The organism is Daejeonella sp., from assembly GCF_017495225.1.
In the GTDB taxonomy this organism is placed as follows: Bacteria; Bacteroidota; Bacteroidia; order Sphingobacteriales; family Sphingobacteriaceae; genus Daejeonella.
Map to the genome: position 1 here is coordinate 115,344 of NZ_JAFEIG010000020.1, position 115,343 is coordinate 230,686.

A 115,343-nucleotide genomic window follows, 5' to 3' on the forward strand; every position below is an offset into this window, starting at 1 on the left:
ATAAGGATATCGTGATGGTGGAAGGTGAGTGTGATGAAGTTTCTGAAGAGGATATGGTTGAAGCAATTGAATTTGCTCACAAGGCCATTGCTATCCAGGTACAAGCACAAAAAGAACTTGCTGTTTTAGTTGGTAAAACTGAAAAGAGAACTTACAGCCACGAAATTCATGATGATGAGTTAAAGCAAAAGGTATTTGCTGCTACTTATGATAAGGTTTATGCTATTGCTAAGTCTAATTCTTCAAAGCATGAGCGTAGCGCCAAGTTTTCTGAGGTTGTTACTGAATTTATTGCTGATTTAGGTGAATCAGTTGATGATACCACTACTTATTTAGCTAAGAAATATTATCATGATGTTCAATATGATGCTATCCGTAACTTAATTCTTGATGAAGGAATTCGTCTTGATGGTCGTGATTCTCGTACTGTTCGTCCTATTTGGTCTGAAATTAGCTACTTACCTTCCGCTCACGGATCTGCAATCTTCACTCGTGGTGAAACTCAATCATTAACTACTGTTACTCTAGGTGCTAAATCTGATGAACAATTAATTGATGGTGCTTTCTTTAACGGATACCAAAAATTCTTATTACACTATAATTTCCCACCATTCTCAACTGGAGAAGCTCGTCCTAACCGTGGGACTGGTCGCCGTGAAATTGGTCATGGTAACTTAGCAATGCGTTCATTGAAGAAAGTATTGCCAGGAGATGAGAATCCATATACTATTCGTGTTGTTTCTGATATTTTAGAATCGAATGGTTCTTCATCAATGGCTACTGTTTGTGCAGGTACTCTTGCCTTAATGGATGCCGGTATTAAACTTAAAGCGCCTGTTTCAGGTATCGCCATGGGATTAATATCTGATGAAAAAACTGGAAAATATGCTATTTTAAGTGATATTTTAGGTGATGAAGATCACTTAGGTGATATGGATTTTAAGGTAACTGGTACTGAAAAAGGTATTGTTGCTTGTCAGATGGACTTAAAAATCAATGGTTTAAAGTGGGAAGTGTTAACTGCAGCCTTAAAGCAGGCTAACGAAGCTCGTCTTCATATCTTAAATGAAATGAAGAAGACTATTGCTGAGCCACGTGAAGATTATAAGCCTCATGCTCCAAGAATTGTAACGCTAAAAATTGATAAAGAATTTATCGGTGCTGTTATAGGCCCAGGTGGTAAAATTATTCAAGAAATGCAGCGTGAGACTGGTGCAACTATCGCTATCGAAGAAAAAGATAACTTAGGTATTGTACAAATCTTCGCCGATAATAAAGAAGCAATTGATAAAGCTGTTGCGCGTATTAAAGGTATCGCATCTAAACCGGAAGTTGGTGAAGTGTACGAAGGTAAAGTGAAAACAATCATGCCTTTTGGTGCTTTTGTTGAAATTATGCCAGGAAAAGATGGTTTACTTCATATTTCAGAAATCGATTGGCAACGCTATGAGTCAATGGATGGTGTTCTTAATGTTGGCGATATCGTTAAGGTTAAACTTCTAGAAGTGGATAAGCAAGGAAAATTAAAGCTTTCTCGTAAAGCATTAATCCCGCGTCCTCCAAAACCAGAAGATAGTAAACCTGCTGGAGAATAATTTATTCTCACTAAATAACTAAACCTGTCTGTGAAAAATCAGACAGGTTTTTCTTTTTTAGCCTATTTTATTCTGAATAATTAAAAATCAACTTTATATAAACTCAATTTACGATCAAAATTGTAATTTTACTAAATGAAACATCTTATCGCGCCTTCCGTTTTATCTGCAGATTTTGCCAATTTACAGAGAGATATTGAAATGATTAATCGTAGTGAAGCTGACTGGTTTCACATCGACATCATGGATGGGGTATTTGTACCTAATATTTCCTTTGGCTTCCCAGTACTTAAAGCAATTCATAAGCACGCTACCAAACCTCTTGATGTTCATTTAATGATTGTAGATCCGGATCGTTATTTACATGATTTTAAGTCGGCAGGAGCCGAAAATATTACCGTACACATCGAAGCATGTACGCATCTTCACCGTACCTTAAGTGCAATTAGAGACTTAGGTTGTAGGGCAGGGGTAGCTGTTAATCCGCATACTTCGGTAAGCCAATTAGAGGATGTTATTGAAGATTTAGATATTGTTTGTTTAATGTCGGTTAATCCCGGATTTGGTGGTCAAAAATACATTGAGCGGACTTACAAAAAGATTAAGGATCTTAGGGCAATGGCTGCGGGAAGAAATGAAAATTTGTTGATTGAAATTGATGGTGGTGTTTCAAATGAAAATGCATTGAAATTAATTGAAGCAGGAGCTGATGTTCTTGTAGCTGGAAATGCTGTTTTTTCTGCTGCAGATCCTGTTTTAGAAATTGCATCCCTCAAAGGAATTAGATAATTAATTTTGAAGAATGAAAATCAATATCCTCTTAAATTTCTATTCTCTAAAAATATAGTTTGGAGATATTTATTTATTTCATTCTCATTTCTGGTACTTATATCACTAGTATTTTTACCAACTAAATTATTAGCTCAAGATTTTGGCACTGTAAAAGGTATTGTTAATTCTGAAAAGGGCGAATTATTAGGTGCTGTAACAATTAAAGTAAGTAATCAATCAATTATTGGTCAGACGAATAAGGATGGATTTTTCCTAATAAATAGAGTTTCTTTAAAAACTGAATTAACCTTTAGCAGACTGGGTTATAAAAGTCTAACTATTAATTTAGAATTAGAACCATCAAAAGATAATGTTCTTAATGTAACATTAAGTCCTGATATACAATCTCTTGATGAAGTTTTTATCACTGAAAAATTCAGCTCTTTTGATCTTAAAAGTATAAATTTTGCCAAATATTCAGCTATTCCTCAAACCTCAGGAAGTTTTGAAAGTTTTATAAAAAATTTACCTGGTGTATCTGGAAATAATGAACTTAGTTCACAATACTCTGTCAGAGGTGGTAATTTTGACGAAAATTTAGTTTACCTCAATAATGTAGAAATATATAGGCCCTTACTAACTAGATCTGGGCAGCAGGAAGGACTCGGTTTTATTAATCCAAATCTCATCTCGAATGTATATTTTTCTGCTGGAGGATTTGAAGCACGATATGGTGATAGACTATCCTCAATTTTAGATGTAAAATATAATAAACCAGATAGCTTAACAATTGAAGCACAAGCAGGTTTACTTTTAAATTCAGGAAATCTGAAATGGCCTCTTAAAAACGGATTTCTTTTGGCAGGGTTTAGAATAAAGAATAATCAGACTTTATTAGAAAGACAGAATATTGAAGGGGATTATTTTTCTCGTTTCTCGGATTATCAATTTTTATTTAAGCATAACATAACCTCTAAATTAAATTTCTCTTTTTTTACTCTGTATAATCAAGGAAAATTTCAAATTCATCCCAAAACAAGGCTTACTGAATTTGGAACTTCCGATGATGTTTTAAGATTGATGGTGAATTATTCTGGCCAAGAAATGAGTAAATATGACGCTTTAAATAGTGCAATTACCTTTTCATACAATCCTAATAGTACATTAAATTTTAAATGGATCAGCTCGATTGCATCTATTAATGAAATTGAAGATGCTAATCTTTTGGGATGGTATTCTTTTATTGAAAGGGGTAGTTCTTCATTAAATTCAGTAAGAAATTCTGGTTTACTAGGTGCTGGCTCAAATCATACTTTTTTCAATAATCAATTAAAATCCTTATATTATAATACTGAGCTGAAGATTTATAAGCAAATTAAAAATTCATTCCTTGAAATAGGCACACGTTTTCAAACTGATCTTATAGAAGATAGTCTGGATGAATTTAATGCCACTGATACTAGTACTTATTCCTACCCCAACGCTGGCAATTGGATTTACTCTGATGTTATAGATGACCTAAATAATGTTAAAATTTATCGATTTAATGCTTTCATTCAAAATACTCTTAGTCTAGGTAATAAATTTATGCTTGCAGCAGGTGTAAGGTTTAATTATAATAATTTCTCAAATGAAAAAATGATTAGTCCGCGACTCACTTTAAAATACCAAAGCGGACAAAATGATCAATTACAATTAAAGTTCTCGCTTGGCGCCTATAATCAAGCTCCATTTTATCGTGAGCTTAAAAATTATAATGGAAGCCTTAATTTGAATGCTAGAGCACAAAAATCACTTCAATTTATTACTGGTGCCGACTATAATTTTGATGGTTTAGGAACCCGTTTAAAGTTTAGTTCAGAAATATATTGTAAAATTTTAAGTAAAATAACGCCTTACAAGATTGAAGATTTGAAAATTAAATATCTATCGAATCAAACAGCAAAAGGTTATACAGTTGGAGCAGATTTTAGTCTAAGTGGTAATTTTGCTAGAGATTTAGAGTCCACCTTTCGATTTTCCATTTTGAAAACAGAAGAAAACATTCTTAATGATTTCTATTTTTCAAAAGATAAATTGGGCAATGATATAAAGATTGAACCGGGTTATTTAAGACGACCAACAGATCAATTATTTAATATTGGAATGATGTTTCAAGATCGATTAATTCAAAACCCGACCTATAAAGTACATCTAAATATAGTCTACTCATCTTCACTTCCCATTGGTCCGCCAGGTGCCCAACGACATACAGAACGTTTCAAAATTCCATCTTATAAACGTGTTGATATTGGTTTTTCTAAAGATTTTGCAGATCCTGAAAGTAAAAGAGGTTCAGTGTTTATTAAAAAACATTTTCAATCTTTAAGTTTTCACACTGAACTATTCAATCTTTTTAATTTTAAGAATACTACCAGTTATCTTTGGTTAAATGATAAAAATGAAAGGCAATATGCCGTTCCAAACTATTTAAGTGCTAGGATGTTTAACTTGCGTTTAATCGCAATCATTAAAAGCAGATAAAACATTTGTCATCTAATATTAATAAGGCTTAAAAAGCTAACATCTCTTCAAAAATTCTGTTATTTTTGTAAATAAATATATCATTATGACACATAACTTTGGTGCAGGTCCCTGCATTTTACCTCAGGAGGTTTTTAAACAAGCTTCACAAGCAGTTCTTGAATTTAATGGTACTGGTCTATCTATTTTAGAAATTTCTCATCGTACACCTGAATTTGAAGCGGTTGTTGATGAGACGGTACGTTTAGTAAAAGAGCTTTTGAATGTTCCTGAAGGCTATTCTGTTGTTTTACTACAGGGAGGGGCTAGCTTACAATTTTCTATGGTTCCAATGAATTTACTCGCTGAGGATCAAACTGCAGCTTACTTAAATACAGGTGTTTGGGCAACAAAGGCAATAAGTGAGGCTAAGCTTTTTGGTAATGTTAATGTTGTAGCGTCATCGAAGGACGATAATTTCTCTTTCATTCCAAAGGATTTTGAGATTCCAAAAGATTCAGCATATTTTCATTATACTTCTAATAATACCATTTACGGCACAGAATTAATGGCTATTCCTGAAACTAGTGTTCCCGTTGTATGTGATATGTCTTCAGATATTTTTAGTCGCGTTATTGATGTGTCTAAATTTGGATTAATTTATGCTGGTGCTCAAAAAAATATGGGTCCCGCAGGATTAACTCTTGCCATTGTTAAAGATGAGATTTTAGGAAAGATTGACCGTAAAATTCCTTCAATGCTTGATTATAATGTTCAGATTGAAGGTGGATCAATGTATAATACTCCGCCTGTTTTTTCAATTTACGTAGCTATGCTAAACCTTCGTTGGTTAAAATCTAAAGGTGGCGTTGCTGAAATAGAAAAAGAAAATATTGCTAAGGCAGAGGCGCTTTACAGAGAAATTGATCGAAATCCACTATTCAAAGGAACTTGTAATATTGAGGATCGTTCTAGAATGAATGTTTGCTTTGTTATGGAGAATTCTGAGCTTGAAAAGCCATTCTTGAAGTTTGTTGAAGATCGTGGTATAATCGGTATTAAAGGTCATAGAAGCGTTGGTGGCTTCCGTGCATCAATGTATAATGCATTGCCAATTACTAGTGTTCATGCTTTAATTGATGCCATGCAGGAATTTGCTGAAAAGCATCGTTAAAAATTGATTGATTTTATGCTGATGGGCAGTATAATTCATTTCTGTTTAATTTAAAATATTAATAATTATAGCATCAAAAATCAATAATTTATGTTTCGTATACTAGCCAATGATGGCATTGATCCAATCGGTAAAGATTTATTAGAAAAAGCAGGTTTTCAAGTCGATACCAACCATATTCCACAAGCTGAACTTTCAGAAGGTTTAAAAAACTATGATGCCATTACGGTACGTAGTGCAACAAAAGTCAGGAAAGAACTGATTGATGCTTGTCCCAATATTAAATTAATAGGCCGTGGTGGTGTTGGAATGGATAATATTGATGTTGATTATGCTAGAGAAAAGGGCCTTGCGGTTGTAAATACTCCTGCAGCATCTTCATTGTCTGTCGCTGAGTTGGTATTTGCTCATCTTTTCACGGGAATTCGTTTTTTACAAGATGCTAACCGTAAAATGCCTGTTGAAGGTAATTCAAAGTTCAATGATCTTAAGAAAGCCTATGCAAAAGGTATTGAGCTTCGTGGTAAGAAAATCGGAATTATTGGTTTCGGACGAATTGGACGTGAAACAGCCAAGGTTGCACTAGGTTTAGGAATGGATGTTCTTGCCTACGATCTATTTGAAATCCCTAAGGAGCTCGAATTAACACTAGGTGGTAATGTTCGTGTAAATTGTCCAGTAAATGCTCTAAGCATTGAGCAATTAATAAAAGAATCTGATTTTATAAGTCTACACGTTCCATTCGCAGAAAATCCTGTTTTAGGGAAATCTGAATTTGCAATGATGAAGGATGGAGTAGGGGTAGTTAATTGTTCTCGTGGAGGTACAATTGATGAGGATGCTTTATTAGAAGCGTTAAATTCTGGGAAAGTTGGTTTCGCAGGACTTGATGTTTTCGATAATGAGCCTAATCCACGTCAAGATTTACTTTCACATCCAAATGTTAGTTTAACTCCTCATATTGGTGCTTCAACCAATGAGGCTCAAGAAAGAATTGGTACTGAATTAGCTAATTTAATTATTGATTTTTTTAAAAAATAAAAGCTTAATTAAACCTCTTTAAATGGTTTGATTAAGCATATTAATACAAATAATGCCTAAAATTAAATCATTTAGAGGAATTCACCCTAGTCAATCAAGCGTTGAAAAGGTTGTAGTAAATCTTGAGAACTTAAGTATTTCTGAGGCCAAAATTATCCGTCAAGAAAATCCGTATTCATACGTGAATATGCTTGTTCCTAAATTGGATAACATTTTCTTGATGGGTTCTAAAAATGAGCTTGCATTCAAAAAAATTAATGAGAATTTTGAGGATTTTCTAGATAAAGGCATCTTTATTCAGGATGATAAACCTTCCATTTATATTTATCAAGTAGGTCGCGACGGAAATATCCAAACTGGAATATGGACCGTTACCTCAATTGATGATTATCTGAATAATGTTGTTAAGAAACATGAATTAACTAATGCCGCTCGCGAACAATCTTTAATTGATTATATTCAGCAAACAGGTATTGATGCAAATCCTGTTTTAATTACTTATAAACCTGTATCATTAATTGATAATATTATATGTAATGTTACTGAAAATCAGGCCGATATAAGTTTTAGTAAAGATGGTACAGAACATCGATTATGGAAAATTGATGATGAGAAAACCCTGTTTATTTTAGTTGATGAATTCTCTAAATTATCTTCAACATATATTGCTGATGGTCACCATAGGGCTGCCGCCACTTCTTTATTGGGAATTCAAAGAAGAAAACTAAATCTTAAACATAAGGGAGATGAAGAATATAATTTCTTTACCTCAATTTATATGAGTACAGATCAATTAAAGGTTTATGGCTTCAATAGATTATTGAAGGATCTTAATGGATTATCAGAAGATGAAGTAATTAGTTTAATTTCTCAACATTTTGATATAACTCAATCATTAAATGTGGTTCAACCAACCAATAATCATGTATTTGGTATGTATTTAGCTGGAAATTGGTACCAATTAAGTGCTAAAGATGAAATTACAAATAGCAGTAATCCTCTGTCAAAGTTAGATGTATCCATACTACAAGATTATATTTTATCTCCCATTTTCCAGGTAAAAAACCCTAGGACAGATCCAAGAATAAACTATAAGGGAGGATTATTACCTATTAATGATTTAATTACTCTTGTAGATAGTGGTGAATATGCTATCGCATTTACTTTATATCCCACAGGTATTCAGCAACTTATGGAAGTAGCTGATGCAGGGGAGGTTATGCCACCTAAATCTACTTGGTTTGAGCCTAAATTCGATGTTGGTCTGTTAATACATCAAATTAATTGATTTAATCTAGCTGATATTTTAAACCTCTTTGTGCTATTTCTACTTGGTAGTGCTCGTTGTTTAACGCCTGACTTAAACTTTCTAATGAACTCATTTCTCCATGGACTAAAAAGACTTTTTTTAGCTTTTGAGGATCTTGTTGCTTTACAAAGTTTACCAAATCATTATGATCACCATGACCACTAAAAAGGTCTGTTTGTTTTATGGTGGCAAAAACTGATAATTCTCTATGCCTTAAATTGATAATTGGGTCTCCGCGAAGTAATCGATGCCCTAATGTGCCCTTTGAACAATATCCAATAAATAATATCGTGCAATAATAATTGGAGATGTTATAATATAAATGATCTTGAATTCGACCTCCTTCAAGCATTCCCGCCGATGAAATAATTATACATGGTTCATAATAATTAGATATGGCCTTACTAGCATTCATATCCTGTAAGTACTCGAGATTATCAAACTCAAATTCATCACCTGAGCTTTTATAAAATTCTTGTGCTTCTTCACTTACTAAATGATGGTGTTTTCTAAAAATATCAGTGGCGTAGGTAGCCATGGGACTATCAACAAACACTTTAATTTTAGGTAAAAGTCCTTTTTTGAAGATTTTATTCAATGAATATACCAAAGCTTGAGTTCTTCCTACACTAAATGCAGGTATGATGAGTCGGCCGGGTGACTTAACACAAGTTTCAAGAATAGTTTCAGTTAATAATTCATCAACACTTTGAGTGGCTTTATGCATTCTACCTCCATAAGTAGATTCACAAACAAGGTAATCAACTTCAGGTAATGTTTCAGGATCCCTTAAAACAGGGTAATTTTTTCTTCCGAGGTCACCACTAAAAGCAATTGTTTTCTTAATACCATGTTCTTCAATAGTAAAAACAGCAGCTGCGGCACCCAATAAATGTCCCACAGGAATGAATGTAAGACTTATTTGACCGTTGATACGAAACGGTTTATTAAAAGCAATCGTTACAAAACGATCAACCGTTTCCATCACGTGTTTTTGTAGATATAGTGGCTTAGGGCCAGCTGTAAATCCTCTTTTTCCCTTACGAGTTTTACGTTGTTTATTAAGAAAAATATTGACGGAGTCTAATAGAAGTAATTCAGTTAAATCTGCTGTAGGAGAGGTGCATAATATTTGACCCTCAAAACCAAAGCGGACTAGAGTAGGTAAATTGCCGGAATGATCAATATGTGCATGAGTTAATACTACTAAATTTATTTCAGTAGGCTGAAATGGAAATTGTTCATTTTCTTCAATCCAAGTATCTTTTTCGTAATCTAAACCACAATCAATCAGGATTTTATAGCCATCTGTCTCTAATAGATGCATACTACCTGTAACTTGCCTAGCAGCACCCCAAATGCTTAAATTCATAGATATTTATTTTTGTGTTTAGATATAAAACAGAGTTAATTTAGGTATTACTCAGTTTTATTGTCCTGATTATCTAATTGTAGCTCAGACAAATAGCGATACAATCCAGTTTCATTTTTCATTAATTCTGAATGATTTCCACTTTCAACAACTTTTCCTTTTTCAAGAACAATAATTTTATCTGCTTCACGAATAGTAGATAATCTATGGGCGATAATGATGGAAGTTCTATTCTTCATTAATTCTTCAAGTGCTTCTTGAACTAAACGTTCTGATTCTGAGTCTAATGAAGATGTTGCCTCATCAAGAATTAACAATGCTGGATCTTTTAAAAGAGCTCTAGCAATTGCAATTCTTTGTCTTTGACCTCCAGATAGCTTAACACCTCTTTCTCCAACTAAAGTATCATATCCTTGAGGAAAGCCTTCAATAAATTCATGCGCATTTGCTCTTTGGGCAGCAATTAAAATATCTTCTTCACTTGCATTCAGTCTTCCATAAGCAATATTTTCACGAATGGTGCCACCAAATAATAAAACATCTTGTGGGACAATTGCTACTTGATTCCTGATGTCTGTTAGTGAAAAATCTGTTGATGGCTTTCCGTCGAATAATAATTGTCCACTTTGGGTTTCATAAAAGCGAAGTATAAGTCCGGCAATTGTTGATTTTCCAGCACCACTAGGGCCAATAATTGCGACTTTTTCACCCATTTTAGCTTGAAAAGAAACACCATTTAAAACAGTAATTTCTTTCCTAGAAGGATAAGCGAATACAACATTGTTAAACTCTAAATTTCCTGTTATTTTATTAATTACAACATTATTTTTATCACTCATTGAAATAGGTTCATTCTCTTCTTCCAGAATCTCTAAAACCCTTTCACTAGCTCCAAAAGCCTTTTGCATGGTTGCATAGAGTTCAGGAAAACTTCCCATTGCTGCTCCCACAAAGGTAGATAGCAAAATGAAGGTAAACATGCTAGCTATACTAATTTCTCCAATTTGAACAAGATGAGAGCCGTACCAAACAACAGAAACTATTGTTCCAAATAAACAAAACACTATAAATGAAGCAAATACACCCCTAAATTTTGCTCCACGCATGGCAATTTTAACTACCTCTCGAATACTTTTATTGTATCTTCCTACCTCAAATGCCTCATTTACGAAGGCTTTTACATTCGAAATCCCCTGCAGAGTTTCTTCAACAATTGTATTTGATTCTGCCAATTTATCTTGTGCTTGTCGGCTAATTTTTCGGATAAAACGGCCGAAAATCACAGCTACGGCTACCAATATTGGTAAAACAGCAAGAAGCATCAATGTTAGTTTGCCCGATACTAAAACAAGAAAAATAATTCCACCTGTAAAAATGATTACCTGCCTAATCATTTCAGCCAAAGTTGTTGTTATGGCATCTTGAATTTGTGATAAATCGGCCGATAGCCTACTATTTAGTTCACCAACTCTTCTTTGTGAGAAAAAATTCATTGGTAAGGTTATCAATTTATGATAGGTGTCTCTTCTAATATCTGCAAGTCCTTTTTCAGCTACTTCAACAAACCAATTTATGCGATAAAATGAGAAAATTGCCTGAATAAATAGGACTCCAAGTAATGTTAATGCTACTGTATTTATTTCAGTAGGGAAAATGTCAAGAATCTCGTTGGGTACCATTTTACCACCTTGAGCTGCCTGAGCACCCGAACCTATTAATCGTCCCATCAATAATGGGAATAAAAAGGAACTAGCACTCGACAGTATTAGACAAGCAAGTCCCAAAAAAAACTTTGTTCTATAAGGTTTTAAATAGAGAAGTAACCGCATTACTTGCTTTAAACTTTCCTTATTAATTTTTGCCTTAGGAAGTTCTTCCGCTTGAGCGTTACCACTATTTAATCGAGCACGTGCCATGTTTATTTTAAAGGATTTTTAATGCCAAATTTGGCTAGCCAAAAATAGCTATATTTAGATATTCTTTGCCCTTTTGATAAGAGCTTTTGATATTTTTTTACTTTATAAATGTAAAAGCTTGTTTTATGAAAATTTTGGTAATAGGACTTTTTGTTAAATATTTGACCATTTTGATATTTAACTATCTGATTAATTGTAGATTATATTATTAAATAGTTATTTTTTGGAAGTTAAACTCCAAGCCTCAGCCTTTTTTGCAAAAAGTGGTTTTACTTTAGACCAAATGTTTTTAAAGAGATAAGAATTTCTATACAGTTCTAAATCCTCTTCACTATTCCAATGACTAATTGTGAAAAATGTATATTCATCTTGAAGGTCATTCAAGAGTTCTAAATGCACACAACCATCAAAAGCTTTTATTAAGTTTTGAGATTCATAAAATTTCTTCTTGAATTCTTCTAAATCCTCCGGCTTAAATGTCATTTTCACAATTCTAGTAATCATGATTTGAATTCAATTCTTACAATATCTCCTAACTGAAGTCCCAGAAGCCCACTAGCATTACCTTTATTAATAGCAATTTCCAAGTGGTTACTAATGCCAAATAAGCAAAGTTTTTCACCTTCAGGCACTTCATTATAATGCCAGCTTAATTGGGAAATAGATTCATTACGCTTAAAATACAAGGTAAAATCACGATTTTGTTGCACACTCGTGAATAGTTCCTTAGTGATATTAGTAATTATATTTTGAAAAGAATCTATATAAATTACGCTTCCACGAATAATATCAGGCTCAATTACAGGTTGGATAGTCATTTTTTCTTCTATCCCAGAAACTGTAATACCAATTTCAGAAAGTTTACCACCTTTTGCGAGATGACTAACAGCTTTTGGGAAAATATCTGATAATGGAAAATGTAGATACTTTAAATCTTGCATAATATTTAATTCCACAATTTCGCTTGGATCTTCTTCAAAAAGAAGAGAAAATATGCCATTATCTGACCCAACAAAATAATGATCACGGTATTTTATTGCCAAATAACGAGTATTTTCATTAAAAACAGAATCAATTCCAATTAAGTGAACAGTCCCTTTAGGGAAATAATAAAATGCATTTTTTAAGATAAAAGCAGCTTGTGGGATATTAAAAGCAGATACCTCGTGACTAATATCCACAATGTTGGCTGTAGCAAGTTGACTCAAGATACTTCCTTTGAGTGCAGCTTGATAAAAATCTTTATGTCCGAGATCGGTCGTTAAAGTAATTATTGCCATTTAAAATGTGAATATTTATTGTTATTCTTGCTTTAGATAAGATTTGTAAAAATATTCAAATTAATTCTAATTAAATACCTCTCAAATAAAAATAAGCAAAACTTGAACGAACTTATTATAACTGTCGAAAATGTGAACCCAGTCATTATTTGGGGGTCTAACAATGAGTATTTTGAGATTATTAAAAAGAGTTTCCCGAAGATTAAAATTGTTGCTCGAGGAAATGATGTAAAGGTCTTAGGTGATGAAATCGAAATCAATATTTTTAAGTTAAAATTTGATGAAATTTTAAAACATATCGATCAGTTTCAATCTCTAAATACAAATGATCTTGAGAAAATTCTGGGAATGAATATTTCAATAAGTTCAGAGACCGAAACATCGGCATCGAAGGGTGGGGGCGAACCTATTGTTTTTGGTCCCAATGGCTTAGTAATCAAAGCAAGAACCGCAAATCAGCGGAAAATGGTGGATAGCATTAGTAAAAATGATATCATTTTTGCTATCGGTCCAGCGGGCACCGGAAAAACCTATACAGCAGTCGCATTGGCCGTAAGAGCATTAAAAAACAAGGAAATTAAACGTATTATCTTAACTCGGCCAGCGGTAGAGGCAGGTGAGAATCTTGGTTTTTTACCAGGTGATCTAAAAGAAAAGATTGATCCATATCTACGTCCTTTATATGATGCCTTAGATGATATGATTCCTGCTGAAAAACTTAAAATTTTCTTAGAAAACAGGACAATTGAAATTGCTCCACTAGCTTTCATGCGTGGTAGAACTCTCGATAATTGTTTCGTAATTCTAGATGAAGCACAAAATGCAACTGATCTTCAGCTCAAAATGTTTTTAACAAGAATGGGCCCAACAGCAAAATTTATAGTAACAGGAGATGTAACTCAAATAGATTTGCCAAGAAAACAACAATCAGGTTTAAATACAGCACTACGAATCTTAGGTGAAATTAAAGGCATTGATATTATTTATTTAACGGGTGATGATGTTGTTCGACACAAATTAGTTAAGAATATTCTCAAAGCTTATGGAGATATACAATAATTAATTTCGGGCTTAATATAATTTTTCAGATTTTTACAGTTAAATTCAATAGGATATTTAAATGAGCGCGATTAAAGAAACACATTTCAATTTACCGGGACAAACACAATTCTACAAAGGGAAAGTCCGCGATGTTTACACCATTGGAGATAAATTCCTTGTTATGGTGGTTACCGACAGAATTTCTGCATTCGATGTAGTTTTACCTGAACCCATTCCTTTTAAAGGACAGGTATTGAATCAAATTGCTGCTAAATTTTTACAGTCCACGCTAGATATAGTCCCAAATTGGGTAATTGATGTTCCTGATCCTAATGTTACAATCGGGAAAATTTGTGAACCCTTTAAGGTGGAAATGGTTATTAGAGGTTACCTAGCTGGCCATGCTTGGCGAGAGTATCAAAGCGGTAAGCGAAGTGTTTGTGGGGTAGAATTGCCTGATGGATTGAAGGAAAATGACAAATTACCAGAGCCTATCATTACTCCAACTACAAAAGCTTCTGTTGGGCATGATGAAGATATCTCTAGAGAAGAAATTATTAATAGAAAAATTGTAGATGAGCAAGATTATATTCTGCTTGAAAAATATACAAGAGCTTTATATCAAAGGGGTACAGAAATGGTTGCCGACCTAGGTTTAATTCTTGTGGATACAAAATATGAATTTGGAAAAGCAGATGGTAAAATTCATTTAATTGATGAAATCCATACTCCAGACTCATCACGATATTTTTATAAAGAAGGCTATGAAGATCGTCAAGCAAAAAATGAACCTCAAAGACAGCTTTCTAAAGAATTTGTACGTAAATGGTTAATAGACAATGGTTTTCAAGGTAAAGAAGATCAATTAATTCCTGAAATGACTCCAGAATTTGTTTATTCAATTTCAGAACGCTATATTGAATTATATGAGCACATTACAGGGGATGATTTTATAAAAAATGATCATTCAGATACTCTAAAAAGGGTTGAAAATAATATAATTGAGGCTTTGAACAGACTTTCTTAATTAATTTGTTTAATTAAGAATTGTTTAATTATCTTTAAAAATCATGAAATTTACTGTAGACAAGCACGAAAAATATGTTTTGATTAAACTAAATGAAAATAAGCTTAATAGCTTAATTTCACCAAAGTTGAAGTCAGAGCTTATACTTTGTAATTCTGAAGGTCAAAGAAATATTATCCTTGATCTTTCCAACGTTAAGTATTCAGATTCGTCTGGTTTAAGTAGTTTATTGGTTGGTCATCGTTTGTGTAAAAATGCAGAAGGTTCTTTTATTCTGACAAAAATTAATGAAAATATTGCGAGATTGATTACTATATCTCAATTGGACAATATTCTTACAATTGTAGGTAGCGTAGATGAAGCAATTGATTTAATCTTTATGGAAGAGATTGAAAAGGAATTAAAAAGAGAAATGAAATAATTTAATTCAAATCAATATAAATGAAATTTGAACTCACTATTTTAGGTAGCAGTTCTTCAACCCCCATATTTAATAGAAATCCATCTGCTCAGCTTCTAAATGTTAATGAGAAGTTTATATTAATTGATTGTGGTGAGGCAACTCAAAATCAATTATTGCATTTCGGCTTAAAAGCAAATAGGATTGATCAAATTTTTATCAGCCACCTGCATGGTGATCATTACCTTGGTCTTGTTGGTCTACTTTCTTCTTTGCATTTAAATGGAAGAACGAAAGCTATGGACATTTACGGTCCGGCAGATTTATTTGAAATTATTGATCTTCAATTCAAGCTTTCTCAAACAATCCTTAAATTTCCCATAAATTTCACAGCAACAAACCCATTAGCTCCCGAATTATTATTCGAGAATTGGGATGTAAGAGTAGAATCATTTCCTCTTGATCATCGAATCCCTTGTACAGGTTTTAAGTTTACAGAAAAACAACGCTTAAGAAAGATAATAAAATCTAAAATTGAGGAACTTTCAATTCCGATTGATATGATACCCCTAATTAAGAAAGGGCATAGTTTTACAGATAAAAAGGGTATCATACATTCTGCTGAAGATTTAACTACTGAGCCTGATATCCCAAAATCATTTGCATATTGCTCTGATACTATTTGTAGTTGGAAATACTTAAATTATATTAAAGATGTAGATTTATTGTATCATGAAGCTACATTTATGAATGATATGCTTGCGAGAGCTGAAGAAACTTTTCATTCAACTACCCTACAAGCTGCAGAAGTTGCAACAAAATCAAATGCTAAAAAGTTACTGATTGGTCACTTTTCAGCTCGATATCGCGATTTAGATCCACTTTTAATAGAGGCTAAAAGCGTTTTCAGTAATACTGAATTAGCTATTGAAGGAAAAACATTCGAAATTTAGACTAGTCTAAATTTAATTTTTCTTTCCTCCAAAAACCGAAAAGGAAACATATCGTTTTGGATTAGCCTTTAAATCAATCATTAGTTTATCCAAATTTTCAGCAGCATTATTCAAATTATTGTACATTTTCTCGTCATTTATCAATTGACTTAATGTACCATTTCCAGAATTTACCTTATTTAATACAGTTTGAAGTTCAACAATCGCTTTATTTGCTTCAGCAATTGTTTGAGTAAAATTAGCCTTTGCAACATCATCACTAACCTTATCTAAGTTATTCATGATATTGTTAATCTTTGCATTATTATTCTTAAAATTTGCGGTTATCGACTCAAAATTGGACATGATTCCCGATATTTTTGAACTTTGATCATTTACAAGTCCGTCAACTGTTTTTGTAGTTTTTTCAAGCGTTTCTAGTGTTCTAGCAATACTTGCGAAACTCCGATCGAAATTTTTCTGAAATTCAGGATTCAAGGTATTATTAACAGATGTTAGAACAGAATCCATTCTGGCGATGATTTGCTCTGCCTTTTTCTGAACAGGTTCTACTTGATCCATAAGATCTGTTTGCACATGTGAATTTAATGTATCGCCATCAATTGCGAAATTATTGCTGTCTCCTAACTCAAAAACAACAGCCTTACCACCAAGTAAATCAGTACTCTCTATTCGGGCAATAGTGTTTTTAGGAATTGAATATTCAGAGTCAATTTTAAACTGAACTAATATTTTACCGGAGGGTAATAATGTTAAATTAGAAACCCTGCCAATTTGATATCCATTAATTAAAACAGGCTTTGATGCCGCTAAACCATCAACACGGTCATACTGAGCATAAAATTCATTCTCATTTGAAAAAACGTCATTTCCTTTTAAAAAACTATAACCTAAAATAAGGGTAGCTATAGCTATGGAAGTTAAAGCACCAACTTTTGTTTCATTTGAAATTTTCATCAATATCTTCTTATTCGTAATATAAATCTGATTAATGTTTGCTAATAAGCAATAATCGTGCAAATTTAACCAGTTTATTCGAATTCGGCTTGTTTTTTATACGTTTGAATAGCTTTTAATAAATTCGTAACAATCTCATTCTGTCCGAGATCAGAATTCATGTATTCTTCCTCTTCAGGATTAGACACAAATCCAATTTCAGTTAAAACAGCTGGCATTCCAGCTTTTGCCAACACAGCTAAACTTTGTTCTTTTACTCCACGATCAATACGTCCACTTTGGCTGTACTCATCTTGAATAAACGATGCTAACTTTATACTTTGCTCTCTAAAAGCGTTCTTCATTAAAGATAAAAGAATAATACTCTCCGGATCTTTCGGATCATAGCCCTCATAATTATCTTTATAATCTTTTTCTAAAAGTATTGACTCGTTCTCACGCATCACCACATCTTGCTCATCCAATCTGCCGAAACCTGAAACAAAAGTCTCAGTTCCTTTTGTGGAGGTACTTTGAACAGTTTTATAAATTGGTACTTTACGCCCTCTGCTATCTTTCTTATAACCACTAATAACTCTTTTAATTGGCATAGAATTACAATGTATTGAAATGAAAATATCTGCTTTTACGCGATTTGCAATCCCAATTCGTTCATAAAGTGGAATAAAAACATCTGTAGTTCTTGTATAAACAACTTTTACATCTTTTAAATTTTCTTCAATTGCTTTCCCTAAACGTAAAGCGATTTGCAAAGCAATATCTTTTTCTTTTGAAAAAACACCTCTGGTGGCCCCGTCAGTGCCACCATGGCCAGCATCAACTACAATAGTTTTTATTTTATACGGGCTAGGATCTATATTTTTTCCATAAGAAATTTGAGTGGTTAAAAACAAGAATACTACAATTACGTATTTGTATCTGATCAATGGTATATTTTTCATTAATTTTGGGGGCATATTATTATCAATTATTGCAAAAATAGTATTCATCATCGAAATTGAAATTTATTAGGCTCATTTTTATATTATTTTCTTTCACTGCATTTTTTGTATTAGGCAAAGATACAAACGCTTATGCTCAAAAAACGGCATCACCAAGCGATAACGAAGTAAAGGCAGCAAGATTGTCTACCGATACCATAAAACTTGATACCATACCAAAAAAATCAAATCAGGGCGGAGCTTTTACCTCAAAGGTATCATACTCAGCCGAAGATTCAATAAAAGCAGATATTAATAACAATATAGTCTTTTTGTATGGAAAGGCTAAAGTAAAATATGAAGACTTTGAATTGGAAGCTGATTATATCAAACTTGACCAAAAAAATAATACCATATTTGCCAAGGGTTTAATTAATCCTAAAACCAAAGTTTATTCAGGTAAACCTCTTTTAACTCAAGGCGCTGAGCCACCATTAACAACCGATTCCTTATTTTTTAATTATAAAACAAAAAAAGGTAAATCATTTGGCATTTTTACCGATGTTGAAGGTGGCTATCTTCAAGCTGCACAATTTAAAAAAAATCAATACGATGAGGGATTCTTTAAAAGAGGGATTTATAGTACCTGTAATTTACCTCATCCTCACTTTGGAATTCATATTACTAGAGGTATTGCAACAGATAAACAAATTATTACCGGACCAGCATTCCTTGTAATTGAAGATATTCCTTTACCACTAGGAGTGCCTTTTGGCTTTTTCCCAAAACCAAATCGACGTTCTGGCGGATTGCTTTTTCCAACATTCGGAGAAGATACAAGAGGTTTTTTTATGCGTGATTTAGGTTATTACCTAGGCTTAAATGATTATTGGGATCTTTCAACTAGAGGTACTCTCTATTCAAAAGGTTCATATGAATTAGGTACAGCTGCTCGATATCGTAAAAACTATAAATATGACGGAAGTCTAAATTTCCGTTTTGCCTCAACAAAAAATGGGGTCGAGGGGACTGAGTCTTTTAAAAGACCAAATAAAGATTTTAACCTTACTTGGAGTCATTCTCAAAGCCCTTTAGCTAATCCAGGAACAACATTTAGTGCTTCAGTGAATGCTGGTACGGGATCTTACTTTTCTAATACGGGTGCAGCTGGAACATATAACCCCACTGAAATTGCCAGAAACACGCTTTCTTCAAGTATTAGTTATGGAAAGGTATTCGCAAATGGTCTTTTCAACTTTTCTTCAAGCATTTCCCATAGTCAGGATATTGAACAACAAACAGTTTTTTTAGATCTCCCAAGATTTAGTTTAAACATGACAACTATAAACCCTTTTGATACAAAAGATAGGGCAGGAGAGCAAAAATGGTATCAGCGACTAAGCTTCGGATACAGCATGCAGGGTAGTAACTCAATTAATACTAAAGAATATAAATTATTTAAGAAGGAGTCTTTAAAAGATTTTAGAAATGGAATTCAGCATGATATTCCTATCAATCTATCTTTAAATATTCTGAAGTATTTTCAGTTTAACACGGGAATGCAATACAGTGAAAAGTGGTATTTACAAACTATTCGTAAACGATTAGATCCTGTAGCGTCTGGTTTTAAGCAAGTTACTGATACTATACAAGGTTTTAGTAGAGTGTATGATTATAGCGTAAATACTGGTTTATCTACTAAAGTTTATGGTAAATTCAATTTCAAAAAAGGAAATCTAATGGCTTTGAGGCATATCATGACGCCATCAGTTAACTTTAACTATAGGCCAGATTTTGGCTCTAGTCGTTTTGGATATTTTCAAAATTTACAAGGTGATACCTCTAAAAATGTTACCCGTTATTCCATTTATGAAAATGCTGTTTTCGGATCACCATCTTCAGGAAGGGTTGCCGGAATTGGCTTTAGCGTAGATAATAATGTGGAGGCTAAAGTTCGCTCTGATGCCGATTCAACTAAAAATTCAATCAATATTCCAATTCTTCAAAGTCTTACATTTTCGGGAAGTTATAATTTTGCAGCTGAAAACTTCAAACTTTCTACCATTGGGTTTTCGGGAAGAACTTCATTTTTCAAGGAAAAAATAGGAATAAACTTCTATGGGACACTAGACCCCTATAAATTAGATGATCTTGGAAATCGAATAGATAAATATACCATCGAGTCGGGTAAGCTTGCTCGACTAACAAATTTCGGGCTATCTACTGATTTTAGTCTAAATTCAAAAGCTGCCAAAAAAAGAGGTGAAAACCTAGATGAGCTCGATAAAGGCAAACAAAATCTCTCGAAATCTCAGCAGGATGAATTAAATGCCATTAGCCGCGATCCAAATGCCTTTGTCGACTTTAATATTCCTTGGAATGTAAGTGCCGCTTATAGTTTTAATTATTCAAAAAGCGGACTTCAGTCGAGTGTTTCAAATACATTAAACGTGTTTGGTGATTTTAATGTTACTCCGAAATGGAAAGTGCAATATACTTCAGGATATGATTTTCAAGCTAATAAACTTAGTTTAACGCAATTTTCAATCTACCGTGACCTTCATTGCTGGGATTTATCCTTTAGATGGTCGCCAATTGGGACTTACAAATTTTACAGTGTCGATTTAAGAGTTAAAGCTTCTATTTTGCAGGATCTTAAACTAAGCAAACGTCGCGATGCCTACAATAATTTTTAATATGATTGCTGAAATTATAACTATTGGTGACGAAATTTTAATCGGACAAATTGTAGATACCAACTCAGCTTGGATGGCTCAAAAACTAAATCTAGCAGGTATAAAGGTTAAACAAATTACTTCCGTCTCTGATGATCGACAACATATTTTAGATACTTTAAAACAAGCTTCACTAAGAGCTGATATCATTTTAATAACTGGTGGCTTAGGTCCCACAAAAGATGATATTACCAAAAAAACACTTGCCGAATATTTTCAAACAGGCCTAAGAACTGATCAAGATGCCCTTGAAAATGTGAAGCAAATTTTTGCCAGATACAAAGTCGAAGTTTCTGAAATAAATAAAAAACAAGCTGAAGTACTCGAAAATTGCACTATTCTTCTAAATAAAAATGGTACCGCTCCTGGAATGTGGGTAGAGGAAAATGGCAAAATTTTTGTTTCTATGCCAGGTGTTCCATTTGAAATGATGTATATGATGGAAGATTTGGTAATTCCTAAAATCAAAGAAACTTTTAAACTCCCCAATATTTATCATCATACAATTTTAACAGCAGGTATTGGCGAATCTATTTTGGCAGAAAAAATTGCTCATATTGAAGATTCACTTCCTGAACATATAAAACTAGCTTATTTGCCTAAATTAGGCCTGGTTAGATTAAGATTGAGTGGTAGTGGAACAGATGCCATTGCTTTAATTAATGAGCTAAGCTCTTTTTCTAATCAAATAGTTAAACAAATTAGCGAATATGTGATTATAGAGAGAGACATTGCCCTTGAAAAGGCAATTCTTGATTTTATGGAATTAAAGCAATTGACTTTATCAACTGCCGAAAGTTGCACGGGAGGTTATATCTCTCATTTAATTACACAACATGCAGGAAGTAGTAAAGTGTTTTTAGGTGGAGCTGTATCTTATTCAAATAATCTTAAAGTCAGCATGCTTGGCGTTTCTAATCAAACCATCACTAATTTTGGTGCTGTAAGTGAAGAAACAGTCAGAGAAATGGCTCAAGGGGCCAAAAATAATTATCGTTCTGATTATTCTATCTCGGTAAGCGGAATTGCCGGTCCCGATGGTGGAAGTATTGAAAAGCCAGTCGGAACAGTTTGGATTGCCGTAGCAGGAAAAAATAAAATTCTGTGTAAAAAATTCACTTTTGGTAATAAAAGAGCACAAAATATTGAAAGAGCATCAATAAGTGCTTTAACTTTGCTTTTTAAATTACTGAAAGAGGAGCAGGCTTAATTAAAATTTCTAATTTTGCAAAAGAAAACCAATCGTAAATAAAATCTACTATGTCTTTATACGAATTAGTACTTCCTAAGATGGGCGAAAGTGTTGCCGAAGCTACCATTATTAAATGGGTGAAGCAGCCAGGTGATAACATCGATATTGATGAATCTGTATTGGAAATTGCAACCGATAAAGTTGATTCAGAAGTACCTTCCCCTGTATCTGGAAAACTTGTTAAAATTCTCTTTAAAGAAGATGACGTTGTTCAAGTTGGTGCTGTGATTGCTGTAATCGAAACAGATGCGAATGCTGAAATTATTAAGGATTCCCCCCAGGAAACAAAAACAGAAAATGTTATCCAGGTGGAACAAATACCTGAAGCACCGTTTGTTCCTGAACCTGTAATACAAAATGCATCAAATAATTATAAATCTATCGATTTTAGTTCTTCAGAACGCTTTTATTCGCCATTAGTTAAAAGCATGGCAGCTGAAGAGGGTATTAGTATTCAGGAATTAAATTCGATTGTTGGGACTGGTTCGGAAGGTCGTGTTACTAAACAAGATGTTTTAGAATATATCCAAAGTAATAAAAGCACTGGTAATGTTGTTGCCAAAGCACAAAATAATGCCCCTGTTTCTAATGAAATATCAAACCAGAAATCAGTCACGCCTGTAAGTTCTGTTTCTGGAGGGGATGAGATTATCGAAATGGACCGTATGCGTAAGCTCATTGCCGATCACATGGTGATGTCAAAGCATACTTCTGCACATGTAACCTCATTTGTTGAGGCTGATGTTACAAATCTCGTAAAATGGAGAGATCGAGTAAAAAGCAGTTTTGAAAAGAGAGAAGGCGAAAAAATCACTTTTACACCCATTTTTATTGAGGCTGTAGCTAAGGCAATCAAAGATTTGCCAATGATCAATATTTCTATAAATGGTACACAAATTATTAAAAAACGTGATATAAATATCGGAATGGCTGCTGCACTCCCAAGTGGTAATTTAATTGTTCCAGTAATTAAAAATGCAGATCAATTAAATTTATTCGGAATAACAAAAGCAGTTAATGATCTGGCTAATCGTGCTCGCCAATCAAAACTTAAACCTGATGAAACACAAGGAGGGACCTTCACTTTAACCAATGTGGGTACTTTTGGTAATGTAATGGGGACTCCAATCATTAACCAACCACAAGTGGCTATTTTAGCCGTTGGAGCTATCAAAAAGAAACCTGCAGTTATAGAAACTGAACATGGTGATGTAATCGCGATCAGGCATATGATGTTCCTTTCTCTTTCCTATGATCATCGTGTTGTAGATGGTTCTTTAGGTGGTTCTTTTGTCAGAAGAGTGGCAGATTATCTTGAAAATTGGGATATTAATCGAGTTATTTAATCTTAAACTATACTATTTTATGAAAAAATTTTTTATATTTTTATTAGCCTTTTTAATGAGTCATTTTATAACAAATGATTCATTTGCTCAAATCATTCCTCCATTTTATAATGATATCATAGCTTTCAAAAAAAATGATCAAGTTGTGCGACCAGAAAGCGGCTCAATTTTATTTGTAGGTAGTTCTTCTTTCACTATGTGGAAGGATGTTCAAAATGATTTTCCTGCCTACAAAATATTAAACCGAGGATTCGGTGGTTCAGGTCTTACAGATCTTATTCGTTATGCACCCGATATTATTTATCCTTATCAACCAAAGCAAGTTGTAATTTATTGTGGTGAAAATGACTTTGTAAGCTCTCCAAACGCAAATGCTGATACTGTTTTAACTCGTTTTAGTCAATTATTCGGAATGATTAGAACTAGATTGCCAAAAGCTCATATTCTATTTGTTTCAATTAAACCTAGCCCTAGTCGTGCTAAATACATGCCTGAAATGGTCAGAGCAAATGCTATGATTAAAAGTTTTCTTAAAAAGAAAAGTAAAACAGGCTATGTTGATGTTTACAACAAGATGCTTTTAGCCGATGGTTCACCAATACCAAATATCTTTTTAGCAGATAAACTTCACATGAATAGATCTGGCTATGAAATTTGGCAAAAAGCCATTTTACCGCATTTAATGAAATAAGCTTAATTAAAATTTTAATTAAGCTTATTGAAGGGTAAAGGTATTTCTATTGGTTTATCAGTGCACTTGCCTCAGCTAAAAATGCGCCATCCTTTAAAATAGCTTCTTTATTTAAGATTAATTCACTGATTTTAACACCACCCATTATGTAGTTAAAATCAGTGTTTTTATGATCTTCGCTGATATATTCAAATTGAATTTTATTGATTAAATCCTCATCTATATATCTGATATACAGGGGAATAATATAGTCATTTTGAAGTTTTAATTTAGATTCATTGTTTAATTTTTTGTACTCGTATCTATAATCATATCTTAATGCGGCTACATCAGAAAGTACTGCAGAACCGGTCGGGTGACCACCAGCACCTTTTCCATAAAATAATTGCTGATCTGCAAAAGCGGCCTTTACCGAAACTGCATTGTACTCATTCTCAACATTATATAAAAAATCACTCTTAGGTACAAGTTTTGGAAGTACATAAAGTGCTAGTTCTTGGTCGTTTAATTTTTTGGCTGTCGGGACTAATTTAATCTTCAATTGATGCTCTTGTGCAAATTGTAAGTCGGCAGCAGAAAAGTTTTGAATACCAATGTTTAAAACCTCTTCTGGTCTTACAAAAACACCATAAGCATGTGCCGCAGCTATAACTAATTTATACTTCGGATCATAACCACCTACATCTAAGGTTGGATCTTTTTCTGCAAACCCTAGATCTTGAGCTTGTTTAAGTGCTACTGTATAATCTAATCCTTCATTTGCAATTTTTGACAGTATAAAGTTTGATGAACCATTAAATATGCCACTTATTGAATGCAGCAATTCATTATCATAATATTCTTCCAAATTTCTAATGATTGGAATACTTCCACATACCGAACCTTCATAAAGTAGAGAAGTACCATACTCTTTCTGAATATTTACTAATTCATCTAAATGTTCAGCAATCATTTTTTTATTAGCTGAAACAACATTTTTGCCACTTTTTAATGCTTTTGTGACTATTTCATAGGCAGCATCAGCATCATTTATTAATTCGATAATTGTATTTATACTTGAGTCATTTAAAATGACATTTGGATCTGTTGTAAATAAATCACTCTCTAGACTACGTTCCTTTTCAGGATTTTTAATGGCAATTTTTTTAATTTCAATATTTAAATCTTTAGTGCTGATAATGTCATGTAATCCTTGACCAACTACTCCAAAACCAAATAATCCAATGGTTAACCTTTTACTCATGTTATGCTATTTTATGCAGATTCACTAATTGATTCTCAGTAACTGCGCTTTTTATAAAATTTCCAATTTCTTGTGTAAGTATCTCTGTATCAATTAAAAATCCATCGTGTCCATAAAAGGAATCCAAATTAAAAAAACGTGAATTTTTGATTTTTTCGGCTAAAAAGACCTGCTCTTCTACTGGAAATAAAACATCCTTTGTGATTCCAACCACTAAAGTTTTAGCTTGAATTTGTTTTAGAGCATCTTCAATAGAGCTTCTTTTCCTGCCAACATTATGACTATCCATAGCTTTTGTTAAATACCAATAACTATAGGCATTAAATCGTTTTATCAATTTCTCACCTTGGTAATTTTGATAGGATGCAGCCTTAAAATCTTTTGTTTTCTCATTGTCTACCTCTATTTGTGTAGAAACATAGGTGCCATATGTCCGGTAAGAAAGTAATGCAATGCTTCTTGCTACTTTCAATCCTTTACTTCCTCCATCTGGCGAATTAGAGTAAAAGGTACGATCAGAGCTTATGGCCAATCGTTGACTTTCATTAAAAGCGATACCCCAAGATGAATGCTGTGCATTGGTAGAAATTAAAACAAGCTTTTTTATACGCTTAGGCTCTGAAATGGCCCATTCCATAGCTTGTTGGCCTCCAATAGAACCACCAATTAGTAAATCAATATCCTTTAGATTTAAATGATCAGCAAGCAATTGATGTGCGGCGGCCATATCACGTATAGTAAATTCAGGAAATGAAAGATAATAGGGTAGACCCGTGGCAGGATTTAAACTTAGTGGATTACTAGTTCCATAAGGTGAACCCAAAATATTTGCGCAGACTATAAAATGATCTTTAGGATTAAATAGACGATTTTCACCAAAAAGTCCGCGCCACCAATCAAATACATCTGAATTGCCTGTTAAAGCATGACAAACCCAAACCACATTATCTTTTTTAGCATTAAGAGTCCCATAAGTGTGATACTTAATTTCTAAATCCTTTATCTTTTTGCCACTTTCAAGCTGAAAAGGCTTTTTATGCTTGTAACTATTTTCTGTATTCATAACAAAATAACATTCCTGAAAATTACTTTTCAGGAATGTGAAAACATGATTAATTATTTAAAGAACCAAATGCTTGTTCGATATCTGCCTTAATATCTTCAATATGCTCAATTCCTACAGAAACCCTTAATGATGATGGGTTTACGCCAGCAGCAATTTGTTCTGCCTCACTTAACTGTTGATGGGTTGTAGCACTAGGCTGAATAATTAAGGTTTTAGTATCACCAACATTAGCAAGGTGACTGATTAATTTCAAATGATCAACAAATTTAATGGCCGCTTCCTTACCGCCCTTAATCTCAAAAGATAAAACAGCACCAAAACCATTTTTAAGATACTTTTTGGCTAATGTATGATTCGGACTGCTTGGTAAACCAGGATAAACTACTTTATCTACTTTCGGATGATTTTCTAACCATTTTGCTAATTCAAGGGCATTATCAACATGACGCTGTACACGTAGAGAAAGTGTTTCTATTCCCTGTAATAGTAAGAATGAGTTAAATGGAGACTGTGAGGGGCCGAAATCACGTAATCCTTCAACACGTGCGCGAATTATGAATTGAATATTGCCAAATGGTCCGCCAATTCCGAAAACATCATTAAAAATTAATCCATGATATCCTTCAGAAGGCTCAGTAAATTGGGGGAATTTACCATTTCCCCAATTATAGTTTCCACCGTCAACAATTACTCCACCAATGCTTGTTCCATGTCCGCCAATCCATTTTGTAGCAGATTGAACCACCACATTTGCACCATGATCTAATGGTCTAAATAAATAGCCAGCTGCACCAAATGTATTGTCAACGATTAAAGGCAAATCATGCTTTTTAGCTACTGCAGAAATCTTCTCAAAGTCAGGAATGCTAAAACTCGGATTTCCTATTGTTTCCACATATATTGCTTTAGTTTTCTCATCGATTAATGAATCAATACTTTGTGAATCATCACCCTTCGCAAAGCGTGCTTCAATACCAAGGCGCTTAAATGCGACTTTAAACTGATTATATGTACCTCCATAAATATAAGAAGAGGTCACAAAATTATCTCCAGCTTGTAAAATGTTATTTAATGCGATAAACTGAGCTGCCTGACCAGATGCAACTCCTAAAGCTGCCACACCGCCCTCAAGTGCAGCAATACGCTTCTCGAAAACATCTGTGGTTGGGTTCATTAATCTTGTATAAATATTTCCAAACTCTTTTAAAGCAAAGAGATTAGCTCCGTGCTCTGAACTTTTAAATACATAAGAGCTTGTTTGATAGATTGGTACCGCTCTTGAACCTGTTGTTGGATCTACTTCCTGACCAGCATGTAGCTGTAATGTTTCAAATTTTAAATTTTGCGACGACATAATTTATTTAATTTTTTAATGATGAAAAAAATGAGATGTGAGTAAAACTCAGACTAATAGAGGGTTAAGAAAATAAAAAGAGAATCTTAAATTTCCTTAACAACAATTCATACATCGCATATACATGAAATTATTCATGTTACGTGTTGAACTTACAAGATTTTGAATTCTGATTCTTTTTCCCGGACTTGGAAATAAAGAAATTTGATTGGTTTCTTTTTTCATTTTATTATTTGTTTATAGTTTCCCTTGCGGGACAGGAATTGGCACCTTCCCCGAAACCGATCGGGGGGTTGTCAGTGGGTCATTGAGCCTGATCTCTCGCCACTTCTGTATAAATCAATAAATGAATTTATTGAAGACAGATTGGTGTTGCCACCAAATAATATTTCAAATATATGGTCAAAAACGTGTAAAAACCAAATTTAATTTTATTTTGTTTGTAATATACTGATTATCAACAATTTAATTTTAGGCTATCATTGATAAAGCGTGTTTTAAATCATCTATAAGGTCTGATGGATTTTCTAAACCTACCGAAACCCGAATTAAATTTTGTGGAGTTTTTGTCTCTGGACCCTCAACAGATGCTCTATGTTCTATTAAGCTTTCAACACCACCTAAACTGGTAGCTTGAGTAAATATCTTAACTGAATTAACTAGTTTCCTAGCTTCATCAGAGCCTCCTTTAACTAAAAATGATAACATACCTCCAAAAGAACTCATCTGCTTCTTAGCTATTTCATGTCCTTGGTGGTCAGATAAACCAGGATAATACACTTTTTCTACACCATCATGTGCATTTAAAAAATTAGCAATTTGCATAGCATTTTCGGTGTGAGCACGCATTCTATAGGGTAATGTTTTAATCCCACGCACAGTCATATAGCAGTCAAAAGGAGCTGGAACAGCACCAGAAAGTACTTGCACATTTCTAATTTTCTTCCAAAAATCATCGTCTTTTAAAGTTGCCAATGCTCCACCAATTACATCGCTATGACCTCCTAAATATTTTGTAGTAGAATGCATAACCATATCACATCCTAATTCTAAAGGCCTTTGAAGCATAGGCGTACTAAATGTATTATCGCAAACTACCACTATTCCATTATCCTTAGCAATTTTTACTAGAGATTGGATATCGCAAATTTTAAGCAGGGGATTGGATGGTGTTTCAATCCAGATGAGTTTAGTATTATGTCTAATTACTTTTTTTACAGATTCTAAGTCGGATAAATCAATAAAATCAACTTCGATAATTCCATGAAAAACTTGTAATAATTGATTTCTCAATCCGTGATACATATCATCAGGTGCAATTATATGAACTCCAGGTCCTAAAGCTTGAAAAACAGCTGCACCAGCAGCATTACCGGAAGAAAACGCCGCTGCCGATTCGGCACCTTCCAATTGTCCAATTACATTTTCTAATGATTTTCTATTGGGATTGTCGGCACGTGAATAAACATATCCACCCGGATATTCGCCATCTTCACCACGCTCAAAGGTAGTCGACAAAGTAATTGGCTGAATGGCAGCTTTTGTATGCTCGTCTATTGAATTACCTGCATGTATGGCTATGGTTTCGATTTTCATATTATTCAATTTATGTTTTCATTAGAAATTATGCAGCAAGATAATTAAAGATTAAAAAATGGGACCTTATTAAATCATTTTATTCAGTAATAAAGATCATTTTATTAAAAATAATTAAATAATTAAGGCTTTTACAAGCAAATGATAATGAATCTTATACAATATTGTATTTTTGTAGAAATACTAAAATGAACGCTGCTACAAAATTAGAACTGCTAATAGGTGATTCAAGCCTTTCTACTGAGCTAAAACTTATCGCTGAAAAGGTTAAATCTAACCAACGTATTTCCTTTGATGAAGGTGTATTACTCTATGAAAAGGCCGAATTAGGATATTTGGGTGTACTAGCCAATTATATTCGCGAAAAGCGTCATGGTGATAAGACCTATTTTAATCGTAATTTTCATATAGAACCTACCAATTTATGTATCTACGATTGTAAATTTTGCTCTTACTCAGTTTTAATTAAAGAGAAATCGCAAGGTTGGGAATATACTATGGAGCAGATGCTCGATATAGTTAAAAACTATGATGGTCAGCCAGTTACTGAAGTTCATATTGTTGGTGGGGTTTTACCTCAATATGATTTAAAATTCTACTCCGAACTTTTCACTGCGATTCATAAACACAGACCTGATCTTCATGTAAAAGCTTTAACCCCCGTTGAATATCACTATATTTTCAAAAAGGCTAAAGTTGATTATGCAACTGGCATGAAATTAATGAAAGAGGCTGGTTTAGATTCCATTCCTGGTGGTGGCGCCGAAATTTTTGCTCCTGAAATAAGAGAAATTATAGCTAAAGACAAGTGTACTGGCGAGGAGTGGCTTCAAATACATGAAGAATGGCATAAACTGGGTATGCGCTCAAATGCAACCATGTTATATGGTCATATTGAGAAATTTGAACATCGTATAGATCACTTAGAGCAGCTTCGTGCACTTCAAGATAAAACTGGTGGCTTTCAGACTTTTATTCCTCTAAAGTTTAGAAATCAAGACAATCAAATGTCGCATGTTCCTGAAGTTTCAGTTATTGAAGATCTTCGCAATTATGCAATTTCTCGTATTTATCTCGATAATTTTGATCATATCAAGGCCTATTGGGCAATGATTAGTCGCAGTACGGCTCAATTATCCCTAAATTTTGGTGTTGATGATATTGATGGAACTTTAGATGATACAACTAAAATTTATTCTATGGCCGGTGCAGAAGAACAGCATCCTGCAATGAGTACCCAAGAATTAGTTGAACTTATCAAAAATATTGGTAGACATCCAGTTGAACGAGATACTTTATATAATGTAATCACTGATTATAAAGATTTTGAATTCCCTGTGGAGGAAAAACCTAAATATTATCAATTACCTGTTATCAATTGAGAAAGGTAATTTATATCATTCGGCATGGCGAAACGGACTTGAATAAAATGGGTATTGTTCAAGGGCGTGGAATGGATACTGAATTAAATGAAAAGGGGAGAGCACAAGCCGAAGCATTTTATCAAGCATACAAAGATGTACCATTTGATAAAATATATACTTCTACCCTAAAAAGAACACATCAGACTGTTCAAAATTTCATTGATAAGCATATCCCATGGGTACAATTTGCTGGTTTAGACGAATTAGGATGGGGTATTCACGAAGGTCAACAAAGCACTGAAAAATTAAGATCCGACTTTCATGAAATTACTGAACACTGGAAGGCTGGAAATTTGCATCATAAGTTTGAACGTGGCGAAAGTCCGCTTGAAGTTAAAGAACGCCAATTAATTGTCCTAGAGAAATTAATTGAAGAAAATGAAGATGAAAATATACTTATCTGTATGCATGGTCGTGCTATGCGACTTTTTCTTTGTCTTTTAACAAATAAACCTCTCACTGAAATGGATACCTTCCCACATACTAATACCACGCTTTATAAGATTGGTTTTGATGGAAATGACTTCCATATACTTGAATTTAATAATACAAAACACTTAGACTAATTAATTGATTTTGAATAAGTTAAAAGTATCTGCCGTTTCTTACACTAATTCCAAACCCTTTGTTTTTGGATTATTGCATTCAGATATATTGGATAAAATTGAATTAAGTTTAGATATACCTTCAGTTTGTGCATTAAAACTAATTGAAAATCAAGTAGATATAGGATTGGTTCCAGTAGCAGCATTACTTCAAATTCCCAATTATCATATCATATCTGATTATTGTATTGGGGCTAATGGGGCTGTAGACTCCGTTTTTATTTTTAGTAATAAGCCAATTTCGGAAATAAAAACACTCAAATTGGATAGTCAATCTCGCACTTCTAATAATTTAGCAAGAGTTCTTATAAAAAATTACTGGAAATGTACTCCGGAATTTGTAGAACATGAAAATGCGGACGCTTTTGTTCAAATTGGCGATAGAACTTTTGGCAAAAAAGATCAATTTTTATTCCATTATGATTTATCAGAGGAATGGTTCAAGTTTACTGGTTTACCTTTTGCATTCGCTGTTTGGGCTGCAAATAAGCCTATATCAGAAATCTTTAAGGATGAGTTTAATGCAGCATTAAAATTCGGACTTGAACAGAGAGATCGAGTGTTAAATGATCTAAAATCAGTGGATAATTTTGATTTAAGCGATTATTTAATGAATAAAATTGATTTTAACCTAAATGAAGATAAGTTAAAGGCAATTAAGAAATTTCATGACTTAATAAGAGATCTTTAAATTTATAATCTACTTAAAACCAGCTGAATAGCTTCATCAATTACTTTAGCTGGATTGCTTGAGAATTCAAATTTAACTCTACTCGCCAAGATAGCATTTATAGATATCGCCTTATGGCCCATAGCCTTAGAAAGCGCATAAATACCCGCAGTTTCCATTTCTAAATTTGTAATTCTTTGATTGTTGAATGAAAAGCTTGTAAAAAGATCCACTAAACCCGGAAAAGCACTTTTTGCACGAACTTCTCGACCTTGTGGTGAGTAAAAACCGGGTGCTGTAAGTGTAAGTCCCTTAGGTAAATCTTTTCCAATTTTTTCTAATAAACTGGGATCAACTCTAGTAACATAGGGAGAAATGCCCTTTAAATGATGAAAATGCGACTTTATAGCATCTGATAACAAAAGCTCCTCAGCACTAAGTTCATGGAGATAATAATTCATTAAGGCATCTAGCCCTACACCATATTCAGAAACTAGAATACTTCCCATGGGAATATCATTTTGTACAGTTCCAGAAGTTCCAACTCTAATAATATCTAGACTTTTTAGATCTTCTTTTACCATTCTAGTACTGAAATCTATATTAACCAATGCATCAAGTTCATTGATTACAATATCAATATTGTCTGTACCAATACCTGTAGAAATTACAGTAATGCGTTTTGAACCTAGATAACCGGTATGAGTAATAAATTCACGCTTACCCTTTTTCAGTTCAATGCGATCAAAATATCTACTTACCTCAGAAACTCTTTCAGGATCGCCAACAGTAATAACCGTATCTGCAACATCCTCAGGCAATAAATTAAGGTGATAGATACTCCCATCTGGGTTTATGATTAAATCGGCATTTGAGATGGTTTTCATGGGCAAAGAGCTAGAATAAATACAAATTTACAGCATATTTTAGTGATTTTCTTTATCAATCCTGTTTTATCCTTTCCACTTTAATCCTTCAACTTTCTCTAAGCGACCAAGAACTTTATTAACCTGAGATTGCCTAATTTCAATATCTAAGGAACAATTTAGGTCAAATTGCTGATTAAAGATTCTTAAACCTTCATCTTTAATTATCTTCATCACTTCATTCATTACAGAATGTCCAAATTCAAGTTTAAATATAAGATCAATGGTTTTTTCAATAACATTTGCCTGATTTATAGCATCTTGTGTTGCAGATTTATAAGCATTTATTAATCCTGGTACACCCAATAAAGTTCCGCCAAAATAGCGAACAACAACAGCTAAAACGTTTGTTAAATCAGAGGATAAAAGCGTATTTAAAATAGGTCTACCTGCAGTCCCGGAAGGCTCACCATCATCATTTATCCTGAATACTGTTCGATCTGAGCCAATTCTCATTGCCCAACAGTGATGCCTTGCCTTTGGATGCAAAGCTTTGAGCTCAGCAATTATATTCTTTATTTCTTCTTCAGATTTAATGGGATATAAATAGGCAATAAAACGGCTTCCTTTATCTCTGAAAATGCCTTCGACTTCCTTTTCTATAGTTTTATATGTATCATCAAAAAGCATCATTTATTTAGCAAAGTATAAAACTAAAATTGAAATTAAGGCAAGTAGGATACCAGCATAGTTTAAGCGACTAAGGCGCTCTTTGAAGACAAATACCCCAACAGCAGACCCTAAAAGAATTACACCAATATTCATGCTTGAGAATACAATGGACGGCTGATTTGCCAAATCTTGATGTGCTTTAAGGTAAAAAAGTATGTTCCCAAAATTGGCTATCCCTAGAATCCAACCACAAATCAAATTGATTAAAGTAAACCTCAATTTTTTAAAGAAATATAAATAAAGGAGATAAAAGATGGAGATTGAAAATGCAATAATGAAAACAATAAATAAGGATGAAGTAAAGGGAATATCAGTTGTTTTAGCAATTTGCTTAAATAGGGTGTCTATGATGCCCATCCCAATAAAAACAAGTAATGGATAGAGCCAAACTCCAGATTTTTCACCTTGATTCTTCTGCCATGGAATTGAAAAAACTATAGCAAGAAAAGCTATTCCAATACCAATTATTTTTATTGCCGATTGTTCTTCCCCAAACAAGATAAATGCGGAAAAAACTGGAATGAAAAGGGATAATCTTTGCGCTATATCAGTCCTGACAATACCCGTATATCTTATAGATAAGGCTAAAATAACAAATAGTGAAGGTAAAAGTACACCCAAAGCAATATAAACAGAGAAAATACGCTCTGTTAAATTTGGTATTTCAGGCCTATAAATTACCCATGTTAAAAATCCGGCAATTGAGTAATTCCAGGCAATTGCTTGTTTATTATCAATTTCATAGCGCTTAGCGAGTTTCAGTAGTACAGAAACTAAAACACTAAAACATACACTTATGAGTATATAAATCATTTCAGGCTATATTTTGTAAATTTTTAAGGTATCTGGACCAATATTCTTAGTTTCAATCAAAGTATTAGTGATTTTGGGTGCTAAAACACCTTCATCCCAACAATTAGGAGAAACAAATACTCTAGCTTCATCCCATAATCCTGCCTTAATAAATAGGTCTAATGTTTCTTTACCACCTTCCACAATCAATGATTGAACATCCATTATATAAAGTTGATAAGCAATTAATTGGGGCAAATAATCAAAATTTTCAAGCTCTAGGAATTTAATTTTTCCAATTAGCTCTGTCTTTTCTTGATTAAAAATAATAGTGTCCTGACTTTGGTCAAAAATATTTAATTCAGCAGGAAGTTCTAATCGACGGTCTACTATAATACGGATTGGATTTCTACCTTCACATTCACGCACATTTAATCTAGGATTATCTGCCAGAGCTGTATTTTTACCAATAAGAACAGCATCTTCCTCGGCTCTCCAACGGTGTACTAATTGTTTAGATTCTGGAGAACTTATCCATTTTTGAGATCCATCTAAAGGTGCAAAATATCCATTTGAAGTTTCAGCCCATTTTAAGATGATATAGGGTCTTTGTTTGCTTATTCGAGTAAAAAATCGTATATTAAGATTGTAGGATTCATCATTAAGTATATTTTCAATCACTTCAATACCCGCAGACCTTAATTTTTCAATTCCTTTGCCATTTATAGCCGGAAATGGATCACTACAGCCAATTACAACTTTAGGTATTTCATTAGAAATAATTAAATCAGCACATGGAGGAGTTTTGCCATAGTGGGAGCAGGGCTCCAAATTGACATAAATAGTTGATTTTTTAAGCAAATCTTTAGCATTCGCATGCTTATCAAACACATCATTAACAGCATTTACTTCAGCATGTGCCTCGCCAAAGACCATATGATAACCTTCACCAATAATTTTACCATCATGAACAATTACAGAACCGACCATTGGATTCGGACTAACCTTTCCTGCACCCAAAAGTGCAAGTTCAAGGCAACGATTCATAAAATACTCGTGTTGAGCCATGACACAAAAATAGCATCAATTAGAGAAATTATGGTCAATTAAACAATTTAATTCTCGTGATTTAAAATCTATAAATTATGGATTTTAAAGCTAATTGGTTTACTTTGCGGCATGACTTTCATACAACTCGAGAAAGAATTCATTGATGCTTTATCAACAATTTACGATTCCCAAGAAGCAAAAAGCCTCACTTGGTTGAGCATAAACGCAGCGTCTAAGCTTGAAAGAGCGAAATACCTCAGTATGAGAGACGAGGAAATACCTGCAGCTGATCTTGAAAAATTATTAGAAATTCTTGAACAATTAAAAATCGGACTTCCACTGCAATATATTTTAGGTGAAACAGAATTTTATGATTTAAAGTTTAAAGTAAACCCTTCTGTTCTTATCCCACGACCAGAAACCGAAGAATTAGTCGACTGGGCTTTAATTACCATCCGGGAAATGAAAGGTGAAACTGAAGTCTTAAAAATCGTCGATTTAGGTACTGGGAGTGGATGCATACCCATTTCAATTAAAAAATATATTCCTTTAGCTGATATTTCAGCAATTGATATCTCTAAAGAAGCCCTAAATACTGCCAAACAAAATGCTGAAATCAATAATACTGAAATCAAGTTCCTTGAGGATGATATTTTAAATCCTACGAGTCAAGAGTTAATTAATAATCAATACGATTTAATAATCAGCAATCCTCCTTATGTTACAGATTCCGAGAAATTGGAAATGCATCAAAATGTATTAAATCATGAGCCGCATAGCGCATTGTTTGTTCCTGATAATGAAGCACTTAAGTTTTATGTATCCATTGCAGATTTTGCATTAAATCATTTGAATAAAAACGGATTTTTGTTTCTAGAAATTAATAAAAACCTTGGTAAGGAAACAGGTGAATTATTAACTAAACAAGGATTTAAAACTGTTGAAATCAGGCAAGATATGTATGGTAAGGACCGTATGATCAAGGCTTCACTTTAATTTTAAATACTTTAAATCAACATTAAACAATTATGATAAGCTATTTTGAAGCTACTCTCGCTAAAATTTCAGTCCACAGAGTGGGAAACAAAGCATTAAATGAATTTTACAGCTTGTCGGATAATACTCTTCAAATTGAGGATGAGACGCTTAGGCGACTTTTAATGCAGTATTTTTTATCGCCTTTTGAAAAATCTTTTGAATTATTTCGTTTTACTCATTCAAGCGATGATTTAAATTTAAATGAGCTTTTTCACTTTAGTTCTCAGATTTTTGAAGATTTAGCGAGTTTTCATGAGCTTAGCGGACAAATCACCAAACATCTCTTTAATATCTCAAATCACCCAAAAATCAAGTCGGGAGAGCTTTATATCGCCACATTTAAAGATATTCAGTTAGAAGGTGAGTTAGTGGATGCAATTGGTATTTTCAAATCTGAAACCAAAGAAAGTTATTTAAAAGTCAATCCGGAAGAGGGTGGTTTTGCTATTTCTTATGAAGAAGAGGCTATAAATATCACCAAACTCGACAAAGGATGCCTAATTTTTAATACTGAAAAGGATGAAGGTTTTAAAGTAATTGTAATAGATCAAACTAATCGTACCGATGCAGCTTATTGGAAAGATGAGTTTCTGCAGTTAAAAATCAGAAATGACAATTTCAATAAAACCAATACCACACTTGGTGTTTGTAAAGAGTTCATTACCAATAAATTAGATGATGAATTCGATATCTCAAAGGCTGATAAAATTGATCTATTAAATAAATCAATGAAGTACTTTAAAGAGAAAGATAGCTTTGACATAGATGAGTTTTCGGAAGAGGTAATCGGCAACCCTAAGGCAATCGAATCTTTTAAAAACTATAGTAAGGAATATAATGAAGAGTTTGATGCAGGTTTAGATCAACCATTCGATATATCAAGTGCTGCAGTAAAAAAACAGGCTAAAATTTTTAAGAGTATTTTAAAGCTTGATAAAAATTTTCACATCTATATTCACGGAAATAAAGAATTAATTGAGAAAGGCTTCGATGATGATAAAGCCATGAATTATTATAAGGTTTACTTCAAGGAAGAGCAATAGATTAACTCCTAGGATGAAACTGAATGATTGTTTCTCTCAGATAATCGCGGTCAAGGTGCGTGTAAATCTCTGTAGTTGTAATACTTTCATGTCCTAACATCTCTTGAACCGCTCTTAAATCGGCTCCACCCTCAATTAAATGTGTGGCAAATGAATGTCTGAATGTATGGGGACTAATACTCTTTTTAATTCCGGCCTTTTCGGCTAAATCTTTAATAATAAGAAAAACCATAACTCTTGAAATGGGGTTTCCTCGATTATTTAAAAATACAAAATCTTCATTTCCAGGTTTTACCTTTATGTGAACGCGAATTTCATCAATAAAAATACGTAAATATTTAACAGCATCTGAACCAATGGGTACCAAGCGTTCTTTATTGCCTTTTCCTAAAATTTTGATAAAATCGATATCTAAATAAAGATTTGAAATTTTCAAGCCAGTAAGCTCCGAAACTCGTAATCCACAACCATATAATATTTCTAACATGGCCTTATTTCGCATACCCTCTGGTTTTGAAAGGTCAACAGCTTCGATTAGATTATTAATTTCAACAATATTTAGAGTATCAGGTAGCTTCCGACTTGTTTTGGGGCTTTCTAAAAGTGCAGAGGGATCGGTACTAATATTGTTTTCAAGGACTAAATACTTGAAAAATGCTTTCAAACCAGATAAAACTCTAGCCTGAGTAGGAGGAAGCATTCCCAATTCATTCACCCAAACTAAAAAATCTTTTAGATCATCACTTGATATATTTTTTAAATCTTTTTCATCAGATTTAGCTATAAAATACTGCTTTAGCTTATCTACATCATGTAAATATGCTTCGATTGTATTCGCCGATAGGGAACGTTCCAATCTTAAATATGATTTAAAGCCGAGAAGACCTGATTGCCAGTCCAAAATATTTTTTAAGTTTGATTAATCTTTAAGAATTAGAATTCATGAAAATACAGATAATTAACGGACCAAATTTAAATTTACTTGGCGTACGTGAGAAATCAATTTACGGTGACAGTAGTTTTGAAACATATTTTGACGAATTAAAGTCCAAATATAGCATCATTGAGCTCGATTATTTTCAAAGTAATGTAGAAGGAGAAATTATTAATAAATTACATGAAGTCGGATTTTCTTATGATGGAATTATTCTGAATGCTGGTGGATATACCCATACATCTGTTGCTATTTCGGACGCAATTGCAGGAATAAATACGCCAGTTGTAGAGGTACACATATCAAATATCTATGCTAGAGAAGAATATAGGCACATTTCACTTACTGGCAAAAACTGCAAGGGTGTATTAACGGGTTTCGGATTAAACGGATACCGTTTAGCGTTAGAAAGTTTTCTTTAAGCTTGAATAGTACCTTTTCTTATTTATAAAATACTCCCAAACAATACTGCCTTTGAATAATCCTTTAGCATTAAATCTAGATTTTTTAATTTTTCGTGCTTTAGGAATATTTTTAAAGATGTTTTTAATAAAATAAAAATGTGCATGATTGATTGCTAAAGCATTCTTAAATTTTCCATCTATTAAAAATTTAATCAAAGTAATAAAATCGAGCCAAAACCTGATAAAAATTATGAGGGTTGCTCTGCCTGCAGGAAGATTCTTTTGAAGCAGAACTAAATTGTTTCTGAAGTTAAGATAGGTTTTGAAAGGATTTTCAGCTTGTAAAGTCCCACCACCCACATGATAAACCTGTGAATCTGCACAATACATAATTTTATAGCCTTCATTCTTCAAGCGCCAGCAAAGATCAATTTCCTCCATATGAGCAAAAAAATCTTCATCTAAGCCTTTCATTTCAAGCCAATTAGCTCTTTTTATAAAGAATGCTGCTCCTGAAGCCCAGAACACTTCTGAGCTCTCATTATATTGGCCATTATCAAGTTCTAAGGTGTCGAATACCCTTCCTCTACAAAAAGGATAACCAAATTGATCGATAAATCCTCCGGCAGCACCTGCATACTCAAATGATGATTTATTTGAATGAGATAGAATCTTAGGTTGAGCAGCGGCAATACTAGAATCTGATTCCATTAGCCTAATTATAGGCTCTATCCAATTTGGTAAGACCTCAACGTCAGAATTAAGCAATATAAAATAATCATGATTCAATTGACTTAAAACCTTATTATAGCCACCTGCAAAGCCATAATTTTGATCATTAATGATAATCTTTACATTGGGATAATTTTCACGAACAAAATCAACAGAATCATCACTAGAGGCATTATCGCCAACAATAATCTCTAAATTAGGATAAGTACTAGCACAAACAGAAGGAAGAAACTGCTTTAAATAAGCAATTCCATTCCAATTTAAAATAACAACTGCTACGCTCGGTAAATTAGTCATGATTAACTTTTAAATTTTCTGGGCTAAATTTCCATCTTTTATGCGACCAAAGCCAATATTCAGGTTTATTTCGAATAATATTTTCTAATTCTTGTGTGTGAATATTTGTAATTTCATGCTCTATTGTTGATTCGGGTATATTAACTAAAGGTTTAATTAGGCACTCATAATAACCTCTCTTTATTTTATTTATGTTAAAATAAATTACTGGATAATTCGTCTTAGTAGCAATTTTCTCAACACCCAAAAAGATAGCTGTTTGCTGATTTAAAAAACTAGTAAAATATTGAGATTCTTCTCTAGGAGGGGTTTGATCACCTACCAAAACAATAAGCGATGGTACCGATTTGTAATCGATAATTTTCCTTAAAGTTTGCTTCATTGGGATCATTATTGCACCGAATCTAGCCCTCATATTATTAAGTAAGTTTCCAAATCGCTTATTTGTTAATGGTTTATAAACAACTAATACTTTTGATTTTAAGGCATTTGCAGAGGCTAGGGGACCCCATTCCCAGTTTCCATAATGCCCAGAAACAGCTATCACTGATTGCCCAGAATCAGTATATTTAGTAATTTGTTCTAAATTTTTGATAATGAAGCGTTTTTGAATTTGTCCCCGACTTATAGTCATGGTTTTAATGGATTCGAATATTAAGTCGAGTAAATGTTTATAAAACCTCTTTTCAATTACATATCGTTCGTCATTTGTTTTCTCAGGAAATGACTTTAAAAGGTTTAATTGAACCACTTTTCTACGATATTTAACAAGATAAAATACCGGATAAAACAAAATGTCAGATAGAAAATAAAGCACGCGAAATGGCAGGATAGATACCAAAAACATGAAAACTGTAAGAATTCTAAAAAAAACTATTTTCATTTTAAACCTTATCGGCGTGTATATCAGTTAATTTAGTAAAGATAAATTTACTTTATAGCTGTTAACTAATAAATTCTACATATTTGCACAAACTTAATCTAAACGATGGAAAAAGGCGCAGTCTTCCCTTTATTTTATCTTCCTCCAATTGAATATTTCAGTAAAATGTTAATTCATAAGGAAAATATCATTCTTGAAAATGCTGAAAATTTTCAAAAACAAAGCTATCGAAATCGAGCAACCATACATTCCCCAAATGGAAAATTAGATTTGGCTGTTCCTGTTATAAAAGGTTCAAAATCGCATACAAAAGTGAAGGATGTACGTATTAGTTACGATTTTCAGTGGCAACGTCTGCATTTGATGGGTCTTCAAACTTCCTATAGAAGTTCTGCCTATTTTGAGTATTATGAAGACGATTTCAATATGTTTTATGAAAAGAAATGGACTTTTTTATATGATTATAATGAAGAAATGCTCCATTTAATATTAAAATTCCTGAAATTAAAAATTGAATATAGATACACGGATGAATTTGAAAAAACTTATACTGATTTTGCAGATTTCAGAGACAGTATTCATCCAAAAAGAACTTCTTTAGATAATTTCAAGCCTTATTTTCAAGTTTTTGAGGATCGTAATGGTTTTTTGCCTAACTTGAGTATCCTAGACTTATTGTTTAGCCAAGGGCCACAAAGCTTGAAATATCTTTAATAATGGCAAAAATCAGGAGAATAAGGCTTAAAAAGAGAAAATATATCCCCGTACCAGGTATAAGTCCGGGTTCTATACAACTATATGAAGGAGCATTAAAACCTAAAATAAGCTTCTATGCCTATACTACCGAAGAATTTTACAATGAAGAAGTTAGTAATAACCAAAGTCTAGAGCTTTTACTCAACAAATATAAAGACTACCATTTTTGGATAGACATTAAAGGGATTGGAGATGCTGATTTATTAAGTTTTATTGAAAGTAAATTCAGCATAAATAAATTAGTGATTGAAGATATAGCGGATTGTAGGCAACGTCCAAAGCTTGATGACTACGATGATTATTTATTCTCCGTTAGTCGCATGCTTTATGTAGATAAACATCATGAAATTGAGAATGAACAAGTTTCATTTATTTTATTTTCTAAATTATTAATCAGTTTTCAAGAAAGTTATTCAGACAATATTTCACCTGTAATAAATCGTTTGAAGGGAGGGAAGGGAAATATCAGAAAATTAGGCTCTTCCTACTTAATGTATGCATTAACAGATATTATTCTGGATAATTATTTCAACCTCATTTATAAATTGGGAGATGAATTAGAAACTATTGAAGAGTTATTATATCATCGAGCGAATAAATCTTTAATGTTTCAAACTCAAAACATAAAAAGAGAAATGATTAGTATCCGTAGGGCAGCATGGCCAGAACGCGATAAAATAAATGATATGATTAGGTGTGAATCGAAATTAATTTCTAAAACTTCAAGAACTTATCTGAAGGATACTTACGATCATACTATGCAAATAATTGATCTTATTGAAAACTATAAGGATCTGACAACGAGCTTAATAGACATGAATTTAACGTTAATCAGTCAGCGAATGAATGAAATTATGAAAGTTTTAACCATAATTTCATCCATTTTTATTCCTTTGACCTTTATTGCTGGTGTGTATGGGATGAATTTCGCTGCTCATGATCCCAAAACTGGTAAAGAGTTGGTAAATAATATGCCTGAATTATATCAAGAAAATGGTTATTTATTCACAATGTTAGGGATGTTAATCATTGCTATTGGCCAAATGATCTATTTTTGGCGTAAAGGCTGGTTAAATAAAAATTAGTAATCTTTAATATTTTAATTCCAAGGAAATGTTAAGAAAGCTTCTTACAAATATGCCCGAATATCAGCCTAATTTGCTAATTTTAACGGATGCAGTCTTTTGAGCTAGATAAATCGGATCTTTTAAAGATCAAGCAGGCCCTTGAAGGGGATGATGACGCTTTAAAAGCATTTATTTCTGAATATCATCCCTCCGAAATTGCTATACTTTTTGAGAGTATTTCTCAAGAATCAAGAGAACGTATCATAAGTATTTTACCTGCTGAATTAGCCTCAGAAGTTATTTCTGAGATGGATTCCGAATTCCACCCCGAGAAACTCTTAGAAAATTTACTTCCCGAAAGGCGATCTGAAATTGTTGAGGAGTTAGACTATGATGATGCTACAGATATTATTAGTCAGCTTCCTGAAGAACAGCAACAAGAAATTCTTGAAGAGCTTGATGAAGAAGATGCCTCTAATATCCGCTCGCTATTAAAGTATGAGAAGGATACAGCGGGTGGTTTAATGAATACTCAGGTTATTAAGATAAATGAGCATTTAATTAAAAAGGATGCGCTGGAAGAGATTATTCAGCAGTCTGAAGAAATGGAGGAGTTTTATACTATCAATGTTATAAACGACCAAAATATCTTAATGGGTATTGTTAGTTTAAAAGACATTATAAAAGCACGAAATAATGTCAGAATCAAAGAATTAATTATATCCGATTTTGTTTATGTTAAAGCTGAAACTGATCAGGAGGAAGTAGCAAAATTGATTTCTCAATATAATCTTACTAGTATTCCTGTAGTAGATGATAATATGCAGCTTCTAGGCCGAATTACATTTGATGATGTAATTGACGTAATGGAAGAGGAAAATACGGAGGATATCCTGAAAATATCAGGGGTATCTGAAGATGAAGAACTTGCAGGTAATTGGAAAGAAGCTGTAAAAAGTCGGCTGCCTTGGCTTATTTTAAACCTTGGCACCGCATTTTTAGCTGCTTCAATTATACGATATTTCGATTCTACCATAGCCAGTATGGGTGTACTAGCGGGCTACATGGTAATTATTGCTGGAATGGGCGGAAATGCTGCTACACAAGCACTTGCAGTAACTGTAAGACGTATTTCACTTAACGATCTTACTGATAATCAAGCATATAGGACTGTTTTAAAAGAATTTACTGTAGGACTAATCAATGGCGCTGCCATCGGGTTAATCGTGTTATTGTTTGCTTTATTTTATGATCAAGATCCGATGCTTGGATTGATTATTTTTATAGCCATGACAGGAAACCTAATTATTGCTGGAATATCTGGTTCAGCGATCCCATTAGTTCTAAAGAGAATAGGAGTAGATCCAGCTATTGCTTCATCAATTATAATAACCACATTTACCGATGTTTTTGGGTTTTTATTATTACTCGGACTTGCAAGTCATTTAATTCTATAATTTATTGTTTCTTTAATTTAACCCTTATTTATTTTAGATTTGCGGAACGTTTTATTAGGAATTAAACCATGACTGAAATAAGAAATAACTGGACCAAAGAAGAAATATCCGAAATTTACCATAGTCCGCTACTCGATTTAGTTTATCGTGCAGCAAGTGTCCATCGTGAAAATAAGGACTATTCAGAGGTTCAAATTAGCAGTCTTTTATCCATTAAAACAGGTGGTTGCCCTGAAGATTGTTCTTATTGCCCTCAAGCGGCTAGATACCATACTGACTTAGAAGTTCAAGCATTAATGTCGGTAGATCAAGTAACCGAAGCCGCTAAAAAAGCAAAAGATGCAGGAGCTTCAAGACTTTGCATGGGTGCAGCTTGGCGCGAAGTTAGAGATAACCGCGATTTTGATCGAGTTATAGAGATGGTAAGTTCGGTAAATGCATTAGACATGGAGGTTTGTTGCACGCTGGGCATGCTTACAGAATCTCAAGCTCAACGATTGGCTGATGCAGGCCTGTATGCCTATAATCATAATTTAGATACTTCAGAGGAAGATTATAAACGAATTATTAGTACTCGGACTTATGATGATCGTTTACAAACCATTGAGCATGCTCGTAAAGCTAAATTAACAGTTTGTAGTGGTGGAATTATTGGCTTAGGAGAAACTGTTGAAGATAGAATTTCTATGCTTAAAACATTGTCGAACATGTCAAAGCATCCTGAATCAGTCCCAGTGAACGCTTTAGTACCCGTTAAAGGAACACCTTTAGAAGATCAACCACGTGTATCTGTTTGGGAAATGGTACGTATGATTGCCACCGCTAGAATTATTATGCCTAAAACTGTGGTACGTTTATCTGCTGGTAGAACAGAAATGAGCCTTACCGACCAAGCATTTTGCTTTATGGCTGGTGCAAACTCAATTTTTGCCGGCGATAAGTTATTAACTACTCCTAATCCATCTTTTAACGACGACATGGCCATGTTTGAGCTTTTAGGATTAAAACCTCGTGAAGCCTTTAAAAACGGTCGTAATGCGAAGGAAAACACGGAATTAGTTTAATTTTTCAGAGGTTGATGAAAAAATCTGTTAAAATCATTTATGTTTATGATGCTTTGTGTGGCTGGTGTTACGGATTTAGTCCCGTGCTCAAGCAATGCTATGAAATGCATAAAAATGATTTCGATTTTGAGGTTTTAAGTGGTGGAATGATGATGGGAGATCGTATTGGATCTATAAACGAAATTGCGCCCTACATTAAAACAGCTTATCATGCAGTTGAAAATACAACTGGTGTTAAATTCGGAGAGGCATATTTAAGAGTATTAGAAGATGGATCTATGATTCTTAATTCAGAATTACCATCAATTGCACTTTCATTATTTAAGCAATATTTCCCAGACCAATCTGTATTGTTTGCACATGAAATTCAAAATGCATTATATTTTGATGGGAGAGACCCCAATGAATTCGAAACCTTTCGTTATATAGCTGTTAATCACGGTATTGATCCAGATGAATTTGAAGCTAAAATGAAAACAGAAAGTGCAAAAGAGGCCGCTTACTATGATTTTGCTTTAGCTAAACAATTAAGAGTGGAATCATTTCCCACAGTTTTGATGCAAACATCAGAAACAGGATTTTATCTCATTGCAAAAGGTTATACTGACTTTGAAACGCTTGAATTTAGAATAAATAATGTTTTGAATGAGGTAAAAGAGTCATAAAATCAAGTCTGACTTAACTTAGAAATATCTAAAATCAGCTTATTAATTAGTTCTAATTGCTCTTTTAATAATTTCGACTCGTTTGCTTGAATCAAATCTTGATTAGGTTCAATTAATGAAATTTCTAGCTCTTTAAATTCGGGAGAATCTATCTTCTTTATAACTTCACTTAAACTGAATAAAGACTTACGGATCAATTTAATATGTTCTGAATCTAACTTTATTGAATTGGCTTGATGTAGGTTTGTAATCAATGTTGCGATGTATGACGACAGCATATGGTTCAATACCACAAATTTATAATGATCTTTAATTTTCAGTTGTTTGCTTTTAGGTTCGCTAAGCATTCTTTGAAATGCGCTACCAAGATTTGCCGAGCTCACATAAACATCTTTACGAACGAGTTTATAAGAAATAACATCATTTTTGTTGCCAGCTAACTCCTCTGCTACATGATGTAAATATTTATAATTTGCTATCAAAACCTCACGCATGTAATTTTTAAATTGATAATATTCCCAATTTGGTAAAACAACAAGACTTGAGAAAAATGCAATAAATGACCCTATTAAAGTATCAATCATACGTTCTTTAGCGATATTTATATTGTTTTCGCCCAAAAAGCTAAATAATATCAAGATATAGGGAGTCATAAATAACACACTTACCGTATAATTTAACCGCTGTGAGCTATAAGTACCAATCATGAAAATTAGTAGAAAGACAAATAAGACAGTTTGATCCTCTACATAAATCAAAATAAGAGCTCCTGCAATTCCGCCTATAAAAGTCCCGATTAAACGCTCAATATTTCTTTTTCTAGTAAGACTATAAGCAGGTTTTAATATGACCAAAAGCGTTAAAAGAATCCAATAGCTGTGGTGGCCAATTGGAAAGAGCTTTGAGACTAAAAAGCCAATCAGAAACATTAGAGAAACCCGTACGGAATGACGGAAAATGGAAGATTTGGGACTTAAATTTTCTTTTAATTTCTGAAAATCAAAATCTTCATGTGATACAAATTTGCTATAATCAATATCAATTTGGCCTGAAATGTAATTTGAATTGAAATAAGAATAGATTTTGTCAAGTCTATTAATCATGTTTCTCACATTAATTAATATTTTTTTAAGTACAAGACCATTTGTCCCTGACTCTTCAACTTTATCGATACTCGCTTTAAGCTTTTCTAATTCAGGTTTAAAATCATGAAGCTTAATAGGTTTTTCATTACTGATAATGTAATAACTTAAATTTTCTAACTCCTCAGAGAGTTTTATGATAATGCTATTAAATTGTTTTAGTGATTGCGTTTTACCAAACGTATTTCTAATAGCTTGATAATCATAATGAGTGGCCATTGTTTGCTCAAAAAGGTCAACAATATCTACAAAAACTAAAATAAGTAAGCGGCCTACATGAGTCGACTCCTTAACCATCAATTTAGTTTTAAAGAGAAGGTCTCGCAAAGAATCCTGATGTTCGTGAACAAGAACCTGTTGGGAGATTAGATTTTTATAATTATCATCAAAATCACTTTTAGTATTATAGAAATCAGCCTTTAATTTAACATATGCTGCAACATCGCGAATACATTCACCTAAGGCTTGCTGCGTTAATCTGTATGGTCTTATTTGAGCGATGGAAAGACTTAGAATCATATACCAAATTCCGCCAGATAGAATATATAAGGCATGACCCCAGACGCCACTCAATTTAATAGCATCTTCATCAATGGTTAATATCATAACCAGCAAGGCAGCGGTACCTATGGAAGATGCTCGATTACCATATACAGAGAACATGGAAAAGAAAAAAGAGAGTAAAATGATCTCTATTCCTGTTAAAATGGGGTATTTATTGATTAATCCTGTTAAAATTGCGGTTAAAAAGACAAAAAGGATAGACAATAACATGCCATTCCTCTTATGGTTTATGGGGCCAGGATTATCCGCGATACTAGCAGTAAAAGCACCTAGAGAAATAGTGATTCCTATAGATAATAGGTTAAGTTGATAGAAAATTAGAGAGGGGAGAAGCACACCTAAAGTAATCTTTAGGCCATCAGAAAAGTATTGACTAAATATAAAGGTCTTTATTTCTCTGGATTGTTTCATTTCGGGGCTTGCAAATCACACGATGCAAAAATAATAATATGAAGCTTAGCATTATTAAAAGAGCTTCATTTTAAATAAATAAAAATGATTTTAAACAAGAAAAGCATATCCTGGGATATGCTTTTCTACACTAATGATATGGTAGTTTGAATTAACCTACAACCTTTACATTAACGGCATTTAAGCCTTTTTTGCCATTTTCTACTTCGTATTCAACACTATCGTTTTCACGAATACGATCGATTAGACCTGATGAGTGAACAAAAACTTCTGCATCACCATTTGAAGGAACGATAAATCCGAATCCTTTTGTTTCATTGAAAAATTTTACTGTACCTGACTGCATTGTGTATTAATTTAGATATATAATAATTACAAGGTACTCAATTTATTGGAATTGAGCACATTTAGAAAAAAAACTAATTAATTAGAAAAGAATTAAAATAAAAAAAGCATGTCTTGCGACATGCTTTTTTTTGTTGATGATTTATGTTGATTTAGTAAACAACTTTCACATTAACAGCGTTAAGGCCTTTTTTGCCACGCTCTACTTCATATTCAACCTTATCGTTTTCACGAATTTGGTCAATTAAACCAGATGAATGTACGAATACATCTTCGCTACCATCTGCAGGAACGATGAATCCGAACCCTTTTGTTTCATTAAAAAATTTTACTGTACCTTCTGACATTGTTTTGTTTTTAAATATATAATATACAAATGTACTGAAATAGAATGAAATGGCAAATAATTAAAATATTCAATAGGTTTAGATGAGCATTTTGAAATATTGTTTTTCAAATTCAAAATTATAAAGAATGATACATGTTAATTCCTTAAAGAAATTTGAAATTCATTATATCAACTATAAATATTCCTATTAATTATTATAATATTAGAAATTCGATCTTATTGGCTTATGCATAGCAATTGATTTATCAATATTTTATTTTGTCTTATAATTAATATTATGTTAAATAGAGATTAGCTTAATAAAAAACGGCTAAGCATTATACCCTGCTTAGCCGTTCCATTCTAAATAATACTATTTTATTGTAAAGCTTCAATCTTTGCTGTTATCTCATCAACTTTAGCTTGATTTCTTTTAACTAAATAATAAGTTTTTAAATTATCTAATGCTAAACGTGATTTTGGATCTAATGAAGTTGCTTTATCTAAATAAGGTAATGCTCTGTCGAATTCAACATTTGCTTGTTTAATCATATCATCATATTCCTTTTGCTTATTCTGTGGCAGTTTATTAGCTTCATTAAATAAAATAATTCCTTTATTTAATATAACACCACCTAAATTAATATAGGCATCTGTAAAAGCAGGATCAAGTTCCACTGCTTTGGCATAAGATTCTTCTGCCTTAACATTGTCACCTAGTGTACTATAGGCAATACCTAAATAATAAGGATAAGTCTTATTTGTAGGATTTTTTTTCGCTTGTTCAGTAATTTTTGTAATAACTTCCTTTTCCTTCCCTGACATCAAGCTAAACTCAATCTCCATAGTTGCTAATTGACTATCATTAAATTTTGCTGCTCCTTCAGAAGCAATTGATATAGCCTTAGCTGTGTCACCTTCCATTGAATATAACTTAACTAAGTCAACATAAATAGCTTGGTTAGCAGAAAAATTTGTCTTAATTAGCTCTTCATACTTAGAAATACCTGCCTTATAATTTTTTGAATTAATAGCTGATAAACCTGTATAATAAGTTATAGTAGTGTCTCCAGGACGATAAGTTAAAGCATTATTAAATGCATTATAAGCTCCTTCAAAATTATTTGATTGATAAGCCTTCACTCCTTGGTTTAATTCATATTGACTAAATACTGACCCAAAAAGATTATCTAAATTAGCCTTATTTGCACCAGCTTTATCTAGTTCAACTGCTTTTTTATGTGCACTTAAAGCTTCATCAAATAATAGCTTCGAGGTTGCTGGAACAGTGTCTAATAAAGCTAATTCTCCATAAATCATGGCTTTATAAGTCCAAGAAGCTGGATCTATCGAAGTTTTTTCGTTTGCAACCGCTTTATCAATTGATGTTTTAGCTGAATTAATATTTGTTAATCCAAGCATTAATGAATTAGCTTCTTTTAAGGAAACAAATTTCTCATAATTACTTTTAGCACTTGCTAGCTCCCCCTTTTGTGCGAATACTAATAAGGAAGACGCTGAAAATACAGCTGCTAAAATGAAAGATTTAATTTTCATGATATTCTAATTTAATTTTAGTTGATTGATTCTATTGTTAATTTTTTGTAATTCGGTAGTCTCACCACTATGTTTATAAAATATGGCAAGTGAATTTAGTGATTTTAATTCATTTGGATCAATTTCATTAGCCTTAATTAGATAAGTTTTTGCAACATATCTAATATTGTTTTGTTTCTTATCTTTAAGGTATAAGTTTAAATAAAGAAGTCCCAAGGCATAATTCGCGTCAAAATTATTTGGATTAATTTCTATAATCGACTTGTAATATCCTTCAGCTTTTGAAATATTTCCAAGCATCTCATGCGAAAATCCAGCCAAATAATTCAAATTGATGTTATTTTCATCTAATTTAATAGCTTGATCTATATGTTTTATTATTTCTCCATACATGCCTTTGTTTTGCAGGGTATTTAAAAGCTTAAATATAATATCTCTATTGGTAGGAAAATTATCGGCTCCTGCGTTTAAAACACGAATAATATTGGTTTCATCATTTATTAACTCGTATAAATTTGCCAAGACTAAAAAATATTCTGGTCTAGGTCTAATTTGAGTCAATTTTTCGTAATAAGCTACCGATTTTTGATAATAACCTAATTCTTGAGCTAAAAGAGCCAAATTATGGCTTACAGAAATATTTGTTTTATCAATTGAATCAAGAATGGTGAAATATTTGAAAGCTTCTTCAGGTTTACGATTTTTTAATGCCGTATTTGCTCGAAATAGATAAGTTTCTTTTAATTGTTTTTCGATATAGCTAATCCGGTCGCGATTTTCTCTCTCAACCTTTGAACCATAAACATGCTTCATGGCTAATAAAACCTCATCTACAGGATCTTTTTTGTAAGTATACTTCAGGGTTGAATCAACATGAGCAAGTGTTGAGTATACTAAAGCTCTGATTAAATTATGCCTCGAATCTAAGGAATCTGCTTTGGTTTTATAAGCTTCATCAATCTTTGCTCTTGCAATTTCTAGCTTTTTTATGTCTTTGCTAGAAGTATATTGAGCAAAACTATTCATTGCCTCCTTGGTAATAAGTGTCTGAGCCCCTGCAGAAGCAAGGGTCAGAAAATAACAACTTATTATAAGTGTGAATACTTTATTCATCAAAAATTATTCTGTTTCAGGAGCCTGATCTTCTGCTTCAGTAGTCCCTTCTACAATGGTACCATCTTCAGCAATTTCATCTTCTTCCTCTTCATGCTCAACTTTAGCTATTGAAGCGATAGAATCATCACCTTTTAAAGTAATTAATCTCACACCTTGAGTAGCTCTTCCCATTACACGAAGGTCGCTCACCCCTATTCTAATTACGATACCTGATTTATTGATAATCATAAGATCATCATTATCAGTTACATCCTTAATAGCTACAAGCTCACCTGTTTTCTCGGTAACATTGATGGTTTTAACACCTTTACCACCTCTATTAGTAACGCGATAATCTTCAATATCTGTACGTTTACCATAACCATTTTCTGAAACAACCAAAACAGTTACCTCTGGATTATTAATAGCAATCATTCCAACTACTTCATCCTTATCACTAGCAAGAGTTACACCGCGAACACCAGTTGCTGTACGTCCCATTGGTCTAACAGTTGACTCATTGAAACGAATAGCTCTTCCTGAGCGAAGTGCCATAACAATCTCACTCTGACCATTGGTCATACAAGCTTCTAAAAGTTGATCACCTTCATTGATATTAATGGCATTGATACCATTTGCTCTTGGACGGGAATAAGCCTCTAAAGAAGTCTTTTTAATGGTACCCTTTTTAGTACACATGATAATAAAGTTGTTTTCAAGATATTCTTGATCTTTTAAGTTAACAACTTTAATATATGCTTTAATATTCTCCTCCTTAGGGATATTAATTACGTTTTGGATAGCACGTCCTTTACTGGTTCTCGTTCCTTCCGGAATTTCAAATACCCTCAGCCAGAAACATTTTCCAGATTCGGTAAAGAAGAGCATGTAATTATGATTAGTAGCAATCAGCATGTGCTCTATAAAATCTTTATCTCTTGATTGAGATCCCATAGATCCTTTACCACCTCTACCCTGCTTGCGGTATTCTGTTAATGGAGTACGCTTGATGTAACCCTCATGTGAAATGGTAATTACTACCTCTTCATCCACAATGAAGTCTTCCATACGCATATCTTCAGCAGAATGTGTAATAGAAGTACGACGCTCATCCCCAAAACGATCTCTTATTTCAACAAGCTCATCTGTAATGATTTTCATACGAAGTGCTTCATCTGCTAAGATTAGATTCAAGTACTCAATAGTCTTCATTAACTCCGCATATTCTTCTTTGATCTTATCACGTTCAAGTCCTGTTAAACGTCTTAAGGTCATATCCAAAATAGCTCTCGCTTGAAGATCGGATAGGTTAAAGCTTTCCATCAAGCCTGTGCGGGCATCTTCGGGACTATTAGAAGCGCGAATTAATTTAATTACTTCATCAAGATGATCAAGAGCGATTAATAATCCTTCAAGGATATGCGCTCTTTTTTCAGCTTCAGAAAGATCAAATTTAGTTCTACGGACTACTACTTCATGGCGATGATCAACAAAATGTCTGATTAGGTCCTTTAGATTTAACATCATCGGGCGTCCATTAACCAAGGCAATGTTATTTACACTGAATGAAGTTTGTAATGCAGTGTATTTGAATAAGTTATTTAAAACAACAGAAGCATTAGCATCACGTTTAATTTCATAAACGATACGCATACCATCTCTGTCAGACTCATCTCTAATCTCACTAATGCCTTCTATTTTTTTATCGTTTACAAGACCGGCAGTCTGCTCGATCATGTTCGCTTTATTTACTTGATAAGGAATTTCATTCACGATAATTCGTTCACGATCACCTTTATAGACCTCAATTTCGGCCTTTGCACGCATTACAATTCTACCACGTCCAGTTTCAAAAGCTTCTTGGACACCAGTATAACCGTAAATTATACCTCCTGTAGGAAAATCAGGAGCTTTTACATGCTGCATTAAATCTGCAACTGTAACATCATTATTTTCAATATAAGAAATAGTAGCATTTACAACCTCAGTTAAATTATGAGGAGGCATATTAGTAGCCATACCTACTGCAATACCAGATGCTCCGTTTACTAAGAGATTTGGAATACGAGATGGTAAAACAGTTGGTTCTTCAAGGGTATCATCAAAGTTTAACTGAAAATCAACAGTTTCCTTATTGATATCAGCTAGCATTTCTTCGGCAATTTTCTTTAAACGTGCCTCAGTATAACGCATTGCTGCTGGTGAATCACCGTCGATTGAACCAAAGTTTCCTTGTCCGTCAACCATAGGATAACGTAAACTCCAATCCTGAGCCATACGAACCATGGCAAAATATACTGAAGAATCACCGTGTGGATGGTACTTACCCAGTACATCTCCGACAATACGGGCGGATTTCTTGTGTGGCTTGGTACTTGTTACTCCTAGGTCTAACATACCATAAAGCACTCTTCTGTGAACAGGCTTAAGTCCGTCACGCACATCAGGAAGAGCACGTGAAACAATTACCGACATTGAATAATCAATGTAGGCAGACTTCATTTCCTCTTCAATATTTATTGGAATGATTCGATCGTTCTGTGGCACTAAATTATCGTTTTCTGTATCTTCAGCCATGTTTTAATCTTTCTGATTTGTAAATTAAATTTTTGAACATTCAAAATTCGCGCAAAAATCAAAAAATTGGTATAGAGTGCGAAGTTAATAAATTTCACGGTTTAAAAGGCTTCTTTGTTAAAATTTATCAGTAGAAAATTAGGAGATTTTGCACAAAAGAAATAGAATATTTGTTGAGGCATTAAAATTTATTCATTCACTGCTTTTTTATAAACCTCTAATGCTCTTTTTCTTCCAAACTCATGTTCCACAATTGGATTTAAGTAATCAACTCTAAAATCTTTAATCCAAGTTTTAATGTATTTTAATTTGGGATCAAATTTAAGTGTTTGCGCAGTCGGGTTAAAAATCCTGAAATATGGCGCAGAATCGCAACCACTACCTGCAGCCCATTGCCAATTTCCATTATTGGAAGATAGCTCAAAGTCCAATAGTTTTTGAGCGAAATAAGCCTCTCCCCAACGCCAATCAATTAGTAAATGTTTACATAAAAAACCTGCCGTAATCATACGAACACGATTATGCATTAAACCAGTTTCATTCAATTGGCGCATTCCTGCATCTACAATTGGGTAGCCCGTTTCACCTTTACACCACTTTTCAAATTCAATTTCATTATTTCGCCACTGAATTTTATCGTATTTTTTCTTGAAGCTTTCAGTTACAACATTTGGGAAATGATATAGGATCATCATGAAAAACTCGCGCCAAATCAATTCATTTAGCCATTTTTCATTCCATTTAATTCCTAATTTAACCAAATCACGCACACTTAAGGTGCCAAATCGTAGTTGAACACTAATTTGAGTAGTACCTTCTACAGAGGGTAAATTTCGGGTTTCTTCATAATTTTTTATTCTCTCTTCGGATATATTAAAACTATGAAAATCAATTTTTACATCTTCAAATCCAATGTCTTGCAAAGATGGGAATGGATTATTTTCCTCTTTTAATAAATTGGAAAGTAGATTTTCTGATGGATAAGTGATTAATGGAGTCTGCTGGAATTTCTCCTTCCATTTACGAGAATAAGGTGTAAAAATGGTGTAAGGGGTACCATCCGACTTCATCACCTCCGATTTTTCAAAAATAACTTGATCTTTAAAAGTCTTAAATAAGATGTTTTTTGAAGATAAAATATTTGAAATTCTTGAATCTCGGGCAAATGCATATGGTTCGTAATCATGATTAGCATAAACTTCTTTTACATCAAATTGACTAGTCAATTTTTCAAAAGCTTGTTCAACTTGATCATGAAATACATAAATTGAAGAGCCATGATTATTTAGCGATTCATTCATTTTCAGTAATGAATGGTGAATGAATGCTACTCTTTTATCTGTTTTATCATTGAGTTTTTCAAGAATATCTGGATCAAAGATAAAAATAGGTAAAACTGGATATTTACCACTCAAAGCCTGAAAAAAGGCATGGTTATCAATAAGTCTTAAATCTCTTCTAAACCAGCAGACACTAATTTCCTTTTTCATTAATTATTTAATTCAGTAAAATTAATGGGAGTAAATTTCTTTAAGGGCTTCATCTAGCCCTGCATAACGAAACTTAAATCCGGCGTTTAGAAGTTTTTGGGATGATGTACGATTACTAATTAAAATAACCTGACTCATTTCACCTAAAAGGGCTTTAAGAACAAATTCTGGCACTTTTATAGGCCAAACTGGACGAAATAGCGTTTTAGCCAATATTTTAGTGAATTCAAAGTTTGTTACTGGTATCGGACTACAAGCATTGTATGTGCCTTCCAATTTGGGATTTTCGATTGCTTTTTCGAATAATGCAAGTAGATCTGTCACGTGAATCCAAGGCATCCATTGTTTTCCTGAACCTAGTGGAGCACCTAAAAATAAGCTTACCGGAGTTTCAAGTTTGGCTAGGGCTCCACCCTGCTTGGAAAGTACAAGCCCAATTCTAAACTTAACCAATCTTACACCAAATTTATCACCCTCTTGTACTGCATTTTCCCATTGTTGGCAGCAATCAGCTAAAAAACCTGTTCCATTACTGCTATCTTCAGTTAAGATTTCATCAGCACGATCACCATAAAAACCTACTGCTGAGGCAGATATAATCGTTTTAATGGGTGCTTTAGTCTCTTCAATTGCTCTATAAAGCAATTTAGTAGACAAGACCCTACTATCAATAATGAGCTGCTTACGAGCCTTGGTCCATCGCTCCTCGGCAATACCCGCTCCTGCAAGGTGTATAATCGTATCTACTCCATCAAAAGCCTGATTATCAATAGTCTGATTGTCAATATCCCATTTAAAAACTTTAACACCTTTAATTTTATGTGGATTTCTTGAAAGAACTGAAACTTGATGCCCCTTTTCTAACAATATTCTGATCAATTTTGGCCCAATTAAACCACTAGCACCGGTAATTAAAATATTGTTTTTAGAATTTTGATCAGTTGTTTGCATAGGATGAAAAAGGCTTATGTTTTTATTAATAGATGCTATTCAAATATAAGTTTAAATTTCCTGCTTTGGAAACAATCTATTCAATGCTTGCTTTCTAAATTTAAAAATACTTTCTACTTTCTTTTTAACAAATAAAGCATGAGCAATATCACCTAAAAAGCCTAGCGGTAGCTCATAATTTACATTATCTTTTACTAAAACGCCATCAATTGTTGACTCAAAAGAATGAGTATGTTCCCACATTTTATAAGGCCCTCTTAGCTGTCTGTCTGCAAAAAGATTGGGTTTATCAACTTTGTATATTTCAGTCCGCCATGGCAGTGGAATCCCTAAAATAGGCTTAACAGTATAATCAATTAATAAACCTTCATAAACCTCACGATCAGCGAGGTTTGTTTTTATTATAAAACTCATTTCGGGAGGAGTAATCTTAGAAAGATTTTTCGCTGATGAAAAGAATTCCCATGCTTGATCAATTGTAATTGGTAATAGGTGTTCTGATTTTATGTTATAGATCATTGTCTAGTTAGATGTTAAATATTGTTTTAATTGTGGCATACAAATTTTCAACCAAGGGGTATATAAATCAGGATGAAGATTTATTTCTTTTTCTAAATCGTCTAAAGTAATATATCTCCAATCATTTACCTCTTTTGGATTTATTTGAGGATCTATATCTGTATTACCAATGTAAACATGATCAAATTCATGCTCAGTTAATCCATTTGAAAATTCGAATTTATATAGAAAACTAAAGCTAAAATGCAAATTGGACTTCATCCCCATTTCCTCATATAATCTTCTATTACAGGCATCTAAAGTGCTTTCTCCTGGTCGTGGGTGACTACAGCAAGTATTTGTCCAGAGTCCCGGAGAATGATATTTAATATTAGATCGTTGTTGAAGAAGCAGTTCGTTTTTAGAATTGAAGATAAATACAGAAAAAGCGCGATGTAGAATACCTTGAACATGGACAGATAGCTTATCTTGTATTCCTATTTGATTATCATTTTCATCGACTAAAATTAATAGTTCATCTTGTCCATCAAAATACTGTTTATTCATTCAATCAAGGATATTTTAATAGGTATGCGTTAATTATTTTCTTTAATTCTTGATCTTTTAATTCTGGAATTGATTTACTTAGAAACAGTTTATCAGCATTTTTTTCACCACTATAATTTAGAAAGCTAGGAACACTTGTTTGAATGGTATATCTAAGAAATCGAAGTTCAATATTGGTATTATCAGATTTAATAGCACTTTCAAGCATATTTTTACCTTTTTTAAAATAGGATAGCTTGCTAAAAGGATTAAAAGCATGCTTAGCCATAATCATGGTAGCTCCACCCCTGTATCCATATAATAATGGATTATTATTTTCATTATAAGGTACCAGAATTTTTATTAATTTATTACATGCCTCCTCATTATTTGTAGCTTGATGCAGCATTAGCCTAACATCCTTTATTCCAGGAATTTGAGCCTTAACAGTACTTCCAATAAGAAATAAAACAATAAAAAAATACTTTATCATACCCTATTCATCTTACTTTGAAGCATACAATTAAGCATGAGTCCAAATTTTCTACCATTATTTATTCGTATTCTTTCGGTAAGAATGCGTTTAGCTGGAAGTTTTTGAATTTTATTGAACAGCGTTTTATAATAAACATATGCTAGGTAAACACCTCCTTTTGATGATGAAGGGAGCATTTTTATCCCTTTAAGAGCCATATCAAAATCTTCTAAAATTTCCTTTTCAATAATTGCTTTTACCTCACAAGTAAATTCAGAAATATCAACATTTGGAAAATAGCTTCTTCCTAATAATTGATAATCATCTTTAAGATCTCTTAAAAAGTTAACTTTTTGAAAGGCTGCGCCAAGTTTCATTGCATAAGGTTTCATCCTTTCATATTCGGCTTGATTACCACCTGTAAAAACGTGCAGGCACATCAAACCAACAACTTCAGCGGATCCTAAAATATATTGCTCATATTTTTCGGGGGTATATTCTACTTTTTCAAGATCCATTTCCATGCTATACATGAAGGTTTCGATTAGCTCTCTACCAATATTATATTTATTTACAGCTTGTTGGAATGAATTTAAAATTGGGTTTAAAGAAATATGACTATCAATAGCAGTGAAAGTTTCTTCTTTAAATTTAAACAATAAATGTTTTTTGTCGAAACCCTCAAAACTATCAACTATTTCATCAGCTAATCTCACGAAACCGTAAATTGAATAAACGGCATCACGTAAACTATTATCTAAAAAATAAATACCCATTGAAAAGCTAGTGCTATAGGCACGAGTAGTCATCTTACTAACTTCCACCGAAAGATTATCGTATAATAATTTCATTTCTTTACGATTTAAGTTCTTTTAATAACAATCCAGCGGCCACTTTTCCTGAAATAATGGAAGGTGGAACACCTGGTCCGGGTACAGTCAACTGACCTGTATAAAACATGTTTTTAATTTTCTTGTTTCTAATGCTCGGTTTTAAGATTGCTGTTTGCAACAAGGTATTTGCTAAACCGTAGGCATTGCCCTTGAAAGAGTTATAATCAGACACAAAATCTTTAACACAAAATGATTTTTTATAATCAATATGCTCAGATATGTCCTGATGGATATGCTTTTCTAATCGCTCCATCATAACTTTAAAATATTTTTCACGCAATTCCTCTGTATCTTCTAATCCAGGTGCTAAAGGCATCAAGAAAAATAAATTTTCATGGCCTTCAGGTGCAACAGAATCATCTGATTGCGATGGACAACAAACATAAAATAAAGGCTTTGCAGGCCATTTTGGATCTTTATATATTTCTACTGAATGTAATTCTAAGTCCTCATCAAAAAATAAAGTATGATGTTGAAGATATTTAATTTTAGTCTTCAGTCCCACATAAAATATCAATGAAGATGGTGCAAAAATCTTCTTATCCCAGTAGGATTCTTTGTAATTACGGTAAGATTCAGGTAATAACTTGCTTTCAACATGGTGATAATCAGCTGATGCTATAAGGGCGTCACAATCTATTTTTTCACCATTAACAAGAATACCAGTAGTTTTATTGCCTTCTACAAGGATTTTCTCAACAGCCGCATTGAAATGAAATTTAGCACCATTTCTCTTTGCTACTTCCATCATTCCTTTGATAACCTCTCCAAATCCACCTTCAGGATACCAAGTGCCAAGTTTTAGACCTGCATAATTCATTAAACTATAAAGTGCAGGAGTATCTTGTGGCATAGCTCCCAAGAATAAAACAGGGAACTCCATTAAAGAAATCAATTTGGGATTGGTAAAATGACTTCGAACATGTTTCCTGAACGAACTAAATACTTGTAGCTTTAAAGCACCTTTAATTAGGTCTAAATCAGCAAATTCCATTAATGATAAGCCTGGCTTATAAACTAAGCTATTCATGCCCGTCTCATATTTAAACTGAGCTTCGTCCATGAATTTTTGAAGTTTGTCTCCACTACCTGGTTCAATTGATTCAAACATTCTAATTAAATCAGAATATTTCTCTGGAACACTCATAGTTTCACCATGCGGAAATACAACATCAAATGATGGATCTAGAAGCTTTAGTTTATAAAAATCTGAAACTTGATAACCAAAATCAGCGAAAAACTTTTCAAATACATCGGGCATCCAATACCAACTCGGGCCCATATCAAAAACATAATCTTGTGTTTTTAATTGCCTTGCTCTTCCTCCGGCCGATTCATTTTTTTCGTATACATGAACATCATGTCCGGCGGCTGCAAGATATGCTGCAGTACTTAATCCTGAGAAACCAGAACCTATGACAATAATTTTAGACATTATATGGTAGCGTAATTTTTAAATATAGTGATTTTTTATATAAAAGATAAAGCTTATCAATAGGATTAAGATTTTCTTTCAATTGATTATTATATGTTGCAACATTTATTTAACACTAGAATAAAAATTCATTTATACATAGTGATCATATTTTCCATAAATAATAGAATTAATAGACAGTTAATTCACTTTATTCCAATATTCTTCTACAATCATTCCATTTGGCAAAACACCATTAATAGTAAGTTTACCTTCCACAATTTTAAATTTATAGAGGATTGTTAAGTCAGTATTTTGCGATGGTCTACTACTAAATTTACTAGTAATAAGCAATGTATCACCTTTAACTTCGTAAATCCCTGAATTGTATAATTCAGGTTCTCTGGATCCTTCAATTTTAAGCGCCTCGTAGCTTTTGGCACTATATGTTCTTTGCATTTTAAAATCAGAGGATGCTTTTTGTTCTCTACCATTATACAAGCCTCCATTATATTGCCAAGTTCCTTCTAACTGATTTTTAGAGCATGATGATAAAACAAATAGAATAATTATGATGAGATTTAACTTAAATAATTGCTTCATGATTTTGTTAATGAGTCCATTTTATACCTTTTTTCAATAGATTAAGTGTTTTTTCTTCATCAGAACCCGATTTTGCTTTAAAATCATAAACCCAGTTTGCTTGAGGCGGAAGACTCATCAAGATTGATTCAATTCTCCCATTGGTTTCCAATCCGAATTTAGTTCCTGCATCATATACTAGGTTAAATTCAACATAGCGACTTCTACGTTGGTATTGCCAATTTTTATGTTCTTCCGTAAAAGATTTATTTTTATTTCTTGCGATTAACTCAGAATAAACAGGCACAAAAGTTCTGCCCACAGCCTTTGAAAACTCGAAAATATCCTTCCATTCAAGTCCCGTAGATTGAGGGTTTAAACGGTCATAGAATATACCTCCAATACCCCTTGTTTCATCACGATGTTTAATAAAAAAATAATCGTCGGCCCATTTTTTAAATTTCGAATAGAAATCAGAATGGAACTTATCACAGGTAGCTTGCAGCGATTCATGGAAAAAACGCGCATCATCTTCTATCACATAATGTGGGGTAAGATCGATACCGCCGCCAAACCAAGACATCTCTTTTCCTGCTTCACCAGCCATTTCAAAATAGCGAATATTCATGTGAATTATTGGAACCCAAGGGTTTTTGGGATGAATTACAATTGAAACACCAGTGGCAAAAAAATCATCTTCACTAACACCAAATGCTTTTTTTATGGCTTCAGGTAGTTTTCCATGAACAGCAGAAAAATTAACTCCCCCTTTTTCAAGCACATTGCCATTTTGAATAATGCGTGTTCTTCCTCCACCCCCACCATCTCTTTCCCAAAGTTCTTCAACAAATTTGGCTCCACCATCGGCAGTTTCTAAACCGGCACATATTTCATCCTGAATTAGCTGATATTGTTCAGCTATCTGTTCCTTGGTAATCATAGCTCAAAAGTGAGGTTTTTAAACAATATGAAAAAAGAAAATCGTAGAAATCACATTTAAATGATTAACTAATCTCAAGATAGTCTAAATCCTTACCAAAAGTTTCTTTCAATTGAGATAAAGCAATAAGAGCAATAATCAAGGATACAAATCCTACTAACAAAGCACTATTGATAATGCCCATACTTCCTTTCAAAGTGGTAAATGATAGGGTAGCAAGAACAAGAGATCCACGTACAAAATTGGGTACCGTAGTTGTAACAGTGGCCCTTAAATTAGTCCCGAATTGCTCTGAAGCAATAGTAACAAAGGTTGCCCAATAACCAGAAGCAAAGCCTAAAAATAATGTTAGCCAAATAAATTGCTGCGAATTCATTCCTTCAGCATTCAGAAAAACAACAATACTCACTCCTGTTAGGAGCAAGAAAATTAGCATTACTTTTTTTCTGGAACGCCACATCTGACTTAAAAAACCTGCCACAACATCCCCTAGAGCGATGCCGATATAACAATACATGATGCCCGTCCCAGCCGAAAGCGGATCAACAGCATTTAACTCTTTTCCAAATTCAGGTGAAAAAGTAACCAAAACACCAACAACAAACCAGAGCGGAATACCAATTAAGATGCAGCTTAAATATTTTTTAAATCTTTTGGCATCGGTAAAGAGCATAAATATGTTACCGCGACTTGCACCATCATTTTGCAGATTTTTAAACATTCCTGATTCTACAAGACTAACGCGCATAGCCAATAACATAAGTCCCATTACCCCACCAATAATATAGGAAGTCTCCCATGCAAAATGATCACCAATAATTGCAGCAGCCACCGCCCCCATCAATCCTACTCCAGCAACAATCATAGTACCATAACCTCGATTTTCTTTACTCATGGTTTCTGTAACCAAGGTTATTCCTGCTCCAAGCTCACCCGCTAGACCTATACCAGCAATAAAACGGATTACTGCGTAAGCTGGTACAGAGGTAACAAATCCATTAGCCAAATTAGCAACTGAATAAAGTAAAATAGAACCAAAAAGAACACTTATTCTACCTTTTTTATCGCCCAAAACACCCCAGAGAATGCCTCCAATAAGCATTCCCATCATTTGGCTATTTATTAACATAGCACCAACATCTAGTAAATCACTATCGGGAACACCCAAGCCTTTTAAACTTTTAATACGAATTACAGAAAAAAGAATGAGGTCATAGATATCAACAAAATAGCCTAAAGCAGCCACCATGACTATCATTCTTACATTTTTTTTATTAGCAGCAATCTGATCCATTTTTAAAATTTGAATCGACAATCTACAAACAAAATTGAAAAAGAAGAAAAAAGCTTTAATTCAGCTATTGAGGCTTATTCAATGATAATTTTATTTATCAAGGCAATTTTAAGATATTTACAGAAATGAAAGTATCAGAGAATATGCTCAAGTGGGGAATGAGATTTTACCCTCCCCTATTATTTCAAAGAATTTGGGTAAAAAAATTTGACAAAGGTTTCTCAGGTGTACGGGTTAAAATTTTAAAAAGCTTTTTAAACCTAAATTATAATAAGTCTATTTTCGGTGGAACCATTTTTAGTGCTTCAGATCCATTTTATGCTTTATTATTTGATCAAATACTTCAAAGAAACGGACTAAAGTGCCGCGTATGGCTTAAAAGTGCAAGTATAAACTACCTAAAACCGGGAAGAACAGATTTAGAATTCACCATTAAACTAAGTGATGAAGAAATTTCTGAGGCTATAAATACCTTAAAAACAGTGGGCAAATTTGTTAAAGCCTTCCCTATCAATATGTACAATTCAAAGGGTGAACTTTGTGTAACTGTGATCAATGAAGTTTATGTTCGAAACCTTTTTATAGGCGAAGAACAAAGCATTGCCTATTAATCTGATGAACATCAAAAAACTAATTTTAGAGGGCGAAGGGCAAAGCTTGGATTTCAAAAAAAGAATCACTAGCTGTGAAAAAATAGCTAAAACCATGGTTTCCTTTGCTAATAATAAAGGGGGACGCTTATTAGTGGGTGTATCTGATGATGGAACGATTAGCGGACTAAAATCTGAGGAAGAAGACAGGTATATGCTAAATCAAGCGGCAAATTTATTCTGTAAGCCCGCCCTTGAACCAATTTTCGAGGAAATTTATGTAGATGATAAACTTGTTCTTGTTGTTGAAATTAAGGAAAGTACATCAAAACCTCATTATGCCATGGGTGAGGATAAAAAATGGTGGGTTTATATTCGTGTGAAAGATAAGAGCATCCTGGCAAGTAAAATTGTTGTAGATGTGTTAAAACGCGGTAATAATGAACATGGCGTGTTTTTAGAATACTCTTCCAAGGAAAAAGCATTGCTAGAATATTTGGAAAGTAATGATAGAATCACTAGTCGCGAGTTTAGTCAATTATTAAATCTATCACGAAGAACGACCCATAAAATACTCGTGAATTTAGTTTTGTCGGGTGTAATAAAGGTTCACACAAGCGAAAAAGAAGAATATTTCACAGCGGCCTAATATTTGTCCAATAAAATGACACCTTTGTATCAATTCCAAAAGCAAAATAATTGAAACGCATTTACTTAAAATATAAGTCTCACTATCAAAGCAATTTGACATTAGCTATACCTGTTGTTATTTCACAATTGGGACATACACTAGTTCATACGGCCGATAGCGTTATTATAGGTCACTTTGCTGGTACTATACCTCTCGCAGCCGTGTCGCTTGTAAATAGCATTTTCATTGTTATTTTGATGATTGGCATTGGACTTTCCTACGGACTAACGCCATTAATTGCGCAGGAGAGTGGAAAGAAAAATTACAAAGAGTGTGGGAGACTTCTAGCCAATAGCCTATTAATTAATATCATTTCAGGTATTTTATTGTTTATTTTAATCTATTATGGTTCTTTATTAGTCATTGATAATTTAGGACAATCGCCAGAAGTAGTAGCGCAAGCGAAACCCTATTTAGGCTTATTAGGCTTTTCTATCGTACCATTGATGGTATTTATGACTTTTAAGCAGTTTGCAGAGGGATTGGGATTTACTAAACAAGCCATGATGATATCTCTTTGGGGGAATGCTCTAAATGTCTGCTTGGGAATTATTTTTGTCAAAGGTCTATTCGGATTTGAACCAATGGGTGTTAGTGGTGTTGGATGGAGCACATTAATAGATAGATCAATTATGGCCATCGTCATGGCTGTTTATGTTATCAAATCAAAACATTTCCGTATCTATTTAAAGTCATTTGCATTAAGATCAGTCAGCAAGATCCGTTCTTTAAATATTCTTCGTATTGGAACCCCCGTTGCAATGCAATACACCTTTGAGGTCAGCGCATTTAGTGGTGCAGCCGTTTTAATTGGTACAATTGGAGCGGTGGATCAAGCTGCACATCAAGTTGCTATAAATCTAGCCTCCATGACTTATATGATGGCTGGTGGTATTTCTGCTGCAGCAACCATTAAAACTGGAAATAATTTCGGTAAAGAGGATTATTTGAACCTACGCCTATCCGCCATTTCAAGTTATCATATTGTATTAGTTTTTATGGCAATAGCAGCTTTATTATTTGCTGGCTTAAATCAATATTTACCATTAATCTATACTTCAGATAAAGCAGTAATAAACATTGCTGCTCAATTACTTATCATAGCAGGATTGTTTCAATTATTTGACGGAACACAAGTTGTAGGATTGGGAATCTTGAGAGGCTTGGGAGATGTAAATATCCCCACCTTTATCACATTTGTAGCCTATTGGATTATTGGAATTCCTGTAGGTTATTTCTTAGGAATTTATCTAGAAATGGGAGCAAATGGAATCTGGTACGGGTTAACACTGGGATTACTAGTTTCGGCAGCATTACTCTTTGCCAGATTCCATTATTTTTCTAAGAAGCTGGTTCGGCTAGCTCATAAATTATAGCAGAAACAGGTATTTTAATCTCATTGAAGATTTGTGACTGCATTTTCTTTAATCTATCGGTATGATCTTCCAAGCGATCGTTGATGTTCATGTATCTGATCAAATCACCTGTACGGGTATCAATAAATCTGTAACGCGTAAAATGTTGCTTTTCCATAATGTAAATTTACACTAAATTTATTGAAAATCAGCATTTTAAGCCAAAAATCGACATCGGTGGCAATTCTAAAAATAAAGATTATGTGCAATTCGGTACGTATTACAGTGAGCCTCAACAATATCCGAAACCTTTGGGGAATAGCCGCCACCCATACTTACTTGAACAGGTAGATTCAATAATTTGCATGTTTTCAACACAATTTCATCTCTTTCTTTACAGCCATTTAAAGATAAATTGAGTTTTCCAAGCTTATCAGTGGTTAAAACATCCACTCCCGATAGGTAAAAAACAAAATCAGGTTGATGCTTTAATATGATTTTATCTAAATTCTCTCTCAATATATCGAGGTATTCTTTATCGGATAAACCATCGTCCAAGCCTATATCTAAATCAGACTGCTCCTTTCGAAAAGGGAAATTCTTTTCTGCATGCATGGAAAAAGTAAACACTCGCTCTTCATTTCTAAATATTTCGGCAGTGCCATTCCCTTGATGAACATCTAAATCAATGATTAAAATCCTTTTTGATAATCCCCTATCTAATAAATAGTTAGCCGCTATTGCCTGATCATTTAATAAACAAAAGCCTTCGGCCCAATTGGAGCCGGCATGATGTGTTCCACCAGCAATATTAAAGGCAATTCCAATTTTAATAGCTTCTAAACAACCATTAATGGTTCCTTGTGCAATTCTTAATTCACGCTCTAGTAGCGTGGCAGAGAGAGGAAATCCGGAGCGTCTAATTTCTGCGGGACTCAATTTAAGATCTCTTAAACGCTCCCAATAGGCTTTTTCATGACTTAAAAGTACTACATCTTCCGAAAGTATTTCTGGAGAAAAAAGATCCTCATTTGTAATTAGTCCCTCATAAATAAGCTGCTCAGGAATCAGCTCATATTTAAGCATAGGAAAACGATGCCCAAGAGGAAGAGGATGAATGTAAATGGGATCAAAAGCGATGTACAAGTGCTGAAAGTAATAAATTAAAATTCTTTAGCAGGCTTAACAACTTTAGATAGTCGAATGATCAATGCAATAAATACGACTAAAAATGCGGCAAAAGATGCTTGTATGACTGATTCATATTCGATAGCACTTACTTGTTGGCGCTTAAGAACAATGCCATACAAGGCCCATAAAACGACTAAACCAAATGGAATATTTCTTCGAATCAAAACCATAAATAATGTTATTAAAGCTGCTATTGCAATTAAAATAATCACCCATAAACTCTCAGAAATACCACCTGTCCAATTTATTGATTTTAAATAGGCACTGATATTAGCAATGGTAGCGATTGATATCCATCCAAAATAGATGCTTAATGGGAAGTGTGTGAATAATTGGGATGAAAATTTGGGACTTTTATTAAGGGCATATATTCGGATATGAATTAGTATTAAAGAGACTAATTGAATAAGCATTAAAATAACAGAAATAAGCAATTCCTCATTCAGCCATGCTAATAGCCAAAAAGCGGTGGCCACATTATTTACTATAAATAAAACTCCTAAACTATTGGTGATTAAGTTAGTATAATCATTATTGGCTTTAAAAAAAGCTGCATAGAGGTGGTAAATTGAAAAGGCTATAAGTGCTAAATAAATAATTCCCCAAATAGAAAATGTTATCCCTGCCGGCGCAAAAACAGTATCATATTTCGCAGAAGTCTGCGCCATATCCATTTTTGAAAGCTTCCCCATCTGAACCAAGCTTGTAAAGGTCAAATGAAATGCAAAAGCTAATAGGTTAAATATTGCTAAAGTTTTAGTTTTCATAGTATGATATACAAAAAATTAAGGAAAAATCCAAATTACACTGCTGATTTTCAGAATTAAAACAAGATTAGATCTAAGATTTGAGATAGGTAAATCGCATCTGTTTCATCAAAACTATTGAGTTCATCGCTATCCACATCTAAAACACCAATCACAGATCCGTTTCTTATGATGGGAATTACAATTTCTGATTTAGATGCTGAGCTACACGCAATATGTCCAGGGAATGCCTCTACATCGGGCACAATTAAGGTTTTAGATTGAGCCCAAGATGAACCACACACGCCTTTTGATTTTTGAATACGAGTACATGCTACAGGTCCTTGAAAGGGACCTAAAACTAACTCATTGCCTTTAACCATGTAAAAACCAACCCAAAAGAAGTTAAATTGTTCTTTTAAGGCCGCACAAACATTGGCCATATTGGCAATTTGATCAGTTTCACCCGAAAGCAATGCGGTAATTTGCGGAATTAATGAGCTATACTGTTCATTTTTAGTCCCTTTTGCAATATTTAAATCTTCAGCCATAATGCAAAATTAGCATTGAAATGATAATCATCCTAAATAAAAAATATGCAATTTATTAAAATGCTGTTTTGATGACTTTGAGAATGATTCTTGGAAATTAATTTAAATTTTAATGGATTTTTATCAAATAAATGACCTAAAGAAAACATTTGGATGAATTACCTTTGAGTCCTGTAAAAGAAAATTTTAAGCATAATGATTGTATCTTTTAGTGTAGTTCGCTATCGCCGTTTATTTATTCCAATCGCATTTCTTGCTATGGCCATTCACCGTCTCCCCCTATGGTTAAATAGAAAATGTAGCTTTTGGAAATTGATGGGATGTGGCAAAAATGGAACATTCGACTTGCAACCCGATTGGCAGCAATGGTCCTTAATGGCAGTTTGGGATTCGGAGGATGATTTTAAAAAATTCAAATCTGATTCTTTCATTGCTTGGTGGTGGAAAAGCTTCACATTTGAAGAATGGACTATCTTAAGCGAACCTCTAGCTAGTCATGGTGAATGGGATGGTTCAGACCCATTTAAGATGGACGAATATGATAAGGATCACAAGGGGCAGGTAGCTGTTTTAACGAGGGCAACTATTAGATTTAGTAAGCTTAAAAGATTCTGGACTCATGTAGATCCAGTTGCTCAAATTATGACTAAAGCCGATGGATACTTACACTCCGTGGGAATTGGGGAAGCCCCATTTATCAGACAAGCTACCCTATCTATTTGGGAAAGCATGGAAAAAATGAAAGCTTTTGCATATGGCTCAAAAGAACATGCTGATGTAATTAGAAAAACAAGAAAAGAGGACTGGTACAGCGAAGAACTATTTGCTCGATTTAAAATAATATCTAGTAGCGGCAAGCTAAATGGTATCGATCCTCTAAACAAAATCAAAGAAAATTTTTAATAAATAGCTCATGAGAGTAATCGCAGAACTGCCACATCCTGAATGTAAGATTAGTATTTTTTCAATGAATCAGAAATATATAATCAAACTTGAAAAAGGAGTTTTTGAACAAGTTTATAAAATATCTGAGCTAGATGTACCCGATGGAGTAGATGGAGTTTTTAAGATTTTAAATGATGATTTTTTAAAAAAGGCTTCAAGTCGTTTTAATGATATGAGAGCCGATTTTAATAGCGCATACAAAGAATATGATGATTTATAAATCATAAATTACTGATTATCAATCAATTAATATCGTTAACAAAATTTTATTTGGTTTAAAATCGAGTAATTATTGCATTGTAACTTTAATATTTAAACTTTTAATTTATATAAAATACATAAATAATTGATAATTAATATATTAAATACATAAACAGAATTTTATTTGGCTGCCCTTTTTAGCAAAATATATGAGAAGTGTAATCTTTTTTAGATATTTAAAGAGAAACTAAAAGCATTGATAATTTTTTATATTTTTGAAACATGAAAGATATCCTAACACCTCGATTTATCGTTTTAAGTCTTTTAGTGATTGCTGCGGCTTCTACCCGTGCTCTACCCTATCTGATTCCCCACATGTGGAACTTCACTGCTATTGGTGCTCTAGCAATTTTTGCTGGTGCTCAATTCAATAACAGAAGTCTGGCGTTTATTATGCCTCTAGCAGCAATGGCTGTTTCTGATATTTTTATCGGTAATGGCTTTAGCCCCTTAGTATATGGCGGTTTTATCGCTATGGTAGCATGCGGATTCCTAATGAGAAATAAGATTAGTGTTAGCAATGTTGTACTTGCTTCTTTTATCAGTGCAAGTGTCTTTTATTTGATTACAAATTTTGCATTCTTTTATCCAGCAACAATGTATCCTCACAATGTTTCCGGAGTATTAACTTCATATGCAGCAGCATTACCATTTTTTAGAAATATGTTAATTGGTAACCTAGTTTTCTCTGCAGTATTATTTAGCAGCTTTTATCTTTTAGCTAAAAAATATCCAGCCTTAGCTAAATAGATTAGAACGATATTTTTCATAAAACCTGGTTGAATATTCAATCAGGTTTTTTTATGCCTAAATTAAAAGTCTATCAACTAATTCAACTACTCCAATGGTTGAGCTTTTGATTATCAGCTCTACATTACTAATTCTAGTTTCAGGTTGATTTTTATCAACCAGGTATTTTTTAGATTTTGCAGGGACAAAATCAATTAATCCAGCTGCTGGATATACTTGTAGAGATGTACCAATTACAATAAAAATATCTGCCTCTTTGCAAATCCTCTGAGCATATTCAATCATAGGGACTGCCTCACCAAACCACACAACATGAGGACGCAACTGAGATCCTAATTCACAATATTCGCCCATTTTTAATTCCCAACCTGAAATATCATAAGTCAGCAATGGATTTTTATCTGATTGAGATTTTGTTATTAATCCATGAAGATGCACCACGTTAGACGAACCCGCCCTCTCATGAAGGTTATCAATGTTTTGAGTGATAATGGTTACATCATACTTTTCTTCCAGTCTTGTGAGCGCTAAATGGGCTGAATTTGGATTTGCATCAAGCACAGCCTTCCTTCTTTCATTATAAAAGGTCTGGACAAGCAACGGATCTCGTTTCCATGCCTCAGGAGTTGCCACATCTTGAACGCGATATCCCTCCCATAATCCACCAGCATCTCTGAAAGTTTTTAGACCACTTTCAGCAGAAATTCCTGCCCCTGTTAACACAACAATCTTTTTCATTATCTATTCCCTAATAATTTTAAATAAAACAAAAATAGCGATGAATTTAATCCATCGCTATTTTTATTTGTCAATTTAAATTTATCGTATACCTAAACTAAATCCAGCATTGAAATTAAGTCCCTTGCTTTGATAACCCGAAAATTCAACATAATCTTCATTCAACAGATTTTTAACATCCGTAAACAAGGTTAAATTAGCCTTTGGTTTATATTGAATATAGGCATCAAGCATATTAAAAGCATCTAAATTAGCTTCAACAGTTTTAAAGCTTGCGCCATCAAAATATCGGTCCAAACGATCACCGGTTCGTTTATAAATCAAATTCATACTAATTTTCTTACTTAAATCTAATGCAGCATTCAATCCATAAGAATTTTTCGGTCGGCGGAATAAATTAAATTCTGTCTTTGTAGGTGTTTCAATATTTCCATCCACATAGGCATAAAAAGCATTCAGACTTAAAATTGAAATAGGCTTATAACCCAATTCAAGCTCAAAACCATTATCTTTTTGCCTATTCTGATTGATATATCCAAACCTATTGCTAGCGATCTGACCAAAATCAATCACATTTTCTATATCTCTATTAAAATATGAAAGTGAAAGGTTAAGATTCTGTGAGAAGTTTAAATCAAAACCTGCTTCAAAGCTTGTGGTGGTTTCAGGTTCCAAGGTAAGATTTCCATAATCTGAGAATAATTGATACAAAGATGGAACACGATAAGCTGAAGATAAATTCACAAATACTTTATAACGATCAGCGAATAAATAAGAAGGATTTAAGGTGTAGGTAAAATTATTTCCATATTCGCTATGTTCATTAACTCTACCACCTAGCTCTGCTTGAAAACCGGTATTTGTCCTGAAGAACAAGGAAGTAAAAGCACTTGCCATTCGATTTTTAGCGATTAATTTAGAACTATATGGATTATTCTGCTCAGTACTCAACTTTCTAAAGGAAACACCACTAGCAAGATCCAAAAAGCTGCTAAATTTATAGTTTAAATTAGCTTCCAAATGAGCAATATTGCCATAATTATTAGTTATTGAACCTTGGTTATTATATTGATTATTAATGTTGTTTTGACTAAGATTGACGTTTATTATACCTTTATCAAGTATTAAGCGCCCTCCTATTCCGGCTAAAAATGAAGATTTACTATAGGTATAATCCAAGGCATCATCAAAAGCACCATTATCTAAATCGGCAACATTATTATTCGCTTGAAAATTAGCTCTGAGATTGAATCGATTGCTTATTTTCTGACCAAGATTTAAGTTTAGCGATTTTTGATGGAATCCGTCCTTATCAAAATTGGACATAGTTGATGCTGGTTTTGCTGAAGAGAAATTTTCAGAATCAGTATTGCTTGCATTAAATGCGATACTTGTATTTTTTATTTCCCCTTGAAGACCTAAAACTTGCTTATAAGTATCATAGGATCCAGCGGTGGCCAATACATTAGCCGACAATTTTCCAGAACCCTTTTTAGTGATGATATTTATTACACCAGCTACTGCATCTGATCCATATAGAGTAGAATTTCCTCCTTTAAGGATTTCAATTCGCTCAATTAAATCAACTGAAATAGCCGAAATATTATATTCACCAGAAATTTGGGAGGCATCATTTACAGGGATGCCATCAATTAAAATCAATGTATTTGCTGCACTAGCCCCGCGCATGTACACGGCCTTAACATCGGCAGGATTGGCACCATTTCCACCTATGGTAATTCCAGCAACATTGTTCAGAACCTCGTGGAGGGTTCTCCCCTGACTCCTACTGAGCGTTTCGGCGGAAATGACACGAACGACTTTTCCAATTTCTGAGATTTTTTTAGGTGTGCGACTAGCAGTTACTACTACTTCGTCGAGAATTGCGACAGATTTGTCTTGTGCGCAGACATTAGCATTTAGCAATGTCAATTGTGCAAGCCCCAGGCCTACAGCAATGTAAAGTTTTTTTGTTTTCATTTTGTTGTGAGTTTTTGTCCCACAGCAAACAGATAATGAAGGAATACCAGAAATAAACCGTTCTATAGCACGATCTTCTCCAAGCTTCAATCCCCGAAAGCTATGAATTATAATGCTAAAGGCAGGTCTTCTGACTTACTCCCGATTTATCCAGCCTTCCCATACATTTATTAAGTACAGTGGCGCAAATGGATAAGCGTTTTGGAGAACACAGCAGCGGGACTGTCCAGGAATCTAACCTGGTTCCCTTTTAATCTCGATTATGAAATCAAGAACCATTAACACCACAAATTTAAATCTTATGCCAAAAAATACGAATGAATGTTATTAACATTTTGGGATAAGTATTTTTAATTAAATTGCGAATGAGAAATCAACTCTTTTTATTTCAAATTATAAAGCTTAAATTAAATTATGTTTGAAATAGATTAAATTTAATCCATTATCGATGTGGATAAATGAATTTTAAATATTTCTATACACTATCATTTCTAAATATTTGCGATATTGAATAGCATGAAAGAACTACCCTTAACCGTAAGAAGATCAATAGAACTAATCGGTATTTGTTTATTAGGCGCCTTATTGTCTATAGGAAGTGAAATCATTATGCCGGTTTTAATGGCCTTCTTTTTAAGCATTGTACTTCTCCCCACTTACAGATTTTTAAGAAATAAGAAGTTTCCTGAGGTATTAGCCATTTTATTACCCATTTTACTTGGCGCTATATTTATTGGCTCTGTTGTTTGGTTCTTTTCAGCGCAGATTAGCATATTGGCTGCCGACTTCCCTCAAATTCAAAGAAATATTAACTTTCATTTAAATAATTTAAGTATTTGGATAAATAGCAAAACCGATTTTTCTACACAAGAGCAGATTAAATTTTTAAATGAGCAAAGTAATAAGCTTTTAGTAAATGCTGGAAACATCATTAGTGGAGCTGCAGGCTCAATAACTTCTGCATTTATTTTTGTTGGATTGGTTCCAATCTATATCTATTTATTTCTATCCTACAAGAACCTGTTATTACGCTTTGTATTTATGTGGTTTAAGCAAGATCAGCATAAAAAAGTAAAAGAGGTAATGAAAGAAACTGAGGTAATTATTAAAAGTTATCTTGTGGGTTTACTCATTCAAATAGCCTATATCACTATTTTACTTGGCGGAATTCTTTTAATACTTGGTATTAAGCATGCCATACTTATCGGAGTAATATTCGCATTACTAAATTTAATACCTTATGTAGGAGCTTTAGTTGGAAACCTTTTAGGTGTATTGTTAACATTAACTTCATCCCAAGAATTACTACCAATTTTTACGGTATTGGGTGTTATAGCAGTCGTTCAATTTTTGGACAATAATATCTTAATGCCTCGAATTGTGGGCTCAAAGGTCAAGATTAATGCATTTGCAGCAATATTAGGTGTATTTATTGCCGGTACACTCGCTGGAGTATCAGGTATGTTCCTCGCATTACCAATGGTGGCTGTATTAAAAATCATTTTTGACCGCTCCGAAATGTTTAAACCTTGGGGGATATTATTAGGCGATGAAAACCCTATTAGGAGTCCGATGCACTTTCCTAAACTCCGAATTAGCAATAAAGAAATTGATGAAAAGCTAAAGGAACAAAATGATATTAAGTCTGTGGGTGGAGAATAAAACTAAATTTCTATTTACTGATTATAAAGTCTAATTAATACTGATTTATTGAAATTTTGAATATAAAAAGTTTGATGGTAAACTTACAATTAACAAAAAACTCAAAGTAAATTTTAAGATATCTAAACTAATAACTCCTATTTTTTATCGCATTAAATAAATTTTCTTTAGGTTATCAGGCTTTTGAATCTAAATTATTGTTAGAATCCATTTGATTATTGATACAAATTATTGCAAGACTTTTTATTTAAACTTTTCATTTCGCATTAATTAAAAATCAAGGATGCCAATTGTATTGCATTTTTTCGTTTTGAGACAAAAAGTATTTTGTACAAGAGTGGTTTTTTTGTAATAGTAATCGTAGCATTTAATAAAATAAGAATCTTCCAATGATACCTCTAGTCCATTTATTGTTGATCTACACAAAATAGAATATTTGCTTTTATCATCATTAGATGCTAATTCAGATGACCAATAATTTAATTCTTCTTTTGAAGCAGGAAAATCATTTAAAATATTTACGAGTTCATTTATAGTTGGCAATCTATAATTATTATTTAAACACCATTTATTCGCCTCTTCAAAATTCATTACTTCTTGAGAATCATAAAAAACTAATCCATGAGTTTGATCCTCATTTAGTTGAAATATAATTCCTCCATTTAATTCTTGACCAATTTCATATTTAACATCAACATTATCTGTCGACTGTAAGGTATCATTTGATATATATGATGTTGAAGAATCTGAATAAAGCTCGTAATTATCATCCGACTCTTTTGGAATATCGGTTGAATTAAGAATTGTGTCATTAAATTGAATATCAGATGTTGAATATGTATTTTTCAAATAAAAGAAACTTAATAATCCAATTACAATTCCGATTATAATTGAAATTATATTTTTGTCACTTTCTATACTATTAAAGTGTATTTTCGACTTATTTTTAACTACAAAATACGAGCTTAATAAAAAATATATTGATAATCCTAGGGCTACACTATTTATGAAGAAAAAATGAGGTGCAAATTTTATACCTAGTATTCCGTCCGAAAAAACACCTTCATTATTATTTGATCCAAAAATTATAAAGGCTGTAATCCATTTTTTTTGAAAATCAATTATAAGATAAATCAGGGCTAGTATCGATAAAATACTTGCGTAGTATCTTTTAGGTTTGATAATTGAAAAACCTATTAAAGCTATAACTAGTGGTGATATTAGTATTAAAATACATATTAAAAAAATCACTAAGAATAACGTTATTATAGCCCCAATACCGCTATCGCCAGTACGAGGCACTAACTTCCAATGACCTTTTTCGAAAAATGAGCCTTTTACCCATATTACATCGTATTTTTGATTACTCATTTAATATTTTATTATTTTAGTTAATAATACTAAGGGCTTAACAATAAGTAGGTAACATACTTTTTTTAACAAATAACTTTTTTCGATATACTTGGCTGCAATTGCTCCATAATCATAATACCAAGTCACAAAATTCTCACCCCATTTTTTTTCTAATATCCAATTGTCTCTAAAATTTCTCAACTCCATTACTTCTGGATGGTCATAACTACCCATTGTTGCGGTTGCAATAAAACACCATCCACTTTTTGGAAAGTCTGGCTCTTGATATGAGGAATCAAATTTTTTAAGTTTTTGAATATATTTTGCCCGTGTTTTAACTGCATCAAAACTATATGACTTCAGCCAATCTTGGTTTTGTGGTTCACCTTTTTTTATTTTAATCCAATCTACCTTATCTAAGCCGGTTAATTCATCAATAGCAGTTTCTAAATAAAGTTTTGATGGTGAAATTTCAAAACATAAATCCATTAGACTTAAATATGAGATAAATTCCTTAATAGATTTTTTACTCCAAGAATCCCAGTCTTGATTGTTACTAGATGCATCAAAGGATTTTAAAAGATATTTGTAATACACCGCAAAGAATAAGTTTGAAGCAATTGAACTTGCTGTATTTTCATATGTTTCGGAATTAGGATTGGCACTTTTAGCTGCATTAAGATATGTCAATATTTCTTTTGCTTCTGTACCAATTATTTCGCTATCTGTTCTAATCCAAAATGAACATATAGCTTTGTTCTCCCATAAAGAAGCATTTGATGGGTCAATCTCAAGAGCTTTATTACAATAATCATAAGCCTCTTTATAATTACCAGCTATCATAGACTTATCCATGATAGAAATCAAATTGTTAAATTTATCAACATCAACTGTTCCCTTAACGGATTCATCGAGTGTCACTGTAACTGGACGAATTACTTTTGTGACATTGTTGCAAAAGTCACATTCAACTTTGTTTTTCCCTTCAAAATTTTCTAATGATGCACCACAAGAAACACAGTTTAAATTTAATAGTTCCACATTTATTTGTTTTTATATTGGTTAAACATAATTTTTCTAATTTTTCAAAACTTACCTTTTTCCCTTAACTAATGATGAGAGTTATCTCATATGAAAATTTCCCATAATGAACACCAAATTCATGTATAAAGTAATAAAAGAAAGAAATATTGATTTTCTGATCGTTACTAGTTTGTTTTTCTATCGCTTTAAATATTGGCATATTGCCTATTTTACAATTCTCGATAAGTACACTAAGGGCTTAACAATAAGTAGATAGCATACTTTTTTTAACAAATAACTTTTTTCGATATACTTGGCTGCAATTGCTCCATAATCATAATACCAAGTCACAAAATTCTCACCCCATTTTTTTTCTAATATCCAATTGTCTCTAAAATTTCTCAACTCCATTACTTCTGGATGGTCATAACTGCCCATTGTTGCTGTTGCAATAAAACAACCTGATTTTTTATAACCATAACCTAATCCCCAATGAGAGTTTTCTACAACAAAACCTATTTGCTTTAAACTTTTTGGTAATTCAACATTAGAGTCAACATAAATCATGAAACGGGTATATTCATAATTAGCTTTTTTAAAAATTTGATGGAAATTAATTTTACTAAGTGATTCATAATTAAAATTATCACAACCCCTTAAATATATTGTTACATCAGATAGCCTTATATCATAAAAATGGCTAATTGCCTGATCAGTAAATCCTTTTAAATTTTTATTATTAGTGAATTCTAGTTTTAAACTTGTTAAATCTTCTGAGTATTTCTTTTTGAATTTTGGTAAATCATCGATTAATGTTAAATCATTATTGCAAAAATCAATTTTAGTCGAATAAAATTTAGAAAGTCCCGCTAAAGTTTTTAGTTTGTTTTTTGAGAAATTAATTATTTCGATTCTAAGTAATTCAGCATCTGTATATAAATCAATTACTTCATCTAAACTTTCAACACCAAAATTTTCATAATTCAGTTCAATATCACCAACTACATTCGGAATTGTTAATACCTTTTTAAATCTCGGTGTGTAGAAACGAATGTTTGAGTAATAGTTGATTTGTTCTTTAGAAATTTTATTTTCTACAGGATTACCACCGATATATATCTTAAATATTTTACTTAAAAATTCATTGTTATTTGGGAGTTCTGAAATATTATTATTTGATAAATTCAGTAATTCTAAATTTTCAAATCTCTCAATCCCCGATAAATCATCAATATTATTGTCGTTTAATATGAGTTTTTTAACTTCTAATAATTCATTATCGGAAAACCAATAAATAATTTCATTTAAAGATTTAATTCCTCTTTTAGTAAGAGATAATTCGCCTCCCTCAGAAGTAACATAGGCTTCATCTTTTACAAAATACCATTCACGACCTGTCCAATATTCAAAACCACCATCTACCCTTCTTTTTTCAGCGGTTAGAGACGTTTCACCATACCAAAAGTCTGCGTTTGGGTTTCCAGGCGTTATTTTAACTTTTTTTTCAGTAATTAAAGGCTTTGACTTTATTGCAGATTCGAAAGTAGTCGAATCAGTAATTGGTTTATGTATGGATATGGAACTACCACAAAAAGCACAAAACATTGAATTTTTCCCTTCAGGTAAACGATTTACAGCGCCACAGGAAGGGCAATTAATTGATGCAGACACAATTATAAATTTTAAATACTATAGAATAAAAAATAGAACAATTTGGGCTAATTGAAAAAGCCAGATAGCATAAAATGTTGTTTCAGGATTATATTCGCTTTCAACGGTTCTGTACTCATCTATTTTTCCATATTTTGTTTTAAATGAGCGACCTGTTTTTTCTTCTCTTGATGCAAAGGGCAATATTGTCACTAAAACAGTGAAAATATTAGTTCCAAATAAACAGTTCCAATAAGTATCGTCAAGTCCATAGTGTAAAGAAATTGCCGCTATAAAAAAAGGAGATATTAAATGTACCCAGTTCCAAAAATTAAATTTCATAGATTATTGTTTATATTAAATTATTATTGTTATGATTAATTATTTAGGTTAACTATGTATATTTTTTTTAAAATTATATAAAGTGAAATTTGAATTAGCATTATCAAAATAAATCCTACAAGGAAATAATTGTCATTATATTTCTCAGGACTCAATAATGCCAATACAATAGAAAACAAGCACAAGAAGGAATAAATAAATGAAAGACTAATTTTATATCCAGTATTAATATTGTCTATTGATATTTTATAAAGAATTAGTGTATTGATGATTAATATCATATTAATAGAAATCCAATTGAAGGCTAGATAATTTGAAATTAATAAACCTAGCAAAGTATTTACAACAACGAATATTGAGCCTAAATAAATAATGATTTTTGACATAAAAATATATTTATATAACCAGTGGGGGCGGTGGTATTTGATTAAATAAATTTGACGTTTCAGGTAGTTCAGTTATTAATACCCAATTTGCCATACCAGCTTTCCAAATCATTGTTTGATTATTCACCCTAAGGTCAGCAATTAGTTGTTTTAATTGGTCAATACTCAATGGACCATTTTGCTGGTTATTAATTAAAACATAATATAAAGTAATTGGTGGTGGAGGTGGGGTGTTTTGAGTGTTTAAATTACCAGAAACATTGCTCATTTGATTCCCAATACCTACACCTAAGCCAAGACCTAAACCAGCGCTCATGATATTACCTGCGGCTCCTCCTTCATTTTTTGCAGCATTGTCTAAAACATCAAAACTTCTGTCCATTTGATAAAGTTCTTTACCTGTTATTTTGACTTTTGCAGCTAAATCTTTTGATTCCTTGAGCTTAACAACGCTAGGATCATCAAGAGGGACATTGACAGACATGAAATAAAAATTCATGATCTCCAATCCAAATTTTTTGAATTCATCAGAAATATTTTCTTGACAGAATATTGATAATTCGTCAAGAAACATGTTAATTTCTAAAATTGAAATGTTTTCACGGACTAGCTTTTTTGAGATCAAACTTGTTAAAGAAGATATTATTCTACCTTTAAAATATTCTTGAATTTTATCGGCTGTAAATGAAGGTAAACTACCTATTAGCGTTTCTAGGAATATTCTTGGATTTGAAATTTTAAATCCAAATTGTCCAAAAGCTCTTACAGGAATTATTACTCCATATTTAGGATCTTCTAATAATATTGGATTTGTAGTGCCCCACTTATTATCAAGTTTTGATATTAAATTAACATACCATATTTCTGCTTGAAACGGGGAATTTCCACCAAATGGCAAATTTATAATGCTGTTAAGTAATGGAATGTTCTCAGTTTTTATAGTATGAGTTCCATTAGTGAATTCATCCAAAATAACACCACCTTTAATAAAAAATGCGCTTTGAGCTGGATTTACAATTACTTGTGTTCCTATTTTTAAGTCATTTGATGGGAATTTCCAAACAAATTCATCATCTGACGCATTATATTTTACTACGTCAATTAAGGCCATATTTTAGGATAGTCGTTATCATAGGATTATCCAACAAATTTGAAATAAAACTTTTTACATATTCATAAGAATTACTTACCGCCCCCCTTTTAATGGTGAGCGATGTATTATATAGAGGTTTTGAATTTCAAGAATACGGTAGTTCCTCTATTCATCTCAGAATTAATGATAATACTTTCTGCATTACTTTGGAATAAATCAAAACGTTCTTGAACAAGTTTAATACCTCTTGACTCATGTATTTTGGATAGTTTAACTGTATTTATTCCTTGTCCATTATCTTTTATAATACAATGTAACTCATTAGCGATTTTTGTAACTCGGATAGTTAATTCAGCATCTTTCGAATCAGAATCAAAAGCATGTACGAAAACATTCTCTACAAAAGGCTGAATGAGCATTGGTGGGATTTCAGTTTTTAAAATGTCCACTGATTTATCAATTTCTAAATTGAATTCTATCCCATATGGGAAACGCATCCGTTCTATATTTACATAGGTTTCTAAATATTGTATTTCTTCTTTCAGTTTTATAAATTGTTTAGATGAATTATTTAAGGTTTGACGTACAAGTTTAGAAAACTCCCCCATATACATTAAAGCATCATCTGTTTTGTTATCTATGATAAAGTTTTGAATAGAATTCATTGCATTAAAGATAAAATGAGGGTTCATTTGGCTTTGCAATGCTTCCATTCTTGATTCTGCTAATCGCTTATTGAATGTATTTTGAATTGCTGATTGTTTCTCAATTTGCTTGATTCTTGTTTTTACAATAAGATAAATAAGAATAAGAAAAAGAATAATTATTGAAATAATAAATAACGGTGTTTTCCAAAAAGGCGGACTAATAAGTAAATGGATTGTTTTGGCTTTTAGCAGTTCACCTGAACCTATATTTTTTCCTTCAATAATTATTTTATAATTACCATTTGATAAGCCCCTTAAGTTGATTTTATCAATAGATTCATAGTTACTCCAATAATTATCCAAGCCTTCTATTTTATATCGATATACATTTTTCTCTGCATTGAATAAATTATTTGTCGAAAAATGAATTTCAATATCGTTCTGGAAATGCTTGAGCTGTATTGAATCTGTTTTTAAAATTCCAAAGACAATATTTTTAGCAAGCAGAGAATCACTTCCATTTATTTTTATGTTATTAAGTTCAATTTTATCGTAAGATGAATTTATTGATTCAATAACTTTTTTTGCATTTAAAGTAATTAGCCCACTATTTGTAGCCAATATTAAATTACCAGCACTATTTTTTACACAATCATTTATTTGCAAATCTGAAATTCCTTCAGATTTGTCTAGCACTTTTATTAATTTATGATTTTTAAACAGGTTTATTCCTTTATTTGTCCCAATAAAATAATAGCCGTTTACTTCCTCAATAAAAGTTATTGTATTTCCAACAATTTCTAAATTGGAACGATACTTAGCAATCGTTTTTACTAAGTTTTTATTGAGTTGTAATACATATACATTCCCTAAGTTTGTGCCCACTAAAATATTCCCTTTGTGATCAACTATTAAATCACGAATATTTTTTTCATGAAATTGACCGAGTTTATTTAATGAATAAAATTTTCCATCAGTATATCTAAATAGACCCTTGAGATAAGAACCAAGCCAAATAGTATTCTTATCCTTTGTGATTTTTAATATATCTGATGGGGTGTTTTTATTTTCTTTTGGAAGTACTGAACTTGATTCCCAATTGAATTTATTCTTTATCAAAAAGGTGTTGTTATAAAAAGCTGTATAGATAATTTCGTCATTGTTGCTAAAAGCGATATTACCTCCATTACCTTGACCAAATTCATAATACAATAATCTGAATTTGTCATCGAAACAAAATACGCCATGTGTTGTATTAACCCATATATAACCGTCTTTATCACTTACTATATTTAAACAAGTAAAACCTTTTCTTAACTTAAATTCATTGTATTTATATTGTTCATCTTTCGATAATATTTTGTTTTTTAAGAAAGCTTCAATTTTATTCCAAATTGTTTTTTCATCTAAAATGTCATATGTTAAATTTGGTTTTAAAATAATGATATTGTCTCTAGCGCCAATCCATATACTATTATCTTTAGCGGTAAATAATGATTGTATTTCAAGTTTATTTAATTCGAAATAATTGGGGTCAAACACCTTTAGTTTGTTGCTAAAATCAACAACAAATAAACCTTTATCAGTGGAACCTACCCAAAGTTGTTCGGTTTTTTTATCAAAGTACAAACACCACAATGATGTTGAAGTGATGTTTGATTTTTTTGTAATGTCTTCTAATTTGTCGTTCGAAATTTTATATAAACCTCCACTGGGGTCATTAACATTCCATGAAGCACAATAAATATTATCATTTGAATCAGAAGTAAAATCCCATATTTTGTTTGAAGGAGTAATTTTAACTGTGTTTGTTTTCAAATTTCTCTGATATAAAAAGTTATCAGAACCTCCGCTATAGTAAATGTTGTTTTTTACAAAGGATGAGAAACTATGAATAGGTTCAAACTTTTGAATTAGTTTTGCTTTTGTAATATCATTATCTAATATCAAGGAAAAAGTCTTATACCAATTCACAGAGACTAATACCTGACCTTCATCTTCATTTATACCCATTACTTGAAACTTGTCTAATGGTGTCTTTTCGACAAATGACTTGAACTTTTTGCCATCAAATAAACTTAAACCATTTTCAGTACCCAAGATTAAACAATTGTATTTTTTGGAATAATGTAGTTTCCGTACACTATTGTGGATGAGTCCATTTTTAGTGTTGAAATAGTGGAATTTTTTTCCATCGTATTTAGCAATACCATCACCATAAAAAGAAAACCATAAATTATGGTCGTTATCCTCCGTTATCGACCATACATTATTGTATTTTAAACCATTATTTTGATTGTATATTTTAAAATCTTTACCGTTATAGCTACACAATCCATCTTCAGTTCCAATCCACAGAATACCCCTACTATCTTTAAAAATGCATTTAATATTGTTGCTTGGCAAACCATCGTTTATAGTTATGTTTTTGCACGGAATAGTCTGTGAAAAACATTTTAACGAGAAAAATAGTAATAAAACGAATAGCTTAATTTTTATTGAGGATAGCATTGATAAAAGCTTCTTTTTTTCGAATGGATACAGGTAGATTTTCACCGTTGGTTAATTCAACTAATAACTCGTTAGTTTTGTTAAATCGAGACACATAATTTAAGTTTACCAGATACGATTTATGTATTCTTTGAAAAATGTCATTGGGTAAGCTTTCTTCAACATATTTCAATGATTTGGATAAAGTGGTTTTAGTCCCATCCAAACAAACAATGTTGCAATAATTATTATCTGCAACACAATATAAAATCGAGTTTACTTTTATAAGTTCAAATCCGCTTTCTGTTGGGAAAGCAATATTTTTATATCCTGAACTTCCAGTATCAATATTTTTGATTAATAGTCTTAGGTTATTATCATTTTTAAGTTGTACTCTTTTTTTTTCCAATCTCTTTACTGTACTCAGCAAATCAATGTAATTAATTGGTTTAAGTAAATAATCTAATGCATTTATTTTAATGGCATCAATTGCAAACTCAGTATGAGCAGTAGTAAAGATAACTTCAAAATTAATTTCTTTAATTTCTTTAAATAATTCAATACCACTTTTATTAGGCATTTGAATATCTAAAAAAACTAATTCTGGATTGTGTCGCTTAATAGCACTTATAGCTTCATCAACATTTTTACAACGATCTAAAACAATAAACTTATTTGGGAAATATCGAATTAAAAGTTTTTCTAAAAACTCTCTTGCATTGATTTCGTCATCTACAATAATTGTCTTAATCATAGTTACAATACTATTTATTTTTGTTGAATATGTACCCAAACAATTAGTAAACGGTATGATTAGAATGGTAAGCGTAATTAAAAGCCTTCGTATATCCCTAATCCAAACAAAGCAAAATCATATTTTACAGGGTCATTAGGGTCAAATTGTTGTAAATTATGAGTAAGCTCTGTAGCTGTTTGCCAATCCACTTGTTTACGTGTAATTAATTTCAATTTGCGAGCTACACGTTCAACATGTAAATCGGTGGGACAAATAAGCTGAGATGGTTTTATGGTCTTCCAGATTCCAAAATCTACTCCTTTTTGATCATCTCGAACCATCCACCTTAAAAACATGTTTAACCGTTTGCAAGTAGATTTCTGAGTCGGTGAGCTTACATGTTTTTTAGTTCTATGAGGGAAATCAGGCAGGGAAAAGAAATATTCTCTGAAATAATTTAAGCAATTTTCGGCAGATTTCCTAGTAAAATCGGATTTTTCGGAGGTACCTCTCCTATTATTAACTGGCATTTCAAAATCGGATCCATCAATCCCCCATTTCAGATTTAGACCAGTAAATGCATTTTCAAGAGAAGAATTATAACGATAATGTTGTTTAAAAAACTCTATAAAATATAAAGTATCCGTATCATTAAAGGTGCGATGCTTGAAATCAAGAAAAACCTTTAGATCAGAGTCCCTATGATTCATGATAAAATCATAGGGTGCACCATCCATCAAACGAATGAGTTCATTACACTTATTAATTATAGTTTTACGCTGCCCCCATGCTAAAATAGAGGCCCAAAAGCCCATAATCTCAATATCCTGCTTCAATTTAAATTGATGAGGAATACAAATAGGATCATTTTCTATAAATCCCGGCTGATTGTAAAGCTCAACCTTAGCATCAAGAAATTCTTTCAGTCCCTGAAACGTATTTAAAGAAAAGGCATATTTAGACATTTGTTAAACGCCTTTAAGCAAGTGCCTGCTTTAAATCCTCAAGTAGATCTTCCACATCCTCAACACCAACACTTAAACGCAATAGGTTATCCGTAACACCAACTTTATCACGTTCAGCCTTAGGAATAGAACCATGCGTCATGGATACTGGGTGATTAATTAATGACTCCACTCCTCCCAATGATTCGGCAAGTGAAAAAACCTTAAATGAGGATGCAATACGGTAAGTCTCTTGAAGATCTGCACCCTTTAAAGTAATAGAAATCATTCCTCCAAAATCACGCATTTGCTTTTTAGCGATGTGATGATTTGGATGATCTGTAAATCCTGGCCAGTAGATTTTGTCCACTTTAGGGTGATTCTTTAAAAATTCAGCAATCTGTCTACCATTTTCACAATGCGCTTTCATACGTAAGTGAAGGGTTTTTAGACCTCTTAGAACTAAGAAACTATCCATCGGACCAGGAGTCGCGCCACAAGCATTATAGATGAACCATAAACGCTTGTATAAATCCTCATCATTAAGCATTAAAGCACCCATAACAACATCCGAATGTCCGCCAAGGTATTTTGTTACCGAATGCATCACTATATCGGCACCTAAATCAATTGGATTTTGTAAATAAGGTGATGCGAAGGTATTATCAACAGCTAGTAAAATATTGTTTTGTTTTGCGATACGCGAAACAGCCTCAATATCAATAATTTGCATTGTAGGATTTGTAGGTGTTTCTATCCAAATTAACTTGGTCTGATCATTTACATAATTTTTAACATTCTCGGGATCAGACATATCTATGAAATGGAATTTTATCCCATAGTTTGCAAAAATTTTGGTGAAAATTCGGTATGAACCTCCATAAAGGTCATTACCAGTAATTACTTCATCACCGGGAGCTAATAACTTCATTACAGCGTCGGTTGCCCCCATACCACTCGAAAAAGCGAGTCCGTACTGTGCATTTTCCAAAGCTGCAAGACAATCTTCTAAGGCTTTACGTGTCGGATTTGTACCTCTAGAATACTCAAAACCTTTATTATCGCCAGGAGATTTCTGCCAATAAGTTGAGGTTTGAAATATGGGAGTCATAATTGCTCCAGTACTTGGATCAGGCTCTTGTCCCGCATGAATAGCTTTTGTTCCGAATTTCATGATGAATATTATAATTGGTGAATTTTATTTAAGAATTTAGGTTCAGTTAATTTTATTTTCAAGCTCCGCCTTAAATTTATAACCTAATTGCTTGCTTGTAGGGTATCCTGATGTGGATCCCATGTATTGTTTTTCTTCGAGACTAATTAAACGTACATTTTCAAAAGGAGGAGTTAAAAGATCAAATTCCATGCAATAGATTATTGCTAACTCCAAAATTTTACGAATTTGCTCTTTATGTAGCTTTCCTTTATGGAAAGAATTGAAGAGGAATCCCAATTGACTTTGGCCATCTACAAAAAAATGCTCCTCTTTATTAATAAAAATGCGTCCGATTAAATTACCCACATCCGAGCCTCTATTATATTTTAATGAATCGGCCAAGAAATTATGAATGTGAATGATACCACAATATTGTCTATATGGATCTTCTTGAACATATTTTAGCTTATTTACCTCATGTTCGGGAGGAAAACTAAACACATTACTATGCATAGATAAAATGAGAACATCACCCGAAAACTTAAGTTGTACCTCAAAATCACCACGATCAGAATAGCTAATTTCAACTAACTGACTTTTTTCAGCAAAATCAGCTTGCATATCTAAACAAATTTCATTCAAAACCTGTTTAAATTGGTTAAAAACAGCCGAAGTTGTTTTGAAAATCTGCTGTTTTACACTGGCTTTATTTTCAAGTAGAGTTAAAATATGTTTGTATGATTCAACTTCTTCCATATTGAAAAAATTTCTTTCTAATTAATACGCCCTAGCAAATAAAACACGCTGAGTGGAAGGTTTACCAGTAAGCATGCAAACACCATTTTCAAGCTTATTATTTAAAGGAATGCATCTAATGGTTGCTTTAGTTTCATCTTTAATTCTTTTCTCAGTTTCAGGGGTTCCATCCCAATGGGCAGAAATAAATCCTGCCTTTTTATCTAGAAGCTCCTTAAACTCTTCATAAGAATTTGCTTCGCGAGTATTTTCCTCTCTAAATTTTAAGGCTTTTTGATAGATACTATTTTGAATATCAACCAATAAATCTTCAATATGCTGAACTAATCCATCTCTAGAAATAGTTTCTTTCTCTTTCGTATCACGACGTGCAATTTCAATTGTTCCGTTTTCAAGATCGCGCCCTCCTATTGCTAGTCTCACAGGAACACCTTTCATTTCATATTCAGCAAACTTAAAACCGGGACGTAAAGTATCGCGATCATCGTATTTAACAGAAATATTTTTGTTTTTTAGCTCTTTAGATAATTCTTTCGCCAATGTAGAAATCTGCTCTAACTCTTCATCAGAACGATAAATTGGTACTATAACAACTTGAATTGGAGCTAGTTTAGGAGGAAGAACCAATCCTGAATCATCAGAATGAGCCATAATTAAAGCCCCTATTAAACGAGTTGAAACTCCCCAAGAAGTAGCCCAAACATAATCAAGCTTTCCTTCTTTACTGGTAAATTTAACGTCAAAAGCTTTTGCAAAGTTCTGACCCAGAAAGTGGGAAGTACCGGCCTGTAGAGCTTTTCCGTCTTGCATTAAAGCTTCGATACAATAAGTATCTAAAGCACCTGCAAAACGTTCATTTGCGGTTTTTTTACCTCGAACCACAGGGACAGCCATCCAGTTTTCGGCAAAATCGGCATATACTTCAAGCATACGTTCCGTTTCTTCAATCGCCTCTTGAGCAGTTGCATGAGCTGTATGTCCTTCTTGCCATAAAAATTCAGCAGTTCTAAGGAATAAACGTGTTCTCATTTCCCAACGGACTACATTGGCCCATTGATTTACTAAAATAGGAAGATCACGGTAAGACTGAATCCATCCTTTATATGTATTCCAAATAATTGTTTCAGAAGTAGGACGTACAATTAACTCTTCCTCAAGCTTGGCATCTTCATCTACAATTATATTTCCATTGCCATCATTTTTTAAGCGATAATGAGTTACAACGGCACATTCAGTTGCAAAACCTTCTACGTGTGAAGCTTCTTTTGAAAAAAATGACTTGGGAATGAATAATGGGAAATAGGCATTGCTGTGCCCCGTATCTTTAAACATTTTGTCTAAAGCTGCTTGCATATTTTCCCAAATCGCATAGCCATAGGGTTTTATAACCATACAACCCCTAACTGCAGAATGTTCGGCCATGTCGGCTTTAGCTACAAGTTCATTATACCATTGCGAATAATCGTCTGCTCTACTTGTTAAACCCTTACTCATCTTATTAAAATCGAAAAATTACGTATATTTACTTAAAATTATATTTTTAACAAAGTTATAAAACTAGACGATGTATTCTAATATTTTACGATGCAACCATTGCATTAATAATATCGTCTATAGTTTATACGTTCATTCTTATCTTATAATTACGATTATGAAAAAGAAAATTCTTCCATTGTTAGCTATTCCATTTATTATATTCATGGGATCTTGTGCCACTACTAAAACTGCACAAATAATTGATCAAGATGACGATGTTTATTATTCCGTTGCAAAAGCTAAGGAATATGTCCCGCAAACAATTGTTCAAAATGAAGAAAAGAGAACAAAAGAGTACGTAACAGAAGAAAATCTTTATGGGGATGCAATAGATAATTACGGTTATTATAATGATTATGCTTCTCGATTTAATCGATTTGGCACTTACGCACCATCATTAGGATATTACAATAGTTTATATGGATATAATTATGATCCATTTTTCAATAATTTATATTTTCCTAACAGCTACCTCGGAATGGGGTCATATAATTTAGGTTTTGGAATGGGTTTGGGAATGGGTTTTGGAGGATTTAATTACAATCCATGGAGACCATTTGGATTTAATTATGGATTTGGATCAAATTTCTGGGGACCATACTCTTTCTATAATCCATTTAATTCTTATGCATTTGGATATGGAAATGGCTACTATGGTGGCGCCTATGCAGGTCTTTATAGCAGTCCTGCTTTCAATACTCCTAATTACCGTTCAAGACCTGGAAGAGGTTCAGATAATTTAACAATTGATAGAGGTTCAGTTATTGGTCGCCCTAACACTGTTGGCACAAGAGATGCAAACGGAAATGTGGTACCTAGAAGTAGGACTGAACGTTATGGTGTTCAAACACAGCCAAATGCTGGTGCTACGCAAAACTCTGGGACTAGAACTCAGCAGGTAAATCGCCCAGAGCGAGTAAACCAAAATCCTCCACAAAGGGTGGCTCAACCGGAGCGTATATATACAGCTCCACCTAGACAAGACTCTGGTTCAGGATCACGTTCAACCCCTGCCCCATCAAACAATAATGGTGGTGGTAGTTCATCTGCACGACCATCAAGAGGAAATTAAGATTTAGAAAAAGCTTTTATGAGATTTAGACTTTTATTATCAATGGCAGTCATAGTGGCTGCTACGGGACAATTACATGCACAGTATTCAGCCGATGCTTTACGTTTTTCACAGGGTCAATCGGGTAGTACTGCAAGATTTAAGGCAATTGGTGCACAGATTGGCGTTGGAGGCGATTTAAGTTCAATAGGTAGTAATCCTGCCGGTATTGGTTTATTTACAAGATCTGATTTTAGTTTCACTCCCGAATTCAACAGCTACAATGCTGATGCTCAATACCTTAATAGTCGGACTATGGGTAAAAAAGATCAATTAGGTCTGGCTCATGCTGCAGTAGTTTGGAATTCAAAAGTTTATAAACCCAAGGGATCAAAATTAGATGAGGGATGGGTTAGCTTCAACTACGGTATTGGATACAATAAAACGAAATCTTTTGGAGATAACATTTTATTTACTGGAACAAATGCAACTAATTCAATAGCAGATTATTATGCTCAATTAGCTACGTCAAACTATGGTGCTCCAAATACACTCTCAAGAGGAAGTCTTGAAAGAATGGCTTATGACAATTATTTAATTGGCTACGATAATACCGATGGTACCTATTTCCCTGAGACAGATGTAAATAATGTCCAAACAAAAAATGACATTAGAACAGGTTCACAAAGTGAAATTAACTTCGCATTTGGAGCAAACTATAGTAATCAATTTTATATTGGAGCAAGCATAGGGATTACAAGTTTGAGATACAATTCGGATGCTGTTTATAAAGAAAAGGGCTATAATGTAACTGAAGCTAACGATTATGACTTATCCTTTAGGCAATCACAAATTACTAGAGGTTCGGGATTGAACGCCAAATTGGGTGCTATTTACAGACCGGTGCCTGCTGTTCGCTTGGGAGCAACCATTGAAACTCCAACATGGTACACCATTGATGATAGTTATACCGAAGTTCTTGATACTAAATATGGTAAAAACAGAGTCGATTCTCAATTTGTAAATAATGATGAGACCTATGATTTCTCTTATAAATTACGTACTCCATTAAAAGTAAGTGGTGGAATTGGAGTTTTTATTAGTAAATATGGATTTATTTCAGCAGATATTGATTATTTGGACTACTCGAGTATTAATTTTTCTTCGGCAAATATTAATTCATCAGACTCAGATGTAATTCTGGATAATAACAAAGAGATTTTAAATAACTACAAAAGTGCTGTAAACTATCGTATTGGAACTGAGTTAAAATTCGATAAACTTATGGTTCGTGGCGGTTATGGTGTACAAGGAAATCCTTATAAAGAATTAGATAACAATAAATTTAAAATTAGTACTTATAGCGCTGGTTTAGGTTATCGTTTCAACGATGTTTATGTTGATATGACCTATCAACAAATTGCTTATAATACTGATATTAAACCATATAACTTAAATCCTGGTGTTAGCCCAGTAGCATTAATCGAAAACACTAGAACTAATATCTTTCTAACCATAGGGAAAAGATTTTAATATTTTATTAAATTAATAATTCTAAAAGATATTTTCTTCTTGATTGTATTGAAAGATGAGCATAAATGAGTCCATTAAGTTAAAGCAAGCTTTTGCCGAAAAATTCAGTGGATTAATTTGGCAAATGCAAATTCAAGAAGAAACTGGTTCTTTAGCTATTGAAAGTCGAAATATTGACACTAAAAAGGTATTATTTAGTGTTTTAAATTACGAAACTGGTAAAATCTTCTTTAAAGAGAAGGCTTTTGCTGAACCAATGAATGCTAATTTGGCTTATTTGTCAGAGGGTACTCTCCTATTAAAGTTAAATGAGCATGTTGAGAGCCCCGAAAGTTCGGGATTAATTTCTATTGAACTTAAGAGCGCTAAAATATTATGGGAAAAGTATAATGTATCTATTCAACAAGTTACAAATTATGGAATACAAATATTTGACACAAAAATTTCTCCTCGACGTTTTAGTTGGATAAATCATTTAAATACATCAACTCTTTCTGAACCATCTCAAATTAGTCTCAATTCCAACTCTATCATATTTCCTGAAATAAATAATGAATATTCATTTCCTAATTTTATTGAGCATGGTTCAATTGAAGGAGGTGTTGCTGATTTAAATATAGATGGTTTAAGGATAATTTGCTTTCATGAAAAAATCGAAAGTAAATTACAACAGAAATTACTTATATATCAGAATAACAAGATATTACATGAAGATATTTTAATAAGTAATATACAAAAACTACAACCTGAGTCGTTCTTTATATTAAAGAAACAACTGTTCTACATCCGAAATAAGGATGAAATCGTTTCATATTTCGTATAATTGCACAAATTTTATATTCTTTTGATGTTAAGACACTTAGTTTTATTCATATTCTTTGGCCTTACCTCGCTCACAGCCAGTGCAGCGATTGATTCTATAGGTGTTGAAAATCTAAACGGTAAAAAAACCATAGTCCATAAATTAGAGCCTAAAGAAACCTATTTCTCATTAAGTAGAAAGTATAATGTAAGTCCCCAATCAATTATTCAATTTAATAGTAATAAGTCTTTACAGATTGGTGCAATTGTTAAAATTCCTACTGATCGTTCATTCACTGATTTAAATGCTTCAAACACAAATAGTTTACAGCAAACAATCCAATCTTCATCTGAAAATAGCATCGACTATAAAGTTGGTCCGCGTGAATACCTCTACTCTATTGCTAGAAAATTCAACACAACAGTTGAGAAATTAAAAGCGTTAAACAATTTTAGTAGTAATAATCTTTCAATAGGTCAAATTATTAAGGTTCCTTCAGTCAATTCAAATCCAGAACAAACTATTGTAGAAATCCCTAGAACTCCAGTAGCTAATCAAGAACCAGTTACAAATACACCTGCTATTTTAACAGATAGTATCCAAAATGCAAGTGAGCGACTTAAATTACCAGTCGCGAGATACGGTTTAAGAGAAGTAAATGAAAGAGGAATTGCCATTACATTGGATGATGAAAATTTGAATGAAACAAAGATGTTGGCCCTTCATCAAACAGCACCAATTGGTACGGTTATTAAAATAACCAATCCTATGACTGGTAAAAGCACTTTTGCAAAAGTTGTGGGAAAATTTACTCAAAATGAATTATCAAAAGATGCTATTATTGTAGTGAATAAGGCTACAGCAAATTTAATTGGTGCCTTAGATAAAAGATTTCAAGTAACCTTAATATACGGTGTTCCTAATGAGTAAGAAACCATTTGTAATTGGTGTTGCCGGTGGAAGTGGTTCCGGAAAAACCTTCTTTTTAAAGTGCTTTTTAAACCATTTTAAAAAAGAGGAAATCTGTTTATTATCTCAAGACGACTATTATTATAGAGTGGGTCATACAATGACTGCTGAAGAAAATAAACTTTATAATTTTGATCTGCCATCAACAATTGATAATGGTCAATTTGTAAACGATATTAAAAATTTGATAAATGGAGAAACTGTTTATCAAAAAGAATATACTTTCAATAATCCCAATTCTGAACCTAAACTATTAGAAATTCAACCGGCTCCAATTGTTATGGTTGAGGGTTTATTTATCCTTCATTTTGAGGAAATTGCCGAGATATTGGATATGAAAATATTTATTGATACAGATGAAGATATCGCCTTACAGAGACGTCTAAAAAGAGATCTTATCGAAAGAGGTTATCCGGAAGGAGATGTTATTTACAAATGGAATAATCATGTGATGCCGGCCTTTAATGATTACTTATTGCCTTACAAAGATCAATGCGATAAAATAATCACAAATAATACACATGTTGCTGAAGACATCATCGAAATAACAAGTGAAATTTCTAATCACCTTAGGGAAAACATATTGGTATTATAATTAAATTTTCATTTCAGGAATTTCGCCTTCGATTATTAATTTCCCGGCAGTTGCTTTTTTGATTTCATCAATAGTTACACCTGGAGCACGTTCTAATAATCTAAAACCACCTTCACTAGCAATTTCTAAAACGGCAAGTTCAGTAACGATTTTTTTAACACATTTTACGCCAGTTAAGGGTAAAGAACATTCTGGCAAAAGTTTGCTCTCTCCTGCCTTATTTACATGCTGCATGGCAACAATAATGTTTTTTGCAGAAGCAACCAAATCCATTGCTCCTCCCATTCCTTTAACCATTTTCCCTGGAATTTTCCAATTCGCGATATCCCCATTTTCTGATACCTCCATGGCCCCAAGTATAGTTAAATCAACTTTCTGAGAACGAATCATACCAAAACTCATCGCAGAATCGAAAATAGATGATCCAGGCAAGGTGGTTATAGTTTGCTTTCCTGCATTAATTAAATCAGGATCTTCCTCACCATCAATTGGAAATGGTCCCATCCCCAATAAACCATTTTCAGACTGAAGAACCACATTAATTCCCTCTGGTATATAATTAGCCACTAGGGTCGGAATGCCTATACCCAAATTAACATAATAATTATTCTTAATTTCTTGTGCTATACGCTTTGCAATACCGATTTTATCTAACATGAATATCGTTTTATAATTTTCTTTGAGATATAATTATTGAAAATAAAATTTTGACTATCAGATATTTATATTGAACGAACAGTTCTTTGTTCTATTCTTTTTTGATAATCCTGGCCTTGAAAAATACGATGAACGTAAATTCCTGGAGTGTGAATTTGATCTGGGTCTAATTCTCCTACTTCAACCAAATGCTCAACCTCTGCAATAGTTATTTTACCGGCCATTGCCATTACAGGATTGAAGTTCCGAGCGGTAGAACGATAAATAAGATTACCAGCACTATCTCCTTTCCAAGCCTTAACTATGGCAAAGTCAGCATCAAAAGCCTTTTCCATTAAATAATCTTTCCCATTAAAATTCCTGATTTCTTTACCTATGGCTACTTCTGTCCCAACTCCAGCAGGCGTAAATATCGCAGGCATACCATAACCTGCAGCCATACAACGAGTTGCTAAAGTACCTTGTGGGACTAATTCGACTTCTAGTTCACCACTAAGCAATTGGCGCTCAAACTCTGCATTCTCACCAACATAGGAAGAAATCATCTTTTTAACTTGTCTGTTTTGAAGCATCAATCCAATACCGAAATCGTCAACACCGGCATTATTAGAAATACATGTTAGCTGATTTACACCTTTCTTAACAAGTGCATTAATGCAATTTTCGGGAATACCACATAGACCAAAACCGCCTAACATGAGTGTCATCCCATTAGAAATATCTCGAATGGCCTCATCGGCATTCGCAACAACTTTATGAATCATAAATAATTGGTTAGTGCACTAAATTACCAAAAGCATTAGAAAGTGTTATATTATTTTGCTTTTATGACCAAAATCTTATCATTTGATCCATTACTTGTCAAGACATAAATTCTCCCATCTGCTCCAACACAAACATCTCTAAGTCGCCCATAAGTAGACCTAAACAATTCTTTAGTCTCTTCAATTTTATCTCCAGCAGTATTTAGCCTTAATTGATATAAAGTTTGATCTTTCAAAGTGGCTAAAATCAATGAATTTTTAAACTGAGCAAGCGGACCATTTTCATAATAATCCATTCCTGATACTGCAATTGTAGGAGTCCAATTTTTCAGTGGCTCCACCACATTGTTTGAATTACAAAAAGCCTGCTCAGCACTTTCGTTACAAAAACCATTTACGTTAGGCCAGCCATAATTTCTGTTTTTCATAATGATGTTAATCTCATCATCCTTTTCAGGTCCATGTTCTGAACTATAGAGTATCCCATTTGCAAATACTAAGCCTTGAGCATTTCGATGCCCCAAAGACCACAAAGCGTTTCCAGCAATAGGATTATCTGCAGGGATGGTTCCATCAAGGTTCACACGCAAAACTTTTCCACTCAAAGAGTTTATAGATTGAGCTGAATTTGCATTTACAGCGTCGCCAGTAGTTATAAATAATTTGAAATCGGGACTTATCAATAATCGTGAGCCATTGTGATAATTTGCTGCCGGAATATTATCCAAGATAATAATTGGGTTAATTAAGCTTGAACCATTATACGTGTACCTAACTATTTTTTCGATATAAACACCTGATTTATCATAATTATAAACAACAAAAACATGCGGGTTTACAGAGAAATTTGGATGGAGAACCATTCCCAATAAACCACCCTCGCCTTGAGACTTTACTTCAGAAATGGTTAACAAGGGACTAATTACACCATTTGAAGGATTAATACGACTTATTCTACCCCCTCTTTCGGTCATCCAAAGAAAATTATCTGGACCCCAAAGAAGCTCCCAAGGAAAGGATAAATTTTGACTTAATACCTGGATCTCAATTTCAGGATTCTGAATTGCAATTTCAGGCGATTTAGATGATTTCTTACATGAAGCGAAAATTAATAGAATAAGAATACCTAATAGTTTAATCTTCTTTTCCATGACTTATACATTTGATTAATATAAAAAACAGACAATCTATTTTAGATATACAAAAGTAATGCCATCTCCACCTCTATCTGGGTGCTCATCTTCAATACGACTTACTGAAGAATATTTTTTTAAATATTCACGAATAAGTTTACGTAAAATACCATCTCCTTTACCGTGAATGATCTTCAAAGTAGATAAACCAAGCATAACTGCCCTGTCAAGATATTTTTCAATCTCATAAATTGCCTCATCCCCTCTCTTTCCACGAAGGTCAATTTCTGTTTTAAATGTTGAGAAACTCTCAGTCAAATCGGTCCCATGCGATTTCCTAATCTCCTTTGGAACAGATCTATTTGATACTTTTTCGACCCTATTTAGTTTAACAACTGAGCGCAGATCGCCCATTGCAAGAATGACATTATCTCTGGCAATTTCCAATACTTGGCCAATATTTTCAGAATCCAAAAACTTAACCCAATCGCCTTGCTTTAATTCTTCTTTCTCTGGTATTTTTTGAACCTTTTTTTCTTGTATTTCATGTTTTTTAAGCTCCAAATCAAGATTTTGTCTTAATTGTTGAGTCTTAATTTTATCAGCTTTACTCTCCTTAATTTCTGAAATAGTATTTTCAATTAGCTTATTGGCATTTTTAATAATGCTTTGAGCTTCAATCTTAGCATTTTTAATGATATGCTTTTTGTTTTCCTCTAAATAAGCCTTTAATTGTTCATTTTCAGCAAGTAAAGCTTTTACTTTCAGTTCCTTCTTTTCTACCGAATTTCTAGTATCGATAAGTTCCTTTTTATCTCTTTCTAAATCAACTAATAAGGTATCAACCTTTTTTTGATAATTACCGATTTTCCGTCTTGCCGACTCTAAAACACTAGCATTTAGGCCGATTTTCTGAGCAATTTCAAAAGCGTAAGAACTTCCTGGTTTTCCTAAAGAAAGAATATAAAGTGGCAGCATTTTCTCATTATCGAATAGCATAGATGCATTCTCCAAACCCGGGGTAGAATTAGCAAAAGTCTTTAAATTAGAATAATGTGTGGTTACCACTCCCCTAACATTTTTCTTATTTAAATTCTCTAAAACTGCTTCAGCAATTGGTCCGCCAAATTGCGGATCAGTCCCAGTCCCAAACTCATCAATCAAAACAAGAGTTTTAGCATTAGCAAACTCTATAAAATATTTCATTTTTGATAAATGAGCACTATAGGTACTTAGGTCGCTTTCAATGGATTGATCATCACCGATATCCGCAAAAATCTGCTTGAAAACACCCACTTTTGAATGCTCATCTACTGGAATTAATAAACCAGATTGAAGCATAATCTGAAGTAAACCTACAGATTTCATACAAACCGATTTACCACCAGCATTGGGACCAGAAACAACAATTACACGTGCCTCATCTTCAATTTTTATATTTAAAGGAACAACAATTTGCTTTTCTTTTTTGAGGTTTAAATATAATAATGGATGTCGGGCATTAATTAAATCAATTTCAGCTTCCTTAATCAAGACAGGCATTTCGGCTTCAATACTTAATGCAAAAAGAGCCTTTGCTCTAACAAAATCAAGCTTAGTAAGTAAACCATGATAAGACAACAAAAGTGGCACATAGGGCCTTAATTCATTAGTTAGTGCAACAAGTAATTTGATAATCTCCCTTCTTTTTTCAAATTCTAAATCACGAATAATATTATTGAGATGAAAGACCTCTTCAGGTTCGAGGAAAACTGTTTGCCCTGATGCAGATTCATCATGAATAAAACCCTTTAATTTTCTTTTATTCTCAGAAAGAACTGGAATACATAATCTTCCATCTCTTACGGTAAGGTTACCATCAGCCGTCCAACCGTTATTTTGTGCATTTTTGAAAATTTGATCTATTTTTTTTCGAGCTTCTTGCTCAGCTTTCGCTATTCCAGAAGTAATGTTCATTAATTCTGGAGAGGCATTATTCTTAATTTTCCCTTTAGGATCAATAATTTGTTCAATCTTATGAATTATTGATTTCTCAATAGGAAGATGTTCAAATAAAGCTTCTAGTGTTGGGTATTGTCCTGCTCTATCCGAAAAATACTGTAGAACAGAAAACACCGTTGCTAAAGAAGCAGAAACCTTAAAAAACTCTTCTTCAGTCAGGTAAGTCCCTTCAATCCTAACCTTCTCGACCATAGTTTTAATATCGAAAAAGTTCTGAATGGGTAAAGGGGAATCATTTTGTAAGATATTTTTAAATTCATGAGTCTGACGCAAAAACTTATTGATATTATCAAAATTGGTCATTACCTGAATTTTATCAACCATTTGCTGCCCCATAGTGCTAAGGCAGTAAGATTTGATTAATTCTTTAATATCTAGAAAGCCTAACTTTTCAGCGGCATTATTGGGATATATCATTCTTCTAATTCAATATTTTTCGATGGCTTTTTATTAAACATCTCTTCTTTGGAGGAAATAAGTTTTATTACATCACTATACATACTATCCAATTTCACTGGATCCATACTATAGTGCTTCAGACTATTCTCATATTGAGCTTTAGTAATTCCATTGTTTTTATAAACTGTATTATAAAAATTCTTCCCATTGATACGGATTGAATCTGTATAGCTTAAACTAGACATATATCCATCAATAATATGCAATTCTGACATAATTTGGATCATTTTTTGCTCCTCAATCAAGTCCTTTGGTAAATTATCATCCTTACAAGAAGCCAAAAATAATAGACACAGAATAAGTAAATAAAATCCTTTCATTTTAAATTTTAATTAGAAATATAATGATGAGAATAAATTGCATATTAAAGTAGTATCCCGTAGGTTTAACTTTTTAAAATTTTAATCAAAAATACAGATAAATGAGCATTACAGCTAATATATCAGCCATAAAGAAAGAGATAGGAAATAGTAGTGTAAAGCTAATTGCCGTTTCTAAAACAAAACCCATAGAAAGTATCACTGAAGCCTATGAAGCTGGACAGCGTTTATTCGGCGAAAACATGGTTCAAGAGTTGGTGGATAAATATGAAAAACTCCCCAAAGATATCGAATGGCACCTAATTGGACACTTGCAGACTAATAAAGTAAAATACATCGCTCCTTTTATAGGATTAATTCATTCTGTTGATAGCTTAAAATTATTACAAGAAATAAATAAGCAAGCCTTAAAAAATAACCGGGTTATTGATTGTTTGCTTCAATTGGAAATTGCAGACGAAGAAACTAAGTTTGGATTAGATTTAGCCGAAGCCATAGAATTATTGCGATCTGATGAGTTTAAAGAAATGAAAAACATTCGAATTTGTGGGGTAATGGGTATTGCAACATTAACAGATAATCCTAAAATAACTGCTGAAGAATTTTATGAACTTGGTATATTTTTCCAGGGATTGAAAGATACCTTTTTCAGAAAAGATGATGCCTTTAAAGAAATATCGATGGGCATGTCTGGAGATTATAAATTGGCAATTGAGAAAGGGAGCACAATGATTAGGCTTGGAAGCACTATTTTTGGTACTCGTCAAGCGAAGTCAAAATAATTATTAATGGAAATGAAGATTAGAGTAGCAGTAAAGGAAGACTGCCATAGGTTATTAGAATTAATTCATGAACTCGCAGTTTATGAGAAAGCACCCGACGAAGTAACAGTTAGCATTGAAGAGTTTCAAGAAGCAGGCTTTGGCAAAAACCCAGTTTGGAAAGCATTTGTAGCCGAAGAAAACGGGATTATACAAGGTTTCGGACTATATTATATTCGTTATTCCACTTGGAAAGGTTGCAGAATGTATCTAGAAGATTTGCTTGTAACAGAAAAAATGCGTGGAAAAGGAATAGGAAAATTGATATTCAACAGACTTATTGAAGAAGCTATTGAAATGAAATTTAAAGGGATGACATGGCAAGTACTAGACTGGAATGAACCGGCAATTAATTTTTACAAAAAATACAATTCCGATTTTGATGGTGGATGGCTAAATGTAGCACTTTCAGAAGATCAGCTTAAAAAACTGTCGTAGATTTAACATTGAAATAATATTTATAAATAAAATTAAGGTCTTGATTAAAGTATTTAAATTTGGAGGATTTGCAGTTTCTGATGCCAAATCCGTTAAAAATCTAGCAAACATTATTGCATCACATGCTAATGATCAGATACTAATTATTGTTTCTGCCATGGGTAAAACTACGGATGCCCTAGAAAACCTTTGTAAAGCATTTGTAGAAGGTGAAGACGATGCGCATGAAATTCTTAATAATATTAAGCAATTCCATGAAAACATCATGCTTGATCTATTTGAAAATAAAAATAACCCAGTTTTTTATGAAATAGCCAATACTTTTGTAGAAATTGAATGGATGTTGGAGGATGAACCTCATCCGGACTATGATTTCAATTATGATCAAATAGTATCTATTGGCGAATTTCTTTCAAGTAGAATAGTAGCGGCTTATTTAAACCAAAATAAGATAGACACTAATTGGTTAGATGCAAGAGATTTTATTCATACTGACAATTCGTATCGTGAAGGTATAATTGATATGGATAAAACTAGATCAAGCATGCCCAAATTACTAAATCTATTAAAAAAACAAGTACTTGTTACACAGGGTTTTATTGGCGGGACTTCAGAAAATTTCACTACAACATTAGGCCGTGAAGGCTCTGATTATTCGGCTGCAATTTTTGCTTCCTGCTTACAAGCCGAATCACTAACTGTTTGGAAAGATGTTTCTGGAATTATGAATGCTGATCCAAGATTATTTCCAGATGCACAAAAATATGATGAACTACCCTATTCTGAAGCATTAGAAATGGCTTATTATGGGGCAACAATCATACATCCAAAAACAATTAAGCCACTACAAAATGCCAATGTGCCATTATATGTAAAACCTTTTCTGGAACCGAATGAAAAAGGTACAATCATTCATTCAATGGCAATATTAAATACGGATATAGCTGCAAAAATTGTTAAGAATAATCAAATCCTTTTATCCATGTCAACCAAAGATTTTTCATTCATCGATGAACAAATTCTTATTTACCTTTTGCAATGTGTTTCACAGTCGAACATCAAAATAAATATGATGCAACGTTCTGCAATGAGTTTATCAGTCTGCTTTAATCAAGATGATGTGAAGTTCAATAAACTTTTAAATACTTTGAAAGATAAATTCAATTGTAAATACAATCAAGAATTAAGTTTATTGACGGTAAGACATTTCAAAAAAGAGAATTTAAATGCTATTTGCTCAGGAAAAACAATTATTATGGAACAATTCAGTCGCAATATTGCACAAATAATTTTAAAGTAAAGCTTTGAATAAAAGGATATTACATAACGAAGTTCAGAAGTTCATTAAAGAACATTTAGAAGATGATATCCCCGGAATAATTCTTAAAAAAAGTCCTTTTGAAGAAATAAGCTCAAAAGAATTAGCCGAACAAATAGATAGTAAAAAACGCTGTGAATCTAAACTTCCACTTTGGTTTAATACAGAAGGTCTTTACTATCCAGCAAAATTATCCATCGAGCAAGCATCTTCAGAGATAGCTGCAAAATATAAAGCTAGTCTAATTCAAGGGAATAGCATCATTGATTTAACTGGCGGATTTGGTGTTGATAGTCATTTTTTTGCGCTAAAAGCAGACTTTGTAACACATTGTGAATTAAATCAAGAACTATCTGAAATATCAAAGCATAACTCAGAAGTCCTAGGTGTTAAAATAAACTATGTTAACGCGAATGGGATTGATTATTTAAGAGATTCAAACGAAACCTTTAGCACAATTTACATTGACCCTTCGCGCAGGGTTGAATCAAAAAAAGTATTTCTTTTAAAAGATTGCGAGCCAGACGTAATTAGCAATTTAAAGCTATTAATTGAGCATTCTGATCGTATTATTATTAAAACAGCACCGCTACTAGATATCCAATCCGCTATTCGCGAATTAATTAAAATTAGTGAAATTCATGTAATTAGCATTAAAAATGAGTGCAAAGAATTATTGATAGTAATCGATAAAAATAATGCAAATGAAGATCCTTTAATCACCTGTGTATTACTTGGTAATCAAGAAAATAAGTATAATTTCAAACTATCAGAGGAAAAGAATTATAATATTTCAAATTATTCTGAACCTCTTGAATATCTTTATGAACCTGACACTGCCCTTTTAAAAGCGGGATGTTTTAAATTGATTTGTCGCGATTTTAAACTAGAAAAGTTACATCAACATACCCATTTATATACATCTAAAGAGTTAATAAATGAGTTCCCAGGTAGAAAATTTAGAATCAAAAAACTCTTGACTTTCGGACAATTTTCAAAAGAGAATGAAATCAAAAAAGCTAATATTATCTGTCGTAATTTTGGTTTAAGTCCGGAGGAACTAAAGAAAAAACTTAAAATCAAAGATGGTGGCGACGAATATCTTTTATTTTGTACTGGAATGAAGGATCAACTCCTAGTAATAAATTGTGAGCGTCTTTAAGAAATAATAGAATTGAAATGGACAAAAAAAATACTCTAGTTAAAAACCAGAGTATTTTTTGAAAGCAATAAACAATTACTGTTTTTTAAACTTCTTTGGCCTATCATCAACCATACCATTGAAATAATTCTTATCTAGTAATGTCTCATTCATTATTTTTTCTTGAGTGACACTCATACCTGAAAGACTACTTAATTTGTTATTATTGGCATTTACAGCAAAAATACCTTTTTCTGAATAAGATAACGCTGCAGCCAAAAGTGCTTCAGAGGAATCTCCAAAATCCTTGGTTAAATCATCCGGAAGATCTTTATCAACTGCAATACCATTATAATATCCACCTACATTTTTCTGATTTTTTGTTTCAAACTGGGGAATGTAAAGATCTAATTTATCAATTTTAATTGCAAAAAAACCGACAGGTTTACCATAAGTTTTACGTCCAATTAGTTTAATATCAGAATTCATAACACCCTGCAAATTATTAATTACCATTTCACTTGCTGAAGCAGTACCACCTAAAACTAAGAAATAAATCTTTTTAAAATTTGCACTACCCTCTTTAGCGAAATTTTCAAAATTTCCCTTTCCATTTGGTTTATAATTTATATCCGCAAAAGTTGCCCATTTGCCATTAACCCCACCAGTAAAGGTTTGAAGTTTTCCATTCTTATCGTACAAAGGTTGATTAGCTAAAATCGAAGCCAATCCATCTTGCATAGTTTTAGTCCAATAAGTGGTGTACATAACTTGTCCGTTAACTGATGCAGGAGCTAATAAATTAGTCAAAACTACAGCTGTGGCTACAGATCCACCACCATTATATCTCAAATCTACTATTAATTCAGTTGCCCCATCAGTATGAAATTTAGCGATTTCAGCTTTAAGTGCATCCCCAGAATTTGTAGTAAAGCTATTGTAAACAATATACCCTACTTTTTTACTTCCAACAGAAAATAATTTTGTTGCAAAAATGGGATTATTAGCATAAGTTGCTCTAGAAATAGTTAAATCCTGAGTACTACCATCTGGCTTTTTTATGGTAAGAGAAACTGAATTTGCGCTTCCAAAAACTGCATTAGATACAAAGGCTCTATTGTCGTAGTTTATACCATCTCCTGAACGCCCATTTAAACTTATTATTTGATATCCCCTTTTCAAATTAGTAGTTGCGGCTGGTGAATTTGGAGAAACAAATTTTATTCTTAAGTCAGTTAATGTTTGATAGGACACAGAAAAACCAAAATCACCACTTACCCCATTTAATGAAGCAGAAAGACCACCATCATCTAAAAACGAATATTTGTCCGTGGGTTTATTAATTCCAGGAAGCTTAATAATTGCATCTAAAACAGCTTGATCATTTGCATAAGACCTAGGTTTAAATACCCCGTAAGTAGGCATACCTTCATTCCAATAATAGGTTTCCTTAGCATACAAATAAATAGAATCCTTGGTTAATTCAGCCCTTGTTGCTGCTACTATTGGAGTAGTAGGTGTTACAGTTGTGCCAGGTTTAGGATCCTTCTTACAAGAAGCTGAAAAAATTAGAACACCAAAAGTTAAAGCTATTAGCTTATTAAATGGTAAAAATCGAAGTTTAGATATCATAATTTAAAATATTAACTATTAAAGGTGCTTGTAAATGATATAATTATCTAAATTATATAAATTCATTGATATTTAGATACTCTATATCAGTGGATTGAGTAAATTCTTTGTCAGATTCTTCACAATTTATAATCGAAACATCGTGATTTTGTAAATCTTCTTTTTCTAAAATATACGTAATTGGATTAGATGCAAGTTTAGGAACAATCTCTTGAACGTAATAAACTTTTAAATATTTTTCAAGCCCATTCCATTCGGTTTGCATAATCTTATTTATTTGGATCTCAGGTATTCCATTTGTTAAGATAATTATTGCTTTTCTATCCACTATAATGTCTTGTAATAGACTTAAAACATTTGGATATAAAATTAATTTCAATGGCAAACGAGCGGTTTTATAAAGTCGGGTAAAATTCTCTCTATATTTCTCTTCTATACCAAAGGCTTGTTTTATTCTGTCAAAAATACCACCATCACCATGATGTAAATAAGATTTTTTGCAAAATTCAGTTAAATCAGATGCTGGAGGAAAACCTTCAGTAAATTCAATAAAATTGGCAAATAAATAATAAACTTGAAGTAGATAATCTTGTTCAGGATATAAAACATTATCTAATCCAAATATAAAAGCCTTTTTACTGGGATCTAAATCTTTATAAGTCAACATATTAAACAGTAAATAAACTAAATATTACTTCATCATCTATAATTTCCCACTTAAAAACTCCATTTACTTCTTGAAATGGTAAGCTATTGTTGGGAGGGCAATCACCTGCCACAACCACACCATTTATCAAAACAATCAAATTAATTAATAATTTAGAGTGATTTAATAATTCTAAGTTAATAAAATTAATAGAAGGGATAATAATTTTTATATTAAATTCTTCAAAAAGAATTCTGGAAGTAGATAATTCAATAATTTCATCCAAAACAAGAGGATAAACTTCATTTATTTCATTATCCAAACATATTTTTAATAATTCGTGGGCAAAACTTGGTGATTTAGCAGATGGAATTTTAATAAATTTTTTATCACCAAAATTAGGTATTTCCTCAATTGAACCGAAGAAAAGAACTTTTTCACTGAATAAACGTGCTAATCGAAATGCAGCAGAATCAGAAGCAGCTGTAATTAATCCAGACATATTAATAGTTAATTATCTGACCATCTTTCATTAATACTTTCCTATCCGCAAGGTTAGCCAAACTTTCATTATGCGTAACTATTACAAATGTTTGGTTTAGGGTATCTCGAAGATGAACAAACAATTGATGTAAATTTTCGGCATTTATGGAATCTAAGTTACCGGAAGGCTCATCAGCAAGTATTAAAGCAGGATCATTAACCATTGCCCTGGCCACGGCCACGCGTTGTTGTTCACCGCCAGATAATTCATTAGGTTTATGATATGCACGATCTGAAATTCCTAGCATCTCCAATAATTCAAATGCCTTATGTTCAGCATCCTTTTTACTTTTTCCTGCGATAAAAGCTGGAATACAAATATTCTCTAAGGCAGTAAACTCTGGTAATAAATGGTGAAATTGAAATATAAATCCTATTTGTTCATTTCTAAAGGCGCTAAGCTTTTTAGGCGATAAAGAATTTACGTTCACATTATTAATTAAAATACTTCCATGATCCGGTCGATCAAGTGTACCTATAATATGCAGCAAAGTACTTTTACCAGCACCAGAAGCACCAACAATGGTAATAATTTCACCTTTTTTCACTTCTAAGTCCACCCCTTTTAGGATGGGCAATGTTCCGTATGACTTTTGAATTCCTTTAGCTTCAAGCATGGATTTAAACATTCTTTTTATACAAAGGTGCAAATTGTTTATTAGAGAATATAATGTAATAAATTAAACATTTTTTTCATTTGTCCTTTTCATGTTTGTAATATAAAACGTAGTTTTACAACAAATAATAAGTAAATGAATATTCACGAATATCAGGGTAAAGAAATATTAAAAAGCTTCGGTGTAAGAGTACAGGAAGGCATTGTAGCCGACACTGCTGAGCAGGCTGTTGACGCAGCTAAGAAGCTAAAAGTAGATTATAATTCGGATTGGGTAGTTGTAAAGGCTCAAATTCATGCTGGCGGTAGAGGAAAAGGTGGTGGAGTGAAGTTGGCTAAGAATCTAGATGAGGTTAAAGAAAAAGCAGGCCAAATTTTAGGAATGCAATTAGTAACTCCTCAGACTGGTCCCGAAGGTAAACTTGTAAGCAAAGTTTTAGTTGCTCAAGATGTTTATTATCCAGGTGAAAGCGAAACCAAAGAGTTTTATGTAAGTGTATTGCTAGATCGTTCAAAGGGTCGTAACATCATCATGTATTCCACCGAAGGAGGAATGGACATTGAAGAGGTTGCTGAGCACACTCCTCATTTAATATTTAAGGAAGAAATTGATCCTAAAGTTGGTTTACAGGGTTTCCAAACTCGTAAAATCGCTTTTAATCTTGGTCTTAGCGGTGATGCATTTAAGGACATGACTAAATTTATAGTTGCCTTATATAAAGCGTACGAAGCTACTGATTCTTCGATGTTCGAAATCAACCCAGTTTTAAAAACTTCTGACAATAAAATACTTGCAGTAGATGCTAAGGTTAATTTAGATGATAACGGACTTTTCCGTCATCCTGCTTATGCTGCGATGCGTGATACTTCAGAAGAAGATCCTACAGAAGTTGAAGCAAGTAAATCAAACTTGAACTATGTTAAACTTGATGGAAACGTAGGATGTATGGTAAATGGTGCAGGTTTAGCAATGGCTACCATGGATATTATCAAGCTTGCGGGTGGTGAGCCAGCAAACTTCTTAGACGTAGGTGGAACTGCAAATGCACAAACTGTAAAAGCTGGATTTAATATTATTTTATCAGATCCAAATGTTAAAGCTATCCTAATTAATATTTTTGGTGGTATTGTTCGTTGCGACCGTGTAGCTCAAGGTGTTATTGATGCCTACAATGAAATAGGTAATATTCCTGTGCCAATCATTGTTCGTTTACAAGGAACAAATGCTGTTGAAGCTAAAAAATTGATTGATGAATCGGGACTTCAAGTGTACTCAGCAATTCTTCTTAAAGAAGCAGCTGCTTTAGTGACTAAGGTTCTCGAAAAATAAGAATTCCTTAAATCCGTCATTCTTTTAATCAAAAGAATGACGGATTTTTTATTATTGCTTTAAAGCAATCCCCCTCGCCTCTTTAATATTTCAAATAATATTTTCTTTATCTTTTCTATTTAATATTGAAGATTTATATAATTCACTTTTAAACCGTTTTTTTAAAATTCCTCTCGCAGAGACGCAAAAATCTTGGCGAAATAGTTTTTTTGTTTTGAAAAAGGACAGGTTGTGACAAAAGCGTCCACAGGGAATTTTGCTCACCATGTCATTGCGAGGAGGCACGACGAAGCAAACTCTTGTTATTAGAAAAGGGATTGCTTCGCTACCCTTGCAATAACAGGTTGCACTAAAGACATGAGTATAGCCGGTCCTCTGGTCGGTGTTGTCCCCGTACCAGATAAATCTCCCGCAGATGTCGCAGAATTCCGCAGATTTTTTCTGCGCTGATCCGCGTTAATATGCGGGAGCATTTTTTTGTTCGCGTCGGTCCTCTGGTCGGTGTTGTCACCGTACAAGTCGTTAATGTTATCGTTTCTCTGCGTCTTTGTGTCTCTGCGAGACACAAAATTAAACTCTCGCAAAGGCGCAGAGACGCAAAAAAAAAACAGGTCTATTCATTCTTGTTAATTAACCCTTCTATGTGTCTTAGCCTTACTGCGAGATATTTTTTAAATTCTCTGCTATAATCAGTGACATTTGTCGGAAATGATTTTTTCACACACGAATCCCTGAGAGGAAGTATGTGATTATAAAAAATTTAAGCATAAAAAAAGGGAGCTAAAAGCTCCCTTTCCAAATAATATATTTAAGATTATTTTACTGAATCAATAACAGCCTTAAATGCATCTGGGTGATTCATTGCTAAATCAGCTAAAACCTTACGGTTTAATTGATTCCCCTTTGCAGTTAATTTACCCATTAAAGCAGAGTAAGATAATCCATGTTGACGTGCACCAGCATTAATACGCTGAATCCACAAAGCTCTAAATTCTCTTTTCTTGTTTTTACGGTCACGGTAAGCATATTGCAAACCTTTTTCGACTGTGTTTTTAGCAACGGTAAAAACCTTGCTTCTTGATCCCCAATAGCCTTTGGCTAAATTTAAGACCTTTTTTCTTCTTCTTCTTGACGCTACTGCGTTAACCGAACGTGGCATGTTGTTTTGTTTTTTGGTAAGCGGTGTTTCTTTTTAGAAACTTAATACCTGATACCTGGTTAAATTAATTGGTTGATTACTTGCCTATACAAAGCATACGCTTAACGTTGCCTGAATCTGCATCAGAAACTAAACTTGTCTGACCCAAGGCACGCTTACGTTTGTTACTCATCTTGGTTAAGATGTGACTTTTAAAAGCGTTCTTTCTTTTGATTTTACCTGTTCCAGTAAGCTTGAATCGCTTTTTTGCACTGGAACACGTTTTCATTTTTGGCATAACTCTCTATTTATTTATTTATAATGATTCATTTTAATGTTGTTATTTACAAAAGCTTTTCAGCAATAAATAACAATTTACTTTTTACCAGTACCTTTAGGTGCAACGGTTAAAAACATCCGCTTACCTTCTAACTTTGGTAATTGCTCCACTTTACCTACATCTTCCAAAGCCTGAGCAAATTTTAATAAAAGGATTTCTCCTTGTTCTTTGTATACAATGGCGCGTCCTTTAAAGTGTACATATGCACGTACTTTCTCACCACCTTCAAGGAAGCCAATAGCATGCTTCAATTTAAATTGAAAATCATGATCACTGGTATTAGGTCCAAAACGGATTTCTTTAATTACCGTTTGTTTAGCGTTGGACTTAATCTCCTTCATTTTTTTCTTCTGCTCGTATATAAATTTGTTGTAATCAACAATCTTACATACTGGCGGAACTGCATTTGGAGAGATTTCAACAAGATCCAAATCCTGCTCAATAGCCATAGCTAAAGCCTCTCTGAATGGATAGATACCTGTCTCCACGTTATCACCAGTCAAACGCACCTCGGGTGCTCTGATCAAATCATTGATCTTATGTTCTGCTTCTTTCTTTTTAAACGGAGGGCGTGGTCCTCTGTTAAAGCCTGGTCTACCTAATGCCAAATTATATTTTAATTTAAATTGTAATTTCTTTAACTAACTGATTACTAAACTCTTCCATCGTCATGCTTCCTATATCACCCTGGCCATGTCTTCTAACAGAAACCGTGCCTTCTTCCATTTCTTTCTCACCAATAATGAGCATAAATGGAATTTTCTTCACCTCTGCATCACGAATTTTACGACCAATCTTCTCATCTCTAGAGTCAATCAGCCCGCGAATATCGGAATTATTAAGCGATTCTAAAACTTTTTTTGCATAATCCTCATATTTTTCAGAGATCGGTAGAACGATAAACTGTTCAGGACTAAGCCATAATGGGAATTCTCCAGCACAATGTTCAATTAAAACGGCCACAAAACGCTCTAAAGAGCCAAATGGAGCACGATGAATCATTACCGGGCGGTGTTTTAAATTATCACTTCCTGTATATTCCAACTCAAATCTTTCTGGTAAATTATAATCCACCTGAATAGTTCCCAATTGCCATTTTCTTCCTAAAGCATCCTTAACCATGAAGTCTAGCTTCGGTCCGTAGAAAGCTGCCTCCCCTAATTCAACTACTGTTGCCAAACCTTTTTCTTCGGCTGCCTCAATAATTGCTGATTCAGCTAATTGCCAATTCTCATCTGTTCCGATATATTTTGTCTTATTTTCAGGATCTCTCAATGAAATTTGCGCCGTATAATCATTAAAACCTAAGGCTTTAAATACATATAAAACAAGATCAATTACCTTTTTGAATTCTTCTTTAACCTGATCTGGGCGACAAAACAAGTGTGCATCATCTTGAGTAAATCCTCTAACACGTGTTAAACCATGAAGCTCACCACTTTGTTCATAACGATAAACAGTCCCAAATTCAGCGTATCTAACTGGAAGATCTTTATAAGAACGAGGCTTAGTTTTATAAATTTCACAGTGATGAGGACAGTTCATTGGTTTTAAGAAGAACTCCTCTCCTTCTTGTGGTGTTTTTATAGGTTGAAATGAATCAGCGCCATATTTTTCATAGTGGCCTGAAGTGATATAAAGATTTTTATGTCCGATATGAGGAGTTATAACCTGCTCATAACCAGACTTAACCTGCGCTCTTTGAAGGAAATTCACAAGTTTCTCGCGCAAAGCAGCACCTTTAGGCAACCAAAGTGGTAAGCCCATGCCTACTTTTTCGGAAAAGGTAAAAAGCTCTAGTTCTTTACCTAGTTTACGATGATCACGTTTCTTAGCCTCTTCAATCATTTGAAGATATTCAGTTAGCTCACTTTGCTTAGGGTAAGTAACACCATAAATACGGGTTAGCTGTTTTTTACTCTCATCACCGCGCCAATATGCACCCGCCACATTCATCAATTTTACAGCCTTAATAAATCCTGTATTCGGAATGTGTGGTCCGCGGCATAGATCAGTAAAATTGCCTTGAGTATAGAAAGTAATAGAACCATCAGCCAAATCTTTAATCAGATCTAACTTATATTCATCATTCTTTTCTGTGAAATATGAAACTGCATCCGATTTAGAAACAGCTTTTCTAGAAAAATCAGACTTAGCTTTTGCCAATTCCATGATTTTATCTTCAATTTCTTTGAAATTATCAGAAGAAAACTCACGATCACCAAAATCAACATCATAATAAAAACCTGTCTCAATTGCCGGTCCGATACCAAATTTAGTCCCCGGGTAGAGTGCCTCCAAAGCTTCCGCCATTAAATGCGCTGAAGAATGCCAAAACGTAGACTTACCTTCCTGATCATTCCAGGTTAATAACTTAACTGAAGAATCGCTATCTATCGGACGGGAAGAATCCCAAACCTCACCATTTACTACGGCTGCTAAAACATTACGCGCTAAACCTTCAGAAATAGAAAGTGCAATCTGGTGGGCTGTGGTTCCTTGTTCATATTCGCGGACAGAACCATCGGGAAGTGTAATTTTGATCATCTACAAAATGATTTATACGTTCTTAATATTAATTCAAATGATCATCTACAAAATGATCTTCATTTCATTACAAAATTAAGAATTTTTAAGGGAAAAATGATTAAAACAACAATTTAATCGGCTAAAAGGCTAAAATTATCCACAAAAACACATTTTGATTAGACATTTCCCCAACCACGAGTCAAAACATCTGCCAAGTGCATCGTTTTAATAGGAATTTGATGCTGATCGATATAGGCTTGTATGTTCAAAAGGCAAGATGAATCGGTTGAAATAATGAAATTAGCATCCATCTCAAGCGCATTATTCACCTTTTGTTCAGCCATAGCGCTAGAAATTGAATCAAACTTAACTGCAAATGTACCACCAAAGCCACAGCAAACATCTGTATCCTTCATCTCAACCAACTCTAAACCATGAACTTTGCTTAATAATTGCCTCGGCTCATCTTTAATTTTACATTCTCTTAGTCCAGAGCAAGAATCATGATAAACCGCTCTTCCCTCCAACTCAGCACCGAAATAATCCTTCTTAATAACATTTACCAAGAAATCACTTAATTCATGAATATTAGCTTGAATTGCCCTGCATTTATTATGGACTACCGTATTGGTAAACAGGTCATTATAAGAATTTTTCACCATACCTGTACAAGAGGCCGATGGCGAAACGATATAATTATTTTCAGAAAAAGTATGTAAAAATTTACCTCCTACAGCTTTTGCCTCTTCCCAAAAACCGGCATTATAAGCTGGCTGTCCGCAGCAAGTTTGCTCAGCATTGTAGATAACCTTACATCCTGCCTTTTCAAGGATTTTAACGGTATTAAAAGCAGTTTCAGGGTAAAGCTGATCAATAAAGCAAGGGATAAATAATTCAACGTTCATAAAATTTATTAAGCAGCGCTAAATTCAGAAAAAAAATCTAATCCTTTGTTAAAGAAGAGGAAGAATCTGACTTTAAAAATAATAATGATATTAAAATGAGTAATCCAATAATAAAAAAGCTTGCCAAGCTTACCGCTGAATTACGCATGCTTCCTGTAAATTCTTCAATATAGGCAAAGCTAAATAAGCCGATAACAATAGCCAATTTCTCTGTGACATCATAAAAACTAAAGAAAGAGGCTGTATCTGGGGTGTTTTCTGGCAAAAACTTAGAATATGTTGACCTAGAAATAGATTGAATACCACCCATCACTAATCCCACAACTACGGCCAAAGCATAAAACTGTTGTTCATTTTGAATATGATATGCTCCAAAACAAATTGCTATCCAGACTATAACTACCCCTATAATTACCTGAATATTTCCATATTTTTTAGCCAAATAAGACATAATCAGGGCTCCAAAAATAGCTACCAACTGAATTATCAGAATAATGGCTATCAATTTTGAAGTGCCTAATTTCAGTACTTTTTCACCAAATCCAGCAGCTACCAACATGATGGTCTGCACCCCCATCGAATAAAAAAAGAAAGCTAAAAGAAACCTTTTGAGATAGAACATTTCCTTCATTTGATGCCAAACTTTTAGGAGCTCTTCAAAACCACTTTTGACATTTAGTTTCGACATTTTATCGAAATTGGGACTATCAGCGGGCAATTTCTTGAATGGAATTTGAGAAAATGTAATCCACCAAATGCCGACCAATAAGAAGGATAATCGAGCAGGTAATGAGGCATCAGTAATTCCAAATAAATCAGGTTTTAGGACAAACGCAAAACAGATAATCTGTAAAATTACACTTCCAACATAACCATAAGCATAACCTTTAGCACTTACTTTGTCTTGTTGATCCACACTTGCAATTTCAGGGAGATAGGAATTGTTAAACATCATTCCACCGATATAGCCTATCGCTGCAAGTCCGAAGCAAATTATTCCCCATTCTAGCGTTTCTAATTTAAAAAAGAACAAGCCGGCACATGCAAAACTTCCCAGATAGGTAAAAGCCTTCATAAAAACCTTCTTATTGCCTCTATAATCGGCAATAGATGATAAAAAAGGGAGAACAATAGCCATAATTAGATAGGCCACTGAAAGCGCATAATTAGAAAGAGCTGTGTTTGTAAACACCCTTCCAAAGAAAGTAACCTTATCCCCATTTTCCTGTGTAGTGGTAATAATTGTGTAATAAGCAGGAAATATGGTGGAGGTAATTACCAAATTATAAGCTGAATTTGACCAATCAAACATGGCCCAAGCTTTTATGGTAGATTTATCATTTTTCATTTTCTGGAAGGCTCTTTTTATTTAGCAATTTGCATTAATTTTAAAACAATTCAAATAAATGGAAAATTATAAGCCTAAACGAATTGATTTTTTTTATTAATTCATAGAATTACAAAGTGTATTGATCGCCGTTTAATTGTATAGTTCCAGCATCCAAAAGTAGCCGAATAGCATCTAATTTTTCTGTTTCTGTACCGATATTAATTAACTCAATTAAGTCATTTAAAATTAATTCTTTATCTACCAATATCTCAAGTATTACTTTAGATAATTTTTCATTAATATTCGAGTTCCTCGATGATTTTTTAGCTTCAAGACAAACATCACAAACACCACATAATGGGGCTTTAGGTTCATTAAAATAGTGTAATAACTGCTGACTCCTACAAATTGGATTAACTGCATATTTGATAATAGATTCAATTTGAGTTTTATGAATCTCATATCTATCCGCATGGTACTTTTTGTTAATTATGAGGTGGGATGAATCCACCCGTGGCTTTACAAATAATAAATGCGGCTTATCAGTTTGTTCAACATAATGAATTAGCTCCAGAGCTTGAAGTTTATGAAGAATACTTTTTACTTCTGCACGATTTATTCCTAATCTTTTTGCAAGATCACTTTCTTTAATACCTGTTAATTGATCAAAAATCCCCCCATAGGATCTCAATAAAACCTTTATAAATAAGTCGTAAGCAGGCTGCTCCACCTGAAAGCGATAAAGCGCTTCCGATTCGAATAAAACCTGAACCCTTGAAGGTAGAAATACGGTTTCTGTCATGGCGATATATTCATCGCGTTCTAGAAACTTTATAGCGTGTAATGTACGATGAGGTTCAAGCTTAAAACGATTACAAAAATCGGCCATATCAAATTCAAGCGAAAGGCCTTCACCTGCACCATAAGCCAGCTGATAATAATTTCCTAAATGATGATAAATCTGTTTAATTTCAGCAATTGAGGGATATTGCTGCTCTAATCGGCTAACTATTTGAGGTAAATCAGCTTGATTATATAGTAAAACTGCATAAGATTTTTTTTCATCACGACCTCCCCTGCCAGCCTCCTGATAATAGGCCTCTAAACTTTCAGGAAGGTCTAAATGAACTACAAAACGAACATCCGCCTTGTCGATTCCCATCCCAAAGGCATTGGTTGCGACAATTATTTTAACTTCAGATTTTTTCCAGGCCGTCTGTTTTTTCATTCTAGTTGGAGTATCCAAGCCAGCATGGTAAAAATCCGCAGAAATACCTTGCATACTTAATTGCCTAGCAATCTCCTGAGTCTCCCTTCTATTTCGTACATACACAATTCCAGTTCCATTCACATTTTTGGCAATCTTGAATAATTTACGAAGCTTATTCTCCTCATTATAAACCAGATAGCTTAAGTTCTTTCGTTCAAATGACTTCCTAAAAACCTGTGCCTTTTTGAAATTTAATCGAGACTGAATATCAGCAGCCACACGCTCAGTAGCAGTGGCTGTAAGGGCTAAAACAGGAACTTTGGGATGAATTTCCCTCAATTCGCTTAGCCTTAAATATGGTGGTCTAAAATCATAACCCCATTGAGAAATACAATGTGCTTCATCAATGGCAATTAAATTAACATTCA

Annotated in this window: 108 protein-coding genes and 2 riboswitches (2 of these 110 cut by a window edge); of the genes, 42 read left to right on the plus strand and 66 right to left on the minus strand. The window is 33.1% G+C overall.

Translation table 11 applies throughout. The annotated features are described in order from the left end of the window. The 6 genes from pnp to QZ136_RS07850 form a co-directional block, all read left to right on the plus strand. Nucleotides 1-1,595 carry the 3' portion of a polyribonucleotide nucleotidyltransferase gene (gene pnp / locus QZ136_RS07825; protein ID WP_291402155.1) on the plus strand. 553 nt of this gene lie to the left of the window's left edge, so only the last 1,595 of its 2,148 coding nucleotides appear in the window; its start codon lies beyond the left edge, outside the window; its stop codon occupies nucleotides 1,593-1,595. Between the two features lie 135 nt (nucleotides 1,596-1,730). Continuing rightward, nucleotides 1,731-2,384, plus strand: coding sequence for a ribulose-phosphate 3-epimerase (gene rpe / locus QZ136_RS07830; RefSeq protein ID WP_291402157.1), 654 nt, complete (start codon nucleotides 1,731-1,733; stop codon nucleotides 2,382-2,384). A gap of 6 nt (nucleotides 2,385-2,390) precedes the next feature. After that, on the plus strand, nucleotides 2,391-4,889 hold the full coding sequence (locus QZ136_RS07835; RefSeq protein WP_291402159.1) for a carboxypeptidase-like regulatory domain-containing protein: 2,499 nt from the start codon (nucleotides 2,391-2,393) through the stop codon (nucleotides 4,887-4,889). An 85-nt stretch (nucleotides 4,890-4,974) separates the two neighbouring features. Continuing rightward, nucleotides 4,975-6,042: a 3-phosphoserine/phosphohydroxythreonine transaminase gene (serC, locus tag QZ136_RS07840; RefSeq protein ID WP_291402161.1), complete on the plus strand. Its 1,068-nt coding sequence runs from the start codon at nucleotides 4,975-4,977 to the stop codon at nucleotides 6,040-6,042. Between the two features lie 90 nt (nucleotides 6,043-6,132). Next, nucleotides 6,133-7,083 carry a D-2-hydroxyacid dehydrogenase gene (locus tag QZ136_RS07845; protein WP_291402163.1) on the plus strand — a complete coding sequence of 317 codons (951 nt, stop codon included), beginning with the start codon at nucleotides 6,133-6,135 and terminating at the stop codon, nucleotides 7,081-7,083. Nucleotides 7,084-7,135: 52 nt separating this feature from the next. Beyond that, entirely contained in the window at nucleotides 7,136-8,371 is a 1,236-nt protein-coding gene (locus QZ136_RS07850; protein WP_291402165.1) for a DUF1015 family protein, read from the plus strand. A gap of 1 nt (nucleotide 8,372) precedes the next feature. Here QZ136_RS07850 and QZ136_RS07855 read toward each other — a convergent pair whose 3' ends face one another. The 4 genes from QZ136_RS07855 to QZ136_RS07870 form a co-directional block, all read right to left on the minus strand. After that, nucleotides 8,373-9,764 (minus strand): MBL fold metallo-hydrolase, encoded by a 1,392-nt coding sequence (locus tag QZ136_RS07855; RefSeq protein WP_291402166.1) that lies wholly within the window; start codon nucleotides 9,762-9,764, stop codon nucleotides 8,373-8,375. A gap of 47 nt (nucleotides 9,765-9,811) precedes the next feature. Then, on the minus strand, nucleotides 9,812-11,680 hold the full coding sequence (locus tag QZ136_RS07860; protein ID WP_291402168.1) for an ABC transporter transmembrane domain-containing protein: 1,869 nt from the start codon (nucleotides 11,678-11,680) through the stop codon (nucleotides 9,812-9,814). Between the two features lie 216 nt (nucleotides 11,681-11,896). Next, nucleotides 11,897-12,184, minus strand: coding sequence for an antibiotic biosynthesis monooxygenase family protein (locus QZ136_RS07865; protein WP_291402170.1), 288 nt, complete (start codon nucleotides 12,182-12,184; stop codon nucleotides 11,897-11,899). Further along, a complete protein-coding gene (locus QZ136_RS07870) occupies nucleotides 12,181-12,960 on the minus strand; it encodes an SAM-dependent chlorinase/fluorinase (protein WP_291402172.1) in 780 nt (259 codons plus the stop codon). Before QZ136_RS07870 ends, QZ136_RS07865 begins: the two co-directional genes overlap by 4 nt. 102 nt (nucleotides 12,961-13,062) lie before the next feature. Here QZ136_RS07870 and QZ136_RS07875 point away from each other — a divergent pair, with 102 nt between their 5' ends. The 4 genes from QZ136_RS07875 (at nucleotide 13,063) to QZ136_RS07890 (ending at nucleotide 16,381) form a co-directional block, all read left to right on the plus strand. Further along, on the plus strand, nucleotides 13,063-14,019 hold the full coding sequence (locus QZ136_RS07875; RefSeq protein WP_291402173.1) for a PhoH family protein: 957 nt from the start codon (nucleotides 13,063-13,065) through the stop codon (nucleotides 14,017-14,019). Nucleotides 14,020-14,080: 61 nt separating this feature from the next. After that, nucleotides 14,081-15,028, plus strand: coding sequence for a phosphoribosylaminoimidazolesuccinocarboxamide synthase (locus QZ136_RS07880; RefSeq protein WP_291402174.1), 948 nt, complete (start codon nucleotides 14,081-14,083; stop codon nucleotides 15,026-15,028). Nucleotides 15,029-15,071: 43 nt separating this feature from the next. Beyond that, nucleotides 15,072-15,449: an STAS domain-containing protein gene (locus QZ136_RS07885; RefSeq protein WP_291402176.1), complete on the plus strand. Its 378-nt coding sequence runs from the start codon at nucleotides 15,072-15,074 to the stop codon at nucleotides 15,447-15,449. Nucleotides 15,450-15,469: 20 nt separating this feature from the next. After that, entirely contained in the window at nucleotides 15,470-16,381 is a 912-nt protein-coding gene (locus QZ136_RS07890; protein WP_291402178.1) for a ribonuclease Z, read from the plus strand. Nucleotides 16,382-16,393: 12 nt separating this feature from the next. Here QZ136_RS07890 and QZ136_RS07895 read toward each other — a convergent pair whose 3' ends face one another. Both QZ136_RS07895 and QZ136_RS07900 read right to left on the minus strand, forming a co-directional pair. Beyond that, on the minus strand, nucleotides 16,394-17,338 hold the full coding sequence (locus QZ136_RS07895; RefSeq protein WP_291402180.1) for an MlaD family protein: 945 nt from the start codon (nucleotides 17,336-17,338) through the stop codon (nucleotides 16,394-16,396). A gap of 74 nt (nucleotides 17,339-17,412) precedes the next feature. Next, entirely contained in the window at nucleotides 17,413-18,279 is an 867-nt protein-coding gene (locus tag QZ136_RS07900; protein ID WP_291402183.1) for an N-acetylmuramoyl-L-alanine amidase, read from the minus strand. Nucleotides 18,280-18,335: 56 nt separating this feature from the next. Between QZ136_RS07900 and QZ136_RS07905 the strand changes: the two genes are divergently transcribed. Genes QZ136_RS07905 through QZ136_RS07920 form a run of 4 tightly spaced genes read left to right on the plus strand, consistent with a single transcriptional unit; the run spans nucleotide 18,336 to nucleotide 24,282 of the window. Further along, a complete protein-coding gene (locus tag QZ136_RS07905; RefSeq protein WP_291402185.1) occupies nucleotides 18,336-20,954 on the plus strand; it encodes a putative LPS assembly protein LptD in 2,619 nt (872 codons plus the stop codon). A gap of 1 nt (nucleotide 20,955) precedes the next feature. Further along, complete coding sequence (locus tag QZ136_RS07910; protein ID WP_291402189.1) at nucleotides 20,956-22,203, plus strand: competence/damage-inducible protein A; 1,248 nt, start codon at nucleotides 20,956-20,958, stop codon at nucleotides 22,201-22,203. Nucleotides 22,204-22,253: 50 nt separating this feature from the next. Further along, the gene (locus QZ136_RS07915) at nucleotides 22,254-23,591 is read left to right on the plus strand and encodes a dihydrolipoamide acetyltransferase family protein (protein ID WP_291402191.1); all 1,338 of its coding nucleotides are present in this window, start codon (nucleotides 22,254-22,256) and stop codon (nucleotides 23,589-23,591) included. A gap of 55 nt (nucleotides 23,592-23,646) precedes the next feature. Beyond that, entirely contained in the window at nucleotides 23,647-24,282 is a 636-nt protein-coding gene (locus QZ136_RS07920; RefSeq protein WP_291402192.1) for a GDSL-type esterase/lipase family protein, read from the plus strand. A gap of 46 nt (nucleotides 24,283-24,328) precedes the next feature. Here QZ136_RS07920 and QZ136_RS07925 read toward each other — a convergent pair whose 3' ends face one another. From QZ136_RS07925 to QZ136_RS07940, 4 genes are all read right to left on the minus strand, one after another. Next, a complete protein-coding gene (locus QZ136_RS07925; protein WP_291402195.1) occupies nucleotides 24,329-25,525 on the minus strand; it encodes a homoserine dehydrogenase in 1,197 nt (398 codons plus the stop codon). A 1-nt stretch (nucleotide 25,526) separates the two neighbouring features. Beyond that, the gene (gene metX, locus QZ136_RS07930; protein ID WP_291402197.1) at nucleotides 25,527-26,588 is read right to left on the minus strand and encodes a homoserine O-acetyltransferase; all 1,062 of its coding nucleotides are present in this window, start codon (nucleotides 26,586-26,588) and stop codon (nucleotides 25,527-25,529) included. A gap of 49 nt (nucleotides 26,589-26,637) precedes the next feature. Continuing rightward, nucleotides 26,638-27,945 (minus strand): O-acetylhomoserine aminocarboxypropyltransferase/cysteine synthase, encoded by a 1,308-nt coding sequence (locus QZ136_RS07935; protein ID WP_291402199.1) that lies wholly within the window; start codon nucleotides 27,943-27,945, stop codon nucleotides 26,638-26,640. Nucleotides 27,946-28,179: 234 nt separating this feature from the next. Further along, nucleotides 28,180-28,286, minus strand: a riboswitch (SAM riboswitch). 130 nt (nucleotides 28,287-28,416) lie between these two features. Further along, nucleotides 28,417-29,541 (minus strand): PLP-dependent aspartate aminotransferase family protein, encoded by a 1,125-nt coding sequence (locus QZ136_RS07940; protein ID WP_291402201.1) that lies wholly within the window; start codon nucleotides 29,539-29,541, stop codon nucleotides 28,417-28,419. Between the two features lie 188 nt (nucleotides 29,542-29,729). Here QZ136_RS07940 and mqnE point away from each other — a divergent pair, with 188 nt between their 5' ends. The 3 genes from mqnE to QZ136_RS07955 are packed head-to-tail and all read left to right on the plus strand — an operon-like array spanning nucleotide 29,730 to nucleotide 32,261. Continuing rightward, nucleotides 29,730-30,923, plus strand: coding sequence for an aminofutalosine synthase MqnE (gene mqnE, locus QZ136_RS07945; RefSeq protein ID WP_291402203.1), 1,194 nt, complete (start codon nucleotides 29,730-29,732; stop codon nucleotides 30,921-30,923). Continuing rightward, complete coding sequence (locus QZ136_RS07950; RefSeq protein WP_291402205.1) at nucleotides 30,920-31,531, plus strand: histidine phosphatase family protein; 612 nt, start codon at nucleotides 30,920-30,922, stop codon at nucleotides 31,529-31,531. Before mqnE ends, QZ136_RS07950 begins: the two co-directional genes overlap by 4 nt. A 10-nt stretch (nucleotides 31,532-31,541) precedes the next feature. Next, complete coding sequence (locus QZ136_RS07955) at nucleotides 31,542-32,261, plus strand: menaquinone biosynthesis protein (protein WP_291402207.1); 720 nt, start codon at nucleotides 31,542-31,544, stop codon at nucleotides 32,259-32,261. A 2-nt stretch (nucleotides 32,262-32,263) separates the two neighbouring features. Here QZ136_RS07955 and QZ136_RS07960 read toward each other — a convergent pair whose 3' ends face one another. The 4 genes from QZ136_RS07960 to ribD all read right to left on the minus strand — a co-directional run bounded on the left by QZ136_RS07960 (nucleotide 32,264) and on the right by ribD (nucleotide 35,698). Further along, the gene (locus QZ136_RS07960; RefSeq protein WP_291402209.1) at nucleotides 32,264-33,127 is read right to left on the minus strand and encodes a nucleoside phosphorylase; all 864 of its coding nucleotides are present in this window, start codon (nucleotides 33,125-33,127) and stop codon (nucleotides 32,264-32,266) included. 66 nt (nucleotides 33,128-33,193) lie between these two features. Next, nucleotides 33,194-33,796 (minus strand): YigZ family protein, encoded by a 603-nt coding sequence (locus tag QZ136_RS07965; protein WP_291402922.1) that lies wholly within the window; start codon nucleotides 33,794-33,796, stop codon nucleotides 33,194-33,196. A 3-nt stretch (nucleotides 33,797-33,799) separates the two neighbouring features. Next, nucleotides 33,800-34,651, minus strand: coding sequence for an EamA/RhaT family transporter (locus tag QZ136_RS07970; protein WP_291402211.1), 852 nt, complete (start codon nucleotides 34,649-34,651; stop codon nucleotides 33,800-33,802). Between the two features lie 6 nt (nucleotides 34,652-34,657). Then, nucleotides 34,658-35,698 (minus strand): bifunctional diaminohydroxyphosphoribosylaminopyrimidine deaminase/5-amino-6-(5-phosphoribosylamino)uracil reductase RibD, encoded by a 1,041-nt coding sequence (gene ribD, locus QZ136_RS07975; RefSeq protein WP_291402213.1) that lies wholly within the window; start codon nucleotides 35,696-35,698, stop codon nucleotides 34,658-34,660. A gap of 111 nt (nucleotides 35,699-35,809) precedes the next feature. Between ribD and prmC the strand changes: the two genes are divergently transcribed. Continuing rightward, a complete protein-coding gene (prmC, locus tag QZ136_RS07980; protein ID WP_291402215.1) occupies nucleotides 35,810-36,676 on the plus strand; it encodes a peptide chain release factor N(5)-glutamine methyltransferase in 867 nt (288 codons plus the stop codon). 32 nt (nucleotides 36,677-36,708) lie between these two features. Then, nucleotides 36,709-37,761 carry a nucleoid-associated protein gene (locus QZ136_RS07985; protein WP_291402216.1) on the plus strand — a complete coding sequence of 351 codons (1,053 nt, stop codon included), beginning with the start codon at nucleotides 36,709-36,711 and terminating at the stop codon, nucleotides 37,759-37,761. A 1-nt stretch (nucleotide 37,762) separates the two neighbouring features. On the opposite strand, the gene xerD is transcribed toward QZ136_RS07985, so the two are convergent. Beyond that, on the minus strand, nucleotides 37,763-38,662 hold the full coding sequence (xerD, locus tag QZ136_RS07990) for a site-specific tyrosine recombinase XerD (protein ID WP_291402218.1): 900 nt from the start codon (nucleotides 38,660-38,662) through the stop codon (nucleotides 37,763-37,765). Nucleotides 38,663-38,703: 41 nt separating this feature from the next. Here xerD and aroQ point away from each other — a divergent pair, with 41 nt between their 5' ends. Continuing rightward, a complete protein-coding gene (aroQ, locus tag QZ136_RS07995) occupies nucleotides 38,704-39,117 on the plus strand; it encodes a type II 3-dehydroquinate dehydratase (RefSeq protein ID WP_291402220.1) in 414 nt (137 codons plus the stop codon). Here aroQ and QZ136_RS08000 read toward each other — a convergent pair. Together QZ136_RS08000 and QZ136_RS08005 are read right to left on the minus strand one after the other, a co-directional pair. Then, complete coding sequence (locus tag QZ136_RS08000; RefSeq protein ID WP_291402222.1) at nucleotides 39,100-40,128, minus strand: glycosyltransferase family 2 protein; 1,029 nt, start codon at nucleotides 40,126-40,128, stop codon at nucleotides 39,100-39,102. The genes aroQ and QZ136_RS08000 overlap by 18 nt on opposite strands. Beyond that, nucleotides 40,121-41,011 (minus strand): lysophospholipid acyltransferase family protein, encoded by an 891-nt coding sequence (locus QZ136_RS08005; RefSeq protein WP_291402224.1) that lies wholly within the window; start codon nucleotides 41,009-41,011, stop codon nucleotides 40,121-40,123. Before QZ136_RS08005 ends, QZ136_RS08000 begins: the two co-directional genes overlap by 8 nt. Before the next feature lie 105 nt (nucleotides 41,012-41,116). Here QZ136_RS08005 and QZ136_RS08010 point away from each other — a divergent pair, with 105 nt between their 5' ends. From QZ136_RS08010 to QZ136_RS08030, 5 genes are all read left to right on the plus strand, one after another. Continuing rightward, entirely contained in the window at nucleotides 41,117-41,725 is a 609-nt protein-coding gene (locus QZ136_RS08010) for a WbqC family protein (RefSeq protein ID WP_291402225.1), read from the plus strand. Between the two features lie 2 nt (nucleotides 41,726-41,727). Beyond that, nucleotides 41,728-42,852 (plus strand): magnesium/cobalt transporter CorA, encoded by a 1,125-nt coding sequence (corA, locus tag QZ136_RS08015; protein ID WP_291402227.1) that lies wholly within the window; start codon nucleotides 41,728-41,730, stop codon nucleotides 42,850-42,852. Between the two features lie 89 nt (nucleotides 42,853-42,941). Continuing rightward, nucleotides 42,942-44,291, plus strand: coding sequence for a magnesium transporter (gene mgtE, locus QZ136_RS08020; protein WP_291402229.1), 1,350 nt, complete (start codon nucleotides 42,942-42,944; stop codon nucleotides 44,289-44,291). A gap of 68 nt (nucleotides 44,292-44,359) precedes the next feature. Beyond that, nucleotides 44,360-45,355, plus strand: coding sequence for a biotin synthase BioB (gene bioB, locus QZ136_RS08025; protein WP_291402231.1), 996 nt, complete (start codon nucleotides 44,360-44,362; stop codon nucleotides 45,353-45,355). Between the two features lie 14 nt (nucleotides 45,356-45,369). Next, nucleotides 45,370-46,020 (plus strand): DsbA family protein, encoded by a 651-nt coding sequence (locus tag QZ136_RS08030; protein ID WP_291402232.1) that lies wholly within the window; start codon nucleotides 45,370-45,372, stop codon nucleotides 46,018-46,020. 2 nt (nucleotides 46,021-46,022) lie between these two features. Here the strand turns inward: QZ136_RS08030 and QZ136_RS08035 are convergent, their stop codons facing one another. The 16 genes from QZ136_RS08035 to QZ136_RS08110 all read right to left on the minus strand — a co-directional run bounded on the left by QZ136_RS08035 (nucleotide 46,023) and on the right by QZ136_RS08110 (nucleotide 63,122). Then, nucleotides 46,023-48,137 (minus strand): FUSC family membrane protein, encoded by a 2,115-nt coding sequence (locus QZ136_RS08035; protein ID WP_291402234.1) that lies wholly within the window; start codon nucleotides 48,135-48,137, stop codon nucleotides 46,023-46,025. 151 nt (nucleotides 48,138-48,288) lie between these two features. Then, the gene (locus QZ136_RS08040) at nucleotides 48,289-48,483 is read right to left on the minus strand and encodes a cold-shock protein (protein WP_291402236.1); all 195 of its coding nucleotides are present in this window, start codon (nucleotides 48,481-48,483) and stop codon (nucleotides 48,289-48,291) included. Nucleotides 48,484-48,634: 151 nt separating this feature from the next. Then, a complete protein-coding gene (locus tag QZ136_RS08045) occupies nucleotides 48,635-48,829 on the minus strand; it encodes a cold-shock protein (RefSeq protein ID WP_090705936.1) in 195 nt (64 codons plus the stop codon). A gap of 359 nt (nucleotides 48,830-49,188) precedes the next feature. Then, nucleotides 49,189-50,367, minus strand: a complete 1,179-nt coding sequence (locus QZ136_RS08050; protein WP_291402240.1) for a tetratricopeptide repeat protein — start codon at nucleotides 50,365-50,367, stop codon at nucleotides 49,189-49,191. A gap of 6 nt (nucleotides 50,368-50,373) precedes the next feature. Continuing rightward, complete coding sequence (locus QZ136_RS08055) at nucleotides 50,374-51,480, minus strand: hypothetical protein (RefSeq protein ID WP_291402242.1); 1,107 nt, start codon at nucleotides 51,478-51,480, stop codon at nucleotides 50,374-50,376. Nucleotides 51,481-51,486: 6 nt separating this feature from the next. Beyond that, nucleotides 51,487-54,039, minus strand: coding sequence for a DNA gyrase subunit A (gene gyrA / locus QZ136_RS08060; protein WP_291402244.1), 2,553 nt, complete (start codon nucleotides 54,037-54,039; stop codon nucleotides 51,487-51,489). A gap of 188 nt (nucleotides 54,040-54,227) precedes the next feature. Then, the gene (locus tag QZ136_RS08065; RefSeq protein WP_291402245.1) at nucleotides 54,228-55,529 is read right to left on the minus strand and encodes a deoxyribodipyrimidine photo-lyase; all 1,302 of its coding nucleotides are present in this window, start codon (nucleotides 55,527-55,529) and stop codon (nucleotides 54,228-54,230) included. Between the two features lie 21 nt (nucleotides 55,530-55,550). Continuing rightward, nucleotides 55,551-56,480 carry a TIGR01777 family oxidoreductase gene (locus QZ136_RS08070; protein ID WP_291402247.1) on the minus strand — a complete coding sequence of 310 codons (930 nt, stop codon included), beginning with the start codon at nucleotides 56,478-56,480 and terminating at the stop codon, nucleotides 55,551-55,553. A gap of 51 nt (nucleotides 56,481-56,531) precedes the next feature. Further along, a complete protein-coding gene (locus QZ136_RS08075; RefSeq protein WP_291402250.1) occupies nucleotides 56,532-56,999 on the minus strand; it encodes an SRPBCC family protein in 468 nt (155 codons plus the stop codon). A 3-nt stretch (nucleotides 57,000-57,002) separates the two neighbouring features. Continuing rightward, nucleotides 57,003-57,545 carry an isopentenyl-diphosphate Delta-isomerase gene (gene idi, locus QZ136_RS08080; protein WP_291402252.1) on the minus strand — a complete coding sequence of 181 codons (543 nt, stop codon included), beginning with the start codon at nucleotides 57,543-57,545 and terminating at the stop codon, nucleotides 57,003-57,005. A 4-nt stretch (nucleotides 57,546-57,549) separates the two neighbouring features. Further along, nucleotides 57,550-58,017, minus strand: a complete 468-nt coding sequence (locus QZ136_RS08085; RefSeq protein WP_291402254.1) for a hypothetical protein — start codon at nucleotides 58,015-58,017, stop codon at nucleotides 57,550-57,552. Further along, nucleotides 58,014-58,850, minus strand: a complete 837-nt coding sequence (locus tag QZ136_RS08090; RefSeq protein WP_291402255.1) for a phytoene/squalene synthase family protein — start codon at nucleotides 58,848-58,850, stop codon at nucleotides 58,014-58,016. Before QZ136_RS08090 ends, QZ136_RS08085 begins: the two co-directional genes overlap by 4 nt. Nucleotides 58,851-58,854: 4 nt before the next feature. Beyond that, entirely contained in the window at nucleotides 58,855-60,327 is a 1,473-nt protein-coding gene (gene crtI / locus QZ136_RS08095) for a phytoene desaturase family protein (RefSeq protein WP_291402257.1), read from the minus strand. 180 nt (nucleotides 60,328-60,507) lie between these two features. Then, nucleotides 60,508-60,909 (minus strand): hypothetical protein, encoded by a 402-nt coding sequence (locus tag QZ136_RS08100; RefSeq protein ID WP_291402259.1) that lies wholly within the window; start codon nucleotides 60,907-60,909, stop codon nucleotides 60,508-60,510. Between the two features lie 7 nt (nucleotides 60,910-60,916). After that, nucleotides 60,917-61,828, minus strand: coding sequence for an oxygen-dependent coproporphyrinogen oxidase (hemF, locus tag QZ136_RS08105; RefSeq protein WP_291402261.1), 912 nt, complete (start codon nucleotides 61,826-61,828; stop codon nucleotides 60,917-60,919). 64 nt (nucleotides 61,829-61,892) lie between these two features. Beyond that, on the minus strand, nucleotides 61,893-63,122 hold the full coding sequence (locus tag QZ136_RS08110) for an MFS transporter (RefSeq protein ID WP_291402263.1): 1,230 nt from the start codon (nucleotides 63,120-63,122) through the stop codon (nucleotides 61,893-61,895). A 125-nt stretch (nucleotides 63,123-63,247) separates the two neighbouring features. Between QZ136_RS08110 and QZ136_RS08115 the strand changes: the two genes are divergently transcribed. The 3 genes from QZ136_RS08115 to QZ136_RS08125 are packed head-to-tail and all read left to right on the plus strand — an operon-like array spanning nucleotide 63,248 to nucleotide 65,779. Further along, entirely contained in the window at nucleotides 63,248-63,733 is a 486-nt protein-coding gene (locus tag QZ136_RS08115) for a DUF4442 domain-containing protein (protein ID WP_291402265.1), read from the plus strand. Between the two features lie 4 nt (nucleotides 63,734-63,737). Beyond that, the gene (locus tag QZ136_RS08120; protein WP_291402267.1) at nucleotides 63,738-64,361 is read left to right on the plus strand and encodes an RNA-binding domain-containing protein; all 624 of its coding nucleotides are present in this window, start codon (nucleotides 63,738-63,740) and stop codon (nucleotides 64,359-64,361) included. Between the two features lie 50 nt (nucleotides 64,362-64,411). Then, nucleotides 64,412-65,779, plus strand: coding sequence for an MATE family efflux transporter (locus QZ136_RS08125; RefSeq protein WP_291402269.1), 1,368 nt, complete (start codon nucleotides 64,412-64,414; stop codon nucleotides 65,777-65,779). On the opposite strand, the gene QZ136_RS08130 is transcribed toward QZ136_RS08125, so the two are convergent. From QZ136_RS08130 to QZ136_RS08145, 4 genes are all read right to left on the minus strand, one after another. Beyond that, on the minus strand, nucleotides 65,745-65,936 hold the full coding sequence (locus QZ136_RS08130) for a hypothetical protein (protein ID WP_291402271.1): 192 nt from the start codon (nucleotides 65,934-65,936) through the stop codon (nucleotides 65,745-65,747). The two genes, QZ136_RS08125 and QZ136_RS08130, sit on opposite strands and share 35 nt — an antisense overlap. A gap of 68 nt (nucleotides 65,937-66,004) precedes the next feature. Continuing rightward, nucleotides 66,005-66,844, minus strand: coding sequence for a histone deacetylase (locus tag QZ136_RS08135; RefSeq protein WP_291402924.1), 840 nt, complete (start codon nucleotides 66,842-66,844; stop codon nucleotides 66,005-66,007). Between the two features lie 77 nt (nucleotides 66,845-66,921). Beyond that, nucleotides 66,922-67,716 (minus strand): hypothetical protein, encoded by a 795-nt coding sequence (locus QZ136_RS08140; protein WP_291402273.1) that lies wholly within the window; start codon nucleotides 67,714-67,716, stop codon nucleotides 66,922-66,924. Between the two features lie 56 nt (nucleotides 67,717-67,772). After that, on the minus strand, nucleotides 67,773-68,246 hold the full coding sequence (locus QZ136_RS08145) for a GAF domain-containing protein (RefSeq protein ID WP_291402275.1): 474 nt from the start codon (nucleotides 68,244-68,246) through the stop codon (nucleotides 67,773-67,775). 195 nt (nucleotides 68,247-68,441) lie between these two features. On the opposite strand from QZ136_RS08145, the gene QZ136_RS08150 reads away from it, so the two are divergent. The 3 genes from QZ136_RS08150 (at nucleotide 68,442) to QZ136_RS08160 (ending at nucleotide 70,202) form a co-directional block, all read left to right on the plus strand. Further along, entirely contained in the window at nucleotides 68,442-69,149 is a 708-nt protein-coding gene (locus QZ136_RS08150) for a DUF3291 domain-containing protein (RefSeq protein WP_291402277.1), read from the plus strand. A 10-nt stretch (nucleotides 69,150-69,159) separates the two neighbouring features. Next, nucleotides 69,160-69,411 carry a hypothetical protein gene (locus tag QZ136_RS08155; protein ID WP_291402279.1) on the plus strand — a complete coding sequence of 84 codons (252 nt, stop codon included), beginning with the start codon at nucleotides 69,160-69,162 and terminating at the stop codon, nucleotides 69,409-69,411. A gap of 263 nt (nucleotides 69,412-69,674) precedes the next feature. Further along, a complete protein-coding gene (locus tag QZ136_RS08160) occupies nucleotides 69,675-70,202 on the plus strand; it encodes a DUF6580 family putative transport protein (RefSeq protein WP_291402281.1) in 528 nt (175 codons plus the stop codon). Nucleotides 70,203-70,259: 57 nt separating this feature from the next. On the opposite strand, the gene QZ136_RS08165 is transcribed toward QZ136_RS08160, so the two are convergent. Together QZ136_RS08165 and QZ136_RS08170 are read right to left on the minus strand one after the other, a co-directional pair. After that, nucleotides 70,260-70,940: a Sir2 family NAD-dependent protein deacetylase gene (locus QZ136_RS08165; RefSeq protein WP_291402283.1), complete on the minus strand. Its 681-nt coding sequence runs from the start codon at nucleotides 70,938-70,940 to the stop codon at nucleotides 70,260-70,262. A gap of 81 nt (nucleotides 70,941-71,021) precedes the next feature. Beyond that, the gene (locus QZ136_RS08170) at nucleotides 71,022-73,010 is read right to left on the minus strand and encodes a TonB-dependent receptor (RefSeq protein ID WP_291402285.1); all 1,989 of its coding nucleotides are present in this window, start codon (nucleotides 73,008-73,010) and stop codon (nucleotides 71,022-71,024) included. A gap of 12 nt (nucleotides 73,011-73,022) precedes the next feature. Next, a riboswitch (cobalamin riboswitch) is annotated at nucleotides 73,023-73,215 on the minus strand. A 221-nt stretch (nucleotides 73,216-73,436) separates the two neighbouring features. Between QZ136_RS08170 and QZ136_RS08175 the strand changes: the two genes are divergently transcribed. Next, nucleotides 73,437-74,582 carry an AI-2E family transporter gene (locus tag QZ136_RS08175; protein WP_291402287.1) on the plus strand — a complete coding sequence of 382 codons (1,146 nt, stop codon included), beginning with the start codon at nucleotides 73,437-73,439 and terminating at the stop codon, nucleotides 74,580-74,582. A gap of 270 nt (nucleotides 74,583-74,852) precedes the next feature. Here the strand turns inward: QZ136_RS08175 and QZ136_RS08180 are convergent, their stop codons facing one another. From QZ136_RS08180 to proS, 11 genes are all read right to left on the minus strand, one after another. Continuing rightward, a complete protein-coding gene (locus QZ136_RS08180) occupies nucleotides 74,853-75,953 on the minus strand; it encodes a hypothetical protein (protein ID WP_291402288.1) in 1,101 nt (366 codons plus the stop codon). Continuing rightward, nucleotides 75,954-76,976: a tetratricopeptide repeat protein gene (locus tag QZ136_RS08185; protein ID WP_291402290.1), complete on the minus strand. Its 1,023-nt coding sequence runs from the start codon at nucleotides 76,974-76,976 to the stop codon at nucleotides 75,954-75,956. Between the two features lie 207 nt (nucleotides 76,977-77,183). Next, the gene (locus tag QZ136_RS08190) at nucleotides 77,184-78,629 is read right to left on the minus strand and encodes a CFI-box-CTERM domain-containing protein (RefSeq protein WP_291402292.1); all 1,446 of its coding nucleotides are present in this window, start codon (nucleotides 78,627-78,629) and stop codon (nucleotides 77,184-77,186) included. A gap of 18 nt (nucleotides 78,630-78,647) precedes the next feature. Next, entirely contained in the window at nucleotides 78,648-78,950 is a 303-nt protein-coding gene (locus tag QZ136_RS08195; protein WP_291402294.1) for a hypothetical protein, read from the minus strand. 396 nt (nucleotides 78,951-79,346) lie between these two features. Then, nucleotides 79,347-80,447 carry an SPFH domain-containing protein gene (locus tag QZ136_RS08200; protein WP_291402296.1) on the minus strand — a complete coding sequence of 367 codons (1,101 nt, stop codon included), beginning with the start codon at nucleotides 80,445-80,447 and terminating at the stop codon, nucleotides 79,347-79,349. A 107-nt stretch (nucleotides 80,448-80,554) separates the two neighbouring features. Next, entirely contained in the window at nucleotides 80,555-83,482 is a 2,928-nt protein-coding gene (locus QZ136_RS08205) for a histidine kinase (protein WP_291402298.1), read from the minus strand. A gap of 82 nt (nucleotides 83,483-83,564) precedes the next feature. Next, nucleotides 83,565-84,320, minus strand: a complete 756-nt coding sequence (locus QZ136_RS08210; RefSeq protein WP_291402300.1) for a LytTR family DNA-binding domain-containing protein — start codon at nucleotides 84,318-84,320, stop codon at nucleotides 83,565-83,567. A 77-nt stretch (nucleotides 84,321-84,397) separates the two neighbouring features. After that, nucleotides 84,398-85,267, minus strand: a complete 870-nt coding sequence (locus QZ136_RS08215) for a TIGR02757 family protein (protein WP_291402302.1) — start codon at nucleotides 85,265-85,267, stop codon at nucleotides 84,398-84,400. 13 nt (nucleotides 85,268-85,280) lie between these two features. Beyond that, nucleotides 85,281-86,420, minus strand: a complete 1,140-nt coding sequence (locus QZ136_RS08220) for a cystathionine gamma-synthase (protein WP_291402304.1) — start codon at nucleotides 86,418-86,420, stop codon at nucleotides 85,281-85,283. A 42-nt stretch (nucleotides 86,421-86,462) separates the two neighbouring features. After that, nucleotides 86,463-87,158 carry a hypothetical protein gene (locus tag QZ136_RS08225; RefSeq protein ID WP_291402305.1) on the minus strand — a complete coding sequence of 232 codons (696 nt, stop codon included), beginning with the start codon at nucleotides 87,156-87,158 and terminating at the stop codon, nucleotides 86,463-86,465. Nucleotides 87,159-87,179: 21 nt separating this feature from the next. After that, entirely contained in the window at nucleotides 87,180-88,652 is a 1,473-nt protein-coding gene (gene proS / locus QZ136_RS08230; protein WP_291402307.1) for a proline--tRNA ligase, read from the minus strand. A gap of 157 nt (nucleotides 88,653-88,809) precedes the next feature. Here proS and QZ136_RS08235 point away from each other — a divergent pair, with 157 nt between their 5' ends. Genes QZ136_RS08235 through QZ136_RS08255 form a run of 5 tightly spaced genes read left to right on the plus strand, consistent with a single transcriptional unit; the run spans nucleotide 88,810 to nucleotide 93,644 of the window. Further along, entirely contained in the window at nucleotides 88,810-89,766 is a 957-nt protein-coding gene (locus QZ136_RS08235; protein WP_291402309.1) for a hypothetical protein, read from the plus strand. An 18-nt stretch (nucleotides 89,767-89,784) separates the two neighbouring features. Beyond that, nucleotides 89,785-91,278 (plus strand): hypothetical protein, encoded by a 1,494-nt coding sequence (locus QZ136_RS08240; protein WP_291402311.1) that lies wholly within the window; start codon nucleotides 89,785-89,787, stop codon nucleotides 91,276-91,278. 55 nt (nucleotides 91,279-91,333) lie between these two features. Further along, nucleotides 91,334-92,101, plus strand: a complete 768-nt coding sequence (locus QZ136_RS08245; protein WP_291402313.1) for a DUF4905 domain-containing protein — start codon at nucleotides 91,334-91,336, stop codon at nucleotides 92,099-92,101. Between the two features lie 24 nt (nucleotides 92,102-92,125). Beyond that, complete coding sequence (locus QZ136_RS08250) at nucleotides 92,126-93,010, plus strand: LysM peptidoglycan-binding domain-containing protein (RefSeq protein WP_291402314.1); 885 nt, start codon at nucleotides 92,126-92,128, stop codon at nucleotides 93,008-93,010. Beyond that, nucleotides 93,003-93,644 carry a P-loop NTPase fold protein gene (locus QZ136_RS08255; RefSeq protein ID WP_291402316.1) on the plus strand — a complete coding sequence of 214 codons (642 nt, stop codon included), beginning with the start codon at nucleotides 93,003-93,005 and terminating at the stop codon, nucleotides 93,642-93,644. Before QZ136_RS08250 ends, QZ136_RS08255 begins: the two co-directional genes overlap by 8 nt. Here the strand turns inward: QZ136_RS08255 and QZ136_RS08260 are convergent, their stop codons facing one another. The 5 genes from QZ136_RS08260 to QZ136_RS08280 all read right to left on the minus strand — a co-directional run bounded on the left by QZ136_RS08260 (nucleotide 93,645) and on the right by QZ136_RS08280 (nucleotide 98,978). Continuing rightward, complete coding sequence (locus QZ136_RS08260) at nucleotides 93,645-94,301, minus strand: 3-oxoacid CoA-transferase subunit B (RefSeq protein ID WP_291402318.1); 657 nt, start codon at nucleotides 94,299-94,301, stop codon at nucleotides 93,645-93,647. Between the two features lie 65 nt (nucleotides 94,302-94,366). Further along, on the minus strand, nucleotides 94,367-95,065 hold the full coding sequence (locus QZ136_RS08265; RefSeq protein WP_291402320.1) for a CoA transferase subunit A: 699 nt from the start codon (nucleotides 95,063-95,065) through the stop codon (nucleotides 94,367-94,369). A 50-nt stretch (nucleotides 95,066-95,115) separates the two neighbouring features. Next, on the minus strand, nucleotides 95,116-96,216 hold the full coding sequence (locus tag QZ136_RS08270) for a PQQ-dependent sugar dehydrogenase (protein WP_291402322.1): 1,101 nt from the start codon (nucleotides 96,214-96,216) through the stop codon (nucleotides 95,116-95,118). Between the two features lie 36 nt (nucleotides 96,217-96,252). Then, nucleotides 96,253-98,616: an endonuclease MutS2 gene (locus tag QZ136_RS08275; protein WP_291402324.1), complete on the minus strand. Its 2,364-nt coding sequence runs from the start codon at nucleotides 98,614-98,616 to the stop codon at nucleotides 96,253-96,255. Continuing rightward, nucleotides 98,613-98,978, minus strand: coding sequence for a DUF4296 domain-containing protein (locus QZ136_RS08280; RefSeq protein WP_291402326.1), 366 nt, complete (start codon nucleotides 98,976-98,978; stop codon nucleotides 98,613-98,615). Before QZ136_RS08280 ends, QZ136_RS08275 begins: the two co-directional genes overlap by 4 nt. A gap of 101 nt (nucleotides 98,979-99,079) precedes the next feature. Here QZ136_RS08280 and QZ136_RS08285 point away from each other — a divergent pair, with 101 nt between their 5' ends. Genes QZ136_RS08285 through QZ136_RS08300 form a run of 4 tightly spaced genes read left to right on the plus strand, consistent with a single transcriptional unit; the run spans nucleotide 99,080 to nucleotide 102,717 of the window. Next, a complete protein-coding gene (locus tag QZ136_RS08285; protein ID WP_291402328.1) occupies nucleotides 99,080-99,760 on the plus strand; it encodes a YggS family pyridoxal phosphate-dependent enzyme in 681 nt (226 codons plus the stop codon). Nucleotides 99,761-99,766: 6 nt separating this feature from the next. Continuing rightward, on the plus strand, nucleotides 99,767-100,237 hold the full coding sequence (locus tag QZ136_RS08290) for a GNAT family N-acetyltransferase (RefSeq protein ID WP_291402330.1): 471 nt from the start codon (nucleotides 99,767-99,769) through the stop codon (nucleotides 100,235-100,237). Nucleotides 100,238-100,277: 40 nt separating this feature from the next. Then, nucleotides 100,278-101,537: an aspartate kinase gene (locus QZ136_RS08295; protein ID WP_291402333.1), complete on the plus strand. Its 1,260-nt coding sequence runs from the start codon at nucleotides 100,278-100,280 to the stop codon at nucleotides 101,535-101,537. A gap of 4 nt (nucleotides 101,538-101,541) precedes the next feature. After that, the gene (locus QZ136_RS08300) at nucleotides 101,542-102,717 is read left to right on the plus strand and encodes a hypothetical protein (RefSeq protein WP_291402335.1); all 1,176 of its coding nucleotides are present in this window, start codon (nucleotides 101,542-101,544) and stop codon (nucleotides 102,715-102,717) included. 75 nt (nucleotides 102,718-102,792) lie between these two features. Here the strand turns inward: QZ136_RS08300 and QZ136_RS08305 are convergent, their stop codons facing one another. From QZ136_RS08305 to QZ136_RS08320, 4 genes are read right to left on the minus strand one after another with little or no spacing between them, the layout of a single operon-like run. Further along, nucleotides 102,793-104,328: a S41 family peptidase gene (locus QZ136_RS08305; protein ID WP_291402337.1), complete on the minus strand. Its 1,536-nt coding sequence runs from the start codon at nucleotides 104,326-104,328 to the stop codon at nucleotides 102,793-102,795. A gap of 52 nt (nucleotides 104,329-104,380) precedes the next feature. After that, nucleotides 104,381-104,995, minus strand: coding sequence for an HAD hydrolase-like protein (locus tag QZ136_RS08310; RefSeq protein ID WP_291402339.1), 615 nt, complete (start codon nucleotides 104,993-104,995; stop codon nucleotides 104,381-104,383). Between the two features lies 1 nt (nucleotide 104,996). Then, nucleotides 104,997-105,476, minus strand: coding sequence for a hypothetical protein (locus tag QZ136_RS08315; protein ID WP_291402341.1), 480 nt, complete (start codon nucleotides 105,474-105,476; stop codon nucleotides 104,997-104,999). 1 nt (nucleotide 105,477) lies between these two features. Next, nucleotides 105,478-106,134: an ABC transporter ATP-binding protein gene (locus QZ136_RS08320; RefSeq protein WP_291402926.1), complete on the minus strand. Its 657-nt coding sequence runs from the start codon at nucleotides 106,132-106,134 to the stop codon at nucleotides 105,478-105,480. 135 nt (nucleotides 106,135-106,269) lie between these two features. Between QZ136_RS08320 and sucC the strand changes: the two genes are divergently transcribed. After that, nucleotides 106,270-107,463, plus strand: coding sequence for an ADP-forming succinate--CoA ligase subunit beta (gene sucC, locus QZ136_RS08325; protein WP_291402343.1), 1,194 nt, complete (start codon nucleotides 106,270-106,272; stop codon nucleotides 107,461-107,463). An 814-nt stretch (nucleotides 107,464-108,277) separates the two neighbouring features. Here the strand turns inward: sucC and rplT are convergent. The 7 genes from rplT to QZ136_RS08360 all read right to left on the minus strand — a co-directional run. Continuing rightward, on the minus strand, nucleotides 108,278-108,622 hold the full coding sequence (gene rplT / locus QZ136_RS08330) for a 50S ribosomal protein L20 (protein WP_291402345.1): 345 nt from the start codon (nucleotides 108,620-108,622) through the stop codon (nucleotides 108,278-108,280). A gap of 76 nt (nucleotides 108,623-108,698) precedes the next feature. After that, nucleotides 108,699-108,899, minus strand: a complete 201-nt coding sequence (gene rpmI, locus QZ136_RS08335) for a 50S ribosomal protein L35 (RefSeq protein WP_090705136.1) — start codon at nucleotides 108,897-108,899, stop codon at nucleotides 108,699-108,701. 77 nt (nucleotides 108,900-108,976) lie between these two features. Next, nucleotides 108,977-109,549: a translation initiation factor IF-3 gene (gene infC / locus QZ136_RS08340; protein ID WP_291402350.1), complete on the minus strand. Its 573-nt coding sequence runs from the start codon at nucleotides 109,547-109,549 to the stop codon at nucleotides 108,977-108,979. A 13-nt stretch (nucleotides 109,550-109,562) separates the two neighbouring features. Beyond that, on the minus strand, nucleotides 109,563-111,488 hold the full coding sequence (thrS, locus tag QZ136_RS08345; protein WP_291402352.1) for a threonine--tRNA ligase: 1,926 nt from the start codon (nucleotides 111,486-111,488) through the stop codon (nucleotides 109,563-109,565). A 158-nt stretch (nucleotides 111,489-111,646) separates the two neighbouring features. Next, nucleotides 111,647-112,375, minus strand: coding sequence for a (Fe-S)-binding protein (locus QZ136_RS08350; protein WP_291402354.1), 729 nt, complete (start codon nucleotides 112,373-112,375; stop codon nucleotides 111,647-111,649). Between the two features lie 37 nt (nucleotides 112,376-112,412). Beyond that, complete coding sequence (locus QZ136_RS08355; RefSeq protein WP_291402356.1) at nucleotides 112,413-113,723, minus strand: MFS transporter; 1,311 nt, start codon at nucleotides 113,721-113,723, stop codon at nucleotides 112,413-112,415. Between the two features lie 109 nt (nucleotides 113,724-113,832). Further along, nucleotides 113,833-115,343, minus strand: the 3' portion of a protein-coding gene (locus QZ136_RS08360; protein ID WP_291402358.1) for an ATP-dependent DNA helicase RecQ. The gene runs 382 nt beyond the window's last position; only the last 1,511 of its 1,893 coding nucleotides appear in the window; its start codon lies off the right edge, out of view; it ends in the stop codon at nucleotides 113,833-113,835.

Excerpts from the sequence above, each read along its gene's own strand:
- rplT (WP_291402345.1), bottom strand. The coding sequence starts at position 108,622 with ATGCCACGTTCGGTTAACGCAGTAGCGTCAAGAAGAAGAAGAAAAAAG.
- QZ136_RS07860 (WP_291402168.1), bottom strand. The coding sequence starts at position 11,680 with ATGGCACGTGCTCGATTAAATAGTGGTAACGCTCAAGCGGAAGAACTT.
- QZ136_RS08285 (WP_291402328.1), top strand. The coding sequence starts at position 99,080 with ATGAGCATTACAGCTAATATATCAGCCATAAAGAAAGAGATAGGAAAT.
- aroQ (WP_291402220.1), top strand. The coding sequence starts at position 38,704 with ATGAAAATACAGATAATTAACGGACCAAATTTAAATTTACTTGGCGTA.
- hemF (WP_291402261.1), bottom strand. The coding sequence starts at position 61,828 with ATGATTACCAAGGAACAGATAGCTGAACAATATCAGCTAATTCAGGAT.
- QZ136_RS08055 (WP_291402242.1), bottom strand. The coding sequence starts at position 51,480 with ATGAATAAAGTATTCACACTTATAATAAGTTGTTATTTTCTGACCCTT.
- mgtE (WP_291402229.1), top strand. The coding sequence starts at position 42,942 with ATGCAGTCTTTTGAGCTAGATAAATCGGATCTTTTAAAGATCAAGCAG.
- bioB (WP_291402231.1), top strand. The coding sequence starts at position 44,360 with ATGACTGAAATAAGAAATAACTGGACCAAAGAAGAAATATCCGAAATT.
- QZ136_RS08350 (WP_291402354.1), bottom strand. The coding sequence starts at position 112,375 with ATGAACGTTGAATTATTTATCCCTTGCTTTATTGATCAGCTTTACCCT.
- QZ136_RS08155 (WP_291402279.1), top strand. The coding sequence starts at position 69,160 with ATGAGAGTAATCGCAGAACTGCCACATCCTGAATGTAAGATTAGTATT.
- QZ136_RS07940 (WP_291402201.1), bottom strand. The coding sequence starts at position 29,541 with ATGAAAATCGAAACCATAGCCATACATGCAGGTAATTCAATAGACGAG.
- QZ136_RS08215 (WP_291402302.1), bottom strand. The coding sequence starts at position 85,267 with ATGTCTAAATATGCCTTTTCTTTAAATACGTTTCAGGGACTGAAAGAA.
- QZ136_RS08270 (WP_291402322.1), bottom strand. The coding sequence starts at position 96,216 with ATGGAAAAGAAGATTAAACTATTAGGTATTCTTATTCTATTAATTTTC.
- QZ136_RS08150 (WP_291402277.1), top strand. The coding sequence starts at position 68,442 with ATGATTGTATCTTTTAGTGTAGTTCGCTATCGCCGTTTATTTATTCCA.
- QZ136_RS08005 (WP_291402224.1), bottom strand. The coding sequence starts at position 41,011 with ATGAAAATAGTTTTTTTTAGAATTCTTACAGTTTTCATGTTTTTGGTA.
- QZ136_RS08045 (WP_090705936.1), bottom strand. The coding sequence starts at position 48,829 with ATGTCAGAAGGTACAGTAAAATTTTTTAATGAAACAAAAGGGTTCGGA.
- QZ136_RS07855 (WP_291402166.1), bottom strand. The coding sequence starts at position 9,764 with ATGAATTTAAGCATTTGGGGTGCTGCTAGGCAAGTTACAGGTAGTATG.
- serC (WP_291402161.1), top strand. The coding sequence starts at position 4,975 with ATGACACATAACTTTGGTGCAGGTCCCTGCATTTTACCTCAGGAGGTT.
- sucC (WP_291402343.1), top strand. The coding sequence starts at position 106,270 with ATGAATATTCACGAATATCAGGGTAAAGAAATATTAAAAAGCTTCGGT.
- QZ136_RS08265 (WP_291402320.1), bottom strand. The coding sequence starts at position 95,065 with ATGATTCATAAAGTTGTTGCGAATGCCGATGAGGCCATTCGAGATATT.
- QZ136_RS07960 (WP_291402209.1), bottom strand. The coding sequence starts at position 33,127 with ATGAAAACCATCTCAAATGCCGATTTAATCATAAACCCAGATGGGAGT.
- QZ136_RS08210 (WP_291402300.1), bottom strand. The coding sequence starts at position 84,320 with ATGATTAAGACAATTATTGTAGATGACGAAATCAATGCAAGAGAGTTT.
- QZ136_RS08195 (WP_291402294.1), bottom strand. The coding sequence starts at position 78,950 with ATGAAATTTAATTTTTGGAACTGGGTACATTTAATATCTCCTTTTTTT.
- QZ136_RS07850 (WP_291402165.1), top strand. The coding sequence starts at position 7,136 with ATGCCTAAAATTAAATCATTTAGAGGAATTCACCCTAGTCAATCAAGC.
- QZ136_RS08065 (WP_291402245.1), bottom strand. The coding sequence starts at position 55,529 with ATGAAAAAGGAAATTAGTGTCTGCTGGTTTAGAAGAGATTTAAGACTT.
- QZ136_RS07900 (WP_291402183.1), bottom strand. The coding sequence starts at position 18,279 with ATGAAAAATATACCATTGATCAGATACAAATACGTAATTGTAGTATTC.
- QZ136_RS08275 (WP_291402324.1), bottom strand. The coding sequence starts at position 98,616 with ATGATATATCCCAATAATGCCGCTGAAAAGTTAGGCTTTCTAGATATT.
- QZ136_RS08000 (WP_291402222.1), bottom strand. The coding sequence starts at position 40,128 with ATGACTAATTTACCGAGCGTAGCAGTTGTTATTTTAAATTGGAATGGA.
- mqnE (WP_291402203.1), top strand. The coding sequence starts at position 29,730 with ATGAACGCTGCTACAAAATTAGAACTGCTAATAGGTGATTCAAGCCTT.
- QZ136_RS08070 (WP_291402247.1), bottom strand. The coding sequence starts at position 56,480 with ATGCAAACAACTGATCAAAATTCTAAAAACAATATTTTAATTACCGGT.
- QZ136_RS07890 (WP_291402178.1), top strand. The coding sequence starts at position 15,470 with ATGAAATTTGAACTCACTATTTTAGGTAGCAGTTCTTCAACCCCCATA.
- QZ136_RS07915 (WP_291402191.1), top strand. The coding sequence starts at position 22,254 with ATGTCTTTATACGAATTAGTACTTCCTAAGATGGGCGAAAGTGTTGCC.
- prmC (WP_291402215.1), top strand. The coding sequence starts at position 35,810 with ATGACTTTCATACAACTCGAGAAAGAATTCATTGATGCTTTATCAACA.
- QZ136_RS08280 (WP_291402326.1), bottom strand. The coding sequence starts at position 98,978 with ATGAAAGGATTTTATTTACTTATTCTGTGTCTATTATTTTTGGCTTCT.
- idi (WP_291402252.1), bottom strand. The coding sequence starts at position 57,545 with ATGAATAAACAGTATTTTGATGGACAAGATGAACTATTAATTTTAGTC.
- QZ136_RS07920 (WP_291402192.1), top strand. The coding sequence starts at position 23,647 with ATGAGTCATTTTATAACAAATGATTCATTTGCTCAAATCATTCCTCCA.
- QZ136_RS08135 (WP_291402924.1), bottom strand. The coding sequence starts at position 66,844 with ATGCTTAAATATGAGCTGATTCCTGAGCAGCTTATTTATGAGGGACTA.
- QZ136_RS07965 (WP_291402922.1), bottom strand. The coding sequence starts at position 33,796 with ATGCTTTTTGATGATACATATAAAACTATAGAAAAGGAAGTCGAAGGC.
- QZ136_RS07910 (WP_291402189.1), top strand. The coding sequence starts at position 20,956 with ATGATTGCTGAAATTATAACTATTGGTGACGAAATTTTAATCGGACAA.
- QZ136_RS08115 (WP_291402265.1), top strand. The coding sequence starts at position 63,248 with ATGAAAGTATCAGAGAATATGCTCAAGTGGGGAATGAGATTTTACCCT.
- rpmI (WP_090705136.1), bottom strand. The coding sequence starts at position 108,899 with ATGCCAAAAATGAAAACGTGTTCCAGTGCAAAAAAGCGATTCAAGCTT.
- QZ136_RS08040 (WP_291402236.1), bottom strand. The coding sequence starts at position 48,483 with ATGCAGTCAGGTACAGTAAAATTTTTCAATGAAACAAAAGGATTCGGA.
- gyrA (WP_291402244.1), bottom strand. The coding sequence starts at position 54,039 with ATGGCTGAAGATACAGAAAACGATAATTTAGTGCCACAGAACGATCGA.
- QZ136_RS08290 (WP_291402330.1), top strand. The coding sequence starts at position 99,767 with ATGGAAATGAAGATTAGAGTAGCAGTAAAGGAAGACTGCCATAGGTTA.
- rpe (WP_291402157.1), top strand. The coding sequence starts at position 1,731 with ATGAAACATCTTATCGCGCCTTCCGTTTTATCTGCAGATTTTGCCAAT.
- QZ136_RS08160 (WP_291402281.1), top strand. The coding sequence starts at position 69,675 with ATGAAAGATATCCTAACACCTCGATTTATCGTTTTAAGTCTTTTAGTG.
- QZ136_RS08235 (WP_291402309.1), top strand. The coding sequence starts at position 88,810 with ATGAAAAAGAAAATTCTTCCATTGTTAGCTATTCCATTTATTATATTC.
- QZ136_RS08240 (WP_291402311.1), top strand. The coding sequence starts at position 89,785 with ATGAGATTTAGACTTTTATTATCAATGGCAGTCATAGTGGCTGCTACG.
- QZ136_RS07870 (WP_291402172.1), bottom strand. The coding sequence starts at position 12,960 with ATGGCAATAATTACTTTAACGACCGATCTCGGACATAAAGATTTTTAT.
- QZ136_RS08165 (WP_291402283.1), bottom strand. The coding sequence starts at position 70,940 with ATGAAAAAGATTGTTGTGTTAACAGGGGCAGGAATTTCTGCTGAAAGT.
- QZ136_RS08050 (WP_291402240.1), bottom strand. The coding sequence starts at position 50,367 with ATGAAAATTAAATCTTTCATTTTAGCAGCTGTATTTTCAGCGTCTTCC.
- QZ136_RS08225 (WP_291402305.1), bottom strand. The coding sequence starts at position 87,158 with ATGGAAGAAGTTGAATCATACAAACATATTTTAACTCTACTTGAAAAT.
- QZ136_RS08260 (WP_291402318.1), bottom strand. The coding sequence starts at position 94,301 with ATGTTAGATAAAATCGGTATTGCAAAGCGTATAGCACAAGAAATTAAG.
- crtI (WP_291402257.1), bottom strand. The coding sequence starts at position 60,327 with ATGTCTAAAATTATTGTCATAGGTTCTGGTTTCTCAGGATTAAGTACT.
- QZ136_RS08035 (WP_291402234.1), bottom strand. The coding sequence starts at position 48,137 with ATGAAACAATCCAGAGAAATAAAGACCTTTATATTTAGTCAATACTTT.
- QZ136_RS08090 (WP_291402255.1), bottom strand. The coding sequence starts at position 58,850 with ATGAAATTATTATACGATAATCTTTCGGTGGAAGTTAGTAAGATGACT.
- QZ136_RS07880 (WP_291402174.1), top strand. The coding sequence starts at position 14,081 with ATGAGCGCGATTAAAGAAACACATTTCAATTTACCGGGACAAACACAA.
- QZ136_RS08245 (WP_291402313.1), top strand. The coding sequence starts at position 91,334 with ATGAGCATAAATGAGTCCATTAAGTTAAAGCAAGCTTTTGCCGAAAAA.
- QZ136_RS08315 (WP_291402341.1), bottom strand. The coding sequence starts at position 105,476 with ATGTCTGGATTAATTACAGCTGCTTCTGATTCTGCTGCATTTCGATTA.
- QZ136_RS08320 (WP_291402926.1), bottom strand. The coding sequence starts at position 106,134 with ATGCTTGAAGCTAAAGGAATTCAAAAGTCATACGGAACATTGCCCATC.
- QZ136_RS08255 (WP_291402316.1), top strand. The coding sequence starts at position 93,003 with ATGAGTAAGAAACCATTTGTAATTGGTGTTGCCGGTGGAAGTGGTTCC.
- QZ136_RS08100 (WP_291402259.1), bottom strand. The coding sequence starts at position 60,909 with ATGAAGCAATTATTTAAGTTAAATCTCATCATAATTATTCTATTTGTT.
- QZ136_RS07845 (WP_291402163.1), top strand. The coding sequence starts at position 6,133 with ATGTTTCGTATACTAGCCAATGATGGCATTGATCCAATCGGTAAAGAT.
- QZ136_RS08355 (WP_291402356.1), bottom strand. The coding sequence starts at position 113,723 with ATGAAAAATGATAAATCTACCATAAAAGCTTGGGCCATGTTTGATTGG.
- QZ136_RS07885 (WP_291402176.1), top strand. The coding sequence starts at position 15,072 with ATGAAATTTACTGTAGACAAGCACGAAAAATATGTTTTGATTAAACTA.
- QZ136_RS08110 (WP_291402263.1), bottom strand. The coding sequence starts at position 63,122 with ATGGATCAGATTGCTGCTAATAAAAAAAATGTAAGAATGATAGTCATG.
- corA (WP_291402227.1), top strand. The coding sequence starts at position 41,728 with ATGGCAAAAATCAGGAGAATAAGGCTTAAAAAGAGAAAATATATCCCC.
- QZ136_RS08200 (WP_291402296.1), bottom strand. The coding sequence starts at position 80,447 with ATGGCCTTAATTGACGTAGTAAAATATAATGCGTCAGATGATGAATTT.
- QZ136_RS07935 (WP_291402199.1), bottom strand. The coding sequence starts at position 27,945 with ATGTCGTCGCAAAATTTAAAATTTGAAACATTACAGCTACATGCTGGT.
- QZ136_RS08120 (WP_291402267.1), top strand. The coding sequence starts at position 63,738 with ATGAACATCAAAAAACTAATTTTAGAGGGCGAAGGGCAAAGCTTGGAT.
- proS (WP_291402307.1), bottom strand. The coding sequence starts at position 88,652 with ATGAGTAAGGGTTTAACAAGTAGAGCAGACGATTATTCGCAATGGTAT.
- ribD (WP_291402213.1), bottom strand. The coding sequence starts at position 35,698 with ATGGCTCAACACGAGTATTTTATGAATCGTTGCCTTGAACTTGCACTT.
- QZ136_RS08305 (WP_291402337.1), bottom strand. The coding sequence starts at position 104,328 with ATGATATCTAAACTTCGATTTTTACCATTTAATAAGCTAATAGCTTTA.
- QZ136_RS07865 (WP_291402170.1), bottom strand. The coding sequence starts at position 12,184 with ATGATTACTAGAATTGTGAAAATGACATTTAAGCCGGAGGATTTAGAA.
- QZ136_RS07985 (WP_291402216.1), top strand. The coding sequence starts at position 36,709 with ATGATAAGCTATTTTGAAGCTACTCTCGCTAAAATTTCAGTCCACAGA.
- QZ136_RS08310 (WP_291402339.1), bottom strand. The coding sequence starts at position 104,995 with ATGTTGACTTATAAAGATTTAGATCCCAGTAAAAAGGCTTTTATATTT.
- QZ136_RS08175 (WP_291402287.1), top strand. The coding sequence starts at position 73,437 with ATGAAAGAACTACCCTTAACCGTAAGAAGATCAATAGAACTAATCGGT.
- QZ136_RS08180 (WP_291402288.1), bottom strand. The coding sequence starts at position 75,953 with ATGAGTAATCAAAAATACGATGTAATATGGGTAAAAGGCTCATTTTTC.
- QZ136_RS07970 (WP_291402211.1), bottom strand. The coding sequence starts at position 34,651 with ATGATTTATATACTCATAAGTGTATGTTTTAGTGTTTTAGTTTCTGTA.
- QZ136_RS08130 (WP_291402271.1), bottom strand. The coding sequence starts at position 65,936 with ATGGAAAAGCAACATTTTACGCGTTACAGATTTATTGATACCCGTACA.
- QZ136_RS08030 (WP_291402232.1), top strand. The coding sequence starts at position 45,370 with ATGAAAAAATCTGTTAAAATCATTTATGTTTATGATGCTTTGTGTGGC.
- QZ136_RS07895 (WP_291402180.1), bottom strand. The coding sequence starts at position 17,338 with ATGAAAATTTCAAATGAAACAAAAGTTGGTGCTTTAACTTCCATAGCT.
- QZ136_RS08250 (WP_291402314.1), top strand. The coding sequence starts at position 92,126 with ATGTTAAGACACTTAGTTTTATTCATATTCTTTGGCCTTACCTCGCTC.
- QZ136_RS07925 (WP_291402195.1), bottom strand. The coding sequence starts at position 25,525 with ATGAGTAAAAGGTTAACCATTGGATTATTTGGTTTTGGAGTAGTTGGT.
- QZ136_RS08140 (WP_291402273.1), bottom strand. The coding sequence starts at position 67,716 with ATGAAAACTAAAACTTTAGCAATATTTAACCTATTAGCTTTTGCATTT.
- thrS (WP_291402352.1), bottom strand. The coding sequence starts at position 111,488 with ATGATCAAAATTACACTTCCCGATGGTTCTGTCCGCGAATATGAACAA.
- QZ136_RS08010 (WP_291402225.1), top strand. The coding sequence starts at position 41,117 with ATGGAAAAAGGCGCAGTCTTCCCTTTATTTTATCTTCCTCCAATTGAA.
- metX (WP_291402197.1), bottom strand. The coding sequence starts at position 26,588 with ATGAATACAGAAAATAGTTACAAGCATAAAAAGCCTTTTCAGCTTGAA.
- QZ136_RS08075 (WP_291402250.1), bottom strand. The coding sequence starts at position 56,999 with ATGATCTATAACATAAAATCAGAACACCTATTACCAATTACAATTGAT.
- QZ136_RS08220 (WP_291402304.1), bottom strand. The coding sequence starts at position 86,420 with ATGAAATTCGGAACAAAAGCTATTCATGCGGGACAAGAGCCTGATCCA.
- QZ136_RS08145 (WP_291402275.1), bottom strand. The coding sequence starts at position 68,246 with ATGGCTGAAGATTTAAATATTGCAAAAGGGACTAAAAATGAACAGTAT.
- QZ136_RS08085 (WP_291402254.1), bottom strand. The coding sequence starts at position 58,017 with ATGATAAAGTATTTTTTTATTGTTTTATTTCTTATTGGAAGTACTGTT.